100 protein-coding genes, 1 other RNA gene and 2 pseudogenes (2 of these 103 cut by a window edge) are annotated in these 115343 nt (G+C 59.9%); 55 read left to right on the top strand and 48 right to left on the bottom strand.

Features of this window, described 5'->3' with window-relative positions:
* Position 1, top strand: partial view of a YfaP family protein gene (locus KI237_RS03240; RefSeq protein WP_212798780.1) — a 1-nt sliver only. The gene continues 833 nt to the left of window position 1, outside the view; a 1-nt sliver of its 834-nt coding sequence is all that appears in the window; the start codon falls outside the window, past its left edge; only part of the stop codon is in view: it crosses the left edge, with 1 base visible at position 1.
* Between the two features lie 59 nt (positions 2–60).
* On the opposite strand, the pseudogene KI237_RS03245 reads toward KI237_RS03240, so the two are convergent.
* Both KI237_RS03245 and KI237_RS03250 read right to left on the bottom strand, forming a co-directional pair.
* Positions 61–353: pseudogene (locus KI237_RS03245) on the bottom strand (type II toxin-antitoxin system RelE family toxin).
* Positions 343–582 (bottom strand): type II toxin-antitoxin system RelB/DinJ family antitoxin, encoded by a 240-nt coding sequence (locus tag KI237_RS03250; RefSeq protein WP_212798781.1) that lies wholly within the window; start codon positions 580–582, stop codon positions 343–345. Before KI237_RS03250 ends, KI237_RS03245 begins: the two are co-directional and overlap by 11 nt.
* Before the next feature lie 368 nt (positions 583–950).
* On the opposite strand from KI237_RS03250, the gene KI237_RS03255 reads away from it, so the two are divergent.
* From KI237_RS03255 to KI237_RS03285, 7 genes are all read left to right on the top strand, one after another.
* Complete coding sequence (locus tag KI237_RS03255; protein WP_095963446.1) at positions 951–1532, top strand: YjfI family protein; 582 nt, start codon at positions 951–953, stop codon at positions 1530–1532.
* A gap of 22 nt (positions 1533–1554) precedes the next feature.
* The gene (locus KI237_RS03260) at positions 1555–2253 is read left to right on the top strand and encodes a PspA/IM30 family protein (RefSeq protein WP_057452296.1); all 699 of its coding nucleotides are present in this window, start codon (positions 1555–1557) and stop codon (positions 2251–2253) included.
* A 263-nt stretch (positions 2254–2516) separates the two neighbouring features.
* Positions 2517–3551, top strand: a complete 1035-nt coding sequence (locus tag KI237_RS03265; protein ID WP_212798782.1) for an ion channel — start codon at positions 2517–2519, stop codon at positions 3549–3551.
* Complete coding sequence (locus KI237_RS03270) at positions 3538–4200, top strand: DUF2491 family protein (protein WP_212798783.1); 663 nt, start codon at positions 3538–3540, stop codon at positions 4198–4200. The genes KI237_RS03265 and KI237_RS03270 overlap by 14 nt, the downstream gene beginning before the upstream one ends.
* A gap of 15 nt (positions 4201–4215) precedes the next feature.
* Positions 4216–4644, top strand: a complete 429-nt coding sequence (locus KI237_RS03275) for a DUF350 domain-containing protein (protein ID WP_212798784.1) — start codon at positions 4216–4218, stop codon at positions 4642–4644.
* 19 nt (positions 4645–4663) lie between these two features.
* Positions 4664–5365, top strand: coding sequence for a DUF1190 domain-containing protein (locus KI237_RS03280; RefSeq protein WP_212798785.1), 702 nt, complete (start codon positions 4664–4666; stop codon positions 5363–5365).
* 12 nt (positions 5366–5377) lie between these two features.
* Positions 5378–6535 (top strand): glutathionylspermidine synthase family protein, encoded by a 1158-nt coding sequence (locus tag KI237_RS03285; protein WP_212798786.1) that lies wholly within the window; start codon positions 5378–5380, stop codon positions 6533–6535.
* 155 nt (positions 6536–6690) lie between these two features.
* Here KI237_RS03285 and KI237_RS03290 read toward each other — a convergent pair whose 3' ends face one another.
* From KI237_RS03290 to KI237_RS03315, 6 genes are read right to left on the bottom strand one after another with little or no spacing between them, the layout of a single operon-like run.
* The gene (locus tag KI237_RS03290; RefSeq protein WP_053125762.1) at positions 6691–7623 is read right to left on the bottom strand and encodes a phosphatidate cytidylyltransferase; all 933 of its coding nucleotides are present in this window, start codon (positions 7621–7623) and stop codon (positions 6691–6693) included.
* Between the two features lies 1 nt (position 7624).
* Positions 7625–8245: a lysophospholipid acyltransferase family protein gene (locus KI237_RS03295; RefSeq protein WP_072346316.1), complete on the bottom strand. Its 621-nt coding sequence runs from the start codon at positions 8243–8245 to the stop codon at positions 7625–7627.
* Between the two features lie 9 nt (positions 8246–8254).
* Positions 8255–8710: a hypothetical protein gene (locus KI237_RS03300; protein WP_212798787.1), complete on the bottom strand. Its 456-nt coding sequence runs from the start codon at positions 8708–8710 to the stop codon at positions 8255–8257.
* The gene (locus KI237_RS03305; protein WP_212798788.1) at positions 8700–10043 is read right to left on the bottom strand and encodes a phosphatase PAP2/dual specificity phosphatase family protein; all 1344 of its coding nucleotides are present in this window, start codon (positions 10041–10043) and stop codon (positions 8700–8702) included. Before KI237_RS03305 ends, KI237_RS03300 begins: the two co-directional genes overlap by 11 nt.
* Positions 10043–11800 carry a bifunctional alpha/beta hydrolase/class I SAM-dependent methyltransferase gene (locus tag KI237_RS03310; protein ID WP_212798789.1) on the bottom strand — a complete coding sequence of 586 codons (1758 nt, stop codon included), beginning with the start codon at positions 11798–11800 and terminating at the stop codon, positions 10043–10045. Before KI237_RS03310 ends, KI237_RS03305 begins: the two co-directional genes overlap by 1 nt.
* 11 nt (positions 11801–11811) lie before the next feature.
* Complete coding sequence (locus KI237_RS03315) at positions 11812–12435, bottom strand: CDP-alcohol phosphatidyltransferase family protein (RefSeq protein ID WP_212798790.1); 624 nt, start codon at positions 12433–12435, stop codon at positions 11812–11814.
* 326 nt (positions 12436–12761) lie between these two features.
* On the opposite strand from KI237_RS03315, the gene KI237_RS03320 reads away from it, so the two are divergent.
* The 11 genes from KI237_RS03320 (at position 12762) to KI237_RS03370 (ending at position 26460) form a co-directional block, all read left to right on the top strand.
* Positions 12762–13220: a GNAT family N-acetyltransferase gene (locus KI237_RS03320; RefSeq protein ID WP_212798791.1), complete on the top strand. Its 459-nt coding sequence runs from the start codon at positions 12762–12764 to the stop codon at positions 13218–13220.
* Between the two features lie 452 nt (positions 13221–13672).
* Positions 13673–14926 carry a cystathionine gamma-synthase family protein gene (locus tag KI237_RS03325; protein ID WP_212798792.1) on the top strand — a complete coding sequence of 418 codons (1254 nt, stop codon included), beginning with the start codon at positions 13673–13675 and terminating at the stop codon, positions 14924–14926.
* 151 nt (positions 14927–15077) lie between these two features.
* Positions 15078–16508, top strand: coding sequence for an amino acid permease (locus KI237_RS03330; RefSeq protein WP_212798793.1), 1431 nt, complete (start codon positions 15078–15080; stop codon positions 16506–16508).
* Positions 16509–16567: 59 nt separating this feature from the next.
* A complete protein-coding gene (locus tag KI237_RS03335; RefSeq protein ID WP_212798794.1) occupies positions 16568–17452 on the top strand; it encodes a LysR substrate-binding domain-containing protein in 885 nt (294 codons plus the stop codon).
* A 30-nt stretch (positions 17453–17482) separates the two neighbouring features.
* Positions 17483–18847 carry a threonine synthase gene (gene thrC / locus KI237_RS03340; protein ID WP_212798795.1) on the top strand — a complete coding sequence of 455 codons (1365 nt, stop codon included), beginning with the start codon at positions 17483–17485 and terminating at the stop codon, positions 18845–18847.
* Between the two features lie 11 nt (positions 18848–18858).
* Entirely contained in the window at positions 18859–19296 is a 438-nt protein-coding gene (locus tag KI237_RS03345) for an Lrp/AsnC family transcriptional regulator (protein WP_212798796.1), read from the top strand.
* A gap of 482 nt (positions 19297–19778) precedes the next feature.
* The gene (locus tag KI237_RS03350; protein WP_212798797.1) at positions 19779–20726 is read left to right on the top strand and encodes an IS110 family transposase; all 948 of its coding nucleotides are present in this window, start codon (positions 19779–19781) and stop codon (positions 20724–20726) included.
* 251 nt (positions 20727–20977) lie between these two features.
* On the top strand, positions 20978–22036 hold the full coding sequence (locus KI237_RS03355) for a homoserine dehydrogenase (RefSeq protein WP_212798798.1): 1059 nt from the start codon (positions 20978–20980) through the stop codon (positions 22034–22036).
* Positions 22033–23445, top strand: a complete 1413-nt coding sequence (locus KI237_RS03360; RefSeq protein WP_212798799.1) for an aldehyde dehydrogenase family protein — start codon at positions 22033–22035, stop codon at positions 23443–23445. Before KI237_RS03355 ends, KI237_RS03360 begins: the two co-directional genes overlap by 4 nt.
* Positions 23446–24175: 730 nt before the next feature.
* Positions 24176–25450: a glycoside hydrolase family 68 protein gene (locus KI237_RS03365; RefSeq protein ID WP_212798800.1), complete on the top strand. Its 1275-nt coding sequence runs from the start codon at positions 24176–24178 to the stop codon at positions 25448–25450.
* A gap of 650 nt (positions 25451–26100) precedes the next feature.
* Positions 26101–26460, top strand: a complete 360-nt coding sequence (locus KI237_RS03370) for a DUF6124 family protein (RefSeq protein WP_212798801.1) — start codon at positions 26101–26103, stop codon at positions 26458–26460.
* A 402-nt stretch (positions 26461–26862) separates the two neighbouring features.
* Here KI237_RS03370 and KI237_RS03375 read toward each other — a convergent pair.
* The 4 genes from KI237_RS03375 to KI237_RS03390 form a co-directional block, all read right to left on the bottom strand.
* Positions 26863–26931: hammerhead ribozyme type II (locus tag KI237_RS03375), an RNA gene on the bottom strand.
* 90 nt (positions 26932–27021) lie between these two features.
* Positions 27022–28893: a DUF2075 domain-containing protein gene (locus KI237_RS03380; protein WP_212798802.1), complete on the bottom strand. Its 1872-nt coding sequence runs from the start codon at positions 28891–28893 to the stop codon at positions 27022–27024.
* Between the two features lie 24 nt (positions 28894–28917).
* Positions 28918–29301: a nucleotide pyrophosphohydrolase gene (locus KI237_RS03385; protein ID WP_212798803.1), complete on the bottom strand. Its 384-nt coding sequence runs from the start codon at positions 29299–29301 to the stop codon at positions 28918–28920.
* A 127-nt stretch (positions 29302–29428) separates the two neighbouring features.
* Positions 29429–30196 (bottom strand): HNH endonuclease, encoded by a 768-nt coding sequence (locus tag KI237_RS03390; RefSeq protein ID WP_212798804.1) that lies wholly within the window; start codon positions 30194–30196, stop codon positions 29429–29431.
* Between the two features lie 1007 nt (positions 30197–31203).
* Here KI237_RS03390 and KI237_RS03395 point away from each other — a divergent pair.
* From KI237_RS03395 to KI237_RS03420, 6 genes are all read left to right on the top strand, one after another.
* Positions 31204–33996 (top strand): class I SAM-dependent DNA methyltransferase, encoded by a 2793-nt coding sequence (locus KI237_RS03395; RefSeq protein ID WP_212798805.1) that lies wholly within the window; start codon positions 31204–31206, stop codon positions 33994–33996.
* Entirely contained in the window at positions 33993–36113 is a 2121-nt protein-coding gene (locus KI237_RS03400) for a DEAD/DEAH box helicase (protein WP_212798806.1), read from the top strand. The genes KI237_RS03395 and KI237_RS03400 overlap by 4 nt, the downstream gene beginning before the upstream one ends.
* Positions 36106–37287, top strand: coding sequence for a GIY-YIG nuclease family protein (locus KI237_RS03405; protein WP_212798807.1), 1182 nt, complete (start codon positions 36106–36108; stop codon positions 37285–37287). The genes KI237_RS03400 and KI237_RS03405 overlap by 8 nt, the downstream gene beginning before the upstream one ends.
* Before the next feature lie 177 nt (positions 37288–37464).
* On the top strand, positions 37465–37650 hold the full coding sequence (locus tag KI237_RS03410) for a hypothetical protein (RefSeq protein WP_212798808.1): 186 nt from the start codon (positions 37465–37467) through the stop codon (positions 37648–37650).
* Between the two features lie 36 nt (positions 37651–37686).
* Positions 37687–40542 (top strand): HsdM family class I SAM-dependent methyltransferase, encoded by a 2856-nt coding sequence (locus KI237_RS03415; protein ID WP_212798809.1) that lies wholly within the window; start codon positions 37687–37689, stop codon positions 40540–40542.
* Positions 40543–40545: 3 nt separating this feature from the next.
* Positions 40546–41262 carry a hypothetical protein gene (locus tag KI237_RS03420; protein WP_212798810.1) on the top strand — a complete coding sequence of 239 codons (717 nt, stop codon included), beginning with the start codon at positions 40546–40548 and terminating at the stop codon, positions 41260–41262.
* A 227-nt stretch (positions 41263–41489) separates the two neighbouring features.
* Here KI237_RS03420 and KI237_RS03425 read toward each other — a convergent pair whose 3' ends face one another.
* Together KI237_RS03425 and KI237_RS03430 are read right to left on the bottom strand one after the other, a co-directional pair.
* Complete coding sequence (locus tag KI237_RS03425; protein ID WP_212798811.1) at positions 41490–42458, bottom strand: DUF932 domain-containing protein; 969 nt, start codon at positions 42456–42458, stop codon at positions 41490–41492.
* A gap of 493 nt (positions 42459–42951) precedes the next feature.
* Positions 42952–43299 carry a hypothetical protein gene (locus tag KI237_RS03430; RefSeq protein WP_212798812.1) on the bottom strand — a complete coding sequence of 116 codons (348 nt, stop codon included), beginning with the start codon at positions 43297–43299 and terminating at the stop codon, positions 42952–42954.
* A gap of 76 nt (positions 43300–43375) precedes the next feature.
* Here KI237_RS03430 and KI237_RS03435 point away from each other — a divergent pair, with 76 nt between their 5' ends.
* From KI237_RS03435 to KI237_RS03445, 3 genes are all read left to right on the top strand, one after another.
* Entirely contained in the window at positions 43376–43621 is a 246-nt protein-coding gene (locus tag KI237_RS03435; RefSeq protein ID WP_212798813.1) for a helix-turn-helix domain-containing protein, read from the top strand.
* Between the two features lie 707 nt (positions 43622–44328).
* The gene (locus KI237_RS03440) at positions 44329–44538 is read left to right on the top strand and encodes a helix-turn-helix transcriptional regulator (RefSeq protein WP_212798814.1); all 210 of its coding nucleotides are present in this window, start codon (positions 44329–44331) and stop codon (positions 44536–44538) included.
* Between the two features lie 214 nt (positions 44539–44752).
* Entirely contained in the window at positions 44753–45883 is a 1131-nt protein-coding gene (locus KI237_RS03445) for a YagK/YfjJ domain-containing protein (RefSeq protein ID WP_212798815.1), read from the top strand.
* Positions 45884–45909: 26 nt separating this feature from the next.
* Here the strand turns inward: KI237_RS03445 and KI237_RS03450 are convergent, their stop codons facing one another.
* The 11 genes and pseudogenes from KI237_RS03450 to exaC form a co-directional block, all read right to left on the bottom strand.
* On the bottom strand, positions 45910–46611 hold the full coding sequence (locus KI237_RS03450; protein ID WP_212798816.1) for a hypothetical protein: 702 nt from the start codon (positions 46609–46611) through the stop codon (positions 45910–45912).
* Positions 46595–47818, bottom strand: coding sequence for a tyrosine-type recombinase/integrase (locus KI237_RS03455; protein ID WP_212798817.1), 1224 nt, complete (start codon positions 47816–47818; stop codon positions 46595–46597). The genes KI237_RS03450 and KI237_RS03455 overlap by 17 nt, the downstream gene beginning before the upstream one ends.
* A gap of 522 nt (positions 47819–48340) precedes the next feature.
* Positions 48341–49072, bottom strand: coding sequence for a LexA family transcriptional regulator (locus KI237_RS03460; RefSeq protein WP_212798818.1), 732 nt, complete (start codon positions 49070–49072; stop codon positions 48341–48343).
* Positions 49073–49268: 196 nt separating this feature from the next.
* Entirely contained in the window at positions 49269–49796 is a 528-nt protein-coding gene (gene ppa / locus KI237_RS03465) for an inorganic diphosphatase (protein WP_003205933.1), read from the bottom strand.
* A gap of 111 nt (positions 49797–49907) precedes the next feature.
* Positions 49908–50719 (bottom strand): annotated as a pseudogene (locus KI237_RS03470) (M90 family metallopeptidase).
* Between the two features lie 6 nt (positions 50720–50725).
* Entirely contained in the window at positions 50726–51373 is a 648-nt protein-coding gene (locus tag KI237_RS03475) for a DedA family protein (protein WP_212798819.1), read from the bottom strand.
* A gap of 866 nt (positions 51374–52239) precedes the next feature.
* On the bottom strand, positions 52240–52701 hold the full coding sequence (locus tag KI237_RS03480) for a GNAT family N-acetyltransferase (protein ID WP_212798820.1): 462 nt from the start codon (positions 52699–52701) through the stop codon (positions 52240–52242).
* A 107-nt stretch (positions 52702–52808) separates the two neighbouring features.
* On the bottom strand, positions 52809–53633 hold the full coding sequence (gene eutC, locus KI237_RS03485) for an ethanolamine ammonia-lyase subunit EutC (protein WP_212798821.1): 825 nt from the start codon (positions 53631–53633) through the stop codon (positions 52809–52811).
* An 11-nt stretch (positions 53634–53644) separates the two neighbouring features.
* Positions 53645–55039 (bottom strand): ethanolamine ammonia-lyase subunit EutB, encoded by a 1395-nt coding sequence (locus tag KI237_RS03490; RefSeq protein WP_212798822.1) that lies wholly within the window; start codon positions 55037–55039, stop codon positions 53645–53647.
* A gap of 272 nt (positions 55040–55311) precedes the next feature.
* Complete coding sequence (eat, locus tag KI237_RS03495; RefSeq protein ID WP_212798823.1) at positions 55312–56682, bottom strand: ethanolamine permease; 1371 nt, start codon at positions 56680–56682, stop codon at positions 55312–55314.
* Positions 56683–56939: 257 nt separating this feature from the next.
* Positions 56940–58460: an acetaldehyde dehydrogenase ExaC gene (exaC, locus tag KI237_RS03500; RefSeq protein ID WP_212798824.1), complete on the bottom strand. Its 1521-nt coding sequence runs from the start codon at positions 58458–58460 to the stop codon at positions 56940–56942.
* A 431-nt stretch (positions 58461–58891) separates the two neighbouring features.
* Between exaC and KI237_RS03505 the strand changes: the two genes are divergently transcribed.
* The 4 genes from KI237_RS03505 to KI237_RS03520 all read left to right on the top strand — a co-directional run bounded on the left by KI237_RS03505 (position 58892) and on the right by KI237_RS03520 (position 63297).
* Complete coding sequence (locus KI237_RS03505) at positions 58892–60796, top strand: sigma-54-dependent Fis family transcriptional regulator (protein ID WP_212798825.1); 1905 nt, start codon at positions 58892–58894, stop codon at positions 60794–60796.
* A 245-nt stretch (positions 60797–61041) separates the two neighbouring features.
* Positions 61042–62391, top strand: coding sequence for a UDP-N-acetylmuramate:L-alanyl-gamma-D-glutamyl-meso-diaminopimelate ligase (mpl, locus tag KI237_RS03510; protein WP_212798826.1), 1350 nt, complete (start codon positions 61042–61044; stop codon positions 62389–62391).
* Complete coding sequence (ubiX, locus tag KI237_RS03515; protein WP_014340390.1) at positions 62388–63020, top strand: flavin prenyltransferase UbiX; 633 nt, start codon at positions 62388–62390, stop codon at positions 63018–63020. The genes mpl and ubiX overlap by 4 nt, the downstream gene beginning before the upstream one ends.
* Entirely contained in the window at positions 63013–63297 is a 285-nt protein-coding gene (locus KI237_RS03520; protein WP_212798827.1) for a YceK/YidQ family lipoprotein, read from the top strand. Before ubiX ends, KI237_RS03520 begins: the two co-directional genes overlap by 8 nt.
* A gap of 152 nt (positions 63298–63449) precedes the next feature.
* Here KI237_RS03520 and KI237_RS03525 read toward each other — a convergent pair whose 3' ends face one another.
* From KI237_RS03525 to KI237_RS03535, 3 genes are all read right to left on the bottom strand, one after another.
* On the bottom strand, positions 63450–64091 hold the full coding sequence (locus tag KI237_RS03525; protein ID WP_212798828.1) for an oxidoreductase: 642 nt from the start codon (positions 64089–64091) through the stop codon (positions 63450–63452).
* Between the two features lie 27 nt (positions 64092–64118).
* Positions 64119–65837: a C13 family peptidase gene (locus tag KI237_RS03530; RefSeq protein ID WP_212798829.1), complete on the bottom strand. Its 1719-nt coding sequence runs from the start codon at positions 65835–65837 to the stop codon at positions 64119–64121.
* 102 nt (positions 65838–65939) lie between these two features.
* Entirely contained in the window at positions 65940–66395 is a 456-nt protein-coding gene (locus KI237_RS03535) for a MaoC family dehydratase (RefSeq protein WP_003205908.1), read from the bottom strand.
* Positions 66396–66744: 349 nt separating this feature from the next.
* On the opposite strand from KI237_RS03535, the gene KI237_RS03540 reads away from it, so the two are divergent.
* From KI237_RS03540 to KI237_RS03550, 3 genes are read left to right on the top strand one after another with little or no spacing between them, the layout of a single operon-like run.
* Positions 66745–67110, top strand: a complete 366-nt coding sequence (locus KI237_RS03540; RefSeq protein WP_212798830.1) for a CidA/LrgA family protein — start codon at positions 66745–66747, stop codon at positions 67108–67110.
* Positions 67107–67823: an LrgB family protein gene (locus tag KI237_RS03545; RefSeq protein WP_212798831.1), complete on the top strand. Its 717-nt coding sequence runs from the start codon at positions 67107–67109 to the stop codon at positions 67821–67823. The genes KI237_RS03540 and KI237_RS03545 overlap by 4 nt, the downstream gene beginning before the upstream one ends.
* Before the next feature lie 10 nt (positions 67824–67833).
* Complete coding sequence (locus KI237_RS03550) at positions 67834–68424, top strand: LON peptidase substrate-binding domain-containing protein (protein WP_212798832.1); 591 nt, start codon at positions 67834–67836, stop codon at positions 68422–68424.
* A gap of 196 nt (positions 68425–68620) precedes the next feature.
* Here the strand turns inward: KI237_RS03550 and KI237_RS03555 are convergent, their stop codons facing one another.
* Both KI237_RS03555 and KI237_RS03560 read right to left on the bottom strand, forming a co-directional pair.
* Entirely contained in the window at positions 68621–69937 is a 1317-nt protein-coding gene (locus tag KI237_RS03555) for a bifunctional DedA family/phosphatase PAP2 family protein (RefSeq protein ID WP_212798833.1), read from the bottom strand.
* A gap of 177 nt (positions 69938–70114) precedes the next feature.
* Complete coding sequence (locus tag KI237_RS03560) at positions 70115–70792, bottom strand: DNA-3-methyladenine glycosylase (RefSeq protein ID WP_212798834.1); 678 nt, start codon at positions 70790–70792, stop codon at positions 70115–70117.
* 196 nt (positions 70793–70988) lie between these two features.
* On the opposite strand from KI237_RS03560, the gene KI237_RS03565 reads away from it, so the two are divergent.
* The 13 genes from KI237_RS03565 (at position 70989) to KI237_RS03625 (ending at position 84329) form a co-directional block, all read left to right on the top strand.
* A complete protein-coding gene (locus KI237_RS03565) occupies positions 70989–72260 on the top strand; it encodes a glutamate-5-semialdehyde dehydrogenase (protein ID WP_212798835.1) in 1272 nt (423 codons plus the stop codon).
* A gap of 1 nt (position 72261) precedes the next feature.
* Positions 72262–72945: a nicotinate-nucleotide adenylyltransferase gene (nadD, locus tag KI237_RS03570; RefSeq protein WP_212798836.1), complete on the top strand. Its 684-nt coding sequence runs from the start codon at positions 72262–72264 to the stop codon at positions 72943–72945.
* A 71-nt stretch (positions 72946–73016) separates the two neighbouring features.
* The gene (rsfS, locus tag KI237_RS03575; protein WP_003205895.1) at positions 73017–73511 is read left to right on the top strand and encodes a ribosome silencing factor; all 495 of its coding nucleotides are present in this window, start codon (positions 73017–73019) and stop codon (positions 73509–73511) included.
* Positions 73512–73520: 9 nt separating this feature from the next.
* Complete coding sequence (gene rlmH / locus KI237_RS03580; RefSeq protein ID WP_003185785.1) at positions 73521–73988, top strand: 23S rRNA (pseudouridine(1915)-N(3))-methyltransferase RlmH; 468 nt, start codon at positions 73521–73523, stop codon at positions 73986–73988.
* 9 nt (positions 73989–73997) lie between these two features.
* Complete coding sequence (mrdA, locus tag KI237_RS03585) at positions 73998–75893, top strand: penicillin-binding protein 2 (RefSeq protein ID WP_212798837.1); 1896 nt, start codon at positions 73998–74000, stop codon at positions 75891–75893.
* A 31-nt stretch (positions 75894–75924) separates the two neighbouring features.
* Positions 75925–77028 (top strand): rod shape-determining protein RodA, encoded by a 1104-nt coding sequence (rodA, locus tag KI237_RS03590; protein WP_212800547.1) that lies wholly within the window; start codon positions 75925–75927, stop codon positions 77026–77028.
* 17 nt (positions 77029–77045) lie between these two features.
* Positions 77046–78056, top strand: a complete 1011-nt coding sequence (gene mltB, locus KI237_RS03595) for a lytic murein transglycosylase B (RefSeq protein ID WP_212798838.1) — start codon at positions 77046–77048, stop codon at positions 78054–78056.
* Positions 78056–79081 carry a septal ring lytic transglycosylase RlpA family protein gene (locus KI237_RS03600; protein ID WP_212798839.1) on the top strand — a complete coding sequence of 342 codons (1026 nt, stop codon included), beginning with the start codon at positions 78056–78058 and terminating at the stop codon, positions 79079–79081. Before mltB ends, KI237_RS03600 begins: the two co-directional genes overlap by 1 nt.
* Before the next feature lie 168 nt (positions 79082–79249).
* A complete protein-coding gene (locus tag KI237_RS03605; RefSeq protein ID WP_212798840.1) occupies positions 79250–80407 on the top strand; it encodes a D-alanyl-D-alanine carboxypeptidase family protein in 1158 nt (385 codons plus the stop codon).
* Between the two features lie 81 nt (positions 80408–80488).
* On the top strand, positions 80489–80764 hold the full coding sequence (locus tag KI237_RS03610) for a DUF493 domain-containing protein (RefSeq protein WP_003185772.1): 276 nt from the start codon (positions 80489–80491) through the stop codon (positions 80762–80764).
* Positions 80764–81411: a lipoyl(octanoyl) transferase LipB gene (gene lipB / locus KI237_RS03615; RefSeq protein ID WP_003205887.1), complete on the top strand. Its 648-nt coding sequence runs from the start codon at positions 80764–80766 to the stop codon at positions 81409–81411. The genes KI237_RS03610 and lipB overlap by 1 nt, the downstream gene beginning before the upstream one ends.
* A gap of 1 nt (position 81412) precedes the next feature.
* Positions 81413–82435 (top strand): lipoyl synthase, encoded by a 1023-nt coding sequence (gene lipA / locus KI237_RS03620; protein ID WP_502937074.1) that lies wholly within the window; start codon positions 81413–81415, stop codon positions 82433–82435.
* Positions 82436–83453: 1018 nt separating this feature from the next.
* Positions 83454–84329 (top strand): S66 peptidase family protein, encoded by an 876-nt coding sequence (locus KI237_RS03625; protein ID WP_249410691.1) that lies wholly within the window; start codon positions 83454–83456, stop codon positions 84327–84329.
* Between the two features lie 130 nt (positions 84330–84459).
* Here the strand turns inward: KI237_RS03625 and KI237_RS03630 are convergent, their stop codons facing one another.
* The 5 genes from KI237_RS03630 to leuS all read right to left on the bottom strand — a co-directional run bounded on the left by KI237_RS03630 (position 84460) and on the right by leuS (position 90577).
* A complete protein-coding gene (locus tag KI237_RS03630; RefSeq protein ID WP_212798841.1) occupies positions 84460–85782 on the bottom strand; it encodes a lytic murein transglycosylase in 1323 nt (440 codons plus the stop codon).
* Between the two features lie 72 nt (positions 85783–85854).
* Positions 85855–86019, bottom strand: a complete 165-nt coding sequence (gene arfA, locus KI237_RS03635) for an alternative ribosome rescue factor ArfA (protein ID WP_030140368.1) — start codon at positions 86017–86019, stop codon at positions 85855–85857.
* A 178-nt stretch (positions 86020–86197) separates the two neighbouring features.
* Positions 86198–87235 (bottom strand): DNA polymerase III subunit delta, encoded by a 1038-nt coding sequence (gene holA, locus KI237_RS03640; RefSeq protein WP_212798842.1) that lies wholly within the window; start codon positions 87233–87235, stop codon positions 86198–86200.
* Positions 87236–87274: 39 nt separating this feature from the next.
* Positions 87275–87880 (bottom strand): LPS-assembly lipoprotein LptE, encoded by a 606-nt coding sequence (locus tag KI237_RS03645; protein WP_212798843.1) that lies wholly within the window; start codon positions 87878–87880, stop codon positions 87275–87277.
* A gap of 90 nt (positions 87881–87970) precedes the next feature.
* Positions 87971–90577, bottom strand: a complete 2607-nt coding sequence (leuS, locus tag KI237_RS03650; protein WP_212798844.1) for a leucine--tRNA ligase — start codon at positions 90575–90577, stop codon at positions 87971–87973.
* 292 nt (positions 90578–90869) lie between these two features.
* Here leuS and KI237_RS03655 point away from each other — a divergent pair, with 292 nt between their 5' ends.
* Positions 90870–91190, top strand: coding sequence for a hypothetical protein (locus KI237_RS03655; protein ID WP_024618430.1), 321 nt, complete (start codon positions 90870–90872; stop codon positions 91188–91190).
* Between the two features lie 103 nt (positions 91191–91293).
* A complete protein-coding gene (locus tag KI237_RS03660) occupies positions 91294–92055 on the top strand; it encodes a YdcF family protein (RefSeq protein WP_212798845.1) in 762 nt (253 codons plus the stop codon).
* Between the two features lie 48 nt (positions 92056–92103).
* Here KI237_RS03660 and lnt read toward each other — a convergent pair whose 3' ends face one another.
* The 5 genes from lnt to miaB form a co-directional block, all read right to left on the bottom strand.
* Positions 92104–93627, bottom strand: a complete 1524-nt coding sequence (lnt, locus tag KI237_RS03665) for an apolipoprotein N-acyltransferase (RefSeq protein ID WP_212798846.1) — start codon at positions 93625–93627, stop codon at positions 92104–92106.
* A gap of 27 nt (positions 93628–93654) precedes the next feature.
* Entirely contained in the window at positions 93655–94494 is an 840-nt protein-coding gene (locus tag KI237_RS03670; RefSeq protein ID WP_212798847.1) for a CorC family transporter, read from the bottom strand.
* A gap of 40 nt (positions 94495–94534) precedes the next feature.
* On the bottom strand, positions 94535–94993 hold the full coding sequence (ybeY, locus tag KI237_RS03675) for an rRNA maturation RNase YbeY (RefSeq protein ID WP_003205868.1): 459 nt from the start codon (positions 94991–94993) through the stop codon (positions 94535–94537).
* On the bottom strand, positions 94986–95996 hold the full coding sequence (locus KI237_RS03680; RefSeq protein WP_212798848.1) for a PhoH family protein: 1011 nt from the start codon (positions 95994–95996) through the stop codon (positions 94986–94988). Before KI237_RS03680 ends, ybeY begins: the two co-directional genes overlap by 8 nt.
* 237 nt (positions 95997–96233) lie before the next feature.
* Entirely contained in the window at positions 96234–97562 is a 1329-nt protein-coding gene (miaB, locus tag KI237_RS03685) for a tRNA (N6-isopentenyl adenosine(37)-C2)-methylthiotransferase MiaB (protein ID WP_212798849.1), read from the bottom strand.
* A 133-nt stretch (positions 97563–97695) separates the two neighbouring features.
* Between miaB and KI237_RS03690 the strand changes: the two genes are divergently transcribed.
* A complete protein-coding gene (locus KI237_RS03690) occupies positions 97696–98025 on the top strand; it encodes a DUF1820 family protein (RefSeq protein WP_003185742.1) in 330 nt (109 codons plus the stop codon).
* Positions 98026–98167: 142 nt separating this feature from the next.
* On the opposite strand, the gene KI237_RS03695 is transcribed toward KI237_RS03690, so the two are convergent.
* The 4 genes from KI237_RS03695 to KI237_RS03710 form a co-directional block, all read right to left on the bottom strand.
* Positions 98168–98722 carry a tetratricopeptide repeat protein gene (locus tag KI237_RS03695; protein ID WP_212798850.1) on the bottom strand — a complete coding sequence of 185 codons (555 nt, stop codon included), beginning with the start codon at positions 98720–98722 and terminating at the stop codon, positions 98168–98170.
* 217 nt (positions 98723–98939) lie between these two features.
* Complete coding sequence (hemL, locus tag KI237_RS03700) at positions 98940–100223, bottom strand: glutamate-1-semialdehyde 2,1-aminomutase (RefSeq protein WP_212798851.1); 1284 nt, start codon at positions 100221–100223, stop codon at positions 98940–98942.
* A gap of 29 nt (positions 100224–100252) precedes the next feature.
* The gene (gene thiE / locus KI237_RS03705) at positions 100253–100879 is read right to left on the bottom strand and encodes a thiamine phosphate synthase (RefSeq protein WP_058546737.1); all 627 of its coding nucleotides are present in this window, start codon (positions 100877–100879) and stop codon (positions 100253–100255) included.
* 17 nt (positions 100880–100896) lie between these two features.
* Positions 100897–101694, bottom strand: a complete 798-nt coding sequence (locus KI237_RS03710; protein ID WP_212798852.1) for a hydroxymethylpyrimidine/phosphomethylpyrimidine kinase — start codon at positions 101692–101694, stop codon at positions 100897–100899.
* A 368-nt stretch (positions 101695–102062) separates the two neighbouring features.
* Here KI237_RS03710 and KI237_RS03715 point away from each other — a divergent pair, with 368 nt between their 5' ends.
* The 4 genes from KI237_RS03715 to KI237_RS03730 all read left to right on the top strand — a co-directional run bounded on the left by KI237_RS03715 (position 102063) and on the right by KI237_RS03730 (position 108661).
* Positions 102063–104447 carry a hybrid sensor histidine kinase/response regulator gene (locus tag KI237_RS03715; protein ID WP_212798853.1) on the top strand — a complete coding sequence of 795 codons (2385 nt, stop codon included), beginning with the start codon at positions 102063–102065 and terminating at the stop codon, positions 104445–104447.
* Positions 104448–104518: 71 nt separating this feature from the next.
* Positions 104519–106168 carry an acyl-CoA dehydrogenase family protein gene (locus KI237_RS03720; protein WP_212798854.1) on the top strand — a complete coding sequence of 550 codons (1650 nt, stop codon included), beginning with the start codon at positions 104519–104521 and terminating at the stop codon, positions 106166–106168.
* A gap of 287 nt (positions 106169–106455) precedes the next feature.
* A complete protein-coding gene (gene amn, locus KI237_RS03725; protein ID WP_161796662.1) occupies positions 106456–107955 on the top strand; it encodes an AMP nucleosidase in 1500 nt (499 codons plus the stop codon).
* Positions 107956–108094: 139 nt separating this feature from the next.
* Positions 108095–108661: a pseudouridine synthase gene (locus KI237_RS03730; RefSeq protein ID WP_212800550.1), complete on the top strand. Its 567-nt coding sequence runs from the start codon at positions 108095–108097 to the stop codon at positions 108659–108661.
* Here KI237_RS03730 and KI237_RS03735 read toward each other — a convergent pair.
* The 4 genes from KI237_RS03735 to KI237_RS03750 form a co-directional block, all read right to left on the bottom strand.
* Complete coding sequence (locus tag KI237_RS03735) at positions 108656–108865, bottom strand: DUF2788 domain-containing protein (RefSeq protein WP_212798855.1); 210 nt, start codon at positions 108863–108865, stop codon at positions 108656–108658. The two genes, KI237_RS03730 and KI237_RS03735, sit on opposite strands and share 6 nt — an antisense overlap.
* A 345-nt stretch (positions 108866–109210) precedes the next feature.
* A complete protein-coding gene (locus tag KI237_RS03740; protein WP_003185723.1) occupies positions 109211–109690 on the bottom strand; it encodes an Lrp/AsnC family transcriptional regulator in 480 nt (159 codons plus the stop codon).
* A 337-nt stretch (positions 109691–110027) separates the two neighbouring features.
* Entirely contained in the window at positions 110028–110810 is a 783-nt protein-coding gene (locus KI237_RS03745) for a hypothetical protein (protein ID WP_212798856.1), read from the bottom strand.
* 20 nt (positions 110811–110830) lie between these two features.
* Positions 110831–115343, bottom strand: partial view of a hemagglutinin repeat-containing protein gene (locus tag KI237_RS03750; RefSeq protein WP_502937104.1) — the 3' portion only. Its footprint extends 4253 nt past the window's final position; the window shows 4513 of its 8766 coding nt (coding positions 4254–8766); the start codon falls outside the window, past its right edge — the gene reads right to left on this strand; it ends in the stop codon at positions 110831–110833.

Raw genomic sequence — 115343 nt, forward strand, 5'->3', positions numbered from 1 at the left:
AGGGCGAATTGTCCAACGGCTGTTGGACAATTCAGCAAGCGATGGGTGTAGCAGAAGTTTTCAGCCGGACGAGATGCGCTCCTGCGCATCTTGATAAGCCGCTTCGCGCTCGCGTTTTCCTATCGCAACAACGAACACCACGACTTCTTGATCAATAACCTGATAGATCAACCGATACCCGGCGCTGCGCAGTTTCAACTTGTAGCAGTTGGGGAGTTGTCGGAGTGGGTTGGCTTCGACGCGGGGGTTTCAAGAATTTCAATGAGCGTTTTTTTGAACTGCTGTCGCAGTGTTTCGCCTAGCTTGTTCCACTCCTTCAATGCACGTCGATCAAATTCAAGGCTATAGGTCATCCAGGCTGACCTTCACTCGTTGAGGGTTGGCGAGGCGTTCCGTAACCACTGCGATAAGCGCTTCATCTTCTTCGCTGATTAATGCTGCCTTGAAAGGCAGCTTGCCTCGCTCCGCCACGTATTGAAGTGTCTGGCGTAGCAGTTCGGAAGGCGTCACACCGAGCTTTTCCAGCTCGGCAAATGACCGCTGCTTAAGGTCATCGTCAATGCGGATGTTGATGGAAGCCATGGGGGATTACCTGTAATGACGTTTGGCGTTACGTTAGCGATCGCCCCACCCGTTCGGCAACCTTTGGTTTGCTGGCTTCGCTGTTTTCGGACGAATCGACCCTCTGCGGCTCGCGACAGGGGTGGGGTAGCCGGGTGGCCCTATCGCGAGCAGGATTCATCCATTTGTAACAGAAAAATCTCACGCGTGAGCTATTGTGAGGTTGGGAAAGTACCTGTAGTGTTTCTCACGCGTGAGTTTTTCACAGTGGGGTCAGTACCATGCCAACCAGCGCTCCATCAGATCCGCCTGACGGGTCTGTGACTGATACAGCGAGCCGCACGGGAGAGCGCTCCAAACCCGCCGCGAAAAAACCATCGAGCTTCTACATGAAGCAGATGCGCGCGGGCCTGAGTGCCGCCGGGTATGTGAAACACGAGACTTGGGTGCTTCCCGAAAACCGAAGCCTGCTCAAGCAAATGGAGAAACAGCTACGCCAACCGATTCTGGCTGGCTCATTCATGTCGGAGGATTACATGAGCGCAGGTAATAACTGGAACATCGATCGCCTCTACAGCGCCCTTCAGGCCCTGGACGATGTGGTCGCGAACGACATCACCCTTTCCCTCGTCCAAGGCTCGGAGTCCAGCATCAAGCTGGAAATGAACGACTTCGGTGGCTTGCCGATTTACATCGCCGTGGTGGGCGACCAGATCATCGTCGACACCGTCCTGGTGGACGTCGAGTCGATCAACGATGTGGCGGCCTTCAACGACGCCGTGCTGCGCAGCCGGGAAATGTTCCCGCTGTCGTCCATCGGCATCGAGACCATGCCCAACGGACAGGTCGTCTACAACATGTTCGGCGCCTTGAGCTCCGATTCCAGCCTGACCAACGTCGTGACCGAGGTCAAAACCCTCGTCGACAACGTCCAGCGCGCCAGCGAAGCCTTCGAACGCTTCTTCATCTAATTCGCCGAACAGGAACCATCCAATGACTCAGTCCATCTGGAGCAAGTTGTTTACCGCACTGCGTGGCGGTGCCAGCGAAGTCGGCGAATCGATCGTCGACCAACAAGCCCTGCGCATCCTCGACCAGGAAATTCGCGATGCCGACAGCGCGCTGGCCAATGCCAAGCGTGAGCTGGTCACCATCATGGCCAAGCACAAGCTGGCGACCGATCGCGTCGGTGAATACAACGCCAAGATCAAGGACCTGGAAGCCAAGGCCCTGGCCGCGATCCAGGCCAACCGCGAAGACCTGGCGCTGGAAGTGGCCGAAGCCATTTCGACCCTGACCAACGAACTGGACGCCGAGCAGAAGCACGCGACTGAGTTTGGCGGTTACGCCGACAACATGCGCAAGGACATCACCAAGGCCGAAAGCCGCATCAAGAGCCTGCGTCAGCAGGTGGACATGGCCAAGGCCCGTGAAAGCGTGCAGAAGGCCCAGGTCAGTGCCTCGATCGCCAGTGGCGGTGCCAATGGCAAACTGGAAACCGCGGTCGGTACGCTCAACCGCCTGCAGGCCAAGCAACAGCAACGTGCCGCCGAGCTGCAAGCCCAGGACGAACTGGCCGACGCTTCGACCGGCTCCGACCTGGAACGCAAACTGCGCGATGCCGGCATCACGCCGAACGAAGGCAGTGCCAATGCGATCCTGGAACGCCTGAAGAAAAAATCGGCTGAGTAATCGCTGAACGCACCGAACCCGTGGCGAGGGAGCTTGCTCCCGCTGGACTGCGCAGCAGTCCCATTTTCTGGGGCCGCTTCGCCCCCCAGCGGGAGCAAGCTCCCTCGCCACAATGGTGTCCGACACCTTGGATTTAATTGTGGCGTGGGTACTTTTATCCGAGCCCCGCAACAGGTTTAATGCTGTCCGGCCACTACGCTCGGCACTCAGACGCCAGAGCGATGGTCCCGCCAGGAACCAAGCCCCACGGAGTCAGGGACGAAATGTCGATTTTCCTTTTGTTGCGTTCGTACGCTTCGTCGTTCTTCCACCGGTTCGGCTGGGCGGGCCTGGCCATTGCGTTGGGCGTGCACCTGGCCACGGCCTGGATTGGCCTGGTGCTTTTGGGCGAGCAACACCTCATCGCCGCCGCCACGTTTATCTACTTCTATCTCACCACCACGCTCACCGTCGGCTATGGCGATCTGTTGCCACAGACATCCGCCGGGCGAATTTTCGTGGCGACCTGGATCATGCTCGGGGGCATTGCCCTGTTGACGACGGTCATCGGCAAAACCACCAGCAGCGTTATCGATGTATGGAGAAAAGGCATGAAGGGCAAGGGTGATTACACCGGCAAGGTCGGCCACACGGTTCTCATTGGTTGGGAGGGCGCCTCCAGCGAGCGGGTCATTGAATTGCTGCTGCAGGACGAAACCTCCAATGACAATCTGATCGTCATCTGTGATTGCGATCTTGAAGAAAACCCCATGCCCGGCAAGACATCGTTCATCAAGGGCGACAGCCTGTCCTCCGTCGCGCTGTTGCAGCGTGCTGGCGTGCCGGGTGCCGAACGCGTGCTGGTGCGAACCCATTCCGACGACCTGACCCTGGCCACCGTGCTGGCGATCAATCAATTGGGGCCCGTCGGGCATGTGGTCGCGCACTTCAATGACAGCGAAATCGCCGCCCTCGCCAGCGCCTACGCGCCGAGCCTGGAATGCACCTCCAGCATGGCCATCGAAATGCTGGTGCGTGCCTCCCAGGACCCGGGCTCGTCCGTGGTCATCAATGAATTGCTCTGTGTCGGCCAAGGCGCCACTCAGTACCTGATGAAGCTACCCGAGGCGTTTGAAGCGACGTTCGGCGACCTTTATGCCCGGATGAAAGAGCAGCACAACGCTACGCTTATCGGCTACCGCGCCAAGGGCGCCCGACACCCGTCGATCAACCCGCCCGGCGCCACCCGCGTCGTGGGCGGAGAACTCTTCTATATCGCCTCCACGCGTCTCAAGGAAATTTCCCATGGGGTGGTTTAAACAGTTGATGGGGCTTGAGGCCCCGAATGCGAACACGACGGCCAGCCATAACTCGCCTATCACCGGGCCGCTGGGCCTGGCATCCGGCAAGCAGGTCATGTTCGACTCCACGCTCAAGTTGTTGCTCGACGGCAACAGCAGCGTGGTCATCCCGGGCTCCCAACAGATCTGGAGCCTGGGCATCGTCGACCTCGGGCAGTCGAACTGGCTGTCGCGCTGCTACATGAACGACGAAGACTACTGGCTGCAAGTGCACACCAGCGGCGACATCGCCGGGCAGGTCGAGTCGGTGATCCTGTTCAACTACCAAAGCTACGTCACGATCAACAGTGAAGCGGAGTTGCGTCGCCTGGCCGGCCCTGAAAGCCTGATCGGCTTGCCGACCTACACCCACGACGGCGTCGAGTACACCCGCGAATGGGGCACCGAGGCTGGCCAGACAGAACTGGTGGGGTTGAGCGAGCGCGTGAGCAATCCGGATGAATCCTACAGCGTCGAGCACCGTTCGATGCTGTACGCCCGCGACACCGGCCTGACGGATCGCCGGGAGTTCTTGCTGTTCTCCGTCGAAGAGGACGCCGAAGGCACCGTCAGCCTGAGCACTTCGCTGGGTATTTCGCTGTACACCACTGACCTGAACACTCTTTGAATAAGGAACAAGTCCATGCTTGAAGCGCTCTCCATTTCCCTGAACAAGGCCGCGGTGTTCGGCTTTGCCCTGTACATCCTCGGCGCCGCCGTGCTGTTCGCGCTGTTTCAGTTCATCTACATCCACGTGACGCCGCACAAAGAGTTCGAGCTGATCCGCTCGGGCAACGTGGCGGCGGCGATCGCCCTGAGCGGTGCCCTCATCGGTTTCGCCATTCCGGCCAGCAACGTGATTGCCTACTCGATCAGCATGCTGGACTTCGTCGTCTGGGCGGTGATCGCCGCTGTCGTCCAGTTGCTGGCGTTCCTGGTGACCAGCCTGGTGCTCAAGGGCGCTTCGGCGCGCATCAAGAACGGTGAAATCGCCGCCGGTATCTATATCGCTGCCGTGGCCATCAGCGTCGGCATGTTGAACGCCGCGTGCATGACGCCTTCCACGAACTGATTGCGCCACGGAGAACCCGATGAAACGAAGCAAGTACGTCCAGCTTTCGCTGGCCGCGTCGGTCGCCCTGGCGATATCCGGCTGTGGGCCAACGGAAAAAACCTACAAGTTACAGAAAAAGTACAACTTCCAGTCCGTCCAGCAATGTGTCGATGAAAAACTGCCGGTGGACATCTGCGCCGACGCCTACATGACCGCCATGGCCGAGCATCGTCGCATCGCGCCGACGTACGTCAGCCAGGCCGATTGCGATGCCGACTTTGTGCCCGATTGGTGCCAGCAGGACTCGTCCGGTCAGTTCATCCCCAAGCTGGGTGGTTTCGAGCTGAGCGCCGATGGCGAGGTCACGCAATCCCAGGTCGACGCCGCCCGGGCCCAATTGCCGGCTTCGGAAGCGAACAGCGGTGGTTCGGGCTTCAGCAACCTGCTGACCGGGCTGCTGATCGGCAACATGTTGAGCGGCAACCGCAACAGCTATTACGCCGAGCCGGTCTACCGCTACCGCGATGATCGCGGCGACTACGGGTCCTCGACCCTCAGCCAGCGGGTGTCCAGTGGCTCGACCTTTACCAAGTCCAACCAGGCGCGGTACGGCGGCTACACCGACTCGATCAAGAGCAGCAAGGCGATGTCCGTCGCGTCCTCCACGTCTCGTGGCGGCTTCGGCAGCAAGTCCAGTGCCCGCAGCGGTTGGGGCGGTTCGAGCAGCTCCGGCGGTTGAGGAACCAGCGCCATGAAGAAGATCCATTGCGCCGAACGTCATGACTGGAAACAGACCGCCGAGCAGCTCGGCTTTCTGTTCCACACCATCGACGACGAACCCTATTGGGACGAAAGCGCGTACTACCAGTTCACCCTCAAGCAGATCGAGGACGACCTGGAAGACCCGACCACCGAGATCCATGAGATGTGCATGGACCTCGTGGCCCGCGTGGTGCAGAGCGAAGAATTGCTGGAGCGCCTGAGCATTCCCGCGCCGTTCTTCGACCTGGTGCGCACTTCATGGCTCGAAGGTCATCCGCACCTGTATGGACGCATGGATTTCTCCTACAACGGCAGCGGCCCCGCCAAGCTGCTGGAACTCAACTACGACACGCCGACCAGCCTCTACGAGGCGGCGGCGTTCCAGTGGGGGTGGCTGGAGCAATGCATCGAGCGCGGCTTGTTGCCCAAGCATGCCGACCAGTTCAACAGCATCGACACCAAGCTGCACCAGGCCTTTGCCCAGTTGCAGCTCAAGGAGCCGTTTTACTTCGCCTCGATGAAAGGGTCAGTGGAAGACAAGGGCACCACGGATTACTTGCGCCTGATCGCGGAAAAAGTCGGCATTGAATCGCGGCACATCGATATCGAAGACATCGGCCTCAACAGTGACGGGCGCTTTGTCGATTTGGAAGAGCGCTGGATTCCGCACCTGTTCAAGCTGCATGCCTGGGAGTTCATCTTCCACGAGCCGTTTGGTGAAGCGATTGCCCAGTGCGATACCCAGTTTTTCGAGCCGGCCTGGAAGTCGATCATCTCGAACAAAGGCATCCTGCCGTTGCTGTGGGAATTCAACAAAGGTCACCCGAACCTGCTCGCAGCCCACCTGGATACCGACACGAGCAAAGCGGTGCCCAAGGGCTGGGTGCGCAAGCCGTTCTTTTCCCGGGAAGGCGCCAACATCGAGCTGCAGACCGCCGATGGCTTGATCGTCAAGGAAGACGGCCCCTACACCGATGCGCCTTTCATCCTTCAGGAGTTTGCGCCACTGCCGAAGTTTGACGACAGCTACACGCTGATCGGTTCCTGGGTCATTGGTGACCAGGCGGCGGGCATTGGCGTGCGGGAAGACAACAGCCTGATCACCAAGGATTCAAGCCGGTTTCTGCCGCACCTGATCCTGGACTGACTACCTGCACACAACTGTGGATTAAGCACATGACCCCCCTGTGGGAGCGAGCTTGCTCGCGATGGCGGCGGGCCGGCCAACATTGATGTTGACTGACCTGGCCCTATCGCGAGCAAGCTCGCTCCCACAGGTTGGGTGTTCGCCGAAGACTTTCCTCAGGTCCACCAGTACCGCACCAGGTGGAAGAAGATCGGCGCGGCGAAGCACACCGAATCCAACCGGTCGAGCATGCCGCCGTGGCCTTCGATCATGTGGCCCCAGTCCTTGACGCCGCGGTCGCGCTTGATCGCCGACATGACGATGCCGCCAGCAAACCCCAACAAGTTGATCAACAACGCGATGAGGAACGACTGCCAGGGATTGAACGGCGTGATCCACCACAGCGCGCCACCGATCAGCGAGGCCAGGAAGATGCCGCCGACAAACCCCTCCACGGTTTTGGAGGGCGACAGGTTCGGCGCGATCTTGTGTTTGCCGAACAGCTTGCCGCAGACGTACTGCAGCACATCCGACAGCTGCACCACGATCACCAGGTAAGCGATCAGCAACAGGTTGCGCCCTTCAAAACCGGCGATGTCCAACGTCAGCAAGGCCGGCACGAAGGAGATGCAGAACACCGCGATCATCAAGCCCCACTGGACCTTGGAAGCGCGCTCCAGAAAGTGCGTGCTGTCGCCGCCCAGGGACGCCAGGATCGGCAGCAGCAGGAACACATACACCGGGATGAAGATCGAAAACAGCCCGTACCAGTCGTAGTAGATCAACAGGTATTGCAGCGGCAGTGCCAGGTAGAACGCGGCCACCAGGGCGGGGTAGTCACTGCGGCGCGTCGGTGTCAGGGTCAGGAACTCGCGCAGGGCGTAGAACGACACCGCATAGAACAACAGGATCACCGCCGCGTTGCCGAGCCAGAACGCAACGCCGATCACCAGCACCATGATCCACCAGGCGTTGATCCGGGCATTGAGGTTGTCGATGACGGAGTTCGGCGCGCCTTTGGTGCGCAGCCTGAGAATGAAACCGATCAACGAGGCCAGCACCAGAATGGCGCCGATCCCGCCAAACAACATCAGAGTATATCGATCCATGTCAGACGTGCTCCGGGGCCAGTGCTAGCAGCGCGGCGCGGCTGCGTTCAAGAAATTGCTCTTTGCTTTCACCTTCTTCGATGCACAGCGGTGCGCCGAAACTGGTGGTGCATAACAGTGGCAGAGGCAGTACCCGACCCTTGGGCATGACGCGGTTGAGGTTGGCGATCCACACCGGGATCACCTCGACCTCGGGGTGTTTTTTCATCAAGTGATAGATCCCGCTCTTGAAGGGCAACAGGCCTTCCTCCGGATTGCGCGTGCCTTCCGGGAAGATGATCAGCGAGTCGCCGTTTTCCAGCGCATCGAGCATCGGCTGCAATGGGCTGTAGGAAGGGTCCTTGCGCTCACGGTCCACCAGCACGCCGTTGAACACCCGGTTGATGATGTAGCGACGCACCGGGCTGGTTTGCCAATAATCGGCCCCCGCCACCGGCCGGGTCAGCTTGCGCAGCGCCGGCGGCAACGAGGCCCAGAGCAACACGAAGTCACCGTGGCTGCTGTGGTTGGCGAAGTAGATCCGCTGCACCGGCGTCGGCGCGCAGCCGAGCCACAGGCTGCGAGCGCCGGTGACCATGCGGGCGGCGGAGGTGATGAGGTTGGCGACCACGGGTTCGAACATGAGGATTCCTTATCCTGAAAAGGCTAGCCAGGGACTGGCCAGGATGAAGCTCAGCACCAAGACAACTTGTACGGCCAGCAACCGCGACTGCCGACGCAGCAGCAACAACGCGCCGTGCCGCCGTTCAGTCCAGAGACGGCCGGCGCGTTCGGCCGGTTGCAGGCCCAGCGAGGTGAGGGCTTGGTCCAAGTTAAAGGTGCGTTCGGCCAGGGATTGGCTGCTGTCAGCCATGCGCTGGAACAGATCGGCATCGAATGCCACGCGCAGCGCCCAGTATTTTTCCAGCACGCCGAGGACGATCAGTGTGGCACTCAACAGCAGCAACCACGGATCGATAACGCCCACCAGCCACGGCCCGAACCCCAGCAGCACCGCCAGCAGCGTCAGCCCAGTGGAAAACTGGTCCAGCGAATGCCCCCGGCGCAACAGACTCGCCACGGTGTGCAGTTCCATATCAGTGATCATGGACATTCCCCTGTGCCGTGGATAACGGCTCCAGCGCCCGACGGTGCGCCGCGTGCAAGACGATACGCGGTCGAGCGCGCTGGATTTGCACGATTGCCGCATCAACGCTCGCTGCCCGTCCACTGTGCAACAACCAGGCAACCACCGCCGTGGCGCTGCGCGAATAACCCAGGGCGCAGCAGACCAGCACCGGTCCGTGCTGGCGCAGGCTTTCGATGGCCTCTGCCGCTTTCAGGCATTGCTCGGTGGTCGGTGCGGTCAGGTCGAGCACTGGCAATGCGCGATAGGCGACGCCCGTGCTGTCCATGGACAGTTCTGCGCAGAGGTCGAGCACGCCGCTAAACGCGCTGTCTTTCAGCTCCATCGGTGTGGGAATACGCCCCAGCCAGACGTTCTCCGCCACCAGGTCCGGTTGTGGATGCTTGCGCGTCCAGACGCGCGAGTTAATCCACGCCGCCGCCAGATAAGGTGCCAGCAACCAACGCGCCGCCGGACTCAAGCGACCATCGGCACGCTTCTGGAAACCGTCGGCACCCAACAGCAGGTAATTCAACGCCACCATGAGCACCGCCACCGCCGGCCAGATCAGCCAGAGCCACGCACCGCCCAAGGCAAACGCCGGGATGAACAGCGCCGCCGCGCCCAAGCCATAACGCAAGGCCAAGCGTCGGCGGGCGGGATCCGTCGCCAGATGCGCACTCAACAGCGGACTCGGTCGATCCAGCGGCCACAACCACACACACAACCAACCGGCCAGCGCACCCGTCGGCAGGTCAATAAAGTGATGTTGATAAGTGGTCAGCACCGACACGCCGATCAACGCGAACCAACCGTGCATCACCCAGCGCCAGAAGCCCTGCAGATGCCGCTGATAACAGACCCACAGCACCACCAGCAACGCGATGTGCAGCGACGGCGCCTGATTGAACGGCTTGTCGAAACCCGCCAGCACTTCGAACAACCAACCAAACACCCCGTCCATTTCCGGGCGGGGGAAGGTAAAGCGCAACGGCCAGAGCAGGAAGCAACTGACCGCAATCACCTGCGCCGTGAGCAGGCGCAAGGCGTGGCGCTTGAGTTCTTCACGGCTGGAGGGCAACAGCAAGGACAGGCCGTACAGCAGATCAATCGACCAGTAAGGCACGATGGTCCAGGCCATGAACGGCATGTGGCTTTCCCAGGCGAACACCAGCGTACCGACATCGTCACGCTGGGACGTGACCCAGGTAGCGAAGCCGTAAGTGGTGAAGAACAGCGGCGCCAACAACAGCAACCACAGTACCGCCGGTTTCAGCAGTGCGGGTTCGCGGGCCGGAGCGATGACGGCGCTCATTACTGCACTCGCTGAGCCAGCGAAACGCTGAAAATGCCCCATTCATCGACACGCAGGGTGATCTTGCGAAAGCCCGCCGCCTCAACCAGTTGATCCATCTCCGCCTGCGTGCGCCGACGCATCACCCAGGCCTGACCGGCACGGTGGCTGGTGAGGGCGCGGGCGATCAGTTCCAGCTGCGGGTGCCACGGCTGGCCGGTGTAGATCAGGAAGCCGCCAGGCTCTACCGCTTCGGCCAAGCCGGCGAGGGAGCCGCCGACCATCTGGTTATCGGCAAACAGCTCATACAAACCGGACACCACGGCGAGGGTCGGTTTTGGCTCCAGCGCCGCCAAGTCCTGGCGGTCGAAGGCATCACCTTTGACGAACCGGGCGATATCGCCCAAGCCTTTTTCAACGATCAGCGCACTGCCATCGCGCACGTTGATGTCGCTGTAGTCGCGCAGCAGGATCGACTCGGGCAACGGGCTGACGCCTTGCAGCGCTTCGAGAATGTAGCGGCCATGACCGGCGGCGATGTCGACGATGCGCACCTCGCGGTCCTGCTCGCGCAACTTGCCCATGGCCAGGCGCAGCAGTTCTTCGACGTTCAATTTGCGCTGACGAATACCGCGCCAGCCGATGGAGTTCAGGTAGTTCTGGTCAATCATTTTGCCCACGGCCGAGGTGCCGGTGGGGCGATTGCGGTAGACGTAATCCAGGGTGCTGCCGGAGTCGAACCCGGTGTCGAAGCCCAACTTCACACCCGCAGACAATTTGCTGCCAAAACGCATGCTGGCGCGGGTCATGCGCCAGTAGAGGTCGCGCAGGGAGTTGTGCGGCAGCGGCGTGGCCAGGGTTTCGGCTTCGGCGCAGGTCACGCCCAGGCGATCGGCGTCCAGCAGGGAAGGGCGGTTCAATGGTCGGGCAAAGTTTTGCAGGATGAAGCGACGGGCACTGGCAACGGCCGGCGCGCGGTTCTTCTCGCCGAGGGTGTCGTGGAAGAACCCCGGCAGAATGTGTTTCTCCTTGTGCACACTGCCCAGTCGCTCGAAGAACTGCTCCTGGGGTTTGCGGTGCACGACAAAGTCCGAACCGGAGATCAATAGCTGCGTCGGCACCTGGATCGCCTGGGCATCGGCTACTACGCGGTCGGCGGCTTCGTACAGGCCCAGCAGCACGTTCACCGAAATCGCCTTGGTGATCAGCGGATCGCTGTCGTAGGACGCCACGCGCTCCGGGTCATGGCTGAGGAATTTCGCCTTGACGTAGCTGTTGACGAAAAAATTGCCGCGAAACTTGCGCATCAGCGCCAGGCCCGGGCGGGCGAACGGCACGTAGAGCTTGACCTTGAACGCCGGCGACGCCAGCACCAGCGAGCGAATGCGCGGCGCGTAGTCGTGGACCCAGGTGGACGCGATCACTGCGCCGACGCTTTGCGCAACCACGGCGATGTCCGCTTCGTCGATCTGATGGGCCGCGCCGATGTGATCGCAGAAGGTCTGCACATCCCGCGCACTGGTGGCAAAACTCGGGCTGTCGCCCCGTTCGCCAGGCGATTGGCCATGGCCGCGCGCGTCCCAGGCAAAGAAGTCGAACCCGGGCAGGTCCAATTCATCCACCAGGTGCGCAATGCGCCCGGAGTGTTCATGGCCGCGGTGAAACAACAACACAGCCTGGCGGGGTTCACCCGGCGCCGCGTCGACAGCCGGCCAGTGCCGGTAAAACAACTCCACGCCATCGTGGGTGGTGAACGTCAGTTCCTGAGCTTGGCGCATTGCAAGTTCCTTTATGCTGAGGGAGCGTTTTCCTTCACTTGGCTCAGGCCATGACGGACCCGATTGACCAAGGTATAAACCAGCAGGGCGGCAACCACCGCCATCACACCATCGACCCACAGGGCCCCGAGCCAACCCAGGGCAATCCCGGTCGCCAATACACCCAACACAAAGGCGCGATCACTCTTGCCCATCGGCCCGTCATAGCGCCGCGAAGCCCCGACCATCGCCCCCAGCACGCCTGCGTATTCGCTGAACAACGCCAGCAGCGTGACCAACAGCACCAGCAGCAGACTGGCCTCGGGAATCAGGGCAAAAGGCAGGATCAGGGCAGCGTCGGCGATGATATCGCATAGCTCATTGAGGTAGGCGCCCAGATGCGATTGCTGACCAAACTCCCGCGCCAACATGCCGTCCACGGCATTCAACGCCATGCGCAGGAACATCCAGATCGGCACCAGGACGAAGATCCACGGATGGCTGGCGAACCAGGCGATGACCGCGCCTACCAATACCGAAACGATGCCGGCGAGCACCGTGACCTGGTTGGCGGTGACACCGTTGTTGTAGAGGCGTTGAACCATGGGGCGCAGCAGGTTTTGAAAGGCGGGTTTGAGTTGGTAGATGGAGGGCATCGGGGTGAGATCTCGGCCGGTTGCGGGGCAGGGGCTTATACAGGTGCGAGATTACGATAGGTTGAGGGGTTGCAGGCGGGTATTTCTCGAGAATGAGCGCGGGTAGGCATCTAAAACGACATTTTTCGGTGGAAAACCACCCTCTTCCAATGTGGGAACGTCTCAACGGATAGACGTGGTGATTCCATAAGAGCAGTCGATGAGGTTTCAATCACTGGATCAAACAACGAAACTCCTGTGGGAGCGAGCTCGCTCGCGATGGCGATACGGCAAGCAAATAGATCTTCAGCTTTATCACCCAGACAAATAAACAAGGAGTGTTTCAAATGCTGCAAATGGATTGGCTCACTGACCACATGGATAAATGCGACCAGATGGCCGAGTGGCTCCATCGCGAATTCAGCTATGAATTCGCCGAGCAATCCCTCGCCAGTTGGCAGCAGGAATTCGCTGCGGGGCAGCGAGATGGGCGCTGGAAGTGCCTGATCGCCATGGAACACGGCCAGTTGCTCGGCGGCGCTTCACTTGCCAGCAACGACCTGCCTGACCGGCCAGAGCTGGGGCCGTGGCTGGCTTGCGTGCTCATCGCCCCCAGTGCCCGACGCAGAGGGATTGCGGCGCAGTTGATCGAAGGCATCTGCAGTCATGCGCGAGAGGCTGGAACCACCACCTTGTTCCTGCACACCCACAGCCAACGTGATTATTACGCCACGCTGGGTTGGGACGTGTTGGAGCGTTTTGAGGCATGGGGGAAAGAGCAATGGCTTATGGCGCGGTGTTTATAGTCATCGACGGGGTTCCCACGCCAAGCGTTTAAATTTAGCGAATCGCCCTACATCCTTTGTCCGTCCCCTGACTTAATTCCCCTTTCATCCCCGGCAGAGTCTCGCGTTCGTCCCCGGCCTGCCCGGCGGAGGGGCCGCTGACGCGGGTGCACCTGTTCCAGGCGGCGCGCTTCGTGCCGATTGGCGACACCGCCCCAGTGTGGGAGCGAGCTTGCTCGCGATAGCAGAGTGTCAGTCACCACCATTGGCAGCTGAACCACCGCCATCGCGAGCAAGCTCGCTCCCACAGGTTTTATCAGTAATTTGCCCGTCGCGGCGTTGTCCCCAGCCATTAAAAAAACCACCCCTTTGGCACCGATAACATCGTTTCTCGGGCCGGCGGCTTTTCCCTATATTGGCCCTCAGATCCGGTGGATGGCTCAACGTCCACCCCCTCAGTGTGAGTAGCCTCAATGAACAATAAACCTGACAGCGCAGGGCTTGAAAATGCGGGAGCGGCAACCCGGGCGGTTTGGGGTGGGGAGCAGGTCAGGCACCCCTACAACGCCACGCAAACCCCCATCGTGGCCAGCGCCGCGTATGGTTACGACGACATCGACGTCTGGTACGACGTCGCCTTGGGCAAGGCCCCCGGTTTTATCTACAGCCGCATGAGCAACCCGACCGTCGAGACCCTCGAAGCCAAGATTCGCGAGCTGGAAATGGCCGAGTCCGCCGTGGCCTTCAGCAGCGGCATGGCGGCGATCAGCAGCGTGCTCTACACCTTCCTGGCCCATGGCGATCGCGTGGTGTCGACCAAGGACAGTTACGGCGGCACCAACAAGATCTTCGAGGAGTTCCTGCCGCGCACCGGCGTGACGGTGACCTTGTGCGAGACCTTCGATCACGACGACCTCGAGCGCGAAATCGCCAAGGGTTGCCAGGTGCTGTACCTGGAAACCCCCACCAACCCGACCCTGAAAATCCTCGACATCCCACGCCTGGTGGCAGCGGCCAAACGGGTCGGCGCCCTGGTGGTGGCCGATAACACCTTCGCCACGCCGCTGAACCAGAGCCCGCTGGCCTTGGGGGTGGACGTGGTGATTCATAGCGCGACCAAGTTCCTCAGCGGCCATGGCGACGTGCTTGGTGGCCTGGTGTGTGGCAGCGAAGCCCTGATGGCCCAGGTGCGCCATTACCGGGAAATCAACGGCGCGAGCCTCGACCCGTTCTCGGCCTACCTGATCATCCGTGGCATGAAGACCCTCGCGCTGCGCATGCGCCAGCAGCAACACAGCGCCCGGGCCCTGGCCGAATTCCTCTGCACCGAACCACTGGTAGAGGCGGTGAATTATCCCGGCTTGCCCAGCCACCCGAACCACGCCGTGGCTTGCGCGCAGATGTCCGGTTTCGGCGCCATCGTCAGTTTTGTCCTGGTCGGTGGCATGGACACGGTCAAACTGCTGCTGCCACGCCTGCGCTTCGCCCATTGCGCGGGCAACCTGGGTGCGGTGGAAACCATCTACGGCCCGGCTCGCACCACCAGTCACGTCGAAAACACCTTGGAAGAACGCCTGGCCCTGGGCATCTCCGAAGGCTTGGTGCGGGTTTCGGTCGGCATCGAAGACACGGACGATCTATTGGACGATCTGAAACAGGCCTTCGCCTTCGTCAAAAAGACCCTCAATCCGCAACTCAATGAAGTCCCTGTCGAGACCGCAAACTGAAGTTTGAAAGCTGGTACCCCACCACAAGGCTGTGAGTGGGGCGTTCATGAATAGGAATAATAATAAAGCTTAGTGGCGATGCACTTTTACTCTGCCCAATAACTTGTCGCGGACGTTCATGCGCGCCCTAACAACTTTCATGAGAACAACCATGTCCATAAAAGAACAACAACATAATCCGCGTTCCGGTTTTAAACAGGAAATGCAGACGCGCCATATCGTCATGCTGGCATTGGGTGGCGTGATCGGCACCGGGCTGTTCCTGACCTCGGGCTATACCGTTAACCAGGCCGGGCCCATGGGCGCGGTGATTGCGTACATCATCGGCGCGCTCATGGTCTACATGGTGATGATGTGCCTGGGCGAACTGGCGGTGCAGATGCCGGAAACCGGTTCGTTCAGCACCTACGCCACGCGCTTCCTCGGCCCGGGCACCGGCTACACCGTGGCCTGGCTGTATTGGCTGACGTGGACGGTGGCGATCGGTTCCGAATTCACCGCTGCCGGTATCCTCATGTCGCGCTGGTTTCCCGACACGCCGGTGTGGATCTGGAGCGCGCTGTTCGCCGTCGTGGTGTTCCTCACCAACGTGATTTCGGTGCGTTTGTTCGCCGAGACCGAGTTCTGGCTGTCGTTGATCAAAGTGCTGACCGTGGTGGTGTTCCTGCTGATTGGCGGTGGCGCGATTCTCGGCCTGTTGAACATCGACCAGGCCCACAGCATCGGGCTGAGCAACTTCACCCGAGAAGGACTTTTTCCTACCGGCTTCATGCCCATTGCGATGACGCTGCTGGCGGTGTCCTTTGCGTTCTCCGGCACTGAGCTGATCGGCATCGCCGCGGGCGAAACCAAGGATCCGCAACGCAATGTGCCGCGCGCCATCCGCACCACCGTGCTGCGCCTGGCGGTATTTTTCGTCGGGACCATTTTTGTCCTGGCGACCCTGTTGCCGCGCGAGCAGGCCGGTCTGGTCGAAAGCCCCTTCGTCACGGTGTTTACCTACATCGGTATTCCGTACTCCGCCGACATCATGAACTTCGTGATCATCACCGCCCTGTTGTCGGCGGCCAACTCCGGCTTGTATGCCGCCTCGCGGATGCTCTGGACCCTCAGCGACCAAGGCCACCTGCCCAAGCAGTTCTCGGCCCTGACCCGCATGGGCACGCCGCTCAACGCGATTATCGTGAGCATGGCCGGCGGCGCCGCTTCGTTGCTCAGCAGCGTGTTTGCCGCTGACACCATCTACCTGGCGCTGGTGTCGATTTCCGGCCTGGCCGTGGTGGTGGTGTGGATGAGCATCGCCGCGAGCCAGATCGCTTTTCGGCGTCACTATGTGGCCAACGGCGGCGACATTCGCAAACTCAAGTTCCGCGTTCGCGGTTATCCGTGGGTGCCACTGGGGGCGCTGGTGTGCTGCAGCCTGGCGTGCATCGGGATCGCCTTCGACCCTGAACAACGGGTGGCGCTGTACTTCGGCTTGCCGTTCATCGCCTGGTGTTACTTCGTGTATTACATTACCCGTAAAAGCCGCGAGCGACGCTTGTCGGTTGCCCTCGTGGCACAACCGTCCGACGCGTTCTAAGGCGCGTCGACGGGGCGGGCAAACGTGCCCGGTGCGTGGGGGTCAACGAGGTCCAGATCATGAAGCAAAAAACGTTGCCCCCGTTGAACTGGCTGCGGGCGTTCGAAGTGTCCGCCCGCTGCCTGAACTTCACCCACGCCGCCGACGAATTGTTTTTGACCCAAGGTGCGGTCAGCCAGCAGATCCGCCAATTGGAAAGCCACCTCGGCGTGGCGCTGTTCAAGCGCTTGCCCCGTGGCCTGGGCCTGACCGAGGAGGGCCAGGCGTACCTGCCGGTGGTGCAGGACGCAATCACACGACTGGCGGTGGGCACTAACGAGATCTTTGGCCAGCACAAGCGCCGGCCAATCAAGGTGCGCGGCAGCCTGGCGTTTTTCGTGCACTGGCTGGCGCCAAAACTGGTGGAGTTTCGCCAGGCGCACCCACATGTCGACATCCGTTACATCAGCAACATCTGGGTCAAGGAACTCGATGGCGAAGACGACATGGAAATTCGCTGGGGCCACGGTCAGTGGCCCGGCCTGGTGTCGCAGCGCTTGACCTGGGACACCTTGTTCCCGGTGTGCTCGCCCGCCTTGATGGCGACGCTGAAAGTGCCGGCGGACGTGGCCAAGCATCCGTTGCTGCATGTGCTGGGCTACGAAGAGGGCTGGGGTTACTGGCTGAAAATGGTCGGTGCCGACAGCGTCGATTCCTCGACCGGCATGCAATTCGACACGCTGGTCTGCACCTTGCGCATGGCGGAACTGGGGCAGGGTATCGCCCTGGCGCGGTCGTCGATGGTCAGTGAGTTGCTGGAGGATGGGCGTCTGGTCGAACCCTTCGCCCAGCGCATCGAAGCCAGCGAATCGTTCTACCTGGTGCGCAGTTCCGGGGCCGAACAGCACCCGGACGCGGCGCGGTTTTCCACCTGGCTGGTGGAGCAGGCGCATCGTTTCAAATGAACTGTTTTATATGAGTTTGCGGAGTTGACCATGCGCTATATAAGTACCCGAAGTTCAGACGAGCTGGTCGACTTTGAACGAGTCGTGCTGTCGGCTATCGCTGAGGATGGCGGGCTGTTCGTGCCTGTCGCATTGCCGCTGTTCGAACCCCAGGAGATCGCCAACTGGTCGACATTGTCCTATGACGAACTGGCCTATCGGGTGATGCGTCCGTTCGTGGGCGAGGCGATCCCCGAGGCCGACTTCAAGCACATTCTCAAGGAGGCCGGCAGCCAGTTCAGCCATCGCTCCCTGGCGCCGTTGCATCAGGTGGATCGCAATGAATGGGTCTTGGAATTGTTCCATGGACCGACCCGTTCCTCGAAGGACTTTGCCGCGCAGTTGCAGGCGCGGCTGGTGCAGTACTTCCTGCGTAAACGCGGGCGTCGCGCGGTGGTGATTGGCGTCACCAACGGCGACACCGGCCTGGCCGCCATCGAGGCTTTCAAACACTGCGACGAGACCGACGTGGTGGTGATTTATCCCGAGGCCGGCGTACCGCAAGACCAACTTCAAGAGCTGCAAGCGACGGCGCATCCGCGGGTTCATCAAGTGGCCGTCGATGGCAGTTTCGATGAATGCCAGACCTTGGTCACCCAACTGTTCAGGCAGCATGAGGCGATCAGTTTCAATTCCAGCAACTGGGTCAGCGTCATGGCGCAGTTGGTGTTTTATTTCCACGCCGTGCTGCAACTGGGCGGCGGTCAGCGGCCCATCGGTTTCAGCGTGCCGGCGGCGAGTTTTGCCGAAGTCTATGCCGGCTACATCGCGCAGAAGATGGGCTTGCCGATCACGCAGATGATTGTGGCGACCAATCAGAATGACGCGCTGCATCAGTTCTTTTTGAAGAACCACTACTCGCGGTTGCGCGCCAGCAAGACCCTGTCGCCGGCCATGGATTTGTCGATCTTTTCCAACCTGGAACGGTTTCTCTGGGAGCTCTATGGGCACGACGACCAGGCCGTGAGCGCACTGATGCACACCTTCGAAACCCAGGGTGAAATGACCATCGCCAACGAGTTCTGGTTGCAGGCGCGGATGATCATCGACTCGTACGCGGTCAGCGATGAACAGACACTGGAGGAAATCACCTCGCTGCATCGCGACACCGGTTACGTCATCGACCCACACACCGCCACCGGCGTGCTCGCGGCGCGCTTATACCGGCGCAGCCTGGTGGCGCCGATGGTGACCTTGGGCGAGATCTCCCCGGCCAAATCGGCACTGTTGCTTGGCGAGTTGGGGATCCACATCGCGGCGCAACAACGTCGAGTTTCCGAACATGGCCCAGCGCAGATTCATCGCATCCAGCCGGACGACCTCGGTGCCCTCCATCAACTGCTCGGCACCCTATAACAGGAGGCCCCATGAAGCGAATTCTCGACCCTCTCGATGAACGCATCATCGCCGAACTGCGCCTCAACGCCCGGGCCGCCCACGCTGAACTGGCGGCCAAGGTCAACCTTTCGCGCAACGCCGTACGCCAACGCATCGAACGCCTCGAACGCGACGGCGCGATCCAGGGCTACACCGTGCGCACCGGAGAAGGCGGGCAAGCGTCGTCGAACATCAACGCGGTGATCTTCGTCTACCGCTACGACCGCATGCGCGGCGCCGAGGTCTTGCAGGCCCTGCAAGCCATGCCCGAAGTGCAGCAGTGCGATGTGATGAGCGGCGAATTCGACCTGATGCTGCGGGTCGGCGCGGCGAATCCGGAGCGGGTGCATAAGGTGTGGAAAGAGATCTCCGCGTTGCCGGGGGTGGAGAACACCGTGACGTCGTTTGTGTTGTCGTCGGTGGTCTGAAGCCTGAAGACCTGTGGGAGCGAGCTTGCTCGCGATAGGGCCAGGTCAGTCAATTCAGATGTTGGCTGATCCACCGCGATCGCGAGCAAGCTTTGCTCCCACATGGGCCATGTGCTCTGCCAAATGCCCAGCCACCACAAACCCCGTGGCGAGGGAGCGCGCCCTGACACCATCGGACCTAACCCTGAAAATACCTGTGGGAGCGAGCCTGCTCGCGATAGGGCCAGGTCAGTCAATTCAGATGTTGGCTGATCCACCGCGATCGCGAGCAAGCTCGCTTGTATGGTAGGACTTGAAGGGAGGAGGAGGGACAAGGCTCGATTCTGACTGTTAGCGCAGTACAGACCGTGGGAGATTTCACCCCTCCTCCTTTCACCCAAGCGCCGATAAAGAATGCATCTGGCCTAGACCGACGATAGGAACAAGCCTGCGCCTCTGGGTGAACCCTTCAAGTGTTCAAACCTTAGCCCGGAGGATTTCCAATGGCAATGCCGGTTTCTGTCACTAAGCCGATCGTGGGCGTGGACGTCGCCAAAGACGAGTTGGTGATTTATCACGCTGAATCCGATCGACTCGAAACGATCCTAAACACCAAAGCTGCGATCAAGAAGTGGCTCAAGGCACTGCCCGCACCGGTGAGTGTCGCCATTGAAGCCACCAATATCTATCACCAGGAATTCGCCGATCTGGCTTATGCGCAAGGCTGTGTGATTTATATGATTGGCGGTTACGAGCTCAGCCATTACCGAAAAGGTGTGAAAGTTCGCGCTAAAACCGATGCGCTAGATGCTCGGTTGCTGGCTCGCTATTTGAACAATGAAGGCCACCAGTTGCACCCCTGGACTCCACCATCGCCCCTGTATTGCCGGCTTATAAGCCTTTTCCGGCGCCGAGCAGCCTTGGTGCAGGCGCGTGTCAGCCTCAAGCAAAGCTGGGCGAACGAGCCGTTGCTAAAAACAGCCTTCGAGAACCAAATAAGTGCCATGCAAAGGCTGGAAGTCTTGCTTGAGAAAACAATCCAGACGCAGTTGCAAGATGCCGGTTTGGGCGATCAGCTCAAGCGTTGCATGAAAATCGAAGGAATCGGCTTGTTGAGTGGCGCTCGTTTACTTACGGCATTGCAGCGGGGGGACTTCAGAAATGCCGATGCCTTCATCGCTTTTCTGGGTTTGGACCTGCGCATAGCAGACTCGGGAAAAAAGAAGGGGCGCCGCTGCCTGTCTAAGCGAGGCGACCCGGAAGCGCGTCGACTGATGCACAACGCCGCGATGTCGGCGAGGCGCACAGCGACATGGAAGGGTTTTTATGAGGCGCTGAGGGCCCGGGGACTCAGCACAACCGAAGCATTAGTGGCACTGGCCCGCAAGCTTGCCCGAGTGGTATTCGCCCTGCTGAAGAACCAGAGCGAATACTTACCGAAAGGCATGTAGGGGGTAGCACTGCACCATAGAATCTCCCACAGGGTGATGTGTGCCCTGCCAGATACCCCTGCCACCACAAATGAAGCCCATCAGCCTGGGATGTGAGCCGGCCGCCATGGTTTTTTTCATCCCTATCGCTTTGCCCACCCCCTGGTCAAAACGCCCAAGAAATAGAGCAAATTGGCCTATTTCACTGCCCACCCCAGCCCCCTAACCTAGGTCCCAACAACCTCATCACCCGGACCAAGGACATAACAAAAATGACTGAATACAAACTGGCGCTGGTCGGCTTCGGCGGTGTGAACCGGGCATTGGCTCAACTGATTGCCGAGCGCAACCAGCAGTGGAAAACCGAACTCGGCTTCACCCTGAAAATCGTCGGCGTGACCGACCTGTTCCTCGGTTCGGTGATGAACCGCCACGGCCTCGACGCCGCATCGCTCGCCCGGTTGCCCGCCGCCAAAGGCGCCATGGCACAACTGCCCGGCGGCACCGTCGATGCCCTCAACGAAGCGGTGATCAAGGAATGCGGCGCCGACATCATCGCCGAAGCCACCTTCACCAACCCGGTGGATGGCGAGCCCGCCACCTCGTTCTGCCGCTGGGCCCTGGAGCGCGGCAAACACGTGGTCACCACCAACAAAGGCCCCATCGCCCTGCACGGCGCCGAACTCAAAGCCCTGGCCCAGCGCAACAACGTCGCCTTCGAATACGAAGGCTCAGTGATGAGCGGCACCCCCGTCATTCGCCTCGCCAAGCAGGCCCTGGCCGGCAGCTCGATCACCGGTTTCGAAGGCATCCTCAACGGCACCTCCAACTTCGTCCTCACCTGCATGGAAGGCGGCCTTGGGTTCGCCGAAGCCGTCAGCCAGGCCCAAGCCCTGGGCTACGCCGAAGCCGATCCGACGGCAGACGTCGAAGGCCACGACGTGCGCCTCAAAGTGGTGATCCTCGCCAACGAACTTCTGGACGCCAAACTCACCGTCAACGACGTCACCTGCAGCGGCATCTCCTCCCTCAGCCTCGACGACATCGACAAAGCTCGCCAGGACGGCGCCCGCTGGAAGCTGATCGGCGCCGCCACCCGCAATGCCGACGGCGCCATCAGCGCCAGCGTCGAACCGCGCCTGCTGAGCAACGACCACCCACTGGCGAGCATCAGCGGCGCCACCAACGCTGTGTCGTTCACCTCCGAACTGCTTGGCGCCGTCACCGTCTCGGGACCCGGCGCAGGCCGCACCGAAACCGCCTTCGCACTGCTATCGGACATCATCCACATCCACCAATCGGCAACCCGCAAACAGGAGCACAACCTGTGAACGTATCGCGCCTGGCCCTGGCGGTCGTCGAACCGCACATCGAAGTCCTCAACCCGTTTGACGGCAGCATCGTCGGCACCGTCGCCGACGTGTGCGCCTCAGAAGTCCCACACCTGCTCGAGACCGGTCGCAGCGGCGTGAAAGCCTGCGCCGCACTGCCGCGCCATCGCCGCGCAAGCATCCTCGAACACGCCGCACTGAACATCGAACGCGACGCCAAAGCCTTCGCCCGGCTGATCGTCGACGAAGCCGGCAAGACCCTCAAACAGGCGGAAAAAGAAGTCAAACGCTGCGTCAACACCCTCAAGCTCTCCGCCGAAGAGGCCAAGCGCAACGCCGGTGAAATCGTACCCTTCGACGCCTACGAAGGCGCCGCATCGCGCCAGGGCTGGTTCACCCGCGAAGCCCTGGGCCTGATCGTCGCCATCACCCCCTACAACGACCCGTTGAACCTGGTCGCCCACAAACTCGGCCCCGCCATCGCCGGCGGCAACGCGGTGATCCTCAAACCGTCCGAGCTGGCGCCGCTGTCGGCCCTAAAACTGGTCTCCTACCTGGTCGCCGCCGGCCTGCCCGAAACCGTGGTCACCGTCGCCACCGGCGGCGCCGAACTGGGCAAAGCCCTGGTCGCCGCTCGCGAGGTGCGCATGATCTCCTTCACCGGCGGCTTCGTCACCGGCGAACAAATTGCCCGCACCGCCGGCCTGAAAAAACTCGCCATGGACCTGGGCGGCAACGCCCCCGTCATCGTCATGAGCGACTGCAACCTCGACGCCGCCGTCGACAGCTGCGTCTCCGGCGCCTTCTGGGCCGCCGGGCAAAACTGCATCGGCACCCAACGCCTGCTCATCCACGCCCCCATCTACGAGGCCTTTCGCGAACGCTTCGTCAACCAGGCCCAAGCCCTCGTCGTTGGCAACCCACTGCTCGCCGGCACCGACATCGGCCCGATGATCACCCAACAAGCCGCGCAAAACGCCGAGCAAGTGGTCAACGAAGCCCTGCAACAAGGCGCCACCTTACTCTGCGGCCACCGTCGTCAAGGCACCTGCTACGCGGCTACCGTGCTGGAAAATGTCGATCATTCCAGCCGACTCTGGTGCAACGAAGTCTTCGCGCCGGTGGTGGTGTTGCAGCCGTTTGATACGTTTGATGAAGCGATTGCGTTAGCTAACGAACCTGAATACGCGCTGCATGCCGGGATTTTCACTAATGATCTGTCCACGGCCATGAGCGCCGCGCGGCGGATCGAGGCGGGTGGGGTGATGATCAATGATTCGTCGGATTTCCGCTTCGATGCGATGCCGTTTGGCGGGTCGAAATACGGGAGTCTGGGCAGGGAAGGGGTGCGGTTTGCGTATGAGGAAATGACCCAGCCGAAGGTGGTTTGTTTGAATGCGTTGGGGTAACAGGCCAGGTCGTTGGCATCGGGCAGGTTTGGTCACCTGCCCGATGTTGTTTTGCACAAGCCGCCCCCCACGTCCATCGCCATCCTCCTGTGTATGCCATCCCCTGTGGGAGCAAGGCTTGCCCGCGATGCTCTTCGCCCACTCTGGCAAGGCCAAGATGACCATCAATTAGCCCATCAAGAACGTTTTCGAGCAAGGCGAACTGTTGCCGGAACAGGTGATGAGAAAAATCGGTATGAGGACGGAGCGTGTCGGTGGTCAGGGTGACAGGCGCAATCAGCCAGATCAAAACAACTGACCCACCGCCATAACAGGCACTTCACACCCCCCGACTGTGGGAGCGAGCCTGCTCGCGATAGCGGCACACCAGTCATCATCAGAACCGCTGACTCCCCACCTTGCATTGGCCTTTGCGCAGAACGCGCAGGCTCAGTTGCCCCATCTCTCTATGCACTGCTTCCACCCGTTGCCCCGTTACGCGCGCTTTCCACTGAGTAACGTTCAGTGCGCCGACCGTGCAGGCAACGTCGTCGATTTCCCCATGAATTAACTTCTGCAAACGTTCATGGCTGAAACGTATCAGCTCAAAGAAAAAATCCGATTATGCACAAATGCATTTTTTTGCTTGACCCGCATGCATAAGTCTCTATAAGGTGATTCAACTGGATGCGCATACAGTACTTCTTAACCATTATTTATTTGAATCCATTCATGGACGAGGCACTCACTCATGAAAACCAACACTGAAAAATTCGGTACAACCCCCCATCAACCCAGCCTTTGGACCCGCGCTGATGCGTTGAAAGTCCGGGCGGATGACCCCACCACCACCCAGCCGCTGGTCAGCGCCGATTTCCCGGTGCTGAACAACGACCTGTTCATCTGGGACACCATGCCCCTGCGTGATTTGGACGGTAACGTGACGTCCGTCGATGGCTGGTCGGTGATCTTCACGCTCACGGCCGATCGTCATCCAAACGACCCGCAGTACCTCGACGAGGACGGTAACTACGACATCCTCCGCGATTGGAACGATCGTCACGGTCGGGCAAAGATGTACTACTGGTTCTCTCGTACCGGCAAGAACTGGGAATTCGGTGGCCGCGTGATGGCCGAAGGGATTTCGCCGACCGCTCGCGAATGGGCCGGTACGCCGATCCTGTTGAACGACCGAGGTGAAGTGGACCTGTATTACACCGCCGTCACCCCAGGCGCGACCATCGTCAAGGTGCGCGGTCGGGTAGTGACCACCGAACACGGTGTCAGCATGGTCGGCTTCGAGAAGGTCAAGCCGCTGTTCGAGGCCGACGGCAATATGTACCAGACCGAAGCACAAAACGCTTTCTGGGGTTTCCGCGACCCATGGCCATTCCGCGACCCGAAAGACGGCAAGCTGTACATGCTGTTCGAGGGCAACGTGGCCGGTGAGCGCGGCTCGCACAAAGTAGGAGAAGCAGAAATCGGCGACGTGCCACCGGGTTATGAGGATGTCGGCAACTCGCGCTTCCAGACCGCCTGCGTCGGCATCGCCGTAGCCCGCGACGCCGACGGTGACGACTGGGAAATGTTGCCGCCACTGCTGACCGCCGTGGGCGTCAACGACCAGACCGAGCGCCCGCACTTCGTGTTCCAGGATGGCAAGTACTACCTGTTCACCATCAGCCATACCTTCACCTACGCCGACGGCGTGACCGGACCGGACGGCGTGTACGGCTTCGTCGCGGACTCGCTGTTCGGCCCCTACGTGCCGCTGAACGGTTCCGGCCTGGTACTGGGCAACCCGTCCTCCCAGCCATTCCAGACCTACTCGCACTATGTAATGCCAAACGGCCTGGTGACCTCCTTCATCGACAGCGTACCGACCGACGAAACCGGCACGCAGATTCGTGTGGGTGGCACTGAGGCGCCGACGGTGGGCATGAAGATAAAAGGGCTGCAGACGTTCGTGGTGGCGGAGTACGACTACGGTTACATCCCGCCGATGCTGGACGTCACGCTTAAGTAATAGCCATACCGGGTTTCAGGCAGCGGGTTTGTGGTCGATGACAAAACCGTTGTGGATAGGATCGAGATATCCCGCCTGATTGATTGCGATGTTGAACAATGACTCGTAACCCTCTTCGCGACTGGCTGCAAGGATGCAGCCAGTCGCATTCCCACCAGTCCTATTTATGAAACGCCTGACGTGTCGCCGGTTTTTGATTTCGGCGACACGTTCTGTCGTCATGTCGCCAGCGACGACATAGGCACACAAGCTTCTCTGTGGGAGCGAGCTTGCTCGCGATAGCGGTGTGTCAGCCACATTCCGGCCACTTGTTTATCGTGACTACACGAAACTAGCCACGACCGACATCGCCTTGCGCCATTGCCTACAACTACGCCAGAATCCGCCGGCTTGTGCGTCTTGGAGGGCGTCGGTAGTTTGGGTCCTGTCACTGAACATCAGTGATCGGGTTTAGTCGCCCGTATCAACCTAAGGCGTACCAAGTCCCGTCGGACAGGCTGTGCTGTTCCTGTATTGATGGTGGCTGTGCGCAGGGCGCCCCCGGGCGCGCCGGGATTCTTAGGTTCACCGGTCGACTAACCTGCGCACAGCTGCCGCCCTCTCGTTTAGTCGCGAGGTGGTTGCAGCATCACTTACAGGAACCTAAGTCGATGGCAAAAATTACACCGAACCCTCCGACTGCAGATGAGCATGTATCTCGCGCTCAGTCTGCTCGTAACAACAAGCTTGATGATGCTGCGAACCGGGCTTTGGATTACTACCTGAAGCCTACGCCAAAAAACGAAACGTCTGACAAACCCAACACCATCTTCCGTATCGCACCGGATGTTGATTCGGAATGTCTGCTTGCCAATCTCAGTGAAAACCTGGCTTCGGCCAATGCCATGATCAGTGATTTGGCGTTTGATCTTGAGGGATCGCGCCGGCATGTGGCGTTGGGGATTTTGCAGGTGATTGAGGTGAGTGAGCTGTTGGCGAATCGGGCTTTGGATATTGTTGAGGTGAGGTAACAAGGGGTTGCGCTTACCCCAGGTATGAAAAAAGGTCTTGCATGGCAAGGCCTTTTTTTGTGCCCGAGAGTCGGAGCAATGAACTCTCAGAGTTGTGCAGGGCCGCCCTCTGTTGACCTTCGCCATGTCAAATTCGGCTCGGTACCGTTACCCGATAACGTGATTTCTCAGATTCCTTTTCGCTTGAGTTTCACAAGCTCTTCAGCAGGCTTCGCCTGGAAGGGAGGTGGGCCTCCAGAGGCGCGATGATGCGGCTCGTGAAGCGTTTTACGTATGCCATTACCTCGTGTATTACCTTCTTGACCATATGAAAATCCTCCATTTTGAGATTTGATAGGTGGGAGATGATTTCTGAATTTACAAAACCTGCAATGAAGTCCGTAGGACCTATAACCCCTAGAACAGCGCCCGCCATCATCAGTCTCAGGAGGCCACCTCTGAGAGACGCACTTACTTGGGTGCGTTTCGGCGTGCCAATGTTAACCAGCCCAGCAGACTTGGTCTATTGCGGTGCCGTGATCCGCTGTTGGTAAAGTAGGCCTGACGTCTTGACTCAGATCGTCAGTCGTTGCTGTACTCGGCAAGCCGACTCTCAAAGTATTGGGCCGTCTCCTGATCAGTACAGTACAGGTAGCACCCTTTCATCCCTCGGGTCATCAGTGTCCGATACGTGTTTTTGATGATCAGATCCGTTTCTCTCTGGGCGAAATCAGGCTGCTCTTTCATCAGTTTTTTCCAACCACGAATCGATTTATCGTGCTTGTCACGCTTGTGCGGCGATGTCAGCACTTTCCCGTCACGCACGATCAAATCCGGTCCGATGATCACCCCTATATAGTCAACTTCCAGCCCTTGGCAGGTATGAATGCAACCGACCTGTTCAATGGAGTTTTCCGCGATGATCCACAGGCTGCCATCCTGATCCAGGTTCCATTGGCGCGCGTAGTCATCGCCGATCACGATATCGGACGCCGTGGAGTCTTTCTTACTGAGCCAAGGCCAGCAGTAACCCGCAACAACGCGAGCCTTGTTTCCGTGGTTTTTCTGCTCAATGGCTGCGTGCATCGCCTGAGGGGTGTTGAACACCTTGAACTCGTACTCGCTAGTATCGAGTAGCGGATTGGCGGTCGGTCGAATAGCCAATACGTCATCCAACCACGCTAGATAACCATCAGAGCCGCTGCAACGGAACTGAGAGGACAGTGTGTATTCCTCCACGGTTGCGCTTTTGGATTTCGCAAAGGTACGAATAGCCTGCTTGCTACCAATGTCGTTCAAGGTCACGCGCTGGTCTTCGTCGATGAAAAAAACCGAGCATTTCGCGGAGTTGATCAATTCCTTGATTTGGTTCTCGCCCAGATTTCCATAAAGACCGCTTTTCTCGTTGAGCCTGTGAGCTTCGTCAACGATGAGTGCGTCGAACGTGTTGGGCTCGGTTTCGATAAACGCACCCGAGCCAGAAAAGAAATTGGAAAAATGGCTGCGTTTGATCGTACCAACGAGCTTGCTTTCATACACCTTGCGTGGCGCTGCGTTTTTCGAGACGTATTTGCTCAGCAGCTTTAACGCGGTGAGTCTTACCAGCAAGTTGATCGCCAGAACGGTTTTCCCGGTCCCTGGACCGCCTTCAATGATCAGCACCTTTGGCGCCGCTATGGACGCTTCACTTGCAGCAACAAGCGCTGACTCGAAGATTTCCTTCTGGTCGTCAATCAATACGAACTCTGGTTTGCCTTTCATGAGCCCGCCAAGCGCCTCGGCTAACGCTTTGGATGGCCGAATTTTCCCGTTGGAAAGCTCGTAAAGAACCTCTTTGTTGTCGCCGTGAGTGATGTGCTTTTTCAGAAAGCTTCGTAGTTTCGTCAGTTCCTCAGGGCCTTTGAGAAACAACGGAGCTTTACTGGTGTGTGCTTCGTAGTGAGCGGAATTGATGACTCCATCGCTGACATAGTTATGAAGATAGGCACAGGGGCGAATTTCGATGCTTTTGTCATAGACCGCTTCGTTGAAACCTTCCAATAGCGCTGCGTACGACCATACCTGGTAGGACGGGTGAATGGTTTCAACGAGACCACCACCCATGGCAGTTTTGACAATTGCGTCCTTGTTGGTTGCGCTCGCCTTGCTCCATTGCTTCAGCTCGATCAATACAGCTTTTTTTGCTTGGTTCTCATCACGCCCCGTGAGCAAAAAATCGATACGTTTCGAGGACTGTGGGATATGCAACTCAATGGCCAGACCAGCATCGCTGGGTAGGTCATCATCTCGAAGCACCTTGGCCATGTAGGTCAGGGATCCCTGCCATGATCTTATCTCTGACGCGCCGACTTTCTTGCCGGTGGCCTCTTTGAAGTGCCGGAGAATGACTTCTTCAATGTCGTCGTTATCGTTGTCTTTCAAGAATTGCTGTTTGGTCGCAGCGTAAACGATCACAAGAGATCCTTAGAGCACTGAAGGTCAGAGTTGGTCGTACTTTTTGCTGGTGCTTTTAGCTTTGTCGACGGGGTATTTCTGGTCATTCAGAGCAAGTTTGCTCGTGACCGCTTCGTTGAGATCGACACCGAGCACGCTGCTCAGGCGGACCAAGTACATGAATACGTCGGCTAGCTCGTCCTTCACTGCTTGGGCGGTCGAGGGATGCTTCGCAGCAGCCACTGAGTCGGCTTCGCTCATCCATTGGAAAACTTCGCATAGCTCACCCACCTCGCCTGTCAGCGCGAGCAGAAGGTTTTTGGGCGAGTGGAATTGCTGCCAGTCGCGGTCGTCTGCAAAGCGTTGGAGCGACGCTTCAAGATTTGCCACGTCGATTAGTTGTTTGGGTGTGCCATCTGCCGTGCTCACAGGCTTGCCTCTCGTTCGCCGCCAGAAACGTGACAACAGCCACGTCAGAAATCTAGGGATTGATTGTAAGAGTTTTCTTTTGGGGGAGTGGGCTTTTCCTGATTTTCCCTTCGATAGTCGGCCCAGGTCAGGCTCTATTTCCGGCTGCTTGGTAGCGGTCCTTGACCTCGGCCACACTCAGCCACTTACGGCGGGAATGCACCACACGATGGCAATTGGCACATAGTAAAGCCAGGTCTGCGAGCTTGGTTTTATCGCCAGGTTGGAGCGTATGCAGTGGCTTAGTGTGGTGTACATCGATAACACCCTCGACGTCCGGGCCGTATGTTTTGCTGAAGTTGAAGCCACAGGCTTCGCACTGGAGAGCACCGAATTTTTTTAGGGCTTCGTCCTTTTTGCGTTTGACGAGTTTTTTGTCCCTTTCCCGTACACGGTGTACGCGGGTTAACACTTTTCCTTCCTCTGCTTCGAAGAAGCCCGGTTCTTCCTCCGCGCTTAAATCTATTGGCGTAGTGGACGCAGTGCCGACGTTTGCCTTAATGGCTGCCACAACTGCGGCGAGGTGCTCGGGGTTATTAGCGAATTCCAGCCATACCAACTCCTCGTCCTTATTACCTTTTGCAAGACCTGTACGACCGGTGTTGGTGTAGCTCGGATCCCAGCGACGGAAATTGTTGAGCTTCATGTAAACACCATTGGTGTTACGAAAGCTCTGGTTCTTGCTCGCACCGGTGGCGTTGCCAATGAGATTGAGGCTCTGTGATAAGGCTCGGACTTCCGGATGGTTAACGCCAGGTAAGCCATTGCGGTACAGCAGGTACAGGTTCAGGGCTAGGACGAGTTCGTCACGGCTCCAAGGCGGATTGGATTGATTACTGGTAGGTAAAGAGGACATGGCGGGGGCTATCCGTAGGGTTCCCGTTTCGCTGTAGGACGCAGCGCAATATGTCGTCAGAATATTCTCTTCTGATGGCGTTTGGGAATCATACGGTGTTCGATGACCTTCGCTGTCGAGAACGGGGTGCTTACGAGCGACGTTGTTTGGTCATCAGGCGGGATTTTAGACGGGGGATGGATAAAGCTCAGACATTAAAAAGCCGGCTTGTGGGCGGCGTTATTGTTGAGTTATGCCCATATTTTACTGGTTTTTACGGCTTGTTCGATTTTTGTCCCCCACTTATCCCCCCACTTAGGAGGTGACTGAACTTTGGCCGTTGAAGCCCATTGCCCAATCCTAGCAAGTGCCATCGTGTTCATTGGCTCTGTGTTGGCGGTCGTTAGACATAGACTACTGCTTTGAGAAACTCACATCCCCTTTCTGTTGAGGCAAACGCTGATGAGAGTAGGTGTATTCGCTTATTTCCGATGTGCGCGTCAATCCCGAGTGAAAAAGTGAGGCCCTGGAGCAGATGGTCATTCGCTCCTCTATGTCTAGAATGGACAAAGGGTACGACACCGTCAATTCATCACGCACGACCCGAAAATCAGTGCCAAGCGGATAGTTGCTCAGCCATCGTTTTTTACACATCGCCCAAGCGCTCAGCACGCTCAACGGTGCGAGCTACGGTTATTCACCACAATGAAGAACCTTCCTTTACAATCCGTGGCGCCGTGTAGGAGGTCAAATGGATTCTGGATATTGGGTCATTTTATCTTCTATAACGGCTGGCAGCGCCCCCGCATTGAAGCGATGCGTTTTGACCCGGTTGCTATGCGGCCATTGCCGCTGCTTTTGGCTTTTGGTCGGTCTCCTCGCACGCGATACCACATCGTTCGAGGTTGTCGGAGGGATAATCGTGGCCGGCATGAAAGCAGATGCCCTCTGAGGTCTAGCCATGACCATCAAATTAACGGCTAAAGTCGCCCCCTACTCGCTATGAGCAATTTGGACAGTGGTAAACCATGAACGCAGTAGAAATTGAATCCGCAATCTCGGAGCTGGCCCTCCAACCCTTCGACATGGCGGAGTTTCCGTTCGCTTTTCTGGCCGCGTTCGGCAACAAGGATACGGCTCTCAAGCGACTGCGAGCAGGCAACAACAACGCATCGGATGTGTCCGGTGGCGTACTACTGCGCAACAACATCCATATTGCGGCATGCGAACCCGGCACTGTCGGCGAAACTCTCAAAACGTTGCGCGCCAGCCAGGCCACTACAAAAAGCAAAGCCAAGTTTATTCTCGCTACCGATGGCGAAACCCTTGAGGCAGAAGAGCTGGTGGGTGGCGAGACCATCACCTGCGCCTATTCGGACTTCCCCAACCACTTCGGCTTTCTTTTGCCTCTGGCCGGGATCTCCACCATTAAGGAGATCAAAGACAACCCTATCGACGTGCGCGCCACTAGTCGCCTGAACAAGCTATACGTCGAACTGCTCAAGGAGAACCCGGACTGGGCCAAGGCCGAGCGCCGTGCCGACATGAACCACTTTATGGCGAGGCTGGTGTTCTGCTTTTTCGCTGAAGACACCGATATCTTCAGTGGTGACGGCCTATTCACCAAAACGGTGGAGCAGTACAGCGAGCGCGACGGCTCCAACACCGCTCAGGTGCTGTCGGAAATGTTCCGCTCGATGAATATTAAACTGGCCGACCGCGCCACTGCTCAGCGGCGCTTGCCCAGCTGGGCCAACGGCTTCCCCTATGTGAACGGCGGCCTGTTCTCCGGTAGCACTGAAGTGCCGAGCTTCACGCGCATGGCGCGTACTTACCTGCTGCACGCTGGAAACCTGAACTGGCAAAAGATCAATCCAGACATATTTGGCAGCATGATCCAAGCCGTGGCCGACGATGAGGAGCGAGGCTCACTAGGCATGCACTACACCAGCGTGCCCAACATCCTCAAGGTGCTGAGTCCGCTGTTCCTTGATGACTTGCGCGCGCAACTCGACGCGGCGGGAGACAACAAAGCCAAGCTGCTCAACCTCCGCAAACGTATGGCGCGTATCCGCGTTTTTGATCCAGCCTGCGGCTCTGGGAACTTCCTAGTCATCGCCTATAAGCAGATGCGTGAAATTGAGGCGGAGATCAATCGCCGTCGAGACGAGGCCAACAACAGGTCTGAGATCCCGCTGACCAACTTTCGCGGTATAGAGTTGCGCGACTTTCCGGCAGAGATTGCCCGCTTAGCATTGATCATTGCCGAGTTCCAGTGCGACGTGCTTTATCGTGGCCAGCAGGATGCTCTGGCAGAGTTTTTGCCTCTGAATGCGCAGAATTGGATCGTCTGCGGCAACGCGCTTCGACTGGATTGGCTGAGCATCTGTCCGCCAACGGGCACGGGCGTGAAGGTGCTCGCAGATGATTTATTCGGCACGCCACTGAATCAGAGTGAAATTGACTTCGAGAACGACGGCGGTGAGACGTATATCTGTGGCAACCCGCCATATTTGGGTTCGACTTGGCAAACCGACGAGCAAAAAGCCGACTTGGAGGCCATCTTTAGCAAGTACACAAAGACGTGGAAAACGCTGGATTATGTTGCAGGTTGGTTTATGAAAGCCGCTGACTATGGCACATACACCAACTCGATCACCGCTTTTGTTACCACCAACAGTATTTGTCAAGGGCAGCAGGTTTCGTATCTATGGCCATTCATTTTTAACACGGGGCACGAGATAGCCTTTGCGCACACTTCATTCAAATGGGCGAATCTCGCCAGTCACAATGCAGGTGTGACGGTCGCTATCGTGGGCATTGCGCGGAATGCCGCAAAGCCACGTCGCCTGTACAGTGAAGGTGATGAGAAGCAGACAGTGTTGCGCGAGGTCGATTACATCAATGCATATTTGGTGGCAGGCGCAAACGTCATAGTCGAAGCCGAGACAAACCCGCTTGGTGTTGTTTCACCTATGACCAACGGCAATAAGCCTGCTGATGGTGGACATCTGATTTTGGATTTGACCGAGGCAGAGACCGTTCGCTCATCTGATGCTCATGCTGCGCAGTTCGTTCGACCCTTCGTCGGCTCTGATGAAGCCATCAATGGAAAACAGCGCTTCTGCCTGTGGATTAATGATGCAAGCGTTGATCTTGCCCAATCAATTCCGGCCATCTCCGCTCGCATGGACGATGTGCGTGTGATGCGCCAAGCAAGCACGAAAGAATTAACCCGCAGAGGAGCTCGCACGCCACACGCCTTTCAACAAGTCAGACAGAGAGGCGATGAAACTCTCATGGTAGTGCCTCGCGTGTCTTCAGAAAACCGACCCTACCTGCCTGTTGTGCTGCTTTCGCATGGGACCATCATCGGCGACCGGAACTTTGCCCTCTACGATGCGCCCCTCTGGAACCTAGCCATCATCGCCTCGCGTATCCACTGGGTCTGGATTGGCACTGTCTGCGTGCGGATGCGCACCGATTTTTCGTACTCCAATACCCTCGGTTGGAATACCTTCCCGGTCCCCCGGTTCACCGAGCAAAATAAAGCCGACCTGACCCGTTGTGCAGAAGATATTTTGCTGGCCCGCGAAGCTCACTTCCCCGCCACCATCGCCGACCTGTACGACCCGGAGAATATGCCGGACAACCTGCGCCACGCCCACGAGCACAACGATGAAGTACTGGAGCGCATCTATATCGGTCGTCGTTTCAAAAACGACACTGAGCGACTGGAAAAACTGTTTGACCTCTACACCAAGATGACGGCAGTTGCGGCTAAAACCGCACCCAAAGCAAAAAGGGAAGTGAAATCGTGACGGAACTAGCCAGCAATCCAACCAACACCTACACGGTGCCGTCGGTGTCTATCAGCACAGCGCGCACGGGGGCATCTAGTAAAGCTAACGAGCTGGGTATGCGCTCCATGCAGGAACGCGCCTATGCCAAACGCGGCGAGCAGTATCTGCTGATCAAATCACCACCGGCATCGGGTAAATCCCGTGCGCTGATGTTTATCGCGCTGGATAAACTCCACAACCAGGGCCTGCACCAAGCCATTGTCGTGGTACCAGAGCGCTCCATTGGTGGCAGCTTTGCGGATGAACCTCTGAGCAAGTTTGGCTTCTACTGGGATTGGCAGGTATCTCCGCAGTGGAACCTGTGTAACGCCCCTGGCATCGACGAGCCACGTGTAGCCAAATCCAAGGTGGGCGCGGTAGGCAAGTTTTTGGAAAGTACTGATAAAGTGCTGGTTTGTACCCATGCCACCTTCCGCTTTGCGGTGGAAGAATTGGGCATCGAAGCCTTCGACAACCGCCTGATCTCCATCGACGAGTTCCACCACGTTTCCGCCAACCCAGACAATAAGCTGGGCGGCCAACTGAGCGCGTTCATCAGTCGCGATAAAGTGCATCTGGTAGCCATGACTGGCTCTTATTTTCGTGGCGACAGCGAGGCAGTACTTGCCCCTGCGGAAGAAGCTAAGTTTGAGACGGTAACTTACACCTACTACGAGCAGCTCAACGGCTACCGTTGGCTCAAGTCGCTGGATATCGGTTACTTTTTCTACACTGGCAGGTATGTGGATGCCGTCGCCAAGGTGCTGGACCCAGCATTGAAAACTATTATCCATATCCCGAATGTGAATGCCCGCGAAAGTCTCAAAGACAAGGAGCGCGAGGTTAACGAAATAATGAGTGCTCTGGGGGATTGGCAGGGCGTCGATCCCGCCACCGGCTTCCATCTCATTAAGACCAGTGATGGTCGCATCCTGAAACTAGCCGACCTGGTCGATGACAGCGACGCGGCCAGACGCTCCAAAGTGCTTGCCGCGCTGAAAGACCCTGTGCAAAAGAACAACCGAGACAACGTGGATGTGATCATTGCGTTAGGCATGGCGAAGGAAGGCTTTGACTGGATCTGGTGTGAGCATGCACTGACCATTGGCTACCGTTCAAGCTTGACGGAAATTGTGCAAATCATTGGCCGCGCAACACGTGATGCAGAGGGCAAGGAGCGATCACGCTTCACCAACCTGATTGCTGAACCCACAGCCGATCAAGCCGCTGTCGCGGAAGCGGTGAACGATATGCTTAAGGCCATTTCTGCCAGCTTGTTGATGGAGCAGGTGCTGGCGCCACGCTATGAGTTCACTCCTAAAGATGCAGGGCCGAAAGAGGGGTTCAATTATGGGCTCGTTGGTTATCTGCCGGGCGGCACTAACCTGGGCGTGAATGAAACCACAGGCCAATTCCATGTCGAAATCAACGGCCTGACCACGCCGCAAAGCGCAGAAGCTACGCGCATTTGCAAAGAAGATTTGAATGAAGTGGTGACCAACTTCTTGCAGGACAAAACCGTGTTGGAGCGCGGCTTGTTCGACAAGGAAAACACCCTGCCCGAAGAGCTTACCCAACTGCGCATGGGCAAGATCGTGCGCGAGCGTTATCCAGACTTGAGCGAAGTCGATCAGGAAGCCATCCGCCAGCACGCTATCGCTGCCATGAACATTACCCAGCAGGCCAAGTTAGTCTTGGGACAGGCCGATGCAAACGTTGGTGACGCTGTGCAAGGAAGTACAGCGCTGCTGGATGGCGTGCGAAAGTTTGTTAACGTACGCGAACTGGACATTGACCTGATTGACCGCATCAACCCCTTTGATGCTGCTTATGCAGTGCTGGCGAAAGCGATGGATGAGAAATCACTACGCCAGGTGCAGGCCAGCATTGCCGCCAAGAAGTTGAGTATTCCCGAAGACGAAGCTCGCGAGCTAGCAAGGCGCGCCTTGCAGTTCAAGAATGAACGTGGTCGCCTGCCAGACATCAATTCTGCCGATTCGTGGGAAAAGCGTATGGCTGAAGGAGTGGCAGTGCTAGCGCGTTACCGTGCGCAAGCAAAGGCAGCGCAGGCTCTTAGAGAATCTGACAATGGCTGATATGAACGATGACGAACTGCTGGATGCGCTTGGCATAGAAGTCACTCCACTCAAGGCAGCAAGCCGAACCCCGCGTGAAGAGCGCATCATCGCCGGCTTCGAGGACATCCTGCGCTTTTATCAGGCCCACGGCCGCACACCACTGCATGGTGAAGACCGCGACATCTTCGAGCGGTTGTATGCCGTGCGCTTGGATCAGCTACGCAAGTTGCCGGAAGCGCAAACCCTGCTAACTGAGTTGGATGGCCCTAACCTGCTGTCTAGTGCCCTAGTGGTCTCGGTGGATGTGGATGACCTGGATGAAGACGCATTGCTGGCCGAGCTGGGCATCGGCGGTGCGTCCTCCGACCAGGACGACATCACGGTGCTGCGCCACGTACGTTCGAGCACTGAAAAGCGAGCAGCCGAGGAAATCGCCGACCGTGCTCCATGCGCCGACTTTGAAAAGTTCCAACCGCTATTCGAGCTGGCTGAGAGGGATCTGAAATCTGGCGTTCGCAAAACCCTGCGGTTCGGACGCGATACCAGCGTCGAAACCGGAAACTACTTCATCGTAGGCGGGCAGCTAGCGTACGTGGCCGAAATAGGAGAAACCATCAAGGCTCCGAATGGGGAGAGCGATGCACGTTTGCGCGTCATCTACGCCAACGGCACGGAAAGCAACCTGCTGCGTCGGTCGCTACAACGGGCGCTTTACAAGGACGACACTGGTCGCCGACTGACCGACCCGGACATGGGGCCGTTGTTCGGCGATGCTCCAGAGCCTGACGACATTGAGAGCGGGACTATCTATGTACTGCGGAGCTTGTCTAGCCACCCATTCGTAGCCGAGCACCGCGAGCTGATCCACAAGATCGGCGTGACTGGAGGCAAGGTGGAAACCCGCATCGCAGGTGCGGAAAAAGACGCCACCTATATGCTAGCCGGCGTAGAGGTGGTCGCCGCCTACACGCTGCACAACCTGAATCGGACTAGGCTAGAGAATATCTTCCACCGCTTGTTTGGCGCAGCACAGCTTGATCTGACCATCGAAGACCGCTTCGGAAATCCGGTCAAGCCGAGAGAGTGGTTCCTAGTACCGCTCAATGTGATTGATGAAGCAGTTGAGCGCATTCGAAATGGATCTATTACCGAAGTGACCTACGATCCACGAATTGCTCGCTTGGTCTGCTAGGGCTAATAAAGAAGCATAAGGCATGAACGAAGCCTCTATGCTGAAGCTCCTTGTCATGCTTAGCGATAGGCTCGATTCACACAATCTTCTTGTCTGGCTATCTGGCTATCTGGCTTGCAAGAAAGGCAGAAAATCCATCATAATCCTGCCTTAATTTATTGTTTTCGGGCCCAAATGATGAGCGACAGCGGCTCTAATAGGAACACTCAGCACGAGCCGGAGAAATTCGGCTCGCTCAATTTCAAGGTTGATCCAGACTTCAAAAAAGAATTTAAGGGCTATGCCGTAAATCAGGGAATGACCATGGTCGAACTGCTCAAAGAAGGCTTTGCTTTGAGCAAAAAGCAGCGTGAGCGCCCATGAATAGCCGATACACTAGCACGTGTCGTGAGGTCTCCTGTGGTTAAGCTCTCCAAACCAGAGGCCTGGCTTACATCGCTCGGAACTGTGAGCAATCCCAGCGTCGACGGGTTGGAAATAGTCGCTACTTATGACAGTAAGGGTAGGTGGCCCGAAGAAGTTGCAATGATGGAGAAGGCGAGTGCTTATGGCGCATATGCGGTCTTCTTCGAAGCGAGCCGTCATAGCCGAGCCCCTATAGCGCAAGCGTTTATTTTCCTCTCCTCAGGTCCGGCTGAGGATGCTGCATTCGCTCAGCTTCATAAACGTCTTTGGAGCTGGGGTGGTGTTCCGCTCATTTATCGAAAGAGCCCAGGTCTAGTTCAACTCTTCCGTTGTGCTCATAAGCCTGACTTCGCAGCTCCCGATGGCATTCCAGTTTGCCGCCCAGTCAAGATGTTAAATCTCGCTGCCAAGGTTGCCGCGCCCGGCGCGTGGTGGGATGCAACACGGCTTCGTAATGGCACGCTCTGGGACGATCCTGCTGTTTGTAAGCAGATGTTGTCATCCTCCAAATCCGCACACAGAAGTTTGATCGAAGCAGTAAAGCAGCTCAGTAGAGATCTTCGCGAACAGAATTTGCTCAGTGCAGGGTTGCGTCGGCATCTACTCATCCTATCGCTGCTAATAGCCTATCTTGAAGAGCGTAGAATCTTACTGCCTGATTACTTTGCTAAACAAAAAGAGGGCGCGACCCGTTTTTTTGAGGTTCTTGGTGATGGCGCTGCTTTAGTCTCAATGTTGAAAGACCTCGAAGCCCGCTTTAATGGCCATGTTTTTACGCTGACTGATGCAGAGCGTGAGGCGCTTATCGCTTCTCCCGATTTAGCTCGTTTTGCTCGTTTGATTGAAGCTCATGAAGAGTCTGGTGGGCAACTTACATTTTGGCAGTTGTATTCTTTTAAAGATTTGCCGGTCGAACTGATAAGTCATATCTACCAGTTATTTGTTACTGATAGTAATAGCTCGATTTACACTCCTCCGGCTCTCGTCCGATTGATTCTCGATGAGGCTTTGGGTTGGGAGCGCCTTGACCGCCTTATTGAGCGCAATGAGGTGATTCTCGATCCGTCTTGTGGGTCGGGTGTCTTTTTGGTTGAAGCTTACAAACGGCTCGTACTGCACTGGCGTAGTCGTAACATGTGGGCAAAGCCAGGTGTGGAGGAGCTTCGAGGTCTTCTCTTTCATGTGCATGGTGTTGACCTTGAGAAAGGTGCCATCGAGCTGGCAGCCTTCAGCCTTTGCTTAGCTCTTTGCGATGCGCTGGAGCCTGAAGCGATTCGTGTAAGTGTGAAGTTATTCCCAAGTTTAGACGGTTCCACCCTTCATCACAGTTGCTTTTTTGAAGCTAAGGAAAAGCAGCTATTGTCGAGTAAGGTTGGGGTGGTCGTTGGTAACCCTCCATTCGTTTCGAAGTTGGCAACAGCTGGATCGCGCCGTAGTCGTGATCGATATGAGAAAGAGTATGGAAGGCTGCCGGACAATCAGATTGCTTATCTTTTTCTGCATGAAGCGATGGAGTTAGTTGTTGAAGATGGCATTCTAAGTATGCTTCAGCAGTATGGATTTATTTATAATCAAAAATCTGCTGATTTCCGCGATGCTTTCTTGGATCGTTGGGATCTTCGTGAGTTATTAGACTTTGTATCGGTGCGAGGGCTATTTCAGAAGGGAGGCGCGGATACCAAGATTGTGGTGGTGGTGGCAGCAGCGCGACGGCCGACCCCTGCTAGTAAGATTCTACATGCGGTGTTTCGGCGCAGTGGGCGCGCGGACGCAGAGCAAGGTTTCGATATCGACTATTATGACTTGCATTGGATGCCTCGTGCGCTTGTGCGGTCTAACCCGATAGCTTGGCGATCCAACTTGCTTGGTGGCGGACGCGTCTATGATTTCGTTAAACGACTGATGGGCTTTCCAACATTACGTGAACACGCAGAACATCAGGGTTGGGACTTTGGAGAAGGGTTTATTGAAGGCGCTAATGGGCTATCAAAAAGTGCTGATCATCTCATTGGTCAAGCATTGATCCCGCCTAATGCACTAACCAAGAATGGGTTGGACATAAAAAAAATTGATAAGGTTCCTAATAAGCTAATTGAAGGTCCGCGTTCCGCTGGCCGATTTACGCCCCCCCTTCTTCTCATCCGAAAACATGCAGAGCTTCAACATGTGGTGTGGAGCGACAGCTATATAACTTATAAAAACGAAATTATTGGCTTTGCTGCGAATGGCGGTGAAAAAGTTGAATTAGATCGCGTGTCGCAATGGCTGGAGAGGGAAAATACTGTTCTTCGGGCTTACGCTGCTGCAATCAGTACGCGACTTTTCACTCGCAAGGCGACAGCTCTGTCCAGCGCCGATATCTTGACACTGCCTTATCTAACTCATGGGTCATTGGAAATAAGCGCAAACGAATCTCTTCTAGCAGCCGACATTGTGGGCAATCAGTGCGATTTTATTCGCTTAGGTGAAGCGTCAGCGTCTTTGCGTGATAGAGCAGATGATGCTCTGCCTGGTTTTGCGACCTGTTACACGAGTCAAATCAACGCAGTCTATGGAGACGTACCACTTGTGGCTCTTCAGCCTCAGCTTTGGCCGGGTTTGATCTGCTTTCCGTTTGTGTTCGGTGATGGTGTCGTGGATTGGACGGACGCGGAAATGTTGCAGGGTAAGCTCAATCATCTCCTTCACGAGCAGCGTTGTTCTTCATTATCAATAACGCGAATCGCACGAATTTACGATGGGCAGTTCATTTTTCTACTGAAGCCTGATCGACTTCGCTATTGGCTGGGTTCTATTGCCCTACGTGATGCAGACGAGACTTTGGCTGATTTGCGAATGCAGGGGCTTTAAGCAATGCTGGCAGATGATGGAGTATCACAAGTTCAGTCTGGAGTGATTTCACCCGGTATTCACCTTGCATCAACTTCGTTATTGAAGTTAATCGACTTCATGGCGGACGAGCTTCCAAGGTGGCGTGATCGCTCAGAAAGAAAACCCGCGACTTCAGAAACGACGCTTACATCTCAGTTTTGCGCCCATATGAACAGTGCATCGCGTCAGTCCAGCTGGGATTTTCTTCAGTTCCGGACTGAGGAACCCGATGAGGTCGTCGGTGGGCGGAAGATTGACCTTGTACCGGCGCCTAGTGGTTGCGTTGTTTGGATTAACGGGCGCAGGCATTTCGACTTCGACCCGCTGCTGCCGATTGAGTGCAAGCGTCTACCGACACCGCCTGGCTCAAAACGTGACAAATTTGAATATCTTTATAGTAGGCATTCAAGCACCGGAGGAGTTGATCGCTTCAAGGAAGGACATCATGGGGCTGGGCATGTTCTGGGCGCGATGATTGGGTTCATTCAGGATGGAGCAATAACGCCTTGGGAGAAGAAATTATTGTTTTGGACCAAGACTCTCGCTCGAGCAAAAATCGGCGGATGGGCAGTAGCGGACGGGATTGCTCTTCATAGGCACGACGCCTCTTTAGGGCTTGGAGTGTTACAGTCGCTCCATACACGCAAAGCGGGATTAGCTAATATCGAACTGCGCCATCTTTGGATTGAGATGAATTAATTCGAGGGAGTTACTCCATATCTGGATGCCAGGTATGGAGCGATATTCAAAAGGCAGCAAACAGAGGCTTTGTTCAACCGCTTACATAACCCATTGTTTTATATGGTTTAAGCGTTAAGGCCGGGTGCTCTTCGTTGTGAAATCACGGGCGAGGAGGTAGGAGTATGCGTTCGAAAGAAAACGTTGGACGAGGGAGGCATACGCCTCCCTCTTAATGTGCAAGCGCTTTACACGACCAGTCGCAGAGCTGTGCTGAGCGCTCGTTGTTTGATGACGGCGCCTTGTCCGAACCAAGCGGTGTCCATGCGATACTCTTTATTGCGAGCGCGACGCTCGTGGTCTATATACTCTGTGACTGCGTTGAGCAGGCCCCAGGCGGTGTCTTTGGCAGCTTCCAAATCAGCCCCACGGCCATGCCCCTCATACATCCTCATCACCTTGTTTAAGGCCTTTCCATTAGAGAAATTGTTACGCTCTGGGCGATCTGTTAGCGGTTCGCACAGCACGCTCTGTAAATAGTCCTTGGCTTCATGAGCTTTGACAGGGCGAGCGGCTAGCGTGCGCATGCGATACATAAATTCGTCCCATTGCGAAACGGCGATGCCCAACTGCTTCTTAACGACACCCGGATCGAAGCGTGTGCTATGCGGCACCTTGATAGCTTGGCTGGCGCCATTGACAGCAATCGTCAGGGTATTATTGCAGACAACTCTTACGGTCGTTGGCGTTGCCGTGGTCGCGAGTGTGCCGTCGCAGGATGTCGCGAGCAGCAGATAACCATTGACTACGTCATTGCCCTTTAGCGCAATTGACTGCCCGGTCCGAGCCAGCGCCCAGAGTTTGCGCCCGCCCTTGAGTACTCCGGCGGTCTCCAGCTCATAACCCGAGCGTTCAGTTAGATCCCGATAAAACTCTAGGACCTCACGCGGCTGCACCACTTGGTAGCGTTGTGAAACCACTGAAAGGGCTTCCTGGGTGTCCGAACGGTAAAGTACCTTTTGTTCGGGAAACGAACGAATAGGACGTTGATCGTCAACGGGGTCGGCCGCAAATTGCACGGGCGACTCATTGATCTGCCAGCTCATACCGGCTTCCTTTAACCAGGTCTCCAGGGGTTGTTTGGACGAGAGGTGGTTGCCCAAGCCATGCCAAGGCGTATTACCAGCGTAAGCCATAGTTTCTACAAGATGTGACATATGTTTTCTCCCGACAGACATAAAAAAGGCCAGACATTTAGTCTGGCCTTTTATGAGAAGTTACCGCGCTGCCGAATACGCTTATGCGTTGCGGGCGTGGGTTATCAATGCATGGTTAATTTGAATATGTAATCTCACCAGTATCTGTGGTTAGAGTCACCTCTCGGATATTGCACCCACCATTGGCGAATATCTTTAGCTCGCCGCCGAACAGGATGTCTACAGGCATTTGGTACACAGATCTTCCGGTGCAATTTCCCCTGTTTATTGTGTAACCCAGTAACTTAACTTTATCAGCCACTGAAGTCGCAAATATTGTTGGAACGCCCTGCGTATCGCCAACAGATATTTCGAGCGGCAACTTATCTGCTTTTGAGCAAGCGGATGTGAGCATAAGTGACGTAAGCAGCAAAGAGCCGAATATAGGTCTCATCGTTTCTCCGGGATTGATGGAGTATCAAGCTTGGCCAGGTAGGTACGGCTTCGTTAAATGTTAGTTGCAGTTGCGGGGTGCCTGGACGTCAAAGTCCCGGATCTTTCCCCATCCGACTATTTTTCCGGCGTTGGCCTGTGGGTCGGGTAGCGAATAGTCCGGAACCGTAACCAGCATGATGAATCCTTTCTCTTCAGCACTGATTTGGTAAGCCTCCATCGAAACAAGCGGTTTGATGGCTGCCTGTGGAGACGGCTGATCGGAGATGTCGATGGCATGTACGAACGACAGGTTGCCGTTGGGGAGGGTTTTGGTTTTAGGGAATACGCATTGGCCAACGTGGCTTGAGGCATTTGCGCCATTCGCCGCGAGTAAACCTACCACGATAAATGAAAGTACCTTTTTCACATTACTCCTTAAGACGGCTCAAAATGGGTCGTAAATACCGTGGCCGTATAGGCATCATATCTACACCATCGTCGCCATGACAAGAGTCTCCGGTGCACGCGACGAGGATGCTAACTTGGCCCGGTTCGGGGTAGCGGTGCGTGCTCGACGCAACGTCTTGTCCCTCTCACAAGAGGCGCTCGCCGATCTTGCAGGCATTGACCGATCCCACATGGGGAAGATTGAACGAGGAGAAAGGAACGTCACGTTTCTGAATATCGTCAAGATCGCCGAGTCCTTGGCCTGCAAGCCTTCTGATTTGCTGAAAGATGCAGGACTGTAGGCTCAGATTTTGGTCTATACACGGCTGCTGAAGCAGAAGCCGCAGTCCAAGCATTCGAAGTTATCTAGCACTTCTTCGTCGACGGCCTGCCCCAATTTCGCTCCAGCGATCCCCCCCGCTGCCCCGCCGAACATTCCGCCAAAGATGGCTCCAGCGACCGATCCTAGCGTCAGTCCGATAGGGCCCGCGAGTGAGCCAATAAGCGCTCCTGCTTCGGCACCGCTCATTGCCCCGGTAAAGCCTCCTACGGCGCCCGTAACTCCCCCTACAGCACCACCTACCTTCTTCCCGTAGTTCTTCGTTGTCACATGAGTGGAATCGCAGTTTGGACAAATCATGATTTTGCCTATTCGGTGATTTTTTGATTGGTTGTGAAAGCTGTGGTGCGGTGATTCAAATGAATCTGCCAGCTCTCAGAAGGGTGATATATGTCCAATTTCTTCTGGGTTGCCTTGCCAGGTGGGTTTCCCAGCGGGCCCCGGATTCGTGGGCCTAGGATCTAACTTTCGGGGGAGGAGGAACTAAGTCTTCCGAGCTGGAGCGCTCTTTTACGGTCCGCGTTGATCAGGCGGATGATGCCACTCCGGGTTGAGCAACACGATCGTGTCGCCGCGGTAAAAAAATACACGGCAGCGCTTAGCTTCGATTCGGTTGGACAGTCGCATAAGCTGAAATCACACCGAGCATGCGGCCTATTGGAGAGAGACATGAAAGCTGCCCCCGACGGCATTTTGAAGATTCTGCGGCTTAGTCAAGTACAGGAACGGATCGGCCTGAGCCGCTCCACGATCTATGACCGTATGAACCCGAATTCACCTCGCTTCGACAGCACGTTCCCCCGTCCCGTGAAGCTGGGGGTGTCCGCTATTGGCTGGTTTGACTCAGCCATCACAGAGTGGCTGATGGCTCGCCGTTAACTGAAGTTTTCAGCATCCCAAACACTAACTATTTTCGCGATTGAGAAGGTCAGAGTGCAGAGCTGCCCGAGTTTAGCCTGTGGAGGTTGCTGTGAGCGGCAGCTTTAGTTTGAAAGCAATATAGGAGCTTATGTTATTAAGTAATGCGAGTATCAAACAACTAGGTCTAAATGTCGCCTAGATATTTAGACCTAATGTAGGGTTGGTGTCTGCAATGTTGAATTACTACATCTCAGAATTTATCACACCGGTAAATGAATCGCCAAAAAATAGCTTGTCACAAGATGAAATTTTAAAAGGTAACCTTGAGGACTTTCTTTATGGAGTAGGCGGCAGTCGCGACGAGCCTAAAAATGTAGAGGGGTTTAACGCAATTTCTGACGTGGCAAATGTTATTGATACGACCATACGTTTGTTGGGTTCCGCTCAAAAAGTTTTTACGGCTGATGCTTGGGTTGTAGGAGGGTCACTTAAGTTAAAATCGTTGGCGTTGTCCGTTAGCACCTGTATACGTACAGACTTCTCACGTATTAGTGATCTGTTTCCGCACAGTGAATTCAATCCATATTTCAAGCTTTTTAAAGATCAGGTTGAGGCTCTCGATCCAAGGCTATTAGGTATGTACAAATTAACGCATCCGTTGAGTCAGGCAGAATGGGGGGATACAGTAGCGGAGCTAAATAATTTCGTTAGCGAAATCCGTAAGCGCGCTAATCAGGCAGAGTTTGTTAAGCTCATGGAGCACCACGCGAGGAATACTAATAAGAATCAGGCGGGTCTACATGGTTACATCGATAAGCTGTTCGATTATTATCCTAGGCTGCTGGTAGTTCGAGTCGATCTTAGCTATCAGAAAGCGAGTGCCTTAGCATCTAGAGAGTCTATTAGTTACAAGGAGGCGAACGATCATCGCGTTAAACTACTTAATGACATACGGTATCGACTATTTAAGGAGTGCTACGTAGGGTTCGCTTGGAAGCTTGAGTATGGGCTGATGAGCTCTCTTCACTATCATCTACTCTTGTTTTTGGATGGTTCAAAGATACGACTAGATGTCAGGGTGGCAAAAATCGTAGGGGAGCATTGGAAAGCCGTTGTAACGTGTGGTAGAGGTAGATACTGGAACTGTAACGCAAACAAAGCAGGATATGGCGCTTTTTGTGGTCTAGGCATGATTAGCCATAACGACAAAGTTCTTCGAGGTAATCTCAGAAAGGCCGCTAACTACCTAGTTAAGTGTGATTACTTCGTTCGATCAGCCATTCCTTCCGGTCGGCGAACATTCGGGAAGGGCATACCCCCAACTAGGACAAAGTCAAATCGGGGGCGACCAAGGAAAGGCTAAAAAGGGCGTCTAATTAGACGCCCTTTTCATTTGGCTTTATATGAATGCGCCTGGTAGGCCTCATTTATCTCAGTAACTCCAGACTTCTTAAGCCAGTTTGTGGCGGCTTGATGGAAGTCTTCAATTTGAACATTAGAGTTGGGATCTTCTGGAATGAATTTTTCTAACTCTAGGTATATGGTTTCTACAGCTTGTTTTTTTGTTTTCCATCCTCCTTCCGGAGCACGGCTTTTCAGTAGTTCAACCATACGCGTTCGAAATGGAGCGTATTTTTCGTTGGTGACTTTTCCGCCAAGTTGTCTGCCTAGCAAAGCATTTTCTGATGTCCATCGTGCGTCATTAGATTCAGCAAGCCAAGTCTCAGTCTGGCCAATCAAGTAACTTGTGTGGCAAAGCAGCGGCCATGCCGCTGCTTCGTCCCCAGATTCTATTAGTTTTTTTGCCTGTATATACGCTAAACAGGACATGTGAAACTGCGCTTGCTGTCTGTCCAATCGCTTTCGTGGGATCACACACTCGAGATGCAACTCCATTATCTCGTCTTCAGTTATATTGCCTGCTTCTATCGCTTGTGATAATGCTGAAAGTATCTCATCTAAGTCCAGCGGCTCCTCGAAATGTATACTTATTTCTTTTAGCCTTCCGTGTTGTGTCTCGATGGATTCCTTAGCGTTATTCGGAATATTTTGGAAGATGAGGTCTTTGGTAGGTTTACTTAATGTTTTCATTAGCGATCACTGACTCCGGAAGCAAAAAGTTTACCCAATCTTTCATAAGTAGGCGTCGTTTGTCGAGAAAATCAGTACGAGAGTAGGCCCCCTCGGTTTGATCTCGCTCATCATGTGCTAACGCCATTTCACAGATCTCACGGTGGTAGTGTGTGCATTCACCTGCCCAGTCACGAAATGAAGATCGAAAGCCATGGCGGGTGATGTGTTTGTAGTCCATGTCATGCAGGAGTGTACGGATTGCGTTTGCATGCATGGCTCCTGTCTTGCCCTGGCCTGGGAATAGAAAAGGACTTGCTTCGTCTCTCGAAATGCTCCGCACGAGTTTTACGACTTCCTCCGCTAGCGGAACAACAAAAGCCACCCGCATTTTCATACGCTCGTCGGGTAGTGACCAAGTGCCGGCTTCCAAATCAAACTCATCCCATCGGGCGAACCTCACCATGTGGGCACGCGCACCGGTCATGATGAGCAATCGAGCAGCGAACGAAGCTGGGGTGTTGTTTGTGCTAAGTCTGGTCATCAGCGTAGGCACATCCTGCCACCGCATGGCTTCAAAGTGCTCACGCTTCCGAGCCTTCTTCTTTTCAGCGCGGCTCAAAAGATTCTCCAAGTGTCCGCGCCAGCGAGCAGGGTTCTCACCCTCTCGCAGGTTGCGTGACTTTGCGGCTTCCAGAATCTGTTCTATCTGCCCACGTACTTCATCGGCGGTTCTTGTTTTAGTCGCCCAGATTGGTTGCAGAACCTTGAGTACTTGAGGAGTACCGATCTCACAGGCTGACAGTTTGCCGATATGGTCAAAGGCATAAAGCTCAAGCTTGCGCAGCCAGCCTTTACGCCACTTCTCCGACCATGCGGCACCGTGTGCGTTACGATATTCCGTAGCGAGCGTCTCGAACTTCAGTTGCTTCGCTTCATTGGCGCGCTGAGCAGCGCGCAGAGCTGCGCGTTCGATGTCGCGAGCTGCTAATGGATCTACACCGTCGCTCAACTGACTGCGTTTGGCGCTGGCTGCGAGCCTAGCTTTCTTAAGACTCACCTCAGGGTATGAGCCTAGGCCCATCTCTCTCCGGCGCCCCGCCAGTTGGAAGCGAAGCGTCCAGGATTTACTACCGCTAGGTTTGATTTCCAACCGTAGGCCATCACCGTCTTCGTAGGTGCCGGGTTCGGCAAGGTTTTCGACTTGTTTCGGATTCAGCTTACCCATTGATTTCCCCTTGCTGTCCCTTTGTCCCCCACCTGTCCCCCCACTTCATCGTCGGATGAGGTCGAATGGTGTTGAACACCATCGGACAGGGGAATGCTAGAGATGCCCGCAATAGCTAGGCTATCGGCAGGATTCTCGGATGGGATAGGATTATTTCGGACAATTAAAAAGCCGGCTTATGGCCGGCTTCTCGTTGACTAACTCAGTTCGTTTTTGACAAACCTCACCAGCCTTCAAAACGTACATCCGGCTCTTGCGGCCGGCTGTGGGACTTGGTCAGAAAGTGATCTGCCTTGTCGGTGCGAGGCGTGGGCTCGCAAATGTGGGGCGCAGGATACGCGGGTTTTCTTCGGAAGCCCAGTGGTAAGTGGTGTGGAATCATTGGGTTATCGGTGATTTAGATAAAAAAGCAGGGGCTGCTGCGCAGCCCAGCGGGAGCAAGCTCCCTCGCCACGGGAGCGCCTCACCACAGGGAGTTGCTTAACACAGGGAGCTCCTGCCACTGTTCCTGCTCTTGGTGGGTCAGTCGTATACAGGCGGCCTCTGTTTGTTGAGTGTCGACCACCAGAACACCCAGCCAATCACCCTGATGTTCTGCGCATCGATCTGTTCTGCACTGAAAACCTCGTCCGGATACGCAGCACTGTTATGACTGCGCAGCCGAAGCCGATTACCGGGAATTCTGTGCAGGTATTTAATACGTAGCATCCCGTCATGCTCAAGCGCGTAGATCTGGCCGTCGACGATGTGGGTCAGGCCGCGGTCGATGGCGAGGGTGGAGCCGTCTTCGATGCGTTCGGCCATGCTGTCGCCGACCATGGTGGTGCAGATGGCGTCGCTGGGGTTTATTTCCAAGGATTCGAGGTGGCTGCGGGGCAGGCGGATGGATTGGTCGGGGATTTCGGTGATGTGGGTTTTGGTTTCGCCGGGGGCGATGGGCACTTCCTTGTAGAAAGGCAGTTCGATGTCCGTGGGTTCCACCACGCTGTAGACGCCCTGGATTTCGGCGGCTTCATAGGTGGTGCCGGGGCCGAGGCCCAATGGGGTTTGCGGGCCCTCGCCGTGGGCGAGCCACTCTGGGCTGACGGTCAGCAGGCTGGCGATGCTGTGGATGCGCCCGGGTGGGATGCCACGGTTGAACCAGTTGTTCACGTGCTGGGATTTCACGCCGTATAACTTCGCGAAGTCGGCGGAACGGATATGGGCTTCTTTTAGAAGGGCTCTGAAGCGGTCGCCACTGGAAAGTATTTTCATAAACGGAAAGTTTAGGGGCGACGCTGTTTTCGGCAATAAACAAGTCGTTCAAATATATAAGACGATCTTTCCGTTTGCAGGATCTGAAAGGTGCGGGCTAAACGCATTTAAACAGTATTAATACAACTTCGTATTTAAGTGCCATTAAGGCATAAAAAACCCCGGTATAAACCGGGGTTCTTCTGCACGTTCAGTCTCAGCCTTTGTAGGCGGCAACCGACTTGGTGATCGCTTCGCGGGCGGCGTCTGCGCCGGCCCAGCCTTCGATCTTGACCCACTTGCCTTTTTCGAGGTCTTTGTAGTTCGCGAAGAAGTGCTCGATCTGCTGGATCAGCAGCGGTGGCAGGTCGGTGTATTCCTTCACGTCGACGTACAGTTGCGACAGTTTGTCGTGTGGCACTGCGATGACTTTGGCATCGCCGCCGCCGTCGTCGGTCATGTTCAGGATGCCGACTGGACGGGCGCGGATGACCGAGCCTGGGGCCACTGGGTAGGGGGTCACGACCAGCACGTCGAGGGGGTCGCCGTCGTCGGCCAGGGTGTTGGGGATGTAACCGTAGTTGGCCGGGTAGAACATGGGGGTGGCCATGAAACGGTCAACGAACAGGCAATCGCTGTCTTTGTCGATTTCGTATTTGATCGGGGCGTGGTTGGCCGGGATTTCGATCGCGACGTAGATGTCGTTCGGCAGGTCTTTGCCAGCCGGAATCTTGCTGTAGCTCATTGGGCGGTGCCCCCGTTAGTTGACCAAATGACTGGTCGGATTGACCAAAAAGTGGCGGCGATTATAGGCATATTCAGCCGTCGATGCCACGTTAGCAGGGTCTTAGAGACCTTAGTATGACGCCTGATAGACCGGATCTTGCGCTTGAAGTTGCCGCAGCCGGGCCAAAGGATCCTGGCGGTAGAACGCCTTGAGCTGCTCGTACACCTTTGGATAGGCCTGGTGCAGCAGGTCCGGGGCGCTGAAGAAGTATTCGCTGCTGACGGCGAAGAATTCCGCCGGGTTTTCGGCGGCGTAGGGGTCGATGGCGGTTTCGGCGTCGGGGTTGTGGTCCAGTTGGCGGTTGAGGTCGTCGAAGGCGTGCTGCATGGTCTCGGCCCAGTCGCTGACGCGCATGTCGGCGTGTAGCGGTGGCAGGCCGTTGGCGTCGCCGTTGAGCATGTCGAGTTTGTGCGCCAGTTCGTGGATCACCAGGTTGTAGCCGTCCCAGCCGCCGCTGGCCATCACGCCGTCCCAGGCGAGGATGATCGGGCCCTGGGGCCAGGCTTCGCCGCTGTGTTCGCCGTCCCATTCGTGCTCGATGCCGCTGGCGTCGCGGTGGCGCTGGGGCTGAGGAAGTCGTCGGGGTAGAGGACGATTTCGTGGAAGCCCTGGTACCAGTTCAGGTCGCCGAGGTGCGTCAGCGGCAGTTGGGCCTGGGCGGCGAGCAGCAGGCGTTGTTCCTGGTGCAGGTCGACGCCGGGCAGGGCGGTGAGGTGCTTGTCGTGCAGGAACAGCACGCAGGCTTCGCGCAGCCATTGGTCCTCGGCGGCGCTGAGGCCGTCGAGGAAGCTCAACTGTTGGCGCACCCGCTGCCAGGTTTCGTCGGTGACGGGGTGTTTGGCGAGGGTGCGCTGGCGGCGCCAGTTGCTCAGGGACCACATGGGTAATCAGGCTTTGGAGGCGCGCTGGCTCAGTTTGCTGCGCACCAGGCTGATGATCATCGGCAGCAGCGATACCAGGATGATGCCCACCACCAACAGCGACAGGTTCTGCTTGATGAACGGTACGTTGCCGAAGAAGTAGCCAAGGGTGACCAGGCCGCCGACCCAGAGGACGGTGCCGAGGACGCTGAAACCGAGGAAGCGCAAGTAATTCATTTTCCCGACGCCAGCGACGAAGGGCGCGAAGGTGCGGATGATCGGTAGGAAGCGCGCCAGGGTCACGGTTTTGCCGCCGTGTTTGTCGTAGAAGTCGTGGGTTTGCTGCAGGTAGTCGCGGCGGAAGATTTTCGAATTAGGGTTGCTGAACAGTTTTTCGCCAGCGGTGCGGCCGATGAGGTAGTTGGTGCTGTCGCCGAGAATCGCCGCGAGCATCAACAGGCCGGCCAGCAGCAGCGGGTCCATGGCGCCACCGGCGGCCACGGCGCCGGCGATGAACAGCAGGGAATCGCCCGGCAGGAACGGCATCACCACCAGGCCGGTTTCGCAGAAGATCACCAGGAACAGGATGGCGTAGACCCATGTGCCGTAGTTGGTCACCAGCATGTCGAGGTAGACGTCGAGATGCAGAATAAGGTCGAGGGGATTGAAATCCATGCAAAGCACCTGTGGTGGCGGCCCGACTCGGCAGGCTGATGGGTCTGGCTTTGAGTATGGCTACAGAGTGTGTAGCTTTTTCTTACAAGCCGGGAAGAGCGGGATTATACGGTGTGGATTGTGAAGTGCGTGTTGAGTTTGTAGCGGGGGATTTCGGTGGTTTTGTGGGCAGTGGAGCACTTTGTAGGAGCGGGCTTGCTCGCGATGGCGGTGGGGCAGTCAGTATTGATGTTGCCTGACGGACCGCTATCGCGAGCAAGCTCGCTCCCACAGGGGGGGGCGGGGTGAGCATTAGTTTTTGTGCGCGCCTCAAAACCAGTGTGGGAGCGAGCCTGCTCGCAATGGCGGCGGCACATTCAACATTGATGCAACTGAACCGCCGCTTCGCGAGCAAGCTTTGCTCCCACAGGTCTGATGGGTGTACGACCGGGAGAGCCAGGTCGGCTGTTAGGCCGCCTCGCGGTGGATGTTGATCTCGGCGCCCCGTTAACCACGCTGGCCGAATGCAGGCATTGTGGAGTGGGTATCCCGGCATGGATGCCGGGATAGCCGCGCTGGGCCATGGATGGCCCTTCGCGGCGGGCCCACGGAGCAATGCCTTCGTTCGGGCATGCCGAGCCTAAGCGAGGCACCAAGTGGTGGGGCATGAGCGCTTTGGTTACTTTCGCGCTTTTCGAAAGTGACCCGCCGTCAGGGCGGAACCCTAAGTAGCCGTTACCGCAGCAATGGATATGCACTCGACCATCACATTCAACATTGGTGCAACTGAACCACCGCTTCGCGAGCAAGCTTTGCTCCCACAGATCTATCTCCCATGGATATGTCTGTCACAGATATATCCATGGGCTGATTTCCCTCTGAGCGGCTCAGATCCCTTCGCTGATCGGCAGCACGTAGTTCTTGAACTCGGTGTCTTCCTTGAACCCGATGGATTCGTAGGTCTTCTGGGCCACTTCGTTGTTGCTGCTGGTGGAAACGCGCATGCGCACGGCGTTGGTTTCCTTGGCCATTTTTTTTGCGGTGCGGATCAGGTGGTCGGCCACCAGTTGGCGGCGGGCGTCTTCGGCGACGTAGATGTCGTTGAGGATCCACACGCGCTTGAGCGACAGCGAAGAGTAGCTGGGGTAGAGCTGGCAGAAGCCCAGCAATTTGCTGTCGTCGTCATCGGGCAGGGCCAGGTAGATCACCGATTCCTTGCGGCGCAGGCGTTTTTCGAGGAAGGCTCGGGACGAGTCCGGGTAGGGCAGTGAACCGTAGAATTCCCGGTACTTGACGAACAATGGGGTCAGCAGGTCCAGGTGTTCCAGGGTCGCTTGGATAATCCGCATGGTAGGTCTCGTCTGCAAAGGTCGACAGATATTCAGACAACAACATCGCGCTGCCGTGCTTTTGATGCTGCCTGAAAGCGGATCAAAAACGCAATCGGATAAACGGATCAGCTTTGGGGCGGCATCAGTAGGAAGTTACCTTTCATATCGGCGGTATTTTCCGAGTCTAGAGTTTGGACCTGGGCTTCGTCCTTCAGATTGACCCCCGAGAGCTGTCTGCGACAGGCCTCGCGCATCAGGTAGACCAGGCGATGAGCCGCCATGCCGTAGCTCAGGCCTTCGAGGCGGACGTTGGAGATGCAGTTGCGATAGGCATCGGTGAGGCCGACCTTGGGGTTGTAGGTGAAATACAGCCCCAGGCTGTCGGGCGAGCTGAGGCCGGGGCGTTCGCCGATGAGGATCACCGACATTTTCGCGCCGAGCCGCTGCGCCACTTCATCGGCCACCGCCACCCGGCCCTGTTCCACCAGGATTACGGGCGACACTGACCAGCCGTCAGCGGCGATCTGTTCTTCCAAGCGCGCCAGAAACGGTAGGGTATGCCGATGCACCGCCAGCGCTGACAGGCCATCAGCGACGACGATGGCCAGGTCTACGCCGCCGGGATGGGCGGTGGCGTAGTCGTCCAGCGCCTGCGCCGAGGCTTCATCCAGTCGTCGGCCCAGGTCCGGCCGCTGCAGGTAGCTGTTGCGGTCGCTGGCGGCGCTGTGGAGCAACAGGCTTTCGCGGCCGCGTTCGGTCAGTTGTGCACGAATACCTTGATGGTCGAACGCCAGGTGCACCGCATCACGCGCCTGGGCGTGGGCGTACTGAAAATCCAGTTGCGCCTGGGTCGGCAGGCTGGTGCCGGTGCGGCCCAGGGCGATGCGCGCCGGGGTCAGGCGGCGCAGGTCCAGCCAGGGGTTTGACGAATCGACAGGTGTCTTGTCCATCGGTCGCTCACTTATCGCAAATGTGCCAGGGCGTGACGAAACGCCGGTGGCAGGTTGTCGCCGAACCGCACCCGGCCATCGGCCTGGGTGAAGATGCCCATGTTCGCCAGCCAAGTCTCGAACTCCGGCGCCGGTTTCAGGCCCAGGGTCTGGCGGGCGTAGAGGGCGTCGTGGAATGAGGTGGTCTGGTAGTTGAGCATGATGTCGTCGGAGCCGGGGATGCCCATGATGAAGTTGATCCCGGCCACGCCCAGCAGGGTCAGCAGGGTGTCCATGTCGTCCTGGTCGGCTTCGGCGTGGTTGGTGTAGCAGATGTCGCAGCCCATCGGCACGCCCAACAGCTTGCCGCAGAAGTGGTCTTCGAGGCCGGCGCGGATGATCTGTTTGCCGTTGTACAGGTATTCGGGGCCGATGAATCCTACAACCGTGTTCACCAGGAATGGGTTGAAATGTCGGGCCACGGCGTAGGCCCGCGTCTCGCAAGTCTGTTGATCGACGCCGTGGTGGGCGTTGGCCGACAGCGCGCTGCCCTGGCCGGTTTCGAAATACATCAGGTTGTTGCCGAGGGTGCCGCGATTCAGGCTGAGGCCGGCGTCGTAGCCTTCCTGCAACACGTTCAGGTTGATGCCGAAACTGGCGTTGGCCGCTTCGGTGCCGGCGATGGACTGGAACACCAGGTCCAGGGGCACGCCGCGGTTGGCCGCTTCGATGGACGTGGTGACGTGGGTCAGCACGCAGCCCTGAGTGGGGATGTCATAGCGCTGGATGATGGCGTCGAGCATTTCCAGCATGGCGCAGATCGAGGCCGTGCTGTCGGTGGCCGGGTTGATGCCGATCATGGCGTCGCCGTTGCCGAAGAGCAGGCCGTCGAGGATGCTCGCGGCGATCCCGGCCGGTTCGTCGGTGGGGTGGTTGGGTTGCAGGCGCGTGGACAGCCGCCCGCGCAGGCCGAGGGTGCCGCGGAATTGGGTGACTACGCGGATTTTCTGCGCAACCAATACCAGGTCTTGCACGCGCATGATCTTCGACACGGCAGCGACCATTTCTGGCGTCAGGCCCGGGGCCAGGGCCCGCAGGCTGTGCTCGTCGGCGGCGTCGCTGAGCAGCCAGTCGCGAAAACCGCCGACGGTGAGGTGGCTGACCGTGGCGAAGGCGTGTTTGTCATGCGTGTCGACGATCAGTCGGGTGACTTCGTCGACCTCGTAAGGAATCAGCATTTCTTGCAGGAAATGGCTTAGGGGCAGGTCAGCCAGGGCCATTTGCGCGGCCACCCGCTCACCATCGTTAAGCGCCGCGACCTCGGCCAGGAAATCCCCGGAACGCGCCGGGCTGGCCTTGGCCATCAGGTCTTTGAGGCTGTCGAAGCGATAGGTCTGGGCGCCGACGGAATGGGCGAATGCGGCCATGGGGCGGTGTCCTCCTGGTTCTCTAAATAATTCAACTACAGTGCAGACCCAACCCCTGTGGAGTAGCCCTGTGGGAGCAAAGCTTGCTCGCGATAGCGGAGTCTCAGAAAAATATTCTCCACTGGTACACCGCTATCGCGAGCAAGCTTTGCTCCCACAGAGTTTCCCCACAGAGGGTTATTTCTCAAACTGGGCTCTCCCACACAGGAGGGCAACTGCGTGCACTTTTTAATGGCAGGCACCGGGCCCCCGGCCCGGCGCCGGTGCAATGTTCAGATACCTGTGAGCATAGCGTCCGCCGGCGCATCGGAGCGTTGTTTGGCGGTCAGTTGGAAGTACAGGTAGCCGACAATCATGAAGCCCAGGAACACCAGCCCGATCACGGTGTTGAACCACGCCATCGCCACCAGGCACACCACTGCCAGGAACAGCGCAATGCCCGGCACGATCGGGTAGCCCGGCGCGCGGAAGGTGCGTTCCAGGTTCGGTTCGGTCTTACGCAGCCGAAACAGGCTGAGCATGCTGATGATGTACATGACGATGGCGCCGAACACCGACATGGTGATCATCGCCGCCGTCAGCGTCATGCCTTGCAGGTTGACCAGGCCATCGCTGTAGATCGCCGCGATGCCGATGACGCCGCCAGCCAGGATCGCCCGATGCGGAGTTTGGAAGCGCGACAGTTTTGCCAAGCCACGGGGCAGGTAACCGGCCCGGGCCAGGGCGAAGAACTGCCGCGAGTAGCCGAGGATGATCCCGTGGAAACTCGCCACCAGGCCGAACAGGCCGATCCACACCAGCATATGCATCCACGTTGAATTGTTGCCGACCACCGCCTTCATGGCCTGGGGCAGCGGGTCGTTGATGTTCGACAGGGTGCGCCAATCACCCACGCCGCCGGCCATGATCATCACGCCGATGGCCAGGAAGACCAGGGTCAGGATGCCGCTGACATAGGCGCGCGGGATGGTGCGTTTCGGGTCCTTGGCTTCTTCGGCGGCCATGGCCGCGCCTTCGATGGCGAGGAAGAACCAGATCGCGAAGGGGATCGCCGCGAAAATGCCCGGGATCGAGGCGAGGGTGAACTCGTTGGAGCCGGACCAGCCGTTGAGCACGAAGTTACTGAAGCTGAAGCCCGGCGCAACCACGCCCATGAACACCAGCAACTCGGCGACCGCCAGCACGGTGACCACCAGCTCGAACGCGGCGGCGATGCTGACGCCGAGGATGTTCAGGGTCATGAACACGATGTACGCGCCAACCGCCGCGAGCTTGGGGTCCAGTTCCGGAAATTGCACGTTGAGGTAGGCGCCAATCGCCATGGCAATGGCCGGGGGCGCAAAGACGAATTCGATCAGGGTGGCGATCCCGGCGATCAAGCCGCCTTTCTCGCCAAAGGCCCGTCGGCTGTAGGCAAAGGGCCCGCCCGCGTGAGGAATCGCGGTGGTCAATTCGGTGAAACTGAAGATGAAGCAGGTGTACATCAACGCCACCATGAGGGCGGTGACGAGGAAGCCCAGGGTGCCTGCGGTGCCCCAGCCGTAACTCCAGCCGAAGTATTCGCCGGAAATCACCAGGCCGACGGCGATGCCCCATAAATGCAGGGTGCCGAGTGTGGGTTTGAGTTGAGTGGTAGTTGTCATAAGTCCTCTCTTCTTTTTTATTGTTCGAACTGTTGGACTTTCGGGTTTGCTGTGGAGCGGGCACGCAAGGCTCGTGCCAGAGCGGTGGGGCGGTGTTTTGATGTTGTCAGTGAGGGCGCCATCGCGAGCAAGCTCGCTCCCACAGTGGATCTGTCTCAACCTTGAAGTTGAGTTATCCCCAGATCCCTGTGGGAGCGAGCTTGCTCGCGATAGCTATCTAAAGGGCGAAGCAGAACCACCTGCCTCGCCCCGTCCGTTTAGAAGAACCCCAACGGATTGATGTCGTAGCTCACCAGCAGGTTCTTGGTCTGCTGATAGTGGTCGAGCATCATCTTGTGCGTCTCACGACCCACGCCGGACTTCTTGTAGCCACCGAACGCGGCGTGCGCCGGGTACAGGTGGTAGCAGTTGGTCCACACGCGACCGGCCTTGATCGCCCGGCCCATGCGGTAGGCGCGGTTGATGTCGCGGGTCCACAGGCCGGCGCCGAGGCCGAACTCGGTGTCGTTGGCGATCGCCAGGGCTTCGGCTTCGTCCTTGAAGGTGGTGATGCTCACCACCGGGCCAAAGATTTCTTCCTGGAACACGCGCATCTTGTTGGTGCCCTTGAGCAGGGTTGGCTGGATGTAATACCCGGTCGCCAGGTTGCCTTCGAGTTTTTCCACCTTGCCACCGGTCAGCAGCTCGGCGCCTTCGCCCTTGGCGATTTCCAGGTACGAAAGAATCTTGTCGAATTGCTGCTCGGACGCCTGGGCGCCGACCATGGTGTCGGTGTCCAGCGGGTCGCCGCGTTTGATCTGCAGGACTTTCTTCATCACCACTTGCATGAATTCGTCGTAGATCGACTCCTGCACCAGGGCGCGGGATGGGCAGGTGCAGACTTCACCCTGGTTGAAGAACGCCAGCACCAGGCCTTCGGCGGCTTTTTCGATGAAGCTTGGCTCGGCCTGCATGATGTCTTCGAAGAAGATGTTCGGCGACTTGCCGCCCAGTTCCACGGTGGACGGGATGATGTTTTCGGCGGCGCACTTCATGATGTGCGAGCCCACCGGGGTGGAACCGGTGAAGGCGATCTTGGCGATGCGCTTGCTGGTGGCGAGGGCTTCGCCGGCTTCTTTACCGAAGCCTTGCACCACGTTCAGCACGCCCGGTGGCAGCAGGTCGCCGATCAGTTCCATGAGCACGCAGATGCCCAGCGGGGTTTGCTCGGCTGGCTTGAGCACCACGCAGTTGCCGGCGGCCAGGGCCGGGGCGAGTTTCCAGGCGGCCATCAGCAGCGGGAAGTTCCACGGAATGATCTGCCCGACCACGCCCAGCGGTTCATGGATGTGATAGGCCACGGTGTTGCCGTCGATCTCGGCGGCGCTGCCTTCCTGGGCTCGCAGGCAACCGGCGAAATAGCGGAAATGGTCGGCGGCCAGGGGGATGTCGGCGTTGAGGGTTTCGCGCACGGCCTTGCCGTTGTCCCAGGATTCGGTGATCGCCAGCACTTCGAGGTTGGCTTCGATGCGGTCGGCGATTTTCAGCAGGATCAGCGAACGGGCCTGAACCGAGGTGGCGCCCCAGGCATCCGCTGCGGCATGGGCGGCGTCCAGGGCTTTGTCGATGTCTTCGGCGGTGGAGCGCGGGAATTCGGCAATGGGCTGGCCATTGACCGGGGAAGTATTGGTGAAGTACTGACCTTTGACAGGCGCGACGAACTCGCCGCCGATGTAGTTACCGTATTTGCTCTTGAACGAAACGATAGCGCCTTCAGTACCGGGGTGAGCGTAACGCATGATGAGTTCTCCTTGGCTTTTGTGCTTATACGGGAGGGCCGCGCAAAATTGAGCGCCGGTAATTAAGCCTAGAGCAAAGGTTGGGCCATTGCCTTGCAGGGCCCGTAAATCAAGACTTTAGGAGGAGTCGGTCGGACAAACGGATGCCTTGCGTGACGATCGCGATACAGCGGGTGTGACAGTTTGTGCCAGATGCGAGACAGTCTGTGACTGCCAGGTCGCGCCAGCATTGCAAAGGCGGTTGGGCTGGAGGATGCTGGGCGCTGATGAGTAGGCATGGACAGAACGTTTTTGTGGCGAGGGAGCTTGCTCCCGCTGGAGTGCGAAGCGCTCCCAGAATAGGTGGGGCTACTGCGTAGCCCAGCGGGAGCAAGCTCCCTCGCCACAAGGGCAGGTGCAAGGCTTACAACCTTCGGGGAGAATAATAAGAAATGCACAGCAACCATTTGAGTCGCCATGCCCAACAAGTCCTGACGGTCACCCAGGGCAAGTCTCACTTGCAAGGGCCTGGTAGCGATCCGTCGATTGCCCGTTCCTGGCTGCGCTGCCTTGAGGACTATCACCTCGACCCGGCCCAGAACCTCGCGCCGACGGTGCTTGAGCATGGCCGGGTGCTGGAAAGCCGCGAGCGTCTGCAACAGGTGTTGCACATCGCCGGCACCGAAATGACCAGCCTCCACCAACAGCTCTCCGGCGCCGGCCACGCGGTGCTGCTGACCGACGCCCGGGGCGTGATCCTCAATTGTGTCACCGCCCCCAGCGAACGGAAGATTTTCGAACGGGCCGGGCTCTGGCTCGGCGCTGATTGGAGCGAAGCCTGCGAAGGCACCAATGGCATCGGCACCTGCCTGGTGGAGCGTCAGGCCCTGACCATCCACCAGGAAGAACACTTTCGTGGCCGCCACACCGGCCTGACCTGCTCGGCCAGCCCGGTCTTCGATCCCCAGGGCGAACTGCTGGCGGTGCTCGACGTGTCTTCGGCCCGGCCGGACGTGTCGCGCCAGAGCCAGTTCCACACCATGGCCCTGGTCAATCTCTCGGCGAAGATGATCGAGAGCTGCTATTTCCTGCGTTGCTTCGACAATCAATGGCTGCTGCGCTTTCACTTGCAGGCCGAGTCCGTGGGGTTGTTCAGCGAAGGCTTGCTGGCGTTCGACGGCGAAGGGCGGATCAGCGCGGTCAACCAGAGCGCGCTGAACCTCTTGGGGCATATTCGCGGCAGCTTGCTCGGCCAGCGAGTGGAAGACTTTTTCGATTGTTCGCTGGACGAGTTGCTCGGCCGCGCGAGCGTCAATGCCAGTGCGAGTTGGCCGTTGCGCACCCGTGACGGTCGGCATTTGTTCGCCGTGCTGCGGGGGCAGCCGCGTAGCGTGCCGGTGCCGATCGCCCCGGCGTTCAAAATCATCGAGCCCGCTCGCCTGCCGGGCATCTGCCTGGGGGATGCGGCGTTGCAGGAACATTTTCGCAAGGCCCTGCGGGTATTCGAGCGCGATGTGCCGTTGCTGATCCAGGGCGAAACCGGCTCCGGCAAGGAGGCGTTTGCCAAGGCCGTGCACCACGCCAGCCAGCGCGCCGGCAAGCAGTTCGTCGCCCTCAACTGCGCGGCCATCCCGGAAAGCCTGATCGAAAGCGAGCTGTTCGGCTATCGCGGCGGCAGCTTCACCGGTGCGCGCAAGGAAGGCATGCGCGGCAAGCTGCAACAGGCTGACGGCGGCACGCTGTTCCTCGATGAAATCGGCGACATGCCCCTGGCCTTGCAGACCCGTTTGCTGCGGGTGCTGGAAGACCGCCAAGTGGTACCCATCGGCGGCGAGCCCGAGGCGGTGAACGTGCGCATCATCAGCGCCACTCACCGGCAGTTGCTGGATCGGGTGCAGGACGGCAGTTTTCGTGAGGATTTATACTACCGGCTCAATGGGTTGGAAATCCCGCTGCCGGCGTTGCGCGAGCGCGGTGACAAGTCGCAGTTATTGGATTTTTTGCTGGCCGAAGAGGCGGGCGCCGAGACGGTGACCCTCGACGAAGCGGCGCGCCAGGCGTTGTTGGGGTTCGACTGGCCGGGCAACGTGCGGCAACTGCGTAATGTGCTGCGCACCCTGGCGGCGTTGTGCGACGGCGGGCGGATTGGGCTGGAGGACCTGCCCGCGATGATTCGCCAGCGCCCGGTGGCGCTGGTTGAAACCGTGGCGCAGCGGCCGCTGGAAGATGCCGAGCGTGTGGCGCTGCTCGACGTGCTGGAGCGCCAGCGCTGGCACATGACCCACACCGCCGAGCAACTGGGCATCAGCCGTAACACCCTGTACCGAAAACTGCGCAAGCACGCCATTGCCCGTTGACTCGTGCGCGATCGCCCTGACGGAGTGCGGTCAACTGTGGGAGCGAGCTTGCTCGCGATGGCGGCGGCACATTCAACATCAATGCAAGCTGACCCACCGCTATCGCGAGCAAGCTCGCTCCCACAGGGGGATGTGCTGTTTGCAAGTAAGGGAGGGCACCAGCAAAAGGGATAGCAAGTTCGAAACACCAGGTGCGATTTCCCCCTCCCTACGCTAACCTGCGGCCATGTTTTACGAGGTCGACTATGCACATCCATATTCTCGGTATCTGCGGCACTTTCATGGGTTCGATGGCGGTCTTGGCCAAGGAGCTGGGCCATCACGTGACCGGCTCCGACGCCAACGTCTACCCACCGATGAGCACTCAGCTGGAAGCCCAGGGCATCGAATTGACCCAAGGCTATGACCCGGCGCAACTGGACCCGGCGCCAGACCTGGTGGTCATCGGCAACGCCATGTCCCGTGGCAACCCGGCGGTGGAGTACGTGCTCAACAAGGGCCTGCCCTACGTGTCCGGGCCGCAGTGGCTGGCCGATCACGTGTTGCAGGGCCGTTGGGTCCTGGCCGTGGCCGGTACCCACGGCAAGACCACCACCAGCAGCATGCTCGCCTGGGTGCTGGAGCACGCGGGCATGAGCCCAGGGTTCCTGATCGGTGGCGTGCCGCAGAACTTCTCGGTGTCGGCGCGCCTGGGCGGCACGCCGTTCTTCGTGATTGAGGCCGACGAATACGACAGCGCGTTTTTCGACAAGCGTTCGAAATTCGTCCACTACCGTCCCCGCACCGCGATCCTCAACAACCTTGAGTTCGATCATGCGGACATCTTCCCAGATCTGGCGGCCATCGAGCGGCAGTTCCACCACTTGGTGCGGACCATCCCCAGTGAAGGCCTGGTCATCCATCCGACCACCGAGCCGGCCTTGCAGCGCGTGATCGAAATGGGCTGCTGGACCCCGGTGCAAACCACCGGCGCGGGCGGGCAGTGGCAGGTGAAATTGCTCAAGGATGACGGTTCGCAGTTCGAAGTGATGTTTGAAGGCGTGTCCCAAGGCGTGGTCGAGTGGGACATGACCGGCCAGCACAACGTCGCCAATGCCCTGGCGACCCTGGCGGCGGCCCGGCATGTCGGCGTGGTGCCGTCCATGGGCATTGCCGCGTTGAGTGCGTTCAAGAGCGTGAAACGGCGGATGGAGAAGGTCGCCGAGGTGCGCGGCATCACCATCTATGACGACTTCGCCCACCACCCGACCGCCATCGCCACCACCCTCGACGGGTTGCGCAAGCGCATCGGCGATGCGCCGCTGATCGCGATCATCGAGCCGCGCTCCAACTCCATGAAGCTCGGCGCCCACCGTGACGGCCTGCCGGAAAGCGTGGTCGATGCCGACCAGGTGATCTGGTACGCGCCGGCCAACCTCGGCTGGGACCTGGGCGCCACTGCGGCGCTGTGCACGGTGCCGTCGATTGTCAGCGATTCCCTGGAAGGCATCATCGAGCGCGTGAAGAGCCAGGCCCAGCCCGGCACTCACGTGGTGATCATGAGCAACGGCGGCTTCGGCGGCTTGCACGGCAAACTGGCCGAGGCACTGAAATGAGCAATGGCCCGGAACGCATCACGCTGGCGATGACCGGTGCTTCCGGCGCCCAGTACGGCTTGCGCCTGCTCGATTGCCTGGTGCGTGAAGACCGTGAGGTGCACTTCCTCATCTCCAAGGCCGCGCAACTGGTGATGGCCACCGAGACCGACGTGACCCTGCCGGCCAAGACCCAGATGATGCAGGCCTTCCTCACCGAATACACCGGTGCGGCGGCGGGGCAGATTCGCGTGTATGGCAAGGAAGACTGGATGTCGCCGGTGGCCTCGGGCTCCGGCGCGCCGGCCGCCATGGTGGTGGTGCCGTGTTCCACCGGGACGCTGTCGGCGATTGCCACCGGGGCCTGCAACAACCTGATCGAACGGGCGGCGGACGTGACGCTCAAGGAGCGTCGGCAGTTGATCCTGGTACCGCGTGAAGCGCCGTATTCGAGCATTCACCTGGAGCACATGCTCAAGCTGTCGAACATGGGCGTGACCATCCTGCCGGCCTCGCCGGGTTTCTATCACCAGCCGCAGACCATTGATGATCTGATCGATTTTGTCGTCGCCCGCATCCTCAATCTGCTGAACATTCCCCAGGACATGTTGCCGCGCTGGGGCGAGCATCATTTGAGCAGCGATGAATAAGCTGCTGATCGTGCTGTTGGCGCTGCAACTGACCGGCTGCGCTACCGCCCGCACCCTCGACGCCGCCAAGCCTGGCGCGCCGGTGGTGTACGCCGGCACGCGCCTGGATCTTTACGCCCTCAACGATGGCTGCTGCGCCAAGGACCGCTTTGGCACCGAGGCGCCGAGTTACCCCGGGCTCGATCTGCCGGGCAGTGCGTTGCTCGATACCTTGTTGTTGCCGTTGTCGTTGTTTACGGCGATGGGGGTGGGGTTTCAGGCCACTGGCGGTTTGTAGCAAGCACAACAGCTGGGGTTGTTCATTCAGCATGAATGCACGCTGATCCACCGCTATCGCGAGCAAGCTCGCTCCCACAGGGACTGCGTTCCAACTTGGTCAACTGTGGGAGCGAGCTTGCTCGCGATGGCGCCCGTCCAGGCGCAGCAGAATCATTTGCCCAGCTTACGCAATTCATCCGACTCCACCACCCGCACCCCATCCTGCTCTTCCAGCGCCAGACGCCACATGGCGCGGGCCAGTTGGCAGGCTTCGATGCCGTGGTACTTGCCCGGGATCAGCTTCGACAAGGGGCCGGCCAGTTGTTCGGCCAGGCGCGGTTCGACGCGGTCGCCCAGCAGCAGGGAAGGCCGGCAAATGGTCAGTTGCGGCCAGCCCTGGGTCTTGAGTGCCGCCTCCATTTCACCTTTGACCCGGTTATAGAAGATCGATGACTTGGCGTCGGCCCCCAGCGCGCTGATCACCACCAGGTGCCGTGCGCCCAGTTCCCGGGCGCGCTTGGCAAATGCCACGACCAGGTCCAGGTCTATCGCGCGGAAGGCTGCTTCAGTGCCGGCTTTCTTGATGGTTGTGCCGAGGCAGCAGAAGGCGATGTCGACCTGGCCACTGAGTTGTGGCAGCACCTGGGCCGGCTCACCAACCGGGTTTTCCAAGTGTGGATGTTCAGCCAGTGGCCGGCGTGAAGGCGCCAATACGCGAGTGATGGTCGGCTCGTTGAGCAGCCGGTCCAGTAGATGTTCTCCGGTCAGCCCGGTAGCACCGGCGAGCAAAACATGCTGAGGCGTCAAGTACATAGTGTTTCCCCCTTGATACGGTTCAGCTTAGTTGCTCTTTGTGGCCGCGTCGTTCAATGCAGCACTTTGCAACGCTTTACGTGCCTGCTGTTTGCGCAGCAGTTGCCAGTGGGAAAGGACCGTCCTCGGCGCCCACATCTGTGGTTCGGACGCTTCGAAATTGTCGGCCTGTTCCCGTTCCGCCACGGTAGCCTTGGCCCGCTTGAAGGCCTGCTCCAGGTCGTCGGTCTGGTTCAGCGCCTGGGCAAACAGCGCATCGCCGAAATAGGTGAAGTTGGCCTCTTCGGAACAGCCGAAGGACACCCGGTCGGCCCGGGAGGCGGTCATGACCAACGTGCGTTCATCCTTGAGCGCCGGGATGAAACCGCCGGAATAACAGGCCGAGATCACCACGATCTTGTCGCGGTTCTTCAGTGGCGCCAGCACCACGGCCAGCTCATCGGCCGGCAGGTCGGCCAGTTCCATGCGCGGCTGGTCGAGCACCAGCTCATGTTCGCTGGTGCCGTGGCTGGTCAGGTAGATGAAAATCAGGTCTTCCGGGCCGCTGCGTTCGGCCAGGGTGGCAACGGCGCGGCGCAGGCTTTCGCGGGTGGCCATGGGGCGGTCGCCAAGGTGATCGCGGTGGTTGACCAGGCGGATCTGCCCGAACGCGCCGAAACGGCTGGCGAGCATGTTGGCGACATAGTCGGATTCGCGCAGGAACACGCTTTGCTTGCCGTCGCCGCCCAGGGTCAGGCTATACAGCTCCACTGCCGGGGTCGAGGCCGGGATGTTGGCCAGGGCATCCTCCAGCAGGCGGCCCTGGGCCAGCAGGCCGAGTTCGAGCACATCCGGTAGCAGCCTGCCGTCAGCGTCGCGCAGCCGCTGGCCGTTGGCCCAGGTGCCGCTTTGCACGGTGCCGTCGGTCATCACCAGGGTGCCGAGCCCGTGGTAACTGTCGTTTTCGAACTGCCCGGTGTAAAAACTGCCGTCGGGCAGGTTCAGGCGGCCCTGGCCGGTAAAGCGCCAATCATTGAATTGACCGAGATAATGGCTGCCGTCGGCGCCGATCAGTTCGCCCTTGCCGGTCAGCGCGCCATCCTTGAATTGGCCGATCCAGACATCGCCGTCGGCATTTTCGTAGCGACCGCGACCGTTGAGCTGGTTGTTCTTGAAGCCGCCGACATAGACATCGCCATCGGCGCTGTTGAAGGTGCCCTTGCCCTGCAGTTGCCCATCGACAAATTTGCCGGTGAACTGGTTGCCGCTGGCATCGAAGCGCTGGCCTTCACCGTTGGGCTTGCCGTTGGCGAAGGGGCCTTGGTACTGGCTGCCGTCGTCGAGTTCCAGGCGTCCGAGACCGGAATAGCGGTCGGCCTTGAACTCGCCCCGGTAGGTCATGCCGTTTTCCTTGAGCGTCCCTTCACCGTCCCGTCGCCCCAGCTTGAAGCCGCCGGTGTAGCTGCTGGTCGGTGTGGTCAAGCTGCCCTGGCCGTGGAACAGCCCCTGCTGGAACTGGCCGCGATAGACCTCGCCATTGCTGCCATGCCATTCCCCGGTACCGTGCCACTGGCCTTTGTCGAACTGCCCGGCGTACCAGCTGCCATTGGGGTAATCGATGCGCCCCTGACCTTGCAGCAGCCCATCCACCAGGTCGCCGCGATAGCGGCCGCCGTCGGGCAGGCGCGCGTCGGGAGGCAGCGGCGATTCGCCGTTGCCACAGGCGGTGAGCAGCAGGGTCAGGGTCAGTGGGACGAATAAGCGCATAACGGGATCCAGGTCATCAGGCCATGAGTATGCCGCAGCTATACGCGTTAGATACAGAGAAGCGATGCGAAACTGCCTGGGCGGTTTCGCATGTGCGCAGGTTTACACGAAGCAGAGCGACAGCGGCTCGGCGATATAGGCCGGTTTTTCCGAGCCTTCGATTTCCAGCGTGGCGGTGGCCTTGAGCAGCCATTGGCCGGGTTTTTTCTCGGTGACTTCCACCAGGTCGACCTTGAGCCGCACCTTGGAATCGACTTTTACCGGTTGGATGAAGCGCACGCTGTCCAGCCCGTAGTTGACGACCATCTTCACGCCCTCGGGCAGGATCAGGATGTCTTCCATCAGCTTGGGCATCAGCGACAGCGACAGGAAACCGTGGGCAATGGTGCTGCCAAACGGGGTCTGCGCGGCCTTGACCGGATCGACGTGGATGAACTGAAAGTCGCCAGTGGCTTCGGCGAACAGGTTGATGCGCTCCTGATCGATGGTGAGCCATTCGGAACGTCCAAGTTCCTTGCCGACATAATCTTTGAGCGCTGCAACGGGGACGTAGGGCATTGAGACTCTCCTTGGGTTCATCGGTTTTGCTTTTTCTGAAACGGGGATTTGCCTCCCCGGAGAACCACTGTAGATCAACATGGCGCGCAAGGAAGGTCACCGAACATGCTTTTTACGAATGCCGACCCATAGCGCGGGCATGCTTATAATGCCGGCGCATTCTTTGCGATTCCGTTCATTTGACGTGTGCGTTTGATTTCGTGGCGAGGGAGCTTGCTCCCGCTGGGCTGCGCAGCGGCCCCATTTTATGAGCGCTTCGCACTCAAGCGGGAGCAAGCTCCCTCGCCACACAATCACGCCGTGAACCGAATTGGCGCGTTCATTGAGTTTGTTGCAGGGGAGAGAGCGGATGTTGCTACGGGGCCTGACCTGGCTGGTGCTGTTTCAATTGCTGGGCACTGCGATCAATCATTTGTTCTTGCCGGTGTTGCCGGGGCCGATCATTGGCCTGCTGTTGCTGCTGGGCTACCTGGTGATGCGCGGCGAAGTCAGCGAGCCGTTGAACCTGGCCGCCAGCAGCCTGCTGCGTTATCTGCCATTGCTGCTGGTGCCGCCCGCCGTGGGGGTGATGGTCTATGCCCGGGCGATTGCCGCCGATTTCTGGGCCATCGTCGGTGCGTTGACGTTGTCGCTGGTGTTGTCCGTGGCGTTGACGGGGCTGCTGATGCAGCGCCTGGCCCGGCGTCACGTCGCCGCCCCGGAGGACAGCCAATGATGCTCGACTGGCAAGGTGCCTGGGCCTCGGTGATCCATCATCCGCTGTTTGGCATCGGCATCACCCTGGGCGCCTATCAACTGGTGCTGGCGGCGTTCGAAAAGACCCGCTGGGTGTTCCTGCAACCGGTGCTGATGTCGATGGTGCTGTTGATCGGCGTGTTGGTCGGCTGTGGCATCGGCTACGCCGAATACCGCAAGAGCACCGAGATCCTCAGCATCCTGCTGGGCCCGGCCACGGTCGCCCTGGCGGTGCCGTTGTATTTGAACTTGCGACGGATCCGGCAGTTGTTCTGGCCGATTTTTACTACGCTGGTGATAGCTGGGGTGTTCGCCACGGGCTCTGCGGTGGTGTTGGGCTGGGCGTTTGGCGCCGAGCACATGATTCTGATGACCATGGCCCCCAAATCCGTGACCTCGCCGATCGCCATGCTGGTGGCCGAGCAGATCGGCGGCGTGGCGGCGATGGCGGCGGTGTTTGTGTTGATTACCGGTGTGCTCGGGGCGATCCTCGGTCCGAGCATTCTGACCAAGCTGGGTGTCCATAACCCAGAAGCCCGGGGCATGGCCCTGGGGCTGGCGGCCCATGCGGTGGGTACGTCGGTGGCGTTGCAGGAAAGCGAGGAGACAGGCGCCTTTGCGGCGCTGGCGATGAGTCTGATGGGCGTGGCCACGGCGGTGTTGCTGCCGTTGGTGGTGTCGATGACGGTTTAAGGAACTGGTTATGAGCTTGCCGCTTTTCCCGTTGAACACTGTGCTGTTCCCCGGTTGCATCCTCGACTTGCAGATTTTCGAGGCGCGTTACCTCGACATGATCGGGCGCTGCATGAAAAAGGGTGAAGGCTTCGGTGTGGTGTGCATCCTCGATGGTGAGGAAGTCGGCATCGCGCCTGAAGGCTACGCGCGGGTCGGTTGCGAAGCGCGCATCACCGATTTCTCCCAGCAGGACAATGGTCTGCTGGGCATTCGGGTGCAGGGCGGGCGGCGCTTTATCGTCCATGGCAGCAGCGTCCAGGCGGATCAACTGACGGTCGCGGAGGTCGAGTGGCTGGAAGATGAACCGGAGCAACCGCTGCAAGAGGAAGACGCCGATCTGGTGGCGCTGCTCAAGGCTCTGGCCGAGCACCCGATGGTCGAGGCGCTGAACATGGGCGCCGAAGCGACCGGCCAGCAATCGCTGGCCAATCAACTGGCCTACCTGCTGCCGTTCAATGAGCTGGACAAGATCGACCTGCTGCAACTCGATGATCCCCAGCAGCGGCTGGATGCGATCCAGGCGTTGCTCGATGAGTTGCAGGGCGAGTTGTTCGCCTGATCTAGCGCCTGCTCACTGAATAGCGCTGAACCCTTGTGGGAGCGAGCTTGCTCGCGATAGCGTCGGGTCAGCAGGCTTCATCTTGACTGGCCCGTCGCAATCGCGAGCAAGCTCGCTCCCACAGTCGATCGCATTCTTTCTGCAGTAACTCGGCCCCCTGTGGGAGCGAGCTTGCTCGCGATTGCTGCCTCCAGTTTCAATAGGCATACCGCAACATCGCATGCGGCAAGTGCCGCAGCGCGAAGAAGCTGAACGCCGCCACCAGCGTCGGCAGGACCAGCCACCAGACTTTCGGCGGCATGGCCGGCAGTGGGGTCTGGCGCTGGCTCAACCACAGGGCGGCGGCGCAGACGCAGGCGGCAAGCATGGCGCCGGCGATGATGTCGCTCGGCCAGTGCGCTCCCAGGTAGACCCTTGACAGGGCGATGGCCAGCGCCGGCAGGCAGCCCAGCAGCAGCCAGGTCAGGCGCAGGCGGGGCGGTTGGCCGCGGCCGGCCAGGACGGCGAGGGTCAGGAACAGTGCGAACGAGCCAGAGGCATGGCCGCTGGGCATGCTGTAGCTGGTCAGCGGATCGGTAAGGATTTCCGGGCGTACCCGGGCAAAGAAGTGCTTGCTGCCGGTGTTGGCCAGGGCGGTGATCAGCATCGTGCCCCCGGCAAAAATTGCCTGCCGCCATTGGCGCGCCAGCAACAGCAGGGCGGTCAGCAGGGCGCTGAAGATCAGCATGAAGCGGAATTCGCCGATCAGCGTGAAGGTCACGGCGATTTCGTCCAGCATCGGGCTGCGATGCTCCTGGACCAGTGTCATCAGCCCTTGGTCGAAGGCCGTGAGGTAGCGAAAGCCGATGAACAAGCCGATCAGGATCACCAGGCCCAGGCCTGCAATCAGCGCCGTGGCATGCCGGTGGCGACGCAGGCTGCTGTTGACGCTCAGCCCGATCATCACTGCGATGCTACCGACGACCACCCCGGCCTGCGGCCAGAAACCTTCGGGCAACGGCAGGCGAAACGCCGCCCCGGTGGCCCAGCCCGGCAGCAGGTAGGCCACGGTCCAGCCTGTCGCGGCCAGCACGCTGACGGCGGCGAAACGCGGGAATGGCATGTCGCACATCCCGGCCACCATCGGCAACATGGGCCGTAGCGGGCCGATAAAACGGCCCACCAGCAGGCTGGCGATGCCGTAGCGCTGGAAATAGTTTTCCGCAGCGCTCATCCATTCCGGGTGTTGCCGCAGCCCCGGCAGGCGCCGGATGTTCTGGTGGAAATGCCGGCCGAGGAAGTACGACACCAGGTCCCCCAGCAAGCCGCCGAGCAGGCCCAGCAGCAATGTCTCGCCCAAGGACAGCGCGCCGCTGCCGGCCAGCACGGCGATGGCAAACAACAGCACCGTACCCGGCACGATCAGGCCGGCGATGGCCAGGCACTCCACGCAGGCGACGATGAACACCGCCACCGCCAGCCATTGCGGGTTGACGGTCAACCAGCCGGTGATGCTATCGAGCCATGGGCCCATAAGAACAACTCCATTGAATAGTAAGCGGCATGCATTTTTTACTGTGGGGAGAGCTTGTGGGAGCAAAGCTTGCTCGCGACGAACGATGACGCGACCTTATTGTTGATCCGTGTCGCCTGCATCGCGGGCAAGCCTTGCTCCCACAAGCCCGCTCCCACAGGGAGATGCGGTATTTCATCAGGGCAACAAAAAATAATCGCGCCCTTCAACCTGTCCGCGTCGCAACGGGTTGCGGGTGCACCACGGCGCATAGGCCGCGTCGACGAAGCGGTAGGGCAGATGTTCGTCCCGTCCCTGGGGAATGCCCAGGCGGGTGGTCTGGATTGCATTGACCGTCGGCACGCCGACATCTTCCACCAGCAGGCGCTCGGGGTCGAAACGTTTGGCGTCCCAGTCCGGCACTTTCAGCTCCAGGGCTTTGCACAACAAGGTCTGGCCGGCACAGAGTTTTTGCGGTATGCGCGGCCGTCCTTGGGCGTCGGGGTTGTTGAGCAGCATCTGCGCCAGGCTCGCCGGCCCGGAAAGGGCGTCGACCCACGGGTACGCCGATTTGATCAGCACTGCATTGCCGGGACCTTGGGCGCTGAAGTTCAACGAATCGCCGCCCCGGGCGTAGTACATATAGATGTGGCCGCCATCCAGAAACAAAGCCTTACGTTTTTCTGTGTAACCCAACGAGGCGTGGCTGCCCTTTTCGGCAAAGTAGTACGCCTCGGTCTCAATGATCCGCGCGCTAAGCCACAAGTCACCCACCTTGTGACGAATGACTTTGCCCAGCAGGTCCTTGGCAAGCACCTGGGCGTCGCGTTCGAAAAAGGCGTGGGGCAGGGCGTTGGGCAATGGCAAATCGGTCATGGTGTTAAACGAAGTGAGGCCAAAGGAAGCGCGATGATAGCAATGGAAAGCTTAATCACCGCTGAACAGTCGCTTCAACCGGCTGTTTACGCCGGTTTTGCTCCTCCGCCGGTCACTGCTGTGAGTCCATGCTGTTAGTCGCGGGTTACGACAGCTATAATCTGCCGCTTTCCTCATCGCCAAGACCACACAGACCATGACTGAGTCCGTTCTTGACTACATGACCCGCCTGGGTCGCGCCGCTCGCCAAGCGTCGCGCATCATCGGCCGGGCCAGCACCGCGCAGAAAAACCGCGCCCTGCAGGCCGCCGCCAATGCGCTGGATGCTGCGCGTGCCGAGTTGTCCGCCGCCAACGAGCTGGACCTGGCCGCTGGTCGGGCCAATGGCCTAGAACCGGCCATGCTCGAGCGCCTGGCGCTGACCCCGGCCCGCATCGACGGCATGATCGTCGGTCTGCGCCAGGTCGCGGCGCTGCCGGACCCGGTCGGCGCGATCCGCGACATGAGCTACCGGCCGTCGGGCATCCAGGTGGGCAAGATGCGCGTGCCCCTGGGCGTGGTCGGGATCATCTACGAGTCGCGGCCGAACGTGACCATCGACGCCGCGAGCCTGTGCCTGAAGTCGGGCAACGCGACCATCCTGCGTGGCGGCTCCGAGGCGATTCATTCCAACCGTGCCATTGCTGCCTGCATCCAGCGCGGCCTGGCCGAGGCCGATCTGCCGGCGGCCGTGGTGCAAGTGGTGGAAACCACCGACCGTGCCGCCGTCGGCGCACTGATCACCATGCCCGAGTTTGTCGATGTCATCGTGCCCCGTGGCGGCAAGGGCCTGATCGAACGGGTCAGCCGTGACGCCCGCGTGCCGGTGATCAAGCACCTGGACGGCATCTGCCACGTCTACGTCAGCGCTCACGCCGACTTGCCGAAGGCCCAACGCATCGCCTTCAACGCCAAGACCTACCGCTACGGTATCTGCGGCGCGATGGAAACGCTGCTGGTGGACCAGACCGTTGCCCAGGACTTCCTGCCGTCGATGGCTGCCCAGTTCCGCGAAAAAGGCGTCGAACTGCGCGGTTGCGAGCGCACCCGGGCGATCATCGAGGCCGTTGCGGCCACGCAAGAAGACTGGGACACCGAATACTTGGCGCCGATCCTGTCGATCCGTGTGGTCGACGGGGTGGAGGAGGCCATCGAGCACATCAACCGCCACGGCTCACACCACACCGATTCCATTGTCAGTGAAAACCTGGCTGAAACCCGGCGCTTCGTGGCTGAAGTGGATTCGGCGTCGGTGATGATCAACACCCCGACCTGCTTCGCCGACGGCTTCGAATACGGATTAGGTGCCGAGATCGGCATTTCTACTGATAAGCTGCACGCCCGCGGCCCGGTGGGCCTTGAAGGCCTGACCTGCGAGAAGTACATCGTGGTCGGTGACGGCCAGTTGCGCGGACAGGAGCCGGTCTGACTTGGGCGACCTCGACCCGTCAGCCGCAGTGACGACAACCCCGCCCCGGCGCATCGGTATCCTGGGCGGCACGTTCGACCCGGTGCACATCGGCCATTTGCGCGGTGCGCTGGAAGTCGCCGACGCCCTGGCCCTCGATGAGCTACGCCTGACGCCCAACGCCCGGCCGCCTCACCGGGATACGCCGCAGGTGTCGGCGCAGGACCGCCTGGCGATGGTCGAGTGCGCGGTGGCCGGTGTGGCACCGTTGGTGGTGGACGCCCGCGAATTGCAGCGGGACAAACCGTCCTACACCATTGATACCCTGGAGCTGATGCGCGCCGAACTGGCCGTTGATGCCCAGGTTTTTCTGCTTCTGGGCTGGGACGCATTTTGCGGCCTGCCCACTTGGCATCGCTGGGAAGAGTTGCTCCAGCATTGCCACATCCTGGTGCTGCAACGCCCGGATGCCGACAGCGAGCCGCCGGATGCCTTGCGCAACCTGCTGGCGGCCCGCTCGGTGAGCGACCCGCTGGCCTTGAAAGGGCCGAGCGGACAGATTGCATTCGTCTGGCAGACGCCGCTCGCGGTATCCGCCACCCAGATCCGTCAACTGCTGGCCAGCGGTAAGTCGGTACGTTTCCTGGTGCCCGACGCGGTCCTGGCCTACATCGATGCGCACGGGCTGTACCGTGCGTCGAACTGAAAGAGGCGCGCTTCAAGGCACGTGAATGCGTGTAGCGAAGCGCCCGAACATACGAGCAAAACGAGTTTTATATGACTGACAAAGACGTAAACAAAGTAAAGCGCAAAGGCACGTTCAAAAGCGCCCCGCTGCCGGTAGAGGCCCACACCGGCGTCGTACTGGCTGGTGAAGAGCTGGTCAAGGTGGCCGTTGCCGCCCTGGAAGACGTCAAGGCCCAGGACATCCAGGTGATCGACGTTCGTGAAAAGCAGAGCATCACGGACTACATGATCATCGCCACCGGTACCTCCAACCGCCAGATCGGCGCGATGCTGGACAAGGTCCGCGAAGCGGTCAAGGCCCAGGGCGTCAAGCCGCTGGGTGAAGAAGGCAAGGGCGACAGCGACTGGGTCCTGCTGGACATGGACGATGTCATCGTGCACATGATGACTGCTTCGGCGCGCCAGTTCTACGACCTGGAGCGCCTGTGGGCCGGTGCCGAGCAGAGCCGTTCGGCCAGCGCCGCGCACCACAGCCCGGAAAACCCCCATGAGCACTTCACCAAGCTCAACAAAGACCAGCAATAAGGGACCGCTGTGCGACTGCGCCTGATCGCCGTCGGTTCTCGCATGCCCAAGTGGGTGGAAGAAGGCTGGCATGAATATGCCAAGCGTCTTCCGTCCGAGCTGGCGCTGGAACTGGTGGAAATTCCGCTCAACACCCGTGGCAAGAACGCCGACGTGGCGCGCTTCATCCGCCAGGAAGGCGAAGCCATGTTGGCCAAGGTCGGGCCGAACGAGCGCATTGTCACCCTCGAAGTCCATGGCAAGCCCTGGAGCACCGAGCAGTTGGCGGTGGAGCTCGATCGCTGGCGGCTGGATTCGCGCACGGTCAATTTCATGGTCGGTGGCCCGGAAGGGCTGGCGCCGGAAGTCTGTGCCCGGGCCGATCAGCGCTGGTCATTGTCGCCGTTGACGTTGCCACACCCGCTGGTGCGGATCCTGATCGGCGAACAGCTGTATCGTGCCTGGACAGTCCTGTCCGGGCACCCTTACCACAAGTAAGCCTGCCCCATGCCCCAGCCGATCCGCATCAAGGACCACGAAAAAGACGCCCGTCTGGTGCGGGGCCGCGTCGTGTTCGGCGCCATTACCGTGGTGACGCTGATCGGGGTGCTGATCGCGCGGCTGTATTTCCTCCAGGTGATCCAGTACGAGTATCACTCGACCCTGTCGGAAAACAACCGGGTGCATGTGCAGCCGATTCCGCCGACCCGCGGGCTGATCTTCGACCGCAACGGCGTGGTGGTGGCCGATAACCGGCCCAGCTTCAGCCTGAGCATGACCCGCGAGCGCTCCGGCGACTGGCAGCAGGTGCTCGACGTAATCGTCGAAGTGCTGCAACTCACGCCCGAGGACCGGGCGATCTTCGAGAAACGCATGCGCCAGGGCCGGCGACCGTTCGAGCCGGTGCCGATCCTGTTCGAGTTGACCGAAGAGCAGATCGCCCTGATCGCCGTGAACCAGTTCCGCCTGCCTGGCGTCGAGGTGGTGGCGCAATTGGTGCGGCATTATCCCCAGGGGCCGCACTTCGCCCACTCGGTCGGCTACATGGGGCGGATCAACGAGAAAGAGCTCAAGACCCTCGATCCGGTCAATTACAGCGGCACCCACCATATAGGCAAGACCGGCATCGAGCGTTTCTACGAGCCCGAGCTGCATGGCCAGGTGGGTTACGAGGAAGTCGAGACCAACGCCCGCGGCCGCGTATTGCGGGTGCTCAAGCGTACCGATCCGATTCCCGGCAAGGACATCGTCCTGAGCCTGGACATCAAGCTGCAAGAGGCCGCCGAAGCGGCGCTGGGCGGCCGGCGTGGGGCCGTGGTGGCGCTGGACCCGAACACCGGCGAGGTCCTGGCGATGGTCAGCCAGCCGAGTTTCGACCCGAACCTGTTCGTCACCGGGATCAGCTTCAAGGCCTACGCCGAGTTGCGCGATTCCATCGACCGACCGCTGTTCAACCGTGTGCTGCGCGGCCTCTATCCGCCGGGCTCGACCATCAAGCCGGCCGTGGCGATTGCCGGGCTGGACTCCGGCGTGGTGACCGCGTCGAGCCGGGTCTTTGACCCCGGCTATTACATGCTGCCCAACTACGACCACAAGTACCGCAACTGGAACCGCACCGGCGACGGTTATGTGGACCTGGAAACGGCCATCATGCGTTCCAACGACACCTACTTCTATGACCTGGCCCACAAGCTGGGGATCGATCGGTTGTCGTCCTACATGAACAAGTTTGGCCTGGGTCAGAAAGTCTCCCTGGACATGTTCGAAGAGTCGCCCGGTCTGATGCCATCCCGGGAATGGAAGCGCGTGACCCGGCGCCAGGCCTGGTTCCCTGGCGAAACCCTGATCCTGGGGATCGGCCAGGGCTACATGCAGGCCACGCCCTTGCAACTGGCCCAGGCCACAGCGCTGGTGGCGAGCAAGGGCAAGTGGTATCGCCCGCACCTGGCCAGGACCATCGAAGGCCAGAAACCCCTGGACCCGGACCCGATGCCGGACATCATCCTGCGCAATCCGTCGGACTGGCAGAAGGTCAACAACGGCATGCAGCAGGTGATGCACGGCGCCCGGGGCACCGCCCGCAAGGCGGCCATCGGCGCGCAGTACCGGATTGCCGGCAAGAGTGGTACGGCCCAGGTCGTCGCCATCAAGCAGGGCGAGAAGTACGACCGCTCCAAGGTCCAGGAACGCCACCGCGACCACGCCTTGTTCGTTGGCTTCGCGCCGGCCGACAACCCGAAGATCGTCGTGGCGGTGATGGTCGAGAACGGTGAGTCGGGTTCCGGCGTCGCCGCGCCGGTGGTGCGCCAGATCATGGACGCCTGGCTGCTGGATGAGCACGGCCAGCTCAAGCCTGAATACGCAAGCCCGATCACTGCGGAGGCTACGGCCCGTGAAGAATAATTTCGACCGGATCCTCTCCAGCGAGGATGTGATGCGCCGTCGTGCCACCTTGTTGCAGCGCATGCACATCGATGGCCCGTTGCTCATCCTGCTGCTGACCCTCGCCGCAGGTAGCCTGTTCGTGCTGTATTCGGCCAGTGGCAAAAACTGGGACCTGCTGGGTAAGCAGGCCACCTCGTTTGGCATCGGCCTGGTGTCGATGATCGTCATTGCCCAGCTCGAGCCGCGCTTCATGGCCCGCTGGGTGCCGCTGGCCTATGTGGTGGGCGTGAGCCTGCTGGTGGTGGTGGACGTGATGGGTCACAACGCCATGGGCGCCACCCGCTGGATCAACATCCCCGGGGTGATCCGCTTCCAGCCTTCGGAATTCCTCAAGATCATCATGCCGGCGACCATCGCCTGGTACTTGTCCAAGCGCACCCTGCCGCCGCAGCTCAAGCACGTGTGCATCAGCCTGTTGCTGATCGGCATCCCGTTCATCCTGATCGTGCGCCAGCCGGACCTTGGCACTTCGCTGCTGATCCTGGCCGGCGGCGCCTTCGTGCTATTCATGGGCGGGTTGCGCTGGCGCTGGATCCTCAGCGTCATCGCCATCGCCGTGCCGGTGTCGGTGGCCATGTGGTACTTCGTGATGCACGATTACCAGAAGCAACGCATCTTGACCTTCCTCGACCCGGAGAGCGATCCGCTGGGCACCGGCTGGAACATCATCCAGTCCAAGGCCGCCATCGGCTCCGGCGGGGTGTTCGGCAAGGGCTGGCTGATGGGCACCCAGTCGCACCTGGACTTTTTGCCGGAAAGCCACACCGACTTCATCATCGCCGTGATGGGCGAGGAGTTCGGCCTGGTGGGCATCTGCGTGCTGCTGCTGATCTATTTGCTGTTGATCGGCCGGGGGCTGGTGATCACCGCCCAGGCCCAGACGCTGTTCGGCAAGTTGCTGGCGGGCAGCCTGACCATGACGTTTTTTGTTTACGTTTTCGTCAACATCGGTATGGTCAGTGGCCTGTTACCGGTCGTGGGGGTGCCGTTGCCATTCATTAGCTACGGAGGAACTTCGCTGGTGACACTACTGTCAGCGTTTGGGGTTTTGATGTCGATTCATACGCATCGCAAGTGGATCGCGCAGGTTTGAATAAGGTGAAGAGTTCAATGCAAGCAATGCGCGGCTGGTCGACGCGATATGCGCCGTGGGTCGGCCTGGTCGGCTTCCTGGGCGGCGCGTCCCATGCCCAGGCCGGCGAATACGAAGGTTCGCCGCAGGTGGCCGAATTCGTTGGCGAGATGACCCGCGACTACGGTTTTGCCGGTGAGCAGCTGATGGGGGTGTTTCGCGAGGCCGAGCGCAAGCAGTCGATCCTTGACGCCATCTCCCGGCCCGCCGAGCGGGTCAAGCAGTGGAGCGAGTACCGGCCGATGTTCATCACCGAGGCGCGTATCGCCCGGGGCGTGGACTTCTGGCGCCAGCACGAGGCGGCCCTGGCCCGTGCCGAGCAGGAATACGGCGTACCGGCCCAGTTCATCGTGGCGATCATTGGCGTCGAGACTTTCTTTGGCCGTAACACCGGGAATTTCCGGGTGATCGACGCACTGTCGACCCTGGGCTTCGATTACCCGCCGCGCGCCGAATTCTTCCGCAAGGAGCTGCGCGAGTTCCTGCTGCTGGCTCGCGAAGAGCAGGTCGACCCGCTGACCCTCAAGGGTTCCTATGCCGGGGCCATGGGCCTGCCGCAATTCATGCCGAGCAGTTTTCGCGCTTACGCGGTGGACTTCGACGACGACGGCCACATCAATATCTGGACCAACCCGACCGATGCCATCGGCAGTGTTGCCAGCTATTTCAAGCGCCACGGCTGGGAAGCCGGCCAGCCGGTGGTCAGCCGTGCCGATGTGCGGGGCGAGCAGGTGGACGAGGGGCTGACCGAGGGCATCGAGCCGACGAAAACCGTCGGGGAGTTGCGGGCGCTGGGCTGGTCGAGTCATGATGCGCTGCGTGACGACATGCCGGTCACTGCGATACGCCTGGAAGGCGAACAAGGCCCCGAATACTGGATGGGCCTGAAGAATTTCTACGCGATTACGCGTTATAACCGCAGCGTGATGTACGCCATGGCCGTATATCAACTGTCTGAAGAGCTGGTCAAAGCACGGGGCGTCAAATAATGCGGGCATTGCCTACCTATCAACCCCTGAAAGCCAAGCCCCTCAAGCTCGTGGCGTTGGCCGCGCTGTCGCTGTTGGTCGTCAGTTGTTCGACCAGCCGCGCGCCGGCCCAGAAAAACTCCACCGCCGTGCGCGCGACGCCCGGCCTGGACATCAACCGGGCCCACAAGGACGGCGCGCCGTGGTGGGACGTGGATGTCTCGCGCATTCCCGACGCCACGCCAACCCTGCACACCGGCCCCTACAAGGCCAACCCCTACACGGTGCTGGGCAAGACCTATTTTCCGATGGCCGACTCCAAGCGCTACGTGGCCTCGGGCACGGCGTCCTGGTACGGCACCAAGTTCCACGGCCAGAACACCGCCAACGGCGAAGTGTATGACCTGTACGGCATGAGCGCGGCCCACAAGACCTTGCCGCTGCCCAGCTACGTGCGGGTGACCAACCTGGACAACAACAAGAGCGTGATCCTGCGGGTCAATGACCGTGGGCCGTTCTATTCCGACCGCATCATCGACTTGTCGTATGCGGCGGCGAAAAAACTCGGTTACGCTGAAATCGGCACCGCCCGGGTCAAGGTCGAAGGCATTGACCCGCAGGAATGGTGGGCCCAACGCGGCCGTCCGGCGCCTTTGATGCTCAACGAGCCGAAAGTGGCGCAAAATGCCGCGCCGACCGTGACGGCGTCCACCGGTACGGTCGAGCAGTGGACCCCACCGCCGCAGCAACACGCCGCGGCCGTGCTGCCGGTGCAGATCGATGCAAAAAAAAACGCTTCTGCAACAGCGTCTGGCCAGTTTCTGCAAGTGGGCGCGTTCGCCAACCCGGACGCTGCCGAGCTGTTGAGATCGAAGCTCAGCTCGATGGTGAGCGCCCCGGTGTTCATCAGCTCGATCGTGCGCAACCAGCAGACACTGCATCGGGTGCGCCTGGGGCCGATCGGTTCTCCGGGTGAAGTCCAGCAAGTGCAGAACAGCGTGCGCCTGGCCAATCTCGGTTCGCCGAGCCTGGTCACCGCCGAGTAATTGATTGAGGCCCGCTTGCGGTTGGAGCGGGTCAGGTTGTTGGCTCCATGAATAACAAAAGCCCGGCAAGGGTTGTGAGTGAGCAACTTAAATACGCGGCGACCCGTTAGAAGGTCGCCTGTTCTAGTTTTGCCTTCGGGCAGTCCCATTAGCGATTTCGAGAGACGGATGAACATCACCACCTTTGCCAAACGCCTTTGCCTGCTAGTCCCGCTGCTTCTCTCCCCAGCCGCGTTCGCGGTCGAGATGATGCCTGCGCCTCCTCAATTGGCCGCCAAATCCTTTGTGCTCATGGATGCCAGCAGCGGCGAGGTCCTGGTAGAGAACAACGGTGACCAGCGCCTGCCGCCGGCCAGCCTGACCAAGCTGATGACCGCCTACATCGCCACCCTGGAAATCCGTCGTGGCCAGATCGGTGAAAACGATCCGGTGACCGTCAGCGAAAACGCCTGGCGTACCGGCGGTTCGCGGATGTTCATCAAGGTCGGTTCGCAAGTGACCGTCAGCGACCTGCTGCATGGCATCATCATCCAGTCCGGCAACGACGCCAGCGTCGCCCTGTCCGAGCACATCGCCGGCAGCGAAGATGCGTTCGCCGACATGATGAACAAAACCGTGGCCGACCTGGGCATGACCAACAGCCACTTCATGAACCCCACCGGCCTGCCGAACCCTGAGCACTATTCGTCGGCTCACGACATGGCGCTGTTGGCACGGGCGATCATTCACGAAGACCCGGCGCACTACGCCATCTACTCCCAGAAGGAATTCTTCTGGAACGGTATCAAGCAGCCTAACCGCAACCTGCTGCTGTGGCGCGACAAGACCGTCGATGGCCTGAAGACCGGCCACACCGACGAAGCCGGCTACTGCATGGTGTCCTCGGCCGTGCGTGACGGCATGCGCCTGATCGCCGTCGTCTTCGGCACCAGCAGCGAAGTGGCCCGTGCCGCCGAGACCCAGAAGCTGCTGACCTACGGTTTCCGTTTCTTCGAAACCCAGACCTTCTACCAGAAGGGCACCGAACTGGCCCAGGCCCAGGTCTGGAAAGGCAGCACCAATCAGGTGAAGGCCGGCCTGGCCCAGGACCTGACCATGACCTTGCCTAAAGGCCAGCTCAAGAAGCTCGCTGCCAGCATGACCATGAACCCGCAACTGACCGCTCCCATCGCCAAGGGCGACGTGATCGGTAAAGTCGAAGTCAAACTGGACGACAAAGTGGTGCACAGCGCTGACCTGATCGCTCTGGACGCGGTCGAGGAAGGTGGTATCTTCCGCCGCATGTGGGATAGCATCCGTCTATTCTTCTACGGCTTGTTCAACTGATTGAAGTGTTGACCTGCATGGCCTCGTTCCCATCCGGAGCGGGGCCATGTGCGTTACCACGGCTTACGAGGCCGTTACCCCATGACAGACTCTGAAGTAAAAGCGCCAAAGATCGAATTCCCCTGCGCGGATTATCCGATCAAGGTCATCGGCGACACCGGCGTGGGTTTCAAGGACCGGATCATTGCGATCCTTGAAAAACACGCCACCGTTGACCACAAGACCCTGGCCGAGCGCCAGAGTACCAACGGCAAGTACACGACGATCCAGTTGCACATCATTGCCACCGGCCAGGAACAGCTCTACGACATCAACAGCGAGCTGCGAGCGACCGGTTTCGTGCACATGGTGTTGTGATGCCGGGCACGCTGGGCTTTCGCGAGCTGGGCACGATGGCTTACGAGCCGGTCTGGCATGCCATGCAACGCTTCACGAACGAACGCGGCACCACCGCCGACGATGAAGTCTGGCTGGTGGAACACCCACCGGTGTTCACCCAGGGCCAGGCCGGCAAGGCCGAGCACCTGTTGCTGCCGGGGGATATCCCGGTGGTGAAGGTCGACCGGGGCGGGCAGGTGACCTACCATGGCCCTGGCCAGCTGGTCGCCTACCTGTTGCTGGATGTGCGCAAGCTGGGGTTTGGCGTGCGCGAGCTGGTCACCCGCATGGAGACATGCCTGATCGAGCTGCTGGCCAGCTATGGTGTGACGGCGGCGGCCAAGCCGGATGCGCCGGGTGTCTATGTCGACGGGGCGAAGATCGCCTCCTTGGGATTGCGAATCCGCCACGGCTGTTCGTTTCATGGCCTGGCGCTGAACGTGGACATGGACCTTGCGCCATTTCGACGGATTAATCCCTGTGGCTACGCGGGACTGGCGATGACCCAGTTGAGCGAGCATGCAGGATCGATTGAATTTGCCGAGGTAAGTGCCCGGCTGCGCGCGCAGCTCGTCAAACACCTCGACTATGCTGAGCAGACGACCCTCACGGGCGGAATCGACTGATATGACTACTGATGCAGTGCAAACCATGATCCCGACGCAGGACGTCACCGAGCGTCCGGCCCCACGTGCCAAGGTAGAGGCCGGCGTCAAGCTGCGCGGCGCCGAGAAGGTTGCACGCATCCCGGTCAAGATCATCCCGACCACCGAGTTGCCGAAGAAGCCTGACTGGATTCGCGTGCGCATCCCGGTGTCCCCGGAAGTCGACCGGATCAAGGCCCTGCTGCGCAAGCACAAGCTGCACAGCGTCTGCGAAGAAGCCTCCTGCCCGAACCTGGGCGAGTGCTTCTCCGGCGGCACTGCCACGTTCATGATCATGGGCGACATCTGCACCCGTCGCTGCCCATTCTGTGACGTCGGCCACGGTCGTCCGAAGCCGCTGGACACTAATGAACCGCAAAGCCTGGCCATCGCCATCGCCGACCTGAAACTCAAGTACGTGGTCATCACCTCGGTGGACCGCGACGACTTGCGTGACGGCGGTGCCCAGCACTTTGCCGACTGCATCCGCGAGATCCGCAAGCTGTCGCCGAACGTCCAGTTGGAAACCCTGGTGCCCGATTACCGTGGCCGCATGGACATCGCCCTGGAAATCACCGCCGCCGAGCCACCGGATGTGTTCAACCACAACCTGGAAACCGTGCCGCGCCTGTACAAGGCCGCGCGCCCGGGCTCGGACTACCAGTGGTCGCTGACCTTGCTGCAACGCTTCAAGCAGATGATGCCGCACATTCCGACCAAGTCTGGCTTGATGCTGGGCCTGGGTGAGACTGATGAGGAAGTCATCGAGGTCATGAAGCGCATGCGTGAGCATGACATCGATATGCTGACCTTGGGGCAGTACCTGCAGCCTTCGCGTAGTCACTTGCCGGTGCAGCGTTTTGTGCATCCGGATACCTTTGCCTGGTTTGCCGAGGAAGGGTACAAGATGGGCTTCAAGAACGTGGCTTCGGGGCCGTTGGTGCGGTCTTCGTATCATGCGGATGAGCAGGCTAAGTTGGTCAAGGCTGAGCTTTTGGGGGCCTGATTCGGTATTTTTGGGGCGGGTAGGTGGCGTACATATCCGTTGCTGCGGTAACGGCCACTTAGGGTTCCGCTCTTACAGCGGGTCACTTTTGGCAAACGCCCCAAAAGTAACCAAAAGGTCTTTGCCCCACCACTCGGTGCCTCGCCTAGGCTCGGCATGCCTTCACTCCGGCATTGGTTCGTGGGCCGCCGCGAAGGGCCATCCATGGCCCAGCGCGGCTAACCCGGCATCCATGCCGGGTTGCCCACGAACCAATGCCTGCGTTCAGCCATCGTGGTTAACGGGGCGCCTGAGATCAACGTCCTCTACGAGGCGGCCTTATAGCCGACCTGGCTCTTGGTGAGATCGCATTTCTCCTGTGGGAGCGAGCTTGCTCGCGATGGCGGTGGTTCGGATACATGGATGTTGAGCCTACTGGCCTCATCGCGAGCAAGCTCGCTCCCACAGGTTTTGCGGTGTATGTGGGTTTTGTGTCTGTGAAGATTCAGTGTGGGGGCGGTGTATATGGATTTTGTGTCTGTGAAGATTCAGTGTGGGGGCGGTGTATATGGATTTTTTGTCTGCTGAAGCTCCAATGTGGGAGCGAGCTTGCTCGCGATAGCGGTAGTGCAGCCACATAGATACTGGACATGCCCCCGCTCTTGCTTTGCTTTGCTTTGGATCTTGATCTGGACGCCCCGTTAAACCACGCTGGCCGAACGCAGGCATTGCGCAGTGGGCATCCCGGCATGGATGCCGGGATAGCCGCGCTGGGCCATGGATGGCCCTTCGCGGCGGGCCCACGGAGCAATGCCTGCGTTCGGGCATGCCGAGCCTGAGCGAGGCACCGAGTGGTGGGGCAAAGCGTTTTTGGTTACTTTTGGCGCTCTTCCAAAAGTGACCCGCTGTAAGAGCGGAACCATAAGCAGCCGTTACACAAAAAACGGATATACACACCAAGCAAGCGACAGCCCGGGAAACCCATGGCCCTAACCCCCCATCACTCCGTCCCAGCACTCCCCCCGAAGGCCTGATCGGAGTGATCGCCCCCGCCGGCCCCGCCCCGCTGGACACGGAAAAAGCCATCCAATGGATGCGCGCAAGGGGCCATGAACTGCGAATATTCCCAGGCGTCTACGAAAAGGACGGTTACCTGGCCGGCAACGACGAAGTAAGGCTCAACGACCTGCACGCCGCTTTCGCCGACCCAGAAGTAAGCGCGATCATCTGCCTGCGCGGTGGCTACGGCACACCGCGCCTGCTGGACCGCATCGATTTCGAACTCCTGCGCCGCAACCCCAAGCCATTCGTCGGCTACAGCGACATCACCGCCCTGCACCTGGCCATCAGCCGTTACGCAGGCTTCGTGACCTTCCACGGGCCGCTGCTCAACGCCGACCTGCTAGGCGACAAGGAACCCCCAACCGTCACCTCGTTCTTCAGCCTGCTGCGTGGACAGTCGAAGGCCGGCAGCGCGTTGGACCATCCCGCCGCCTACCCACTGACCACCGTCGAGCCGGGCATCGCCCACGGGCGTCTGCTGGGCGGCAACCTGTCGATCATTGCCGCGACCATGGGCACGCCTTATCAGATCGACGCCGACGGGGTAATCCTGTTCATCGAAGACGTCAACGAACCGCTGTACCGCATTGACCGGCTGTTGACCCAGTTGAGGCTGGCCGGCACGTTGGCAAAGTTGCGCGGTGTACTGGTGGGCGATGTGGCCGGGGTCGACGTCGAGGCGTTGAACCGCTTGCTCAAGCAGACCTTCGAACCGTTGCGCATCCCGGTGCTGTCTGGCTGGCGCAGCGGGCACTGCGATCCGAACCTGACCTTGCCCATGGGGGCGCTGGTGACGCTGGATGCGGGGGAGAAGCGGTTGGTGTTGGAGCAGGATGTGGTGATCAGTCGCTAGATTTTTGTTGCCTGATAGTCAGTCATCGCGAGCAGGCTCGCTCCCACAGGGTGATCGCATTCCTTCAGGTAAACACGGTCTAGTGTGGGAGCGAGCTTGCTCGCGATGGCGTCAGCGGCCATACGGCAATTCAGCGACTACGCAACGCCTCCAGCAACTGTTGCGTCGGATACCCATCCGCCGGCCAGCCGAACGACTGCTGGGCGCTGCGGATGGCCTTGCGAGTGTTGGCGCCGATGATACCGTCAGGGTTGCCCGCGTCGTAGTTGTGCTTGCCCAACAGGGTTTGCAGCTCGATGCGTTCGCTGCGGCTCAGGGGCAGGTCCTCCTTGGGCCATTGGCCGTAGACCAGCCCGCCGTCGGTAAAGCGCTTTGACAACAACCCAACCGCCAAGGCATAGGACGACGAGTTGTTGTACTTGAGGATGGCGCGGAAGTTATCGAAGATCAGGAACGCTGGGCCGCGATGGCCGGCCGGCAGCAGCAGGGACGCCGAGAGCTGTTTGTCATCCGGGGTTATTGGCAGGCCGCCATATTCTGAAACACCCAGTCGCTCCCATTCAGCAACAGGCTTGCGGATCGTGCCATCGGCCAGAGTGTAGTCGAAGCCCTCAGGGAGATCGACTTCGAACCCCCATGGCTGGCCACGTTGCCAGCCGGAGCTTTGCAGGTAGTGGGCGGTCGAGGCCAGGGCGTCGGTGGAGCTGCCCCAGATGTCGCGGCGACCGTCGCCGTCGAAATCCACCGCATGGGTGTTGTACGTGGTGGGAATGAACTGGGTCTGGCCCATGGCGCCGGCCCAGGAGCCGAGCATTTTTTCCGGCGTGATGTCGCCCTGTTGCAGGATTTGCAGCGCGGCGATCAGTTGCGCATGGGCAAAACCCGGGCGCCGTCCTTCGTAGGCCAGCGTCGCCAGGGAGTTGATCACCGACTTGCTGCCTTGGAACTGGCCGAAGTTGCTCTCCATGCCCCACACCGCCACCAGCGCCTCGCGATCGACGCCATAGCGCTGTTCGATGCTTTGCAGGACCTGGGCGTTCTGTTGGATCAGGCTCTTGCCTTTGTTGACCCGCAGTGGCGACAGCGCGCCATCGAGGTATTCCCACACGGGGCGAGTGAATTCCGGCTGGCTGCGATCGGCCTTGATCACGCTCATGTCCGGGCTGACGCCGACAAACGCACGGTCGAACAGGTCGCCACGGATCCCCGCAGCCAGTGCCTCCTTGCGAAACCCGGCCTGCCATTCAGCGAAGGTCTGGGTGGGCGCTATGGCCAGGTCTTCACCGGTCGGCACCAGCGGCGGCACGATGGCTGGAGCGGTCACGGCGGGGGCTGTCTGGAGCGGTTGGGCGTCGGCGGCAGTAGGTTTTTCGGCGCAGGCGACAAGCAGGGCAACGCTTGCGGCAACAATCATTTGGCGCAGTGGCCAACGATGGGAAAGACAGAAGGGCATGCACGGGTCCAGAAATACAAATCAGGTGCTGACCTTAACATGCGAAAGGGGCGTAGGGCTTGTCCTGGTGTTTCAAGCGGCCAGAAAGCAAGAAGCCTCCCAGTTGTCAGACTGGAAGGCTTCGCGGCGGTAGCTGCCTTTGCCCTTGGCGGGTCGTTCCTGGCGGCTGCGGAACAGGGGCTGGGCGACGATGGACTTGGCCTTGTTGGGGCCATGCCTGGATGGCTTTTTGCTCATGATCGGATCTCTCGTGGGGTGGTTTTGCGGGGTAAATGATGGGGCAGAGTTGGGGGGCTGTCCATAGGGTAAATGGAGGCGATATTTGTGGGATCAAGAGCGGAAAAGATCGCAGCCTTCGGCAGCTCCTACAGAAGTATGCATTTCCATTGTAGGAGCTGCCGAAGGCTGCGATCTTTTATTCCGCTGGCAACGCCAACCGCTGGCCCGCCATCAACAGCGACAACCGACTGAGGCTCATCCACGGTGAGCCGGCGGCCTGGCCCTTGATCTGCGCATCGATGCGCTGGGCTTCGAGCAGCAATTGCGCCCAGCGCGATGCGGAATAGCGTTGCAGGGCCTTGCTCATCAGCGGTTTGCGTTTGTCCCAGACGGGTGGGCGGGCCTGGCTGAAGGCCTTGTCCAGCGGCACGCCCTGGCTGTACTGCAGGGACAGGTTGGCCAGCAGGCGCAATTCCCGGGCCAGGGCCCAGAGGATCACCGGCGGCTCGACGCCTTCGCCCCGCAGGCCTTCGAGCATGCGCAGGGCATGGGCGGCCTCGCCGTTGAGGATCGCGTCGGTCAGCCCGAAGACATCGAAGCGTGCACTGTCGGCCACGGCAGCCTGCACCGTTTCCACGGTGATCTGCCCGCCCTCGGCCATCAGCTTGAGCTTTTCGATTTCCTGGGCGGCGGCCAGCAGGTTGCCTTCGACCCGGGCGGCAATCAGCTCCACTGCGTCCTGGTTGGCCGAGAGGCCGGCTTGAGACAGGCGCTGGCGGATCCAACTGGGCAACTGGCTGACATCCACCGGCCAGATCTGCACGAACTGGGTCTGCTGGCCTTCGACCAGGGCCTTGCCCCATTTGGTCTTTTGCGCGCTGCCATCGAGTTTCGGCAAGCTGATGAGCAGCACGGTGTCTTCGGCGGGCCGTGAGCAATATTCGATCAGCGCAGCGGCGCCCTTGTCACCGGGTTTGCCAGACGGCAAACGCAGTTCCAGCAGGCGTTTCTCGGCGAACAACGACATGCTCGCGCCGGCTTGCAGCAGCGTGCCCCAGTCGAAACTGGCGTCGGCGGCGAATACCTGGCGTTCGTCGAAGCCTTGCTGGCGCGCAGCAGCGCGGATGGCGTCGGCGGCTTCCTGGCACAGCAGCGGGTCATCGCCACTGATGATGTAGACCGGCGCGAGGGCACCTTGCAGGTGTTTACCGAGTTGGGCAGGGGCGAGCTTCATAAGAGAAGGCGAGCGGGGCGCCGGAGCGCCCCGCAAGGCTTATTCAGCCGGGATTTGCATCGGCGACTGCTGCGGGGTTTCCGCTTCAGCCTTGCGTGCTGCTTCCAGCGCATCGGCTTCGGCTTTGGCCTTGGCGTTGGCGGTCTGTTGCAACTGCTCCAGTTGGGCCGGGCTCAGCTGTTGCAGGCGCAGCATCATGCGCTGTACGAGTTCACGACGCATTTCGCCGCGCACTTCGATGGACTCCTGGTCGGAACCGGTAATGTTGTTGCCGTCGTGCAGGTAGACCTTCTGCACTTGCAGTTTGTCGTCTATCAGCACCAGGTTGTTCTGGCCGCGGATCTCATAGCTCAGCTCGTTATTGAGCTCGTACTCGGCGGAACGACCGGCACCGGCATAGCTCAGGCTGCGCTGGCTTTGCTGTTCACGGGTCAGTACCAGCTTGTACGGCGCCCCGGTGTAGACTTTCACACCGCTGTTTTCCAAGGTGTTGCGCAGCATTTTCACGGTTTCGCCATAGGCGTCCCGTGCGCTGAGATCCAGTTCCTTGATCGCCAGCTCGGTGGTGCCGGTGCCGCGCAGTTGGAAGCCGCAGGCGCTCAACAGGACCGCCAGGCCCACTACCAGCAGATTACGTTTGATCATCTTGTTGCTCCCCTTGAACCCTATGGGGGTCGACCATGCGACCCCGCAGGTTGTATTCGGCGCCAGGCTCAAGCCTCGCGCCCGATCCAATTAGCTTGCGACGATGTTGACCAGCTTGCCGGGTACGACGATCACTTTGCGAATCGTCAGGCCATCGACGAAGCGCAGCACGTTTTCGTTGGCCCGCGCAGCGGCTTCGACTTCTTCGCGCGTGGCGGCGGCCGGCATTTCGATCTGGCCGCGCAACTTGCCGTTGACCTGGATGACCAGGGTCAGGCTGTCCTGCACCAGCGCGGTTTCGTCCACCACCGGCCAGCGGGCGTCAATCACCGGGTCGGCGTGACCCAGGCGATTCCACAGCTCGTGGCTGATGTGTGGGGTGATCGGCGCGAGCAGCAACGTCACGGCCTCCAGGCCTTCGTGAACCAGCGCGCGATCCTGTTCGGTGCCTTGTGCGGCTTTTTCCAGCACGTTCATCAACGTCATCACCTGGGCGATGGCGGTGTTGAATTTGTGGTTCTGGCCGACGTCATGGCTGGCCTGCTTGATGGCCAGGTGGATCGAGCGGCGAATGGCTTTCTGCTCGTCGTTCAGGCCGGTGACGTCCAGTTTGCCCGGCAGGCCCTGGGTGACGTGGGCTTGCGCCAGGCGCCAGACGCGCTTGAGGAAACGGTGCGAACCCTCGACGCCCGAATCGGACCACTCTGCGCTCATGTCAGGTGGCGAGGCGAACATCATGAACAGGCGGCAGGTGTCTGCGCCGAACTGGTCGATCATCGACTGTGGGTCGACGCCGTTGTTCTTCGACTTGGCCATTTTCTCGGTGCCGCCGATTTCCACCGGCAGGCCGTCGGCGATCAGCTTGGCGCTGATGACCTTGGCTTTGCTGTCGCGTTCGAGCTCGACGTCGCTCGGGTTGAACCAGGTGTAGGCACCGTTGGCTTCGCGGCGATAGTACGTTTCGGCGATCACCATGCCTTGGGTCAGCAGGTTCTTGAAGGGCTCGTTGGAGCTCACCAGGCCTTCGTCACGCATCAGCTTGTGGAAGAAGCGCGCGTAGAGCAGGTGGAGAATGGCGTGTTCGATGCCACCGATGTACTGGTCCACTGGCAACCAGTGGTCAGCCGCGGATTTTTCCACCAGGCCGCCTTGATAGTGCGGCGAGGCATAGCGGGCGTAGTACCAGGACGACTCGACGAAGGTGTCCATGGTGTCGGTTTCACGCTTGGCCGGTGCGCCGCATTTCGGGCAGCTGCACTCATAGAACTCGGGCATGCGCGCCAAAGGCGAACCGGCGCCGTCGGGTACGACGTCTTCCGGCAGGACCACGGGCAGTTGATCTTCCGACACCGGTACGTCACCGCAGGTGTCGCAATGCACGATCGGGATCGGGCAGCCCCAGTAGCGCTGGCGGCTGATACCCCAGTCCCGCAGACGGAACTGGGTGCGCGAGGCGCCGAGGTTCTTCTTGATCAGGGCGACTTCGATGGCATCGAACGCGCCGGGGAAATCCAGGCCGTTGAACTCGCCGGAGTTGATCAGTTCGCCGTGCTCGCCATAGGCGTCCTGCCACGGAGCCGGGGTCTGGTCGCCGGCGCTGGTGCGCACCACGGCTTTGACGGGCAGGTTGTACTTGTGGGCGAATTCGAAATCACGCTCGTCGTGGGCTGGCACGGCCATGACCGCGCCGTCGCCGTAGTGCATCAGCACGTAGTTGGCGACCCATACCGGGAGTTTTTCGCCGGTGAGCGGGTGCTCGACGAACAGCGAAGTCGGCAGGCCTTTCTTCTCTTGGGTGGCGACGTCGGCTTCGGCGACGCTACCGCCCTTGCATTCGGCGATGAACGCTTGCAGTTCCGGGTTGTTGCGGGCAGCCAGGGTCGCCAGCGGGTGTTCGGCCGCCACGGCCACATAGGTGGCGCCCATCAGCGTGTCTGGACGGGTGGTGAAGACCTTCAGGGCGCCGGCTTCGCCAATGGAGGCGACGTCGTAGGGGAACTGCACTTCCATGCCCCGGGACTTGCCGATCCAGTTGCGCTGCATGGTCTTGACCTGCTCGGGCCAGCCGGTCAGCTCGTCGAGGCTCTCCAGGAGTTCATCCGCGTAGGCGGTGATCTTGAAGTAGTACATCGGGATTTCGCGCTTTTCGATCAGCGCGCCGGAACGCCAGCCGCGACCGTCGATCACTTGCTCGTTGGCCAGTACGGTCTGGTCCACCGGGTCCCAGTTCACGGTGCCGTTCTTGCGGTAGATCACGCCTTTTTCGAACAGGCGGGTGAACAGCCATTGTTCCCAGCGGTAGTAGTCGGGCTTGCAGGTGGTCACTTCGCGAGACCAGTCCACCGCCAGGCCCAGGCTGCGCAGCTGGCTCTTCATGTAGGCGATGTTTTCGTAGGTCCACTTGGCGGGGGCCACGTTGTTCTTCATCGCGGCGTTTTCCGCCGGCATGCCGAAGGCGTCCCAACCCATGGGTTGCAGGACGTTCTTGCCTTGCATGCGCTGGTAGCGGGAGATCACGTCGCCGATGGTGTAGTTGCGCACGTGCCCCATGTGTAGCTTGCCGCTGGGGTAAGGGAACATCGACAGGCAGTAGTACGTCTCCTTGCCTGGCTGTTCACTGACTTCAAAGGACTTTTGCTCGTCCCAGAACGACTGGGCGGCGGCTTCGATTTCACGGGGCTGGTAGTGTTCGTGCATGGCTACTTTTGTACTGAATGGGGTGGCCCAATCCTCTTCGTTGCCATGCTGGACGCAGACGACGCCGAATGCGGCGTTTTCGATGCCCAGCCAAGCTGGAAGTGGAGTTACAGGAAGCGCCGTAGCATACATGACCGCGCTCTGCCGAGGGAAACCCTGATTGTCTCCAAACCCTTGCTTACCATCGGCGATGACCGGCATTCAGGGCCGTTGGTCGCGGCGCCCTGCCGGTTTGCCCAGCGAAGCTAAGCTTCTCAATGGGGAGTGAGTCTTATCTTCAATGAGGTGAGGGATGGTTGAATCACAACGAAAAGTCGCTACACCTGAGTTGTACGAAAAACTGATCGATCGTCTCGGGGTGGCCCTGGACGCTGCAAGAACCGCCGGTCGCTTGCGTGATGAACGCCCGGTAGAGCTGGAACTGCGAGGCTTGAGCCCCGCGGAGTTCGAACTGGTCAAGGCTTACCTCGAACAGGCCGGACACCAACCCCCCACCAGTGGGGCCCAGGTACTCAAGCGTCTCGATGCGCCCCGTTCGGCCAAGGTTGTGTGGCTCAAGGACCGGACGCCTGACAAGGATGCTGTAAAGGTCCGGTCGCTGCAGTTCAAGTAAAGCCGGATTCACGCGTGTCGCTTTTTTTGGTTCAGGGCTTTTTCGAATCTGTTGTCGCTTTGCGTCAACCCCCTTAGGCTTCGGGCATCTATGGAGATGCCCGATGCCGTTTCGCTATTTCATCAAACAACTTCTATTGCCGCCCGGCATTCTTTTGCTGCTGTTGGCGCTCGCCTGGTGGTGGCGCCATTCTCGGCCGCGCCTGGCCCGGCTGTGTTTCGCCGTGGGCCTGGGCGGTTTCTGGTTGATGAGCCTGCCGGTGGTGGTGCAGTGGAGCGCCAGGGCATTGGAGCGTGAGCCGCCGCTGCTGCGCAGTGAATGGGCGACCCTGGCCCAGCGTGCCGACGCCATCGTGGTGCTGGGTTCCGGTCGCGAGCGCGGTGACCTGGCCTGGGGCGCCGATCAGCCCACGGGTGTCGGCCTTGAGCGCCAGCGTTATGCGGCGCGGCTGGCCAAGGCGTCGGGCTTGCCCGTGTTGACCACCGGCGGCTTGCATTACGGCACCCCACCCAGCGAGGCCAAGTTGATGGCCGACTCGATGCTGGAGGATTCCGGCGTCAACGTGCGCTGGCAGGAAGGACGTAGCCGCACCACCTGGGAAAACGCCCAGATGAGCGCTGAGATCCTGTTGCCGGAAGGCATCAAGCGGGTCGTGGTGGTCACCCAGGCCTGGCACATGCCGCGGTCGGTCTGGAGTTTCGAGCACGCGGGGTTTGAAGTGGTGCCGGCGCCGGTGGGTTTCCTGGGGCAGGACAACGCCCGGCCACTGGGCGGCTGGATGCCGGAGTTCAAGTCGATCTGGCAATCCGGGCAGTTGATGAATGAGGCGGTGGGGCTGGTGGGGTATTGGTTGTTCTATCGCTGAATGATCAGGGTGAACGCCACAAGGTTTTTCATTCACAGGGGGAACGAGTCAAACGGTCTTGGCCATCCGGCTCGCCATCAACGCCCAGCCCAGCAGCAATACGCACAAGATGATCAGCGGCCACGAGCGCCAATGCAGGTACGGCGTCAGCTCGTGCATCGGCACCACTTCGCCGTACAGGATGCCGCGCTCGAATTGCGGGATCTGTGCGGTGATCTGGCCGAAGGGGTTGATCAGGCCGGTGACGCCGTTGTTGGTGGCGCGGATCATCCAGCGGCCGGCTTCCAAGGCGCGCATCTGGGCCATTTGCAGGTGTTGCAATGGGCCGATCGAGGTGCCGAACCAGGTGTCGTTGCTGATGGTCAGCAACAGGTCGCTGCGCGCTGACAAGCCGGCGGCGAATTCCGGGTAGACCACTTCATAGCAGATGAACGGCGCGATCTGGTAACCCTTGGCTTGCAGCAGCGGCTGGTCGGCCGGGCCCCGGGCGAAGTCCGACATGGGCAGGTCGAAGAAGGCGATCAGGCCGCGCAGGATGTCCTGTAGCGGTACGTATTCGCCGAATGGCACGAGTTTCTGCTTCAGGTAGGTACCGTCGCCTTCGCCGGTGACGGTGATGCCGTTGAAATAGCGCTTCTCGTGGCGTACCAGTTGGCGAATCGGCACGCCGGTGATCAGCGCCGAATGCCGCTCGGCGGCGAAGCTGCCCATCATGTCCAGGTAACCCTGGGCAGATTCCTTGAGCACCGGCACCGCGGTTTCCGGCCAGATCAACAGGTCGACGCGCTTGGACGCAAAGCTCATGTCGCGGTACAGCGCCAATTGCGCGTTGAGCTGTTCCGGGTCCCATTTCATGCTTTGTTCGATGTTGCCCTGGATCGCCGCAACGCTCAGCGGGTCACCCGAAGGGCTCGTCCAGGCATGGCCCTTGAGGGCCATGCCGGCCACCCAGGGGCCGGCCAGCAACACCACGCCGGCCGCGATGAAGCCCTTGCGGCCGGTGCCGATCAGTCGGCGCGCGTTGTACAGCAACGCGGCGGTCAGGGCCAGGGTGAAGGAAATCAGCCACATCCCGCCCAGCGGCGCGAGGCCGGCCAGCGGGCCGTCAAGTTGGCTGTAACCGGAATACAGCCACGGGAACCCGGTAAGGAACCAGCCGCGGAAGGCTTCCTGGCCCAACCACAGCGCGGCGAATGCCAGGGCATCGGCCAGCGGCGCCTCGTTGCGGCGTAGCCAACGCGCCCAGAGCCAGGCGGGCAGGGCGAAGAACCAGGCGATGGCGGCGATGAACAGCAGCATCAGCAGCCCGGCAAGCAGCACCGAGGCGCCGCCGAAGTTATGGATGCTGACGTAGATCCAACTGGTGCCGGCACCGAACAGGCCAAAGCCGAAACACCAGCCACGGCCCAGGGCTTGGCGCGGCGACAGCTCGCGCAGCCCGGCATAGAACAAGCCGACCGCCAGCAATGCCAGCGGCCAGAGGTCGAACGGTGCCAGGGCCAGGGTGGTGATCGCGCCGGCCGCCACGGCCAGCAGGTTACCGGGCCAGCCGGGGCGGTTTATCCAGCGCATGTGTTTCCTTAGCGGGTCTCGCAGGGGTTATCGGGCAATGGGTGTCAGGCGCAGCAGGTGAATCCGACGGCTGTCGGCGTTCAGGATGCGGAAGCGCCAGGAGCCGATTTCCGTGGTTTCGTTGCGCTTGGGCAGGTGCCCGAAAGCACTCATCACCAGGCCGCCGACGGTGTCGAACTCATCGTCGGAGAATTGGCTGTCGAAGAATTCGTTGAAGTTCTCGATCGGCGTCAGGGCCTTGATCAGGAAGTCGCCGCTGGGCAGCGGCTTGATGTAGCTGTCTTCCTCGACGTCGTGCTCGTCCTCGATGTCGCCGACGATCTGCTCGAGCACGTCTTCGATGGTGACCAGGCCGGCCACGCCGCCGTATTCGTCGATGACGATGGCCATGTGGTTGTGGTTGGCGCGAAATTCACGCAGCAGCACGTTCAGGCGCTTGGACTCGGGCACGAAGGTGGCCGGGCGCAACAGGTCCTTGATGTTGAAGCTGTCGCCGTTTTCCTGAAGGATCAGCGGCAGCAGGTCCTTGGCCAGCAGCACGCCCATGACGTCGTCATGGCTTTCGCCGACGACCGGGTAGCGCGAGTGAGCGGAGTCGACCACGGCGGGCAAAAATTCGCGGGGGGTCTGGGTCGCCTTGATGCTGACCATCTGCGAGCGCGGGACCATGATGTCCCGGACTTGCAGGTCAGCGACCTGGATGGCGCCTTCGACGATGGCCAGCGCTTCGCTGTCCAGCAGTTTGTTCTGGTGTGCGTCGCGCAGCAGCTCCAGCAGCTCCTGGCGGTTCTTCGGCTCATGGGCAAAAGCCTGGGTGAGCTTGCCCAGCCATGACTTCTGCCCGTTGCTCGATCGATCTTCGCTCATAGCGATTACTCTGAATCCTTTGTCGTTACAGGTTGATGTATCAGTGTTCGTCGCCGGCGTAGGGGTCGGGGTGACCCAGCTCTGCAAGCAACGTTCGTTCCAGCGCTTCCATTTCTTCGGCTTCGTCATCTTCTATATGGTCGTAACCCAGTAGATGCAAGCAGCCGTGAATCACCAGATGGGCCCAATGGGCCTCAGGGGTCTTGTCCTGTTCCGCCGCTTCACGCTCCACCACCGGGACGCAGATCACCAGGTCGCCCAGCAGTGGGATGTCGAGCAGTTCGTCGGGCACATCGGCGGGAAACGACAGCACGTTGGTGGCGTAGTCTTTCTGCCGCCAGGTGTGGTTCAGTTCACGGCCTTCGGGTTCGTCCACCAGGCGGATCGTCAGCTCCGAGTCGGCGCTGCGCTGGCGCAGGGCCAGTTCGCACCATTGGCGGAACTGGGCTTCGCTGGGAGCGGCGTGTTCGCAGGCCACTTGCAGGTCGAGTTCAAGCATTGTGGCGAGTGCCTTTGCTTTCGGCCGCATCGTCAGCCTCGCGATTCTCGAAGCGCTCGTAGGCTTCGACAATGCGCTGCACCAACGGATGGCGCACGACGTCCTTGGGCATGAAGTGCGTGAAGCTGATGCCTGGCACGTCCTTGAGGACCTGGATCACATGGTTCAGCCCGGACTTGGTGCCACGGGGCAGGTCGACCTGGGTGATGTCCCCGGTGATGACGGCGGTGGAGCCGAAGCCGATGCGGGTCAGGAACATTTTCATCTGCTCGACCGTGGTGTTCTGGCTTTCGTCGAGGATGATGAAGCTGTTGTTCAGCGTACGACCGCGCATGTAGGCCAGCGGCGCGACCTCGATGACCTGGCGCTCGATCAGCTTGGCGACGTATTCGAAGCCGAGCATTTCATACAGCGCGTCATAGAGCGGGCGCAGGTACGGGTCGATCTTCTGGGCCAGGTCGCCGGGCAGGAAGCCGAGTTTCTCACCCGCTTCGACCGCCGGTCGCACCAGCAGGATGCGCCGCACCTGTTCGCGTTCCAGTGCATCGACGGCGCAGGCTACGGCCAGGTAGGTCTTGCCGGTACCGGCCGGGCCGATGCCGAAGTTGATGTCGTTGCCCAGGATTTCCTTCACGTAGCGCTGCTGATTCAAGCCGCGAGGGCGAATCATGCCTTTTTTCGTGCGCAGGGCCACGGCAGGTTCCGACGGGGCGTGGTTGTCGAGTTCTTCGACAGCCGACTCCTGCAAGAACAGGTGGACCGTATCCGGCGACAGCTCGCTCCCCTTGGTTTCCCGATAGAGACGGCGCAGCAGGTTTTCCGCGGAGGTGGTGTGCTTGGGTTCGCCAATCAGTTCGAACTGGTTTCCGCGGTTGCGGATCTCGATGGCCAGGCGCTGTTCGATCAAGCGCAGGTGCTCGTCGAATTGCCCGCACAGATTGGCGAAGCGGCGAGCCTCAAAGGGCTCGAGAATAAAGCGATGTGGTTCGATGGGTGCGTTCAAGGTCGTTTTTAGCCGCCCAAGGGCAATTAAGGTGAAATCAAGGATAACGCCAGTAGGCTGGGTGCGAAAGCTCTTAAACAGGCGAATCTGATGACAGGGTTGGCACACCCCCTGTGGGAGCAAGGCTTGCCCGCGATCAAGGCGCCGCGGTCTTCAGTAAGATTGCGGTGCTTCCATCGCGGGCAAGCCTTACTCCCACTGGTCTTGCTTTCACAGGCAGTGGTGCTTTTGAGCAGGTTACTGGACCAGCGAACCGCGCAGGGAGTGCGGTTGCGCGGCGTCGATGTGCACGTCGGCGAACTGGCCGATCAGGGCCGGAGTGTCGCAGCGGAAGTTGACGATGCGGTTGTTTTCCGTGCGTCCCTGCAATTCGCCGGGGTCTTTTTTCGAGTAATCGGTCACCAGGATCCGCTGGACGGAGCCGACCATTTGTCGGCTGATCTCGAAGCCTTGCTGGTTCAGACGGTGCTGCAAGGCGTTGAGCCGTTCCTTTTTCAGCTCTTCAGGGGTGTCGTCCGCCAGATCGGCCGCCGGGGTGCCGGGGCGCTGGCTGTAGACGAAGGAATAGGAGAAGTCGAAGCCCACGTCTTCGATCAGCTTCATGGTCTGCTGGAAGTCTTTCTCGGTTTCACCGGGGAAACCGACGATAAAGTCCGAGCTGATGCAGATCCCCGGCACTGCCGCGCGCAACTTGCGCAGCTTGGATTTGTACTCCAGCGCCGTGTGGTTGCGTTTCATGGCGGCAAGGATCCGGTCGGAGCCCGATTGCACCGGCAGGTGCAGGTGCTTGACCAGTTCCGGGACTTCGGCGTGGGCCTGGATCAGGCTGTCGGAGAACTCCAGCGGATGAGACGTGGTGTAGCGGATGCGGTCGATGCCATCCACTGCCGCCACGACGCGGATCAGTTCGGCGAGGTCCGCCAGGCGCCCGTCATGGGTCAGGCCACGATAGCCGTTGACGTTCTGCCCCAGCAGGGTCACTTCGCGCACGCCGTGTTCCGCCAGGTGGATGATTTCGGCGATCACGTCGTCGAACGGCCGGCTGACTTCTTCGCCGCGGGTGTAGGGCACCACGCAGAACGTGCAGTATTTGCTGCAACCTTCCATCACCGACACGTAGGCACTTGGGCCGTCGATGCGCGGTTCGGGCAGGTGGTCGAATTTTTCGATTTCCGGGAACGAGACGTCCACTTGCGGCAGCTTGGTGCTGCGCGCCGCATCGATCATCTCCGGCAGGCGGTGCAAGGTCTGCGGGCCGAAGACCACGTCCACGTACGGCGCGCGATCACGAATGGCCGCGCCTTCCTGGCTGGCCACGCAACCGCCCACGGCGATGACCATTTCCGGGTTGGCCAACTTCAGTTCGCGCCAGCGGCCGAGCTGGGAATACACCCGGTCCTGGGCGCGTTCGCGAATCGAGCAGGTGTTGAGCAGGATCACGTCCGCGTCTTCAGCGCGGGCGGTGACTTCCAGGGCCTGGTGTTCACCCAGCAGATCGACCATGCGCGAGCTGTCGTACTCGTTCATCTGGCAACCGTGGGTTTCGATGTAAAGCTTCTTGGCCATGGACGGGATCATCACGTGATTCAAAGAACCGCGCATTATAGGGAACAAGTCTCTGGGTTCCTACCGCTGTGCGAGCAGTGGCTATGCTATAGTTCGCGCCCTCATTTTTACCCGCCGATGTGTTTCGCCAGCCATGACCAAACGTGAAGCTCCAATCTACAAGGTGATTTTCCTCAACCAGGGCCAGGTGTTCGAAATGTACGCCAAGCAGATCTATCAAAGTGATCTGTGGGGTTTCCTGGAAGTGGAAGAATTCGTCTTTGGCGAGCGTACGCAAGTGGTCGTCGACCCGAGCGAGGAAAAGCTCAAGGCGCAGTTCGAAGGCGTGGTGCGCAGCTTCGTGCCGATGCATTCGATCGTGCGCATCGACGAAGTCGAACGCCTGGGCACCCCGAAAATCAGCGAAGCCCGCGGCGCGGTCGGCAATGTGATGCCGTTTCCGATGCCTATGCCTGAGAAGTAAGGCCCAAGACCGAGTTGTTCCCAATCGCGAGCAAGCTCGCTCCCACCAGGGGATTGCTGGTGTACACGAATCTTGTGTCTGCCGGGAGTCGACTGTGGGAGCGAGCTTGCTCGCGATGAGGCCTTCAAGGCCGAAGCAATAATCAGGGCAACGGCGAGAAGGGCGTACGCCCGTCGGCGTTCTGCAGTTCCATCAGGTATTTGCGAAAGATCTGTCCCAGCACCTGGGTGGCCACTTCCAGCTCGTCACGGGGCATCTGCTCGGCGACTTCGTCGGCGGTGTCCAGGGCTTCTTCGGCGCCGTTGACCGCCGCCATCTTCAGCACGATGTAGGCCTGGACATTGTTGGCGGGTACGCCTTCGCCATGGAAGAACATGCCGCCGAGCTTGAATTGCGCCTGGGCATGGCCTTGCAGCGAGGCTTTTTCGAAATAGTCGAGGGCTTGCTTGAGGTCGCGCGGCGCAGCCTTGCCTTCGTAGTAGAACTCGCCCAACTCGTATTGTGCTTGTGCATCGCCTGCGTCCGCCGCTTTTTGACAGGCGTCGAGTGCCGGTGCGAGATCTTGTGGCTGGGTATTGAGCGTGCAACGGCCCAGCGCCGGGATCAACAACGAGTTACCGCCTGGCTGGGCATTCGCCAGCAGCGGCTGAAGGAGCAACAGGCAGCCCAAGGCAAGGGTGCGGCCGGTGCGGTTCATGGGAATCGACTTACCTCTGAGGGGCGCGCGGACCCTCCGGGGGATCCAATAAGCGCGCATTATGAAATAAGCAGGGCCATCCTTACAAAGTCTTTACTCGTTTTTCTGCTGCGAGGGAATGCTAATAGCTGCTTCGGGCATAAATACGTAGGAAAAGGGCGGGAGCTTGTCGGCAATTACTGACGCCAGCTTCAGCCAGCGTCAGTTATCCACAGGCTTACTTCAGCGCAGCAAAGGCCCGCTCGGCGGCATCGAGGGTGATCTTCAGCTCAGTCTCGCCATGGGCGATGGAAGTGAAGCCGGCTTCGAATGCGCTCGGGGCCAGGTACACGCCGCCGTCGAGCATCAGGTGGAAGAAGCGCTTGAAGCGGTCGGCATCGCTGGCCATCACGTCTTCGAAGGTGACGATGTCATCGGCACCACTGAAATACAGGCCGAACATGCCGCCGGCCTGGGTGGTCACGAAGGGAATGCCTGCCGCGTCAGCGCGAACCTGCAAGCCGTCGAGCAGGCGGGTGGTGTAGTCGCTCAGTTCGGCGTGGAAGCCCGGGCGGCTGATCAGGCGCAGCGTGGTCAGGCCGGCGGCCATGGCCAGTGGGTTGCCCGACAAGGTGCCGGCCTGGTAGACCGGGCCCAGCGGCGCGATGCATTCCATGATCTTGCGCTTGCCGCCGAAGCAGCCCACCGGCATGCCGCCGCCGATGATCTTGCCGAAGGTGCTCAGGTCCGGCGTGACGCCGTAGTGGGCCTGGGCGCCGCCGAGGGCCACGCGGAAACCCGTCATCACTTCATCGAAAATCAACACCACGCCATGCTGGTCGCACAGGCTGCGCAGGCCTTCGAGGAAACCCGGTGCCGGCGGCACGCAGTTCATGTTGCCGGCCACGGGCTCGACGATGATGCACGCCACTTCCTGGCCGACTTCGCCGAGCATCTGCTCGACCGCTTCGAGGTCGTTGAACGGCAGGGTCAGGGTGTGTTTGGCGAACGCTGCCGGTACGCCGGCCGAGCTCGGCACGCCCTGGGTCAGTGCGCCGGAACCGGCCTTGACCAGCAGGCTGTCGGAATGGCCGTGGTAGCAGCCTTCGAACTTGATGATGCTGTCGCGACCGGTGAAACCGCGCGCCAGGCGGATCGCGCTCATGGTCGCTTCGGTGCCGGAGCTGACCATGCGTACCATTTCCATCGACGGCACGATCGAGCAGACCAGGTCGGCCATCTCGGTTTCCATCGCGGTCGGGGCGCCGTAGGACAGGCCGTGTACCAGTTGCTTGCGCACCGCATCCAGTACGTCCGGATGGCTGTGGCCGAGGATCATCGGGCCCCAGGAACCGACGTAATCCACATAGCGCTTGTCGTCTTCGTCGGTGACGTACGCGCCTTCGGCGTGCTTGAAGAACAGCGGGGTGCCGCCGACGCTCTTGAACGCCCGAACGGGCGAGTTCACGCCGCCGGGGATGTGTTTCTGGGCATTGGCAAACAGGGTTTCGGAACGGGACATGGTAGGGCTCTCGAAAACGGAAAAATGGACTATTTGATCTGCAGCAGCTCATTGAAGGCGCGGGCACGGCGCGTCACTTCAGTGGTGCTGTCGGCGCCGAACAGGCCGTGGACCACCGCCAGCAGGTCGACCCCGTGGGCCACCAACGGGGCGGCGTTGTCCAGGGTGATGCCGCCAATGGCGCACACCGGGATATGCAGTTTGAGGTGCGCCTGTTCGAGCAGTTCAAGGTTTGCGCTGGGGGCGCCGGGCTTGGTGTTGGAATTGAAGAAACGCCCGAACGCGACATAACTGGCGCCTTCGCTGGCGGCCTGTTCGGCCAGTGCCAGGCTGGCGTGGCAGGTGGCACCGACGATCGCCTTGTGCCCGAGCAGTGCCCGCACTGGCGCCAATGGGCCATCGGTCTGGCCCAGGTGCACGCCGACGCCCAGGCGTGCGGCCAGCTCGGCGTCGTCGTTGATGATCAACTGGGTCTTGTAGCGTTCGCACAGGTTGCGCAGTGCTTCGGCTTCCCGCAGGCGGCGGGCCTCGTCGCTGCTTTTGTCGCGGTATTGCAGCAGGGTGACGCCACCTTCCAGCGCCGCTTCTACATAAGCGAGGAACTTGCCGGCCAGCAATTGGCTATCGGTGATGGCGTAAAGGCCACGTAATTTCATTCCACAGGCCTCCGGTGCTACGAGCAGAAATCCAGCGGCAGGCGACGCGGCACGAACTGGCCTTTGCCCAGTTGTTCGGCATCGCGCAAGGTGCGCCAGGTGTAATCCAGCGCCGTCTTGACGGCGCTGGCGAGCTGTTCGCCCTGGGCCAGCCGACCGGCCAGGGCGCTGGCCAGGGTGCAGCCGGAACCGTGGTAACTGCCGGGCAGGCGCTGGTAGGTAAAGGTTTCGCGCCGGCCATCGCGGCTGTACAGGCGATTATGGACTTCATGTTCGTCGCCGTGACCACCGGTGATCAACAGGTGTTTGACGAAGGGCAGCAGTTTTTCCGCGCACTCGTCGGCGCTGCCCTCGGGTAGTTCGGCGAGGATGCGTGCTTCAGGCAGGTTGGGGGTGGCGATGATTGCCAGGGGCAGCAGGCGTTCGCGCATGGCGTAGCCAACCTCATCCTTGCCCAGGCGCCCGCCACCGCCGGCGCGCAGCACCGGGTCGCAGACCATCGGTAGGTGCGGGTGCGCCTGGAGCAGTTCGACCACCGTGTCGACCATTTCCAGTGAGCCAAGCATCCCCAGCTTGACCGCCGCGACTTCGGAATCACCGAGCACGGCATTGGCTTGCGCCAGGACCCACTCGCGATCGAGCACGCGGAAATCGCTCACGTTCACCGTGTCTTGCACGGTCAGTGCGGTAACGGCCGGGGCGGCATGACAACCCTGGGCGAGCAGGGCTTCGATATCTGCCTGCAAACCGGCGCCACCACTGGGGTCGTGGCCGGAGAGACAGAGGACAACGGGGCGAGAGCTGTAGATATTCATGGTGCGCGAGCTTACCACCAAACCCTTCGCTCAGCGCACGCCTGCACCAGAGGAAAACTTGTGTGGTAGAGGAATTTCTTGTGGCGAGGGGATTTATCCCCTCGCCACGGAATCCTGTTCGGGCCCAAACAAATGAGTTTGGCTCCCGGGCATTTCGCAAGTTGATCAAAGCAACAGCTCTATCTCAATGCCTGGCGCTGAAACGCCCGTTCTAGAGCCCTCTGTAGGAAAGATTTCAATGGTGAAAATTGGCCATCAGCGGCTATGCTAGAGATGGATCCAACTCATAACAGGTAATGCCGGTTTTACGTCTACTCAGGGAATGGGGGGCTTCCTGACTCAACCGGACAGGCCGCGCTGGGGCTTAAATGCGCTATTTGCTGATGTTGTTGCTGTGCTTGTCCCCTCTGGCAAGTGCGCTCGAATTCGATGAATTCACCCAAAACCTGCCCTTGGGCCATGCCCTGCAAGTGTTCGAAGATGCGGGCGGCACGGCCTCTATTGACGATGTCCTGGCCCAGGCTGGCGCGGGTGCTTTCAAACCCCACGACCAAGCCACGCTGAACGCTGGTTATTCGCGGTCAGCCTTCTGGTTGAAAATCGACCTGCACTACCGTCCCGCCAATCCGGACGCCCAGCGCACCTGGCTGCTGGAGCTGGCGTACCCGCCGCTGGACCACCTCGACTTGTATTTGCCCGATGCGGCGGGGGCCTATCGCCTGGTTCGCCAGACCGGTGATGCGTTGCCGTTCACCAGCCGCGAGATCCGCCAGAACAATTACCTGTTCAGCCTGGCTTTCAAACCCGAACAACAGCAGACCCTCTACCTGCGCCTGCAAAGCCAGGGTTCGATCCAGGCGCCGCTGACGCTGTGGTCGAGCACCGCGTACCTCGAACAACAGCCGGTGCGCCTGTATGTGCTGGGGATCATTTATGGTGTGCTGCTGGGGATGCTGGTCTACAACCTGTTCATCTACTTGAGCGTGCGCGATACCAGCTACCTCTATTACATCTTCTACATTGCTTCGTTCGGCCTGTATCAGTTGTCGGTCAACGGCGCCGCCGTGGAGTACTTCTGGCCGGACAACCCCTGGTGGGCCAACGCCGCGACGCCGTTCTTCATTGGCTGCGCGGGGCTGTTTGGCAGCCAGTTTGCCCGCAGCTTCCTGCAAACCGCCCAGCACAGCCGTTGGCTGGACCGCTCGCTGCTGGCGCTGATCGCCTACAGCGCCGTGGTGGTCGGCCTGTCGCTGATGACCAGTTATGCTCTGGCGCTGCGCCTGGCGACGGTGTTGGCGCTGCTGTTCACGGTGGCGATCTTTGCCGCCGGGCTGTTTGCCTGGTGGCGCGGCCTGCGGGTGGCGCGTTATTTCATCATTGCCTGGTCGGCGTTTCTGCTGGGGGGCATCGTCAACACGTTGATGGTGCTCGGTTACCTGCCGAACGTCTTCCTGACCATGTACGCCAGCCAGATCGGCTCGGCCATCGAAGTGGCGCTGTTGTCCCTGGCCCTGGCCGACCGCATCAATGCCATGCGCGAGCAGCAGGCCCAGACCCTCCTGGACGCCGGGCAGAAACTTGAAGTGCTCAACCAGCAACTGGCCCACGGCAACAAGCTCAAGGATGAATTCCTCGCCACCCTGACGCATGAACTGCGCACGCCGATGAATGGCGTGATCGGTTCCCTTGAGCTGATGGAAACCGTCGAGATGGACGAGGAACTGACCCAGTATCAACAGACCGCCGCCGGTTCGGCGCGGGAGATGATGCGCATGGTCAACGGCATCCTCACCCTGACCGAGTTGCAGGCCGGCAAGCTCAAGGTCTATCCGGCACCGTTCAGCCTGCGTGGGGTGGTCGATGCGCTGCAGGTGCAGTTCGGCGCCAATGCGGCGGCCAAGGGCCTGGATTTCAAGGTCGACGTGGCCCCGGGCCTGGCGGACCGCTTGCTCGGCGACAGCTGCAAGCTGGCCCAGAGCCTGGAATGCCTGCTGGACAACGCGATCAAGTTCACCCGGGTCGGCGGCCTGGCCTTGCGAGTCAGCGGCAGGCCGACGGCGCTTGATCGGCTGGTGCTGTCCTTTGCCGTCATCGACACCGGAATCGGTTTTACCGACCTGGGGGAAGCGACCTTGTACCAGCGCTTCTTCCAACTCGACGGCTCAATGACCCGCGAATACGGCGGCCTCGGCGTGGGGCTGGCTATCTGTCGGCAACTGGTGGAACTGCTGGGTGGGCGTCTGACCCACACCTCCGAGCCCGGTCGTGGCAGCCGTTTTCAGTTGGACGTGGAGTTCGGCCTTGCCTTGCCAGCGGCGGTCCCGACGCCGTTTTCCTTCGGTGGCCGCCAGGGTTCGCGCCTGCCGCAGGACTGCACGGTGCTACTGGCCGATGACAACAGCATCGATCAGTTGGTCATGCGTGGCATGTTGCTCAAACTCGGTTATCGGGTGCGCACCGCCGACAGTGGCCGCGCCGCGCTGGATCTGCTGCAAAGCGAGCGCTTTGATGCGGTGCTGCTCGATTGCCAGTCGCCGCCGCTGGACGGTGTGTCGCTCTGCTGCCAGATCCACACGTTTGCCGGCTGCGAGGAGTTGCCGGTGCTGGTGGTCAGTCCGAACGTGGGCCAGGAGTGCTGCCCCTCGGGCGCGCTGATCGATTACCTGAGCAAACCGGTGAAATTCGAGGCGCTGCAGGCGATGCTCCAGCGCCGTGTGCTTTGCCCAAGGCACGGTGAAAGCGCCGATATTTAGGCGTATATGACACTTTGTTCAGCCTGGAGGCGGTGCTTAACTGAATCCCTGGCCGATCGAGGAGCCCTGTCATGAACCTGCACCAGTTCGCTGAAACCCACGACGTCACCAATCAGCCGCCGTCCCTGGATGGCGCCAACCTGTACCGCATCGACCTGCCGCTGCAGCAGTGGTCGCAGCGCTTTGGGGCGGGCTGGGCACAGGCGCGGATCGATGCGTATGGGGCGCTGGCCGGCGGGCCATTGATGGAAGCGGGCTTCCTGGCGAACCAGAACAAACCGGTGTTCTCCAGCCATGACCGTTACGGCCATCGCATCGACCTGGTGGAGTTCCATCCGGCTTATCACCAGTTGATGCGCACCGCCGTCGAGCACGGCCTGCCCAGTTTGCCCTGGGCGCATCCGCAACCCGGTGCGCATGTCGCCCGGGCGTCGATGACCTATTTGCACAGCCAGGCCGAGGCCGGCACTGGCTGCCCCCTGACCATGACCTTCGCCAGCGTGCCGGCACTGCGCTTGCAGCCAGACTTGGCCGAGCGCTGGGTACCCAAGGTGCTGGCCACCGAGTACGACCCGCGCAACGTCGGCATAGCCCACAAGGCCGGGGTGACCCTGGGCATGGCGATGACCGAAAAACAGGGCGGCACCGATGTGCGGGCCAACACCACCAAGGCCTATCCGGTGGGCGTTAGCGGCCCTGGCCAGGCCTATGAGTTGGTGGGCCACAAATGGTTCTGTTCGGCGCCGATGTGCGACGCCTTCCTCACGTTGGCCCAGACCGACAAAGGCCTGACCTGTTTCCTGCTGCCGCGCCATCGCCCCGACGACACCCGCAATCAGTTCTACATCCAACGGCTGAAGAACAAGCTGGGCAACTGTTCCAACGCCTCCAGCGAAGTCGAGTTCCGTGGCGCACTGGCCTGGATGGTCGGTGAAGAGGGCCGAGGCGTGCCGACGATCATCGAGATGGTCGCCATGACCCGCTTTGATTGCATGGTCGGCTCCAGTGCCCTGATGCGCCAGGCGCTGACCCAGGCCAGCCATCACTGTGCGCACCGCAAGGTCGGTGGCAAGTTGTTGAGTGAACAGCCGCTGATGCAAAACGTCCTGGCTGACCTGGCGCTGGAAAGCGAGTCCGCATTGGCCTTGAGCCTACGCATGGGCCGGGCGCTGGATCACTTGAGTGACGAGCATGAGGCCAAGTTCGCCCGGTTGGTGACGGCGGTGGGCAAGTACTGGATCTGCAAGCGCGCCCCCGCGATGATCAACGAAGCCGCCGAATGTATGGGCGGTGCCGGCTACGTCGAAGACAGCATCCTGCCGCGCCTGTACCGCGAAGCGCCGGTCAACTCGACGTGGGAAGGCTCCGGCAACGTGCAATGCCTGGATGTGCTGCGCGCCTTGTCCAAGGAGCCCGGCGTGCTGGAGGTCTTGTTCAGCGAGTTGGGCGACGGCCACGGCGACAAGCGCCTGGCCGGCCACATCCACCAATTGCACGCCGCGTTCAAGGACACCGACGATAGCCAGTACCGCGCCCGGCAATTGACCGAAGACATCGCCGTGGGCCTGCAAGCCAAGCTGTTGCTCGAGGCAGGTAACAGCGACATCAGTGACGCCTTCATCGCCAGTCGCCTGGGTTCGACCGGCCGGGTGTACGGTGCCTTGCCTCGGGGCTTGAACGTCGAGGCGATCGTGACGCGCTCCACCCCTCACGGCTTTTAGAAACAACACTACCCCCTGTGGGAGCGAGCTTGCTCGCGATGGCGCCGGCCCATCCAACATTTGTGATGACTGGCACTCCGCTATCGCGAGCAAGCTCGCTCCCACAGGGGATCTGAGTTGTATGCGACATCTGAGTACGTCATCGAGCCTTGCTCGCGATGGTGTCGGCCTATCCAACATTTGTGGTGACTGACACTCCGCTATCGCGAGCAAGCTCGCTCCCACAGAGGCTTTATGGAGGCTCGGTCATTACGCCACTGTTCCCGTCGGGCGGCGATGCAGGCAAGATGAAGGCCTGCAAGTCAGAACACAGGAAGCTGATCGTGACCGAAGCGTTTATTGTCGTTCAAACCGCCGAACAAGCCGTGGACCGTCTGGCGGCCCTGCACGAGCGTGCGACCACCGCGTTGAACCAGGCGCTGATGCGTTATCTCAAGGACCGCGTCGAGCCGGATGCCGAGCAGCGTGCGTTGTTTCGCTATCCCGCCTTGCGGCTGACCTATCACTGCCACGGTGAAGTCCCGCAAACCACGCGAGCCTATGCCAAGGTCCAGTTACCCGGCACCTACAGCGTCACCGTCACTCACCCCGCCGCCTTCCGTAAATACCTGCTGGAACAGCTGGTCCCGCTGATGCACGACTTTACCGTCACCGTGGAAGTGGGCGTCAGCGAGCAGAACATTCCGTACCCGTACGTGGTGGAGCAGGGCGATGAACTGGCCGGCTCCGGCGTGACCGCCGCCGTGCTGGCGCGGGTTTTCCCCAGCACCGACCTGTCGGCCGCCACCGATGGCATTGCCGACGGCCTCTATGACTGGGAAAACACCGACCCGCTGCCCCTTGCGCTGTTCGACGCCGCGCGGGTGGATTTTTCCCTGCGCCGGCTGGTGCACTACACCGGCAGCGACTGGCGCCATGTGCAGCCGTGGATCCTGCTGACCAACTACCATCGCTATGTCGACCAGTTCATCGTCCATGGCCTGGAGCAACTGCGCAGCGACCCGCGCTTTGTGCGCATGGTCCTGCCGGGCAACGTGATCATCGACAAGAACATGGAGCACAGCGAAGCGTCGGCCATTGCCGCCGGTGTGGTCTGGCACCGCTACCAGATGCCGGCCTATCACCTGCAGACCAATGATGGCCATGGCGTGACCCTGGTGAACATCGGTGTCGGCCCCTCCAATGCCAAGAACATCACCGATCACCTGGCCGTGCTGCGCCCGCATTGCTGGCTGATGATCGGCCACTGCGGCGGGCTGCGGCAGTCCCAGACCATCGGTGACTACGTGCTGGCCCACGCCTACATGCGCCGCGATGGCATCCTCGACCGGGTGGTGCCGCCGAACATTCCGATTCCGGCCCTGGCCGAAGTGCAGATGGCACTTCAACAGGCGGCGGCGAACATCACCGGGGAAAAGGGCGACGAGCTGAAAAAGCGCCTGCGCACCGGCACCGTGCTGACTTACGACGACCGCAACTGGGAACTGCGCTGGGCCCAGGAGCGTCCGCTGATCAACCTGTCCCGCGCGGTGGCGGTGGACATGGAAAGCGGCACCATCGCCGCCCAGGGTTATCGCCTGCGGGTGCCTTACGGCACGTTGCTTTGTGTTTCGGACAAACCGTTGCACAGCGAGATCAAGCTGCCGGGCTCGGCCAACGCGTTCTATGAACGCGCGGTCAACCAGCACCTGAAGATCGGCATCGAGGCGTTGGACCTGCTGCGCACCGAACTCAACTCGTTGCATTCGCGCAAGCTGCGCAGCTTCGATGAGCCGCCGTTCCGCTGATCCGATGGTGGTTATTTAACGGTCGGGCCACTAGCATGGTCGGCCCTGACCGTTAGATGTTGTGTTCGCCATGCCCCGTCCTCCACGCCCTGCTTCCCGCCGTTCTGGCGCGAAGCTTCCAGCCGCCGCGCCGCGCCGTGTGGCCAAGGCCCCGCCGGCCGAGCCGAAGCTGATCCTGTTCAACAAACCCTTTGATGTACTGACGCAGTTCAGTGACGGTGAAGGGCGGGCGACGCTCAAGGATTTTATCGACGTACCGGGCATCTACCCGGCCGGACGGCTGGATCGCGACAGCGAAGGCTTGCTGTTGCTCACCAACGACGGGCAGTTGCAGGCGCGTATTGCCGACCCCAAGCACAAGCTGGCCAAGACCTATTGGGTGCAGGTGGAGGGCGAGCCGAGTGCCGAACAGTTGCAGCGATTGCGCGATGGGGTGGAGTTGAACGATGGCATGACCCTGCCGGCCGAGGCACGCTCATTGGATGAGCCGCAACTGTGGGCGCGCAACCCGCCAGTACGTTTTCGTAAAAGCGTGCCCACGAGTTGGCTGGAGCTGGTGATACGCGAAGGGCGCAACCGCCAGGTACGCCGCATGACGGCCGCGGTAGGCTTGCCGACGCTACGCCTGGTGCGGGTCAAGATCGGCGACTGGACGATCGAAGGGCTCGATCAGGGCCAGTGGAAAGAAGTGCCGGCGCGTTTATAACGTCCCGGATTCGATCAGGCCGATTACCACGCTCTTGATGACGAACGCGGCCACGCCAAGTCCCAGCACGAAAAACAGGATGAACGAGCCAAAACGTCCGGCCTTGGACTTCTTCGCCAGGTCCCAGACGATGAAACCCATGAAAATGATCAGGAGGCTGACCAGGCCGGTCATCATCCACTCTTCGAAAACAGCAGGATCCATCAGGACACTCCGGCGTGGGCGGGGTTGAAAAGGCGCGGCGAGTATAAGGCATGAGACGCGGGCGCGGCATTGACCTGCGGCGGTGTGTCGCAGCTATTCATCGGCTGGGCTGGCGCCATCGCGAGCAGGCTCGCTCCCACAATTGCTTTGGTTAATCGCAAAAAACCGAGTTCACTACAAAATCCTTGTGGGAGCGAGCCTGCTCGCGAAGGCGTCAGCACATTCAGCATCTTTATTGACTGATACACCGCTTTCGCGAGCAGGCTCCCCACATTGAACTCTGGTAATCACAAATCCGAGTTCACACCCAATCCTGTGGGAGCGAGCTTGCTCGCGATGGGGGCTTCAGCTACGCAGATGAGTCAACGGCAGTTCGGTGCTGTTAAGTACCTGGTTCAGCACAAAGCTCGAACGCACGCTGGTGACGCCATCGATCCGGGTCAGGTGCCCCAGCAGTAGCTTCTGGTAATGGTCCATGTCCGGCACCACGACCTTGAGCTGATAGTCCGCGTCCATGCCGGTCACCAGGCTGCATTCCAGTACTTGCGGCAGGTTACGGATGGCGGCTTCGAAGTTCTCGAAACGCTCGGGGGTGTGGCGGTCCATGCCGATCAGCACATAAGCCGTCAGGCTCAGGCCCAGCAGCTTGCGGTCGAGCAGGGCGACCTGGCGGGTGATGTAGCCGTCATCCTCCAACTGCTTGACCCGTCGCGAACAGGGGGAGGGCGACAGGCCGATGCGTTCGGCCAGTTCCTGGTTGGAGATGCGCGCGTCGCGCTGCAATTCCGCCAGAATGCTCAGGTCGTAACGGTCGAGTTTGCTCATCGGTCGGGCCTTTATCTTGATAATTGCGGAGGATTATCTATCCGGGGTTAAAAATTGCGCAAGTGATGTTTATTTCCGCAATCTTCGCAATCATCCGTCGGCACCCCAGGATTATGCTTACCACCAAGATCACTGCTCGGACAAACAGTCCAGTGCAGCCCGCCCAATCAGGCCGGCTGCGGTCGCAGTACCCACCGGTACTGGCAGGCCCCCGAGCTGCACACTGTCCAGAAGACGGCGTGAGGTGAGCCGACGTCATAAGCGTCGCGCACGGACGAAATTCTCAAGGGGAGGCCGACGGGTCTCCCTTTTTTATTGGGCGCAGATTCTGCTTTGGCTAGGGCGCGTCATATCCGCAAGAACGCAGGCGTTGGCGGGTCAGGCGTTTGTCCGGGTAGTCGGCGCCCCAGTTCAGGTGCTGGTCATAGCGGGATTTGACGTGGGCGCAGGCAGCCTTGATTTTTGCGTCAGCCTCGGCCAGGGCGGTATCGGACAGGCGATTGATTTTCAGACTTTGGAAAAAAGGCAGGATAAACGCCTGATCCAGGTCGTAGCCTTTGCTGCCTTCGGGCAAGCGTTGGCCGGCGCTGACCGAGAATGGCTGTTTCAAGCCGCTCTGGTTTTCCCAGCACCAGTAGGTGACATCTTCTTCCCAGGCATTCGTCGGGCTATGCCATATGTCATAGAAACGCAAGCATTGCATGCCTTGCCGCGTGACCCAATCGATTCCTTCGGGGCGTGCCTTGCTTGGGGTGAGGTCCATCAGGGCGAGTTTGTTTTGCAGGAACTGCTCGGGAGAATAGAGCGTCCCTTCGTCCTTGCCGTCAAGCAGGCTTTCGACGGTTATCCAGCGCGATGAGGCCAGCACGACGAGGTCATCGGAGCGAAAGCCGCCGGCAGCACTCGCCGACTGAATGTCGCGCACCTTGTCATAGTTGAAGCCGCTTTTGATCGTCCCGCACGGCGTGTGCCGCAATGGCCCAGGCAGGTCGTAGGAGAAGCGTGGGCTCAGGGTCACCCGCTGTTCCCCCACTTCACACAGCATTCGGCTGAGCCGCTTATCATCGTCATGCACCAGCGGCGCGGGCGCGCAGCCCCACAGGGCCACAGGCAGCAGCATCAGGGCAACGCGCCCAGGCCTCAAAGCGAGGCGCCGAAGGAGTTACCGTTCTTGTCGATGAAAGTGGGCACGATGTAAGTCTTTTTCGTCGTCCCGTCTTTGTCGGTAGTCGTGCCGTTTTTGAAATCTTGTTGCACTTGGTTAGTGCCTGTTTGGCACATGGATTTCACCTGGCACAAATAGTTGGAGTGCGGGCTCTCCTTACCCAGGAGGCCAGGGATTGTGAATATAGCCCCCAAGTACCGGGTGATCGGGTCGTTGGAGTTAAGGGCATTGTTGCCCAAAAAGTCGGACACGGTGTCTGTCTTGGGCAACATGCCAAAGAACACTTGGCTGTCCGGGCGGTTGACCTGGAAAACTGCGTTGTTGCCGTCGGTATTGAAGCCCGCCTCTTGGGCGGCGTCAAAGAAGTGTTGCGCGAACACTGGCGCGCCAGACAGTTGAATGCCGCCTGCACTGTTGCCAAATTGCAGACCATCAAGCCCTCGATAGGTGAGCAACGCGCCCTGGCTGTGGCCCACCAAGTCCAGCTTGAACCCCTGGTCAATACCCGCCTGGTAGAACTCACTTATCTGTTGCGCGTTACCGGATCGTTTGACGCTACCCAAGGCCACGTCCCATAGGGACTCCACCAGGTCACCCAGGAGGCCGTGCTCCGGGTTGTAGCCTTGCATGAAGCTGTCCTTGCCGCCTTGCATGCTGCCATTCACCGCTGCATCTTGCAGCGAGTTCTGGATGCCGTTGATGGCAATCACCCCCTGGGCGTCAGGACGCACAATCAAGTCGAAGTCGACCTTATCCACCAGCGGTTTGCCGGTTTTCGGGTCCATGATGACCCTGCCCTCGGAGTCTTTCTTGTAATCCACTGTAGTGCGGTAAAAACTCATATCACCGCTGAGCAGCACCGGCAGTTGCGTCGCTGCGCCGCCGTGGCTGATCACGCCCGGCATCAGGCCCAGGGTCCCGTACGAGGTTTTATCCAAAGCGGCTTGCAGCACGCCCGGAATCCACGCCAATGGCGCCAGGCCCGGATTTTCCTCCAGCGCTTTTTCGGTGAGGCCGGTCATGTCGCCGTAGGGCTTGAACAGATCGGAACTGTTCTTGCCATAGTTCTGCAGCCCTTTTTTCCACCGATCCAAGGTTTGCGACGGGTTGGCCACCGAGTTCAGCGACGATTCGCTCACATAGAGTTCGGTACGCTTTTCCTTGTCCCGGGTGATGTCGTAGGCCTTGGACGGATCGCGGTTGAGGCCGCCGGTGGAGGTTTGCCCGGTAACCGCATCGTTGCGCACGATGATGTTGCCCGCGCCGACGGTGGCGCGCACGTCTTGCTCGCGCTCCTTGCGGTAATCGTAGCCGCTCACGCTCCAACCATTGAAACCTTCCTTGGGTGCACCGCTCAGGCTCTTGTCGCCAGTGAAGGCCACATCCTTGCCGCCGGTGGTCTTGGCGCCGTTACCCGCGTCCGCGCCCCAGCCAAAGGCACCGCCAACGTTGACGTAGTAGCTGTGCTCCTTGTCTACGCCATTGATGTCACGGAAGCCCAGGGTGTTGGTGTCGAGCTTGAGCTTGCCGTTGTCGGCGGCGATCAGCGCACCGTCGATCTGGGTGTGTTTCTCGGTGCGGATATCCACGCCGTTTTTACCGGTGATGCTGGTTTGCTGTTCAACCCAATTGGTCTTGCCGGTGGTCTTGCCCACCCCCACTGAACCGCTGACGCCACCGCCGCCGGCCAGGCCGATGCTGACGGTAACGCTGGCATCGAACTGTTTGCCGCTGACTTTGCCGGTGTCTGGCACCGACGATACCAGCAGGTCGCCGCCCACGCGGCCAACCACTTCTTCGGCGCGCAGGTTGGCGCCAGCGATGGTGGTGTCGTTACCGCTGTTGAAGCGCAGTTGGTTACCTGCGTACAGGTAGGCGGTCTGCTGTTTTTCGGTTTCCCGCTCCAGCTTGCCCTTGCCCATGTCGACACTGGCGTAGACCGCGATGAAGTCCTTGCCACCCAGTGCAATACCGACCTCGCCACCACCGCTACGACGGCTGGATTCGCTGTTGGAGTCGTTCTGAGCGGCACGGATGGTCAGGTCCTTGCCAGCACGCAAATCGATATCGTGACCGGCAATCACCTGGGTGCCGATCATGGTCAGGTTCTCGCTGGCCTCGATGTTGGTGTCACGCCCGGAGAGCAGTACGCTCGGATTGTTGGTGCCCTGGGTCATTTCTTCGCTGGCCACGCCGTTGCTGCCGCCGATCCCGGCGCGGGCACTGCCGCCACCACTCTGGCCGTTGATACCGCCCTGGCTGCGAGTGGTCTGGCTCTCCTCGTTGATCTGGCCACGGGCCACGTCGAGGTTGACGTTCTTGCCCACCAGGGTGATGTCGCGCCCGGCCTCGAACTGACTGCCGCGCACATTGAGGTTGTTGCCAGCCACGGCGTTGATGTCACGCCCGGCGCTCAAAGTGGACGGGACATTGTCACGAATTTCCGAGCGCGAGCTGGTGCCCTGACTGGCCGAGCCGAAATGGGTCGCGCTGGTGGGCCCGGAGGTGAAGGTATTGATGGCATCCACGGTGCTGAGCACGCTGGAGGCTTTGCTGACGTTATCTTCGCCTTTGCCGGTGCCGCTGATGGCGTCCTTGGTATTGCCATAGTTGTGGCTGATATTGGCGGTCAGGCCGTTGCGGTCGCGGGTCTTGCTGCGTTCCTGGATGAAGGTTTCATCGGCGGCATCGACATTGAGGTCGCGCGTGGCCTGGAGGTTGATATCGCGTCCGGCGTCGAGACCCGCGCCTTCGAGGGTCAGGTCGCGTCCGGCCTGGACGGTCATGTCCTGGCCGGCCACCAGTTGGCTGCCGGCAGCGGTCTGCTGGGCGTCGCGGGACTTTTGCTTGGTCGCTTCGCGCCCGGCAAACGCAGTGAAACCGTTGCTATCGCTTTCCAGGGAGAGGCCGGCCTGCTTCGTGGATTTCCAGTTGCTCTGGTCCTGGCTGTTGCTACCGGCCAACACGTTGACGTCGCGCCCAGCCCCCACTTGCAGGTTACGCCCTGCCTCGGCGGTGCTGCCGATCATGTTCACGTCACGGATGCTTTGCAGGGTGACATCACGGCCGGCGTTGACCTGGCTGCCGACGCTTTGGGTTTGCAGGTTTTCTTGTCCGGACTTCTTCGCCGAGGCGATGGAAATGAAATTGCCGGAGGTGCTGAAGCCCACCTTGCTTTTGTACTTCTCGCTCTGGCTGGTGGACTCGTTGGCGGCGTCCATCAGGTTGACGTCGCCGTTCTTGTCGATCATCCCGGCGCGCAATTGCGCATCGCGCTTGGCATCGATACGGCTGGCGGACAGGTTGACGTTACCGCCAGCGACCACCACGACATCGTTCCCGGCGTCCAGCTCGCTGCCCACTTGGGTGATGCTGCTGGAACTGCGGCTATTACCGCTTTTGCTCAGGCCGAAGCTGCCTTTTTTCTTCATGCTGTAGCTGCTGTCGGTCTGCTCTTGCGCCGACATCAGGTTCACGTCGCCAGCACCACCCACCAGCAAGTCGTTGCCGGCCTTGAGCTGGCTGCCGATCACGCTCACGTCGTGGCCGCCATTGAGGCCGATGCGTCCGTCCTTGTCCTGGGTGACGTTGACGGTCAGGTCGTGTCCGGCCTCGATCTGCGAAGCCACGTTGCTGGTCGCCGAGTCCGCGCTCTGGGTGGTTTTGCTTTTGCCCCAGGAACCTTTTTTCTTCTGGTAGAAGGTCGAGGACTGTTCGTCCTGGGCCGAGACAATGGCCATGTCATTGGCTGCATTGAGGGCCAGGTCATGACCGGCCTTGACCTGGCTCGCCACGACCGCCATGTCGCGTCCGGCGTTCACTTTCAGGTCGCCACCAGTGGTCACGCTGGAACCGAGGGTCTTGACCGTGTCGTTGGTCACCAGGCCACGGCGGATCGCATTCTGGGTGAAGGTGTGATCCTGCACCGCGAGCAATTCCACGTCACGCCCGGCATTGAGCGTGGCATTGCCGTCGCTGTTGATCTGGCCTTTGTTGGTCAGGTCACGCCCGGCGTTGACATTCAATTGCTGGCGGGCGCTGATCAGGCTGCCTTGATCCAGGTTGGTCCGCGAGCCGGAGCCGTAGAGCACTTCCATGGCGGCGCGCTCGTTGACGATGTCGCCTTTGACGGCGCTAAGGTCGACCTGATTGCCACGTACTTCGCCGCCCAGGGCGTTGCGAATACTGTTCTGGGCCATCAGGCTCACACGCTCGCTGGCTTGCGTCAGACCGCCCTGATAGAGATTGTTCCCTGCCTCTGCCACCAGGTTGCTGCTGGCCCGCAGGGTGCCGACGTTGGTCAGGTCGTTGCCGGCCATCAGGTTAATATCCCGGGCCTGCACCAGGCTGCCGCCGCGCAGGTTGCGCGACTCGGCCTGGGCCAGGTAGAGCACCGGAACCAGGACTTGCTGGCCCTGCACCTGGCGGCTTTCCATCCAGACAATGTCGTGGGTCAACGCCGCCACTTGCTGGGCGCTCAGGGCTACG

Source organism: Pseudomonas sp. St316 (assembly GCF_018325905.1).
In the GTDB taxonomy this organism is placed as follows: Bacteria; Pseudomonadota; Gammaproteobacteria; order Pseudomonadales; family Pseudomonadaceae; genus Aquipseudomonas.

What these genes read in the sequence shown, in the direction of transcription:
- KI237_RS03645 (WP_212798843.1), bottom strand. Translation starts at nt 87,880, where the DNA reads ATGATCAAACGTAATCTGCTGGTAGTGGGCCTGGCGGTCCTGTTGAGC.
- amn (WP_161796662.1), top strand. Translation starts at nt 106,456, where the DNA reads ATGAAGGCCTGCAAGTCAGAACACAGGAAGCTGATCGTGACCGAAGCG.
- KI237_RS03715 (WP_212798853.1), top strand. Translation starts at nt 102,063, where the DNA reads ATGCGCTATTTGCTGATGTTGTTGCTGTGCTTGTCCCCTCTGGCAAGT.
- KI237_RS03605 (WP_212798840.1), top strand. Translation starts at nt 79,250, where the DNA reads ATGAACATCACCACCTTTGCCAAACGCCTTTGCCTGCTAGTCCCGCTG.
- mltB (WP_212798838.1), top strand. Translation starts at nt 77,046, where the DNA reads ATGCAAGCAATGCGCGGCTGGTCGACGCGATATGCGCCGTGGGTCGGC.
- eutC (WP_212798821.1), bottom strand. Translation starts at nt 53,633, where the DNA reads ATGGACAAGACACCTGTCGATTCGTCAAACCCCTGGCTGGACCTGCGC.
- KI237_RS03655 (WP_024618430.1), top strand. Translation starts at nt 90,870, where the DNA reads ATGGTTGAATCACAACGAAAAGTCGCTACACCTGAGTTGTACGAAAAA.
- KI237_RS03475 (WP_212798819.1), bottom strand. Translation starts at nt 51,373, where the DNA reads ATGGATTTCAATCCCCTCGACCTTATTCTGCATCTCGACGTCTACCTC.
- KI237_RS03350 (WP_212798797.1), top strand. Translation starts at nt 19,779, where the DNA reads ATGGCAATGCCGGTTTCTGTCACTAAGCCGATCGTGGGCGTGGACGTC.
- KI237_RS03345 (WP_212798796.1), top strand. Translation starts at nt 18,859, where the DNA reads ATGAAGCGAATTCTCGACCCTCTCGATGAACGCATCATCGCCGAACTG.
- KI237_RS03370 (WP_212798801.1), top strand. Translation starts at nt 26,101, where the DNA reads ATGGCAAAAATTACACCGAACCCTCCGACTGCAGATGAGCATGTATCT.
- thiE (WP_058546737.1), bottom strand. Translation starts at nt 100,879, where the DNA reads ATGAAATTACGTGGCCTTTACGCCATCACCGATAGCCAATTGCTGGCC.
- KI237_RS03660 (WP_212798845.1), top strand. Translation starts at nt 91,294, where the DNA reads ATGCCGTTTCGCTATTTCATCAAACAACTTCTATTGCCGCCCGGCATT.
- ubiX (WP_014340390.1), top strand. Translation starts at nt 62,388, where the DNA reads ATGAGCAATGGCCCGGAACGCATCACGCTGGCGATGACCGGTGCTTCC.
- ybeY (WP_003205868.1), bottom strand. Translation starts at nt 94,993, where the DNA reads ATGCTTGAACTCGACCTGCAAGTGGCCTGCGAACACGCCGCTCCCAGC.
- KI237_RS03405 (WP_212798807.1), top strand. Translation starts at nt 36,106, where the DNA reads ATGGCTGATATGAACGATGACGAACTGCTGGATGCGCTTGGCATAGAA.
- leuS (WP_212798844.1), bottom strand. Translation starts at nt 90,577, where the DNA reads ATGCACGAACACTACCAGCCCCGTGAAATCGAAGCCGCCGCCCAGTCG.
- KI237_RS03550 (WP_212798832.1), top strand. Translation starts at nt 67,834, where the DNA reads ATGAGCTTGCCGCTTTTCCCGTTGAACACTGTGCTGTTCCCCGGTTGC.
- KI237_RS03390 (WP_212798804.1), bottom strand. Translation starts at nt 30,196, where the DNA reads ATGTCCTCTTTACCTACCAGTAATCAATCCAATCCGCCTTGGAGCCGT.
- KI237_RS03690 (WP_003185742.1), top strand. Translation starts at nt 97,696, where the DNA reads ATGACCAAACGTGAAGCTCCAATCTACAAGGTGATTTTCCTCAACCAG.
- KI237_RS03280 (WP_212798785.1), top strand. Translation starts at nt 4,664, where the DNA reads ATGAAACGAAGCAAGTACGTCCAGCTTTCGCTGGCCGCGTCGGTCGCC.
- KI237_RS03275 (WP_212798784.1), top strand. Translation starts at nt 4,216, where the DNA reads ATGCTTGAAGCGCTCTCCATTTCCCTGAACAAGGCCGCGGTGTTCGGC.
- KI237_RS03265 (WP_212798782.1), top strand. Translation starts at nt 2,517, where the DNA reads ATGTCGATTTTCCTTTTGTTGCGTTCGTACGCTTCGTCGTTCTTCCAC.
- arfA (WP_030140368.1), bottom strand. Translation starts at nt 86,019, where the DNA reads ATGAGCAAAAAGCCATCCAGGCATGGCCCCAACAAGGCCAAGTCCATC.
- KI237_RS03355 (WP_212798798.1), top strand. Translation starts at nt 20,978, where the DNA reads ATGACTGAATACAAACTGGCGCTGGTCGGCTTCGGCGGTGTGAACCGG.
- KI237_RS03330 (WP_212798793.1), top strand. Translation starts at nt 15,078, where the DNA reads ATGTCCATAAAAGAACAACAACATAATCCGCGTTCCGGTTTTAAACAG.
- KI237_RS03740 (WP_003185723.1), bottom strand. Translation starts at nt 109,690, where the DNA reads ATGAGCAAACTCGACCGTTACGACCTGAGCATTCTGGCGGAATTGCAG.
- KI237_RS03610 (WP_003185772.1), top strand. Translation starts at nt 80,489, where the DNA reads ATGACAGACTCTGAAGTAAAAGCGCCAAAGATCGAATTCCCCTGCGCG.
- KI237_RS03545 (WP_212798831.1), top strand. Translation starts at nt 67,107, where the DNA reads ATGATGCTCGACTGGCAAGGTGCCTGGGCCTCGGTGATCCATCATCCG.
- KI237_RS03745 (WP_212798856.1), bottom strand. Translation starts at nt 110,810, where the DNA reads ATGCTGCTGCCTGTGGCCCTGTGGGGCTGCGCGCCCGCGCCGCTGGTG.
- KI237_RS03455 (WP_212798817.1), bottom strand. Translation starts at nt 47,818, where the DNA reads ATGGGTAAGCTGAATCCGAAACAAGTCGAAAACCTTGCCGAACCCGGC.
- KI237_RS03410 (WP_212798808.1), top strand. Translation starts at nt 37,465, where the DNA reads ATGAGCGACAGCGGCTCTAATAGGAACACTCAGCACGAGCCGGAGAAA.
- KI237_RS03560 (WP_212798834.1), bottom strand. Translation starts at nt 70,792, where the DNA reads ATGACCGATTTGCCATTGCCCAACGCCCTGCCCCACGCCTTTTTCGAA.
- exaC (WP_212798824.1), bottom strand. Translation starts at nt 58,460, where the DNA reads ATGCGTTACGCTCACCCCGGTACTGAAGGCGCTATCGTTTCGTTCAAG.
- KI237_RS03320 (WP_212798791.1), top strand. Translation starts at nt 12,762, where the DNA reads ATGCTGCAAATGGATTGGCTCACTGACCACATGGATAAATGCGACCAG.
- thrC (WP_212798795.1), top strand. Translation starts at nt 17,483, where the DNA reads ATGCGCTATATAAGTACCCGAAGTTCAGACGAGCTGGTCGACTTTGAA.
- KI237_RS03420 (WP_212798810.1), top strand. Translation starts at nt 40,546, where the DNA reads ATGCTGGCAGATGATGGAGTATCACAAGTTCAGTCTGGAGTGATTTCA.
- lipB (WP_003205887.1), top strand. Translation starts at nt 80,764, where the DNA reads ATGCCGGGCACGCTGGGCTTTCGCGAGCTGGGCACGATGGCTTACGAG.
- KI237_RS03490 (WP_212798822.1), bottom strand. Translation starts at nt 55,039, where the DNA reads ATGGCCGCATTCGCCCATTCCGTCGGCGCCCAGACCTATCGCTTCGAC.
- KI237_RS03480 (WP_212798820.1), bottom strand. Translation starts at nt 52,701, where the DNA reads ATGCGGATTATCCAAGCGACCCTGGAACACCTGGACCTGCTGACCCCA.
- KI237_RS03255 (WP_095963446.1), top strand. Translation starts at nt 951, where the DNA reads ATGAAGCAGATGCGCGCGGGCCTGAGTGCCGCCGGGTATGTGAAACAC.
- KI237_RS03300 (WP_212798787.1), bottom strand. Translation starts at nt 8,710, where the DNA reads ATGATCACTGATATGGAACTGCACACCGTGGCGAGTCTGTTGCGCCGG.
- KI237_RS03535 (WP_003205908.1), bottom strand. Translation starts at nt 66,395, where the DNA reads ATGCCCTACGTCCCCGTTGCAGCGCTCAAAGATTATGTCGGCAAGGAA.
- KI237_RS03270 (WP_212798783.1), top strand. Translation starts at nt 3,538, where the DNA reads ATGGGGTGGTTTAAACAGTTGATGGGGCTTGAGGCCCCGAATGCGAAC.
- KI237_RS03555 (WP_212798833.1), bottom strand. Translation starts at nt 69,937, where the DNA reads ATGGGCCCATGGCTCGATAGCATCACCGGCTGGTTGACCGTCAACCCG.
- KI237_RS03285 (WP_212798786.1), top strand. Translation starts at nt 5,378, where the DNA reads ATGAAGAAGATCCATTGCGCCGAACGTCATGACTGGAAACAGACCGCC.
- KI237_RS03365 (WP_212798800.1), top strand. Translation starts at nt 24,176, where the DNA reads ATGAAAACCAACACTGAAAAATTCGGTACAACCCCCCATCAACCCAGC.
- KI237_RS03295 (WP_072346316.1), bottom strand. Translation starts at nt 8,245, where the DNA reads ATGTTCGAACCCGTGGTCGCCAACCTCATCACCTCCGCCGCCCGCATG.
- KI237_RS03530 (WP_212798829.1), bottom strand. Translation starts at nt 65,837, where the DNA reads ATGCGCTTATTCGTCCCACTGACCCTGACCCTGCTGCTCACCGCCTGT.
- KI237_RS03305 (WP_212798788.1), bottom strand. Translation starts at nt 10,043, where the DNA reads ATGAGCGCCGTCATCGCTCCGGCCCGCGAACCCGCACTGCTGAAACCG.
- KI237_RS03525 (WP_212798828.1), bottom strand. Translation starts at nt 64,091, where the DNA reads ATGTACTTGACGCCTCAGCATGTTTTGCTCGCCGGTGCTACCGGGCTG.
- KI237_RS03520 (WP_212798827.1), top strand. Translation starts at nt 63,013, where the DNA reads ATGAATAAGCTGCTGATCGTGCTGTTGGCGCTGCAACTGACCGGCTGC.
- ppa (WP_003205933.1), bottom strand. Translation starts at nt 49,796, where the DNA reads ATGAGCTACAGCAAGATTCCGGCTGGCAAAGACCTGCCGAACGACATC.
- KI237_RS03425 (WP_212798811.1), bottom strand. Translation starts at nt 42,458, where the DNA reads ATGTCACATCTTGTAGAAACTATGGCTTACGCTGGTAATACGCCTTGG.
- hemL (WP_212798851.1), bottom strand. Translation starts at nt 100,223, where the DNA reads ATGTCCCGTTCCGAAACCCTGTTTGCCAATGCCCAGAAACACATCCCC.
- KI237_RS03310 (WP_212798789.1), bottom strand. Translation starts at nt 11,800, where the DNA reads ATGCGCCAAGCTCAGGAACTGACGTTCACCACCCACGATGGCGTGGAG.
- KI237_RS03250 (WP_212798781.1), bottom strand. Translation starts at nt 582, where the DNA reads ATGGCTTCCATCAACATCCGCATTGACGATGACCTTAAGCAGCGGTCA.
- KI237_RS03335 (WP_212798794.1), top strand. Translation starts at nt 16,568, where the DNA reads ATGAAGCAAAAAACGTTGCCCCCGTTGAACTGGCTGCGGGCGTTCGAA.
- KI237_RS03565 (WP_212798835.1), top strand. Translation starts at nt 70,989, where the DNA reads ATGACTGAGTCCGTTCTTGACTACATGACCCGCCTGGGTCGCGCCGCT.
- miaB (WP_212798849.1), bottom strand. Translation starts at nt 97,562, where the DNA reads ATGGCCAAGAAGCTTTACATCGAAACCCACGGTTGCCAGATGAACGAG.
- KI237_RS03460 (WP_212798818.1), bottom strand. Translation starts at nt 49,072, where the DNA reads ATGAAAATACTTTCCAGTGGCGACCGCTTCAGAGCCCTTCTAAAAGAA.
- KI237_RS03735 (WP_212798855.1), bottom strand. Translation starts at nt 108,865, where the DNA reads ATGGATCCTGCTGTTTTCGAAGAGTGGATGATGACCGGCCTGGTCAGC.
- KI237_RS03290 (WP_053125762.1), bottom strand. Translation starts at nt 7,623, where the DNA reads ATGGATCGATATACTCTGATGTTGTTTGGCGGGATCGGCGCCATTCTG.
- KI237_RS03325 (WP_212798792.1), top strand. Translation starts at nt 13,673, where the DNA reads ATGAACAATAAACCTGACAGCGCAGGGCTTGAAAATGCGGGAGCGGCA.
- KI237_RS03260 (WP_057452296.1), top strand. Translation starts at nt 1,555, where the DNA reads ATGACTCAGTCCATCTGGAGCAAGTTGTTTACCGCACTGCGTGGCGGT.
- KI237_RS03720 (WP_212798854.1), top strand. Translation starts at nt 104,519, where the DNA reads ATGAACCTGCACCAGTTCGCTGAAACCCACGACGTCACCAATCAGCCG.
- KI237_RS03710 (WP_212798852.1), bottom strand. Translation starts at nt 101,694, where the DNA reads ATGAATATCTACAGCTCTCGCCCCGTTGTCCTCTGTCTCTCCGGCCAC.
- mpl (WP_212798826.1), top strand. Translation starts at nt 61,042, where the DNA reads ATGCACATCCATATTCTCGGTATCTGCGGCACTTTCATGGGTTCGATG.
- KI237_RS03505 (WP_212798825.1), top strand. Translation starts at nt 58,892, where the DNA reads ATGCACAGCAACCATTTGAGTCGCCATGCCCAACAAGTCCTGACGGTC.
- KI237_RS03450 (WP_212798816.1), bottom strand. Translation starts at nt 46,611, where the DNA reads ATGAAAACATTAAGTAAACCTACCAAAGACCTCATCTTCCAAAATATT.
- KI237_RS03445 (WP_212798815.1), top strand. Translation starts at nt 44,753, where the DNA reads ATGTTGAATTACTACATCTCAGAATTTATCACACCGGTAAATGAATCG.
- KI237_RS03315 (WP_212798790.1), bottom strand. Translation starts at nt 12,435, where the DNA reads ATGCCCTCCATCTACCAACTCAAACCCGCCTTTCAAAACCTGCTGCGC.
- KI237_RS03670 (WP_212798847.1), bottom strand. Translation starts at nt 94,494, where the DNA reads ATGAGCGAAGATCGATCGAGCAACGGGCAGAAGTCATGGCTGGGCAAG.
- KI237_RS03540 (WP_212798830.1), top strand. Translation starts at nt 66,745, where the DNA reads ATGTTGCTACGGGGCCTGACCTGGCTGGTGCTGTTTCAATTGCTGGGC.
- lipA (WP_502937074.1), top strand. Translation starts at nt 81,413, where the DNA reads ATGACTACTGATGCAGTGCAAACCATGATCCCGACGCAGGACGTCACC.
- mrdA (WP_212798837.1), top strand. Translation starts at nt 73,998, where the DNA reads ATGCCCCAGCCGATCCGCATCAAGGACCACGAAAAAGACGCCCGTCTG.
- eat (WP_212798823.1), bottom strand. Translation starts at nt 56,682, where the DNA reads ATGACAACTACCACTCAACTCAAACCCACACTCGGCACCCTGCATTTA.
- holA (WP_212798842.1), bottom strand. Translation starts at nt 87,235, where the DNA reads ATGAAGCTCGCCCCTGCCCAACTCGGTAAACACCTGCAAGGTGCCCTC.
- KI237_RS03395 (WP_212798805.1), top strand. Translation starts at nt 31,204, where the DNA reads ATGAACGCAGTAGAAATTGAATCCGCAATCTCGGAGCTGGCCCTCCAA.
- KI237_RS03600 (WP_212798839.1), top strand. Translation starts at nt 78,056, where the DNA reads ATGCGGGCATTGCCTACCTATCAACCCCTGAAAGCCAAGCCCCTCAAG.
- KI237_RS03440 (WP_212798814.1), top strand. Translation starts at nt 44,329, where the DNA reads ATGAAAGCTGCCCCCGACGGCATTTTGAAGATTCTGCGGCTTAGTCAA.
- lnt (WP_212798846.1), bottom strand. Translation starts at nt 93,627, where the DNA reads ATGCGCTGGATAAACCGCCCCGGCTGGCCCGGTAACCTGCTGGCCGTG.
- rsfS (WP_003205895.1), top strand. Translation starts at nt 73,017, where the DNA reads ATGACTGACAAAGACGTAAACAAAGTAAAGCGCAAAGGCACGTTCAAA.
- KI237_RS03695 (WP_212798850.1), bottom strand. Translation starts at nt 98,722, where the DNA reads ATGAACCGCACCGGCCGCACCCTTGCCTTGGGCTGCCTGTTGCTCCTT.
- KI237_RS03630 (WP_212798841.1), bottom strand. Translation starts at nt 85,782, where the DNA reads ATGCCCTTCTGTCTTTCCCATCGTTGGCCACTGCGCCAAATGATTGTT.
- rodA (WP_212800547.1), top strand. Translation starts at nt 75,925, where the DNA reads ATGCGCCGTCGTGCCACCTTGTTGCAGCGCATGCACATCGATGGCCCG.
- KI237_RS03435 (WP_212798813.1), top strand. Translation starts at nt 43,376, where the DNA reads ATGACAAGAGTCTCCGGTGCACGCGACGAGGATGCTAACTTGGCCCGG.